Origin of the sequence: Janthinobacterium kochi, assembly GCF_051380715.1 — a bacterium.
GTDB lineage: Bacteria > Pseudomonadota > Gammaproteobacteria > Burkholderiales > Burkholderiaceae_D > Janthinobacterium.
This window is the reverse complement of record NZ_JBNYXO010000004.1, coordinates 399,999-491,782: the sequence shown is the minus strand read 5'-3', so window position 1 is coordinate 491,782 and position 91,784 is coordinate 399,999. Positions and strand designations below refer to the sequence as shown.

Annotated in this window: 90 protein-coding genes (1 of these 90 only partly in view); 47 read left to right on the top strand and 43 right to left on the bottom strand. The window is 62.8% G+C overall.

Annotation, left to right across the window (positions count from 1 at the left end):
• Positions 1 to 335: 335 nt before the first annotated feature.
• Positions 336 to 791, top strand: coding sequence for a tellurite resistance TerB family protein (locus ACQ4WL_RS12640; protein ID WP_102292826.1), 456 nt, complete (start codon positions 336 to 338; stop codon positions 789 to 791).
• A 31-nt stretch (positions 792 to 822) separates the two neighbouring features.
• On the opposite strand, the gene ACQ4WL_RS12635 is transcribed toward ACQ4WL_RS12640, so the two are convergent.
• The 4 genes from ACQ4WL_RS12635 to ACQ4WL_RS12620 form a co-directional block, all read right to left on the bottom strand.
• A complete protein-coding gene (locus ACQ4WL_RS12635) occupies positions 823 to 1,347 on the bottom strand; it encodes a hypothetical protein (RefSeq protein ID WP_436510068.1) in 525 nt (174 codons plus the stop codon).
• Between the two features lie 63 nt (positions 1,348 to 1,410).
• Positions 1,411 to 1,803 (bottom strand): hypothetical protein, encoded by a 393-nt coding sequence (locus ACQ4WL_RS12630; RefSeq protein ID WP_436510067.1) that lies wholly within the window; start codon positions 1,801 to 1,803, stop codon positions 1,411 to 1,413.
• A gap of 33 nt (positions 1,804 to 1,836) precedes the next feature.
• On the bottom strand, positions 1,837 to 2,286 hold the full coding sequence (locus tag ACQ4WL_RS12625; protein WP_436510066.1) for a hypothetical protein: 450 nt from the start codon (positions 2,284 to 2,286) through the stop codon (positions 1,837 to 1,839).
• 185 nt (positions 2,287 to 2,471) lie between these two features.
• Positions 2,472 to 3,197, bottom strand: coding sequence for a helix-turn-helix transcriptional regulator (locus tag ACQ4WL_RS12620; RefSeq protein ID WP_436510065.1), 726 nt, complete (start codon positions 3,195 to 3,197; stop codon positions 2,472 to 2,474).
• 277 nt (positions 3,198 to 3,474) lie between these two features.
• On the opposite strand from ACQ4WL_RS12620, the gene ACQ4WL_RS12615 reads away from it, so the two are divergent.
• From ACQ4WL_RS12615 to ACQ4WL_RS12595, 5 genes are read left to right on the top strand one after another with little or no spacing between them, the layout of a single operon-like run.
• The gene (locus ACQ4WL_RS12615; protein ID WP_426054020.1) at positions 3,475 to 4,158 is read left to right on the top strand and encodes a vWA domain-containing protein; all 684 of its coding nucleotides are present in this window, start codon (positions 3,475 to 3,477) and stop codon (positions 4,156 to 4,158) included.
• Positions 4,159 to 4,172: 14 nt separating this feature from the next.
• Complete coding sequence (locus ACQ4WL_RS12610; RefSeq protein WP_436510064.1) at positions 4,173 to 4,931, top strand: PP2C family serine/threonine-protein phosphatase; 759 nt, start codon at positions 4,173 to 4,175, stop codon at positions 4,929 to 4,931.
• A complete protein-coding gene (locus ACQ4WL_RS12605) occupies positions 4,928 to 7,270 on the top strand; it encodes a hypothetical protein (protein WP_436510063.1) in 2,343 nt (780 codons plus the stop codon). Before ACQ4WL_RS12610 ends, ACQ4WL_RS12605 begins: the two co-directional genes overlap by 4 nt.
• Positions 7,271 to 7,279: 9 nt before the next feature.
• A complete protein-coding gene (locus tag ACQ4WL_RS12600) occupies positions 7,280 to 8,626 on the top strand; it encodes a toxin-antitoxin system YwqK family antitoxin (RefSeq protein ID WP_436510062.1) in 1,347 nt (448 codons plus the stop codon).
• Complete coding sequence (locus tag ACQ4WL_RS12595; protein ID WP_436510061.1) at positions 8,611 to 9,984, top strand: toxin-antitoxin system YwqK family antitoxin; 1,374 nt, start codon at positions 8,611 to 8,613, stop codon at positions 9,982 to 9,984. Before ACQ4WL_RS12600 ends, ACQ4WL_RS12595 begins: the two co-directional genes overlap by 16 nt.
• A 237-nt stretch (positions 9,985 to 10,221) precedes the next feature.
• Here ACQ4WL_RS12595 and ACQ4WL_RS12590 read toward each other — a convergent pair whose 3' ends face one another.
• The 3 genes from ACQ4WL_RS12590 to nadB form a co-directional block, all read right to left on the bottom strand.
• Positions 10,222 to 10,545 carry a hypothetical protein gene (locus ACQ4WL_RS12590; protein ID WP_436510060.1) on the bottom strand — a complete coding sequence of 108 codons (324 nt, stop codon included), beginning with the start codon at positions 10,543 to 10,545 and terminating at the stop codon, positions 10,222 to 10,224.
• 468 nt (positions 10,546 to 11,013) lie between these two features.
• Positions 11,014 to 12,255: a hypothetical protein gene (locus tag ACQ4WL_RS12585; protein WP_436510059.1), complete on the bottom strand. Its 1,242-nt coding sequence runs from the start codon at positions 12,253 to 12,255 to the stop codon at positions 11,014 to 11,016.
• Between the two features lie 151 nt (positions 12,256 to 12,406).
• Positions 12,407 to 14,020, bottom strand: coding sequence for an L-aspartate oxidase (nadB, locus tag ACQ4WL_RS12580; protein WP_436510058.1), 1,614 nt, complete (start codon positions 14,018 to 14,020; stop codon positions 12,407 to 12,409).
• Positions 14,021 to 14,223: 203 nt separating this feature from the next.
• On the opposite strand from nadB, the gene ACQ4WL_RS12575 reads away from it, so the two are divergent.
• From ACQ4WL_RS12575 to ACQ4WL_RS12550, 6 genes are all read left to right on the top strand, one after another.
• Positions 14,224 to 15,612, top strand: a complete 1,389-nt coding sequence (locus ACQ4WL_RS12575; RefSeq protein WP_436510057.1) for a TIGR03013 family XrtA/PEP-CTERM system glycosyltransferase — start codon at positions 14,224 to 14,226, stop codon at positions 15,610 to 15,612.
• A complete protein-coding gene (gene prsK / locus ACQ4WL_RS12570) occupies positions 15,609 to 17,711 on the top strand; it encodes an XrtA/PEP-CTERM system histidine kinase PrsK (RefSeq protein ID WP_436510056.1) in 2,103 nt (700 codons plus the stop codon). The genes ACQ4WL_RS12575 and prsK overlap by 4 nt, the downstream gene beginning before the upstream one ends.
• A gap of 15 nt (positions 17,712 to 17,726) precedes the next feature.
• Entirely contained in the window at positions 17,727 to 19,082 is a 1,356-nt protein-coding gene (prsR, locus tag ACQ4WL_RS12565; RefSeq protein WP_436510054.1) for a PEP-CTERM-box response regulator transcription factor, read from the top strand.
• 92 nt (positions 19,083 to 19,174) lie between these two features.
• Positions 19,175 to 19,618: a hemerythrin domain-containing protein gene (locus tag ACQ4WL_RS12560; protein WP_436510053.1), complete on the top strand. Its 444-nt coding sequence runs from the start codon at positions 19,175 to 19,177 to the stop codon at positions 19,616 to 19,618.
• 33 nt (positions 19,619 to 19,651) lie between these two features.
• Positions 19,652 to 20,545 carry a hypothetical protein gene (locus ACQ4WL_RS12555; protein ID WP_436510052.1) on the top strand — a complete coding sequence of 298 codons (894 nt, stop codon included), beginning with the start codon at positions 19,652 to 19,654 and terminating at the stop codon, positions 20,543 to 20,545.
• Between the two features lie 204 nt (positions 20,546 to 20,749).
• Positions 20,750 to 21,319, top strand: coding sequence for a DUF1439 domain-containing protein (locus tag ACQ4WL_RS12550; RefSeq protein WP_436510051.1), 570 nt, complete (start codon positions 20,750 to 20,752; stop codon positions 21,317 to 21,319).
• Position 21,320: 1 nt separating this feature from the next.
• Here ACQ4WL_RS12550 and ACQ4WL_RS12545 read toward each other — a convergent pair whose 3' ends face one another.
• On the bottom strand, positions 21,321 to 21,557 hold the full coding sequence (locus ACQ4WL_RS12545) for a DUF7661 family protein (RefSeq protein ID WP_436510083.1): 237 nt from the start codon (positions 21,555 to 21,557) through the stop codon (positions 21,321 to 21,323).
• A gap of 157 nt (positions 21,558 to 21,714) precedes the next feature.
• Between ACQ4WL_RS12545 and ACQ4WL_RS12540 the strand changes: the two genes are divergently transcribed.
• Together ACQ4WL_RS12540 and ACQ4WL_RS12535 are read left to right on the top strand one after the other, a co-directional pair.
• Entirely contained in the window at positions 21,715 to 22,437 is a 723-nt protein-coding gene (locus ACQ4WL_RS12540) for a hypothetical protein (RefSeq protein WP_436510050.1), read from the top strand.
• A 119-nt stretch (positions 22,438 to 22,556) separates the two neighbouring features.
• A complete protein-coding gene (locus ACQ4WL_RS12535; RefSeq protein ID WP_436510049.1) occupies positions 22,557 to 24,605 on the top strand; it encodes a M13 family metallopeptidase in 2,049 nt (682 codons plus the stop codon).
• A 34-nt stretch (positions 24,606 to 24,639) separates the two neighbouring features.
• Here the strand turns inward: ACQ4WL_RS12535 and fdx are convergent, their stop codons facing one another.
• From fdx to lpxO, 3 genes are all read right to left on the bottom strand, one after another.
• The gene (gene fdx / locus ACQ4WL_RS12530; protein WP_436510048.1) at positions 24,640 to 24,972 is read right to left on the bottom strand and encodes an ISC system 2Fe-2S type ferredoxin; all 333 of its coding nucleotides are present in this window, start codon (positions 24,970 to 24,972) and stop codon (positions 24,640 to 24,642) included.
• Positions 24,973 to 25,031: 59 nt separating this feature from the next.
• Positions 25,032 to 25,430, bottom strand: coding sequence for a DUF6331 family protein (locus tag ACQ4WL_RS12525; protein ID WP_436510047.1), 399 nt, complete (start codon positions 25,428 to 25,430; stop codon positions 25,032 to 25,034).
• 84 nt (positions 25,431 to 25,514) lie between these two features.
• Entirely contained in the window at positions 25,515 to 26,414 is a 900-nt protein-coding gene (lpxO, locus tag ACQ4WL_RS12520; protein ID WP_436510046.1) for a lipid A hydroxylase LpxO, read from the bottom strand.
• Positions 26,415 to 26,558: 144 nt separating this feature from the next.
• Here lpxO and ACQ4WL_RS12515 point away from each other — a divergent pair, with 144 nt between their 5' ends.
• The 3 genes from ACQ4WL_RS12515 to ACQ4WL_RS12505 all read left to right on the top strand — a co-directional run bounded on the left by ACQ4WL_RS12515 (position 26,559) and on the right by ACQ4WL_RS12505 (position 29,449).
• On the top strand, positions 26,559 to 26,984 hold the full coding sequence (locus ACQ4WL_RS12515) for a hotdog fold thioesterase (RefSeq protein WP_436510045.1): 426 nt from the start codon (positions 26,559 to 26,561) through the stop codon (positions 26,982 to 26,984).
• A gap of 253 nt (positions 26,985 to 27,237) precedes the next feature.
• On the top strand, positions 27,238 to 28,818 hold the full coding sequence (locus ACQ4WL_RS12510) for a methyl-accepting chemotaxis protein (RefSeq protein WP_436510044.1): 1,581 nt from the start codon (positions 27,238 to 27,240) through the stop codon (positions 28,816 to 28,818).
• Between the two features lie 94 nt (positions 28,819 to 28,912).
• Complete coding sequence (locus tag ACQ4WL_RS12505) at positions 28,913 to 29,449, top strand: hypothetical protein (RefSeq protein WP_436510042.1); 537 nt, start codon at positions 28,913 to 28,915, stop codon at positions 29,447 to 29,449.
• A 114-nt stretch (positions 29,450 to 29,563) separates the two neighbouring features.
• Here ACQ4WL_RS12505 and ACQ4WL_RS12500 read toward each other — a convergent pair whose 3' ends face one another.
• Positions 29,564 to 31,063 (bottom strand): MFS transporter, encoded by a 1,500-nt coding sequence (locus ACQ4WL_RS12500; RefSeq protein ID WP_436510041.1) that lies wholly within the window; start codon positions 31,061 to 31,063, stop codon positions 29,564 to 29,566.
• 109 nt (positions 31,064 to 31,172) lie between these two features.
• On the opposite strand from ACQ4WL_RS12500, the gene ACQ4WL_RS12495 reads away from it, so the two are divergent.
• Both ACQ4WL_RS12495 and ACQ4WL_RS12490 read left to right on the top strand, forming a co-directional pair.
• The gene (locus ACQ4WL_RS12495) at positions 31,173 to 32,066 is read left to right on the top strand and encodes a LysR family transcriptional regulator (RefSeq protein WP_436510040.1); all 894 of its coding nucleotides are present in this window, start codon (positions 31,173 to 31,175) and stop codon (positions 32,064 to 32,066) included.
• Positions 32,067 to 32,165: 99 nt separating this feature from the next.
• Positions 32,166 to 32,663 (top strand): VOC family protein, encoded by a 498-nt coding sequence (locus tag ACQ4WL_RS12490; RefSeq protein ID WP_436510038.1) that lies wholly within the window; start codon positions 32,166 to 32,168, stop codon positions 32,661 to 32,663.
• Here ACQ4WL_RS12490 and ACQ4WL_RS12485 read toward each other — a convergent pair.
• The 3 genes from ACQ4WL_RS12485 to ACQ4WL_RS12475 all read right to left on the bottom strand — a co-directional run bounded on the left by ACQ4WL_RS12485 (position 32,660) and on the right by ACQ4WL_RS12475 (position 36,657).
• Positions 32,660 to 35,137 carry a TonB-dependent siderophore receptor gene (locus ACQ4WL_RS12485; RefSeq protein WP_436510037.1) on the bottom strand — a complete coding sequence of 826 codons (2,478 nt, stop codon included), beginning with the start codon at positions 35,135 to 35,137 and terminating at the stop codon, positions 32,660 to 32,662. The genes ACQ4WL_RS12490 and ACQ4WL_RS12485 overlap by 4 nt on opposite strands.
• A 66-nt stretch (positions 35,138 to 35,203) precedes the next feature.
• Positions 35,204 to 36,154, bottom strand: coding sequence for a FecR domain-containing protein (locus ACQ4WL_RS12480; protein ID WP_436510036.1), 951 nt, complete (start codon positions 36,152 to 36,154; stop codon positions 35,204 to 35,206).
• On the bottom strand, positions 36,151 to 36,657 hold the full coding sequence (locus ACQ4WL_RS12475) for a sigma-70 family RNA polymerase sigma factor (RefSeq protein ID WP_436510035.1): 507 nt from the start codon (positions 36,655 to 36,657) through the stop codon (positions 36,151 to 36,153). The genes ACQ4WL_RS12480 and ACQ4WL_RS12475 overlap by 4 nt, the downstream gene beginning before the upstream one ends.
• A gap of 189 nt (positions 36,658 to 36,846) precedes the next feature.
• On the opposite strand from ACQ4WL_RS12475, the gene purT reads away from it, so the two are divergent.
• Genes purT through ACQ4WL_RS12450 form a run of 5 tightly spaced genes read left to right on the top strand, consistent with a single transcriptional unit; the run spans position 36,847 to position 40,030 of the window.
• Positions 36,847 to 38,076 (top strand): formate-dependent phosphoribosylglycinamide formyltransferase, encoded by a 1,230-nt coding sequence (gene purT / locus ACQ4WL_RS12470; protein ID WP_436510034.1) that lies wholly within the window; start codon positions 36,847 to 36,849, stop codon positions 38,074 to 38,076.
• Between the two features lie 43 nt (positions 38,077 to 38,119).
• On the top strand, positions 38,120 to 38,833 hold the full coding sequence (locus tag ACQ4WL_RS12465) for a DUF6058 family natural product biosynthesis protein (protein ID WP_436510033.1): 714 nt from the start codon (positions 38,120 to 38,122) through the stop codon (positions 38,831 to 38,833).
• Positions 38,830 to 39,276, top strand: coding sequence for a DUF6678 family protein (locus tag ACQ4WL_RS12460; RefSeq protein ID WP_436510032.1), 447 nt, complete (start codon positions 38,830 to 38,832; stop codon positions 39,274 to 39,276). The genes ACQ4WL_RS12465 and ACQ4WL_RS12460 overlap by 4 nt, the downstream gene beginning before the upstream one ends.
• A gap of 16 nt (positions 39,277 to 39,292) precedes the next feature.
• Entirely contained in the window at positions 39,293 to 39,499 is a 207-nt protein-coding gene (locus tag ACQ4WL_RS12455; protein WP_436510031.1) for a hypothetical protein, read from the top strand.
• A 3-nt stretch (positions 39,500 to 39,502) separates the two neighbouring features.
• A complete protein-coding gene (locus ACQ4WL_RS12450; protein ID WP_436510030.1) occupies positions 39,503 to 40,030 on the top strand; it encodes a hypothetical protein in 528 nt (175 codons plus the stop codon).
• Here the strand turns inward: ACQ4WL_RS12450 and ACQ4WL_RS12445 are convergent.
• Genes ACQ4WL_RS12445 through ACQ4WL_RS12420 form a run of 6 tightly spaced genes read right to left on the bottom strand, consistent with a single transcriptional unit; the run spans position 40,017 to position 44,748 of the window.
• Positions 40,017 to 40,742 carry an ABC transporter permease gene (locus ACQ4WL_RS12445; protein WP_436510029.1) on the bottom strand — a complete coding sequence of 242 codons (726 nt, stop codon included), beginning with the start codon at positions 40,740 to 40,742 and terminating at the stop codon, positions 40,017 to 40,019. The two genes, ACQ4WL_RS12450 and ACQ4WL_RS12445, sit on opposite strands and share 14 nt — an antisense overlap.
• Entirely contained in the window at positions 40,739 to 42,010 is a 1,272-nt protein-coding gene (locus tag ACQ4WL_RS12440; RefSeq protein ID WP_436510028.1) for a glycosyltransferase, read from the bottom strand. The genes ACQ4WL_RS12445 and ACQ4WL_RS12440 overlap by 4 nt, the downstream gene beginning before the upstream one ends.
• A complete protein-coding gene (locus ACQ4WL_RS12435; RefSeq protein WP_436510027.1) occupies positions 42,004 to 42,909 on the bottom strand; it encodes a hydrolase 1, exosortase A system-associated in 906 nt (301 codons plus the stop codon). The genes ACQ4WL_RS12440 and ACQ4WL_RS12435 overlap by 7 nt, the downstream gene beginning before the upstream one ends.
• A complete protein-coding gene (locus ACQ4WL_RS12430; RefSeq protein ID WP_436510026.1) occupies positions 42,906 to 43,763 on the bottom strand; it encodes a hydrolase 2, exosortase A system-associated in 858 nt (285 codons plus the stop codon). The genes ACQ4WL_RS12435 and ACQ4WL_RS12430 overlap by 4 nt, the downstream gene beginning before the upstream one ends.
• Positions 43,760 to 44,005, bottom strand: a complete 246-nt coding sequence (locus ACQ4WL_RS12425; RefSeq protein WP_436510025.1) for an acyl carrier protein — start codon at positions 44,003 to 44,005, stop codon at positions 43,760 to 43,762. The genes ACQ4WL_RS12430 and ACQ4WL_RS12425 overlap by 4 nt, the downstream gene beginning before the upstream one ends.
• On the bottom strand, positions 43,984 to 44,748 hold the full coding sequence (locus ACQ4WL_RS12420; RefSeq protein ID WP_436510024.1) for a GNAT family N-acetyltransferase: 765 nt from the start codon (positions 44,746 to 44,748) through the stop codon (positions 43,984 to 43,986). Before ACQ4WL_RS12420 ends, ACQ4WL_RS12425 begins: the two co-directional genes overlap by 22 nt.
• A gap of 186 nt (positions 44,749 to 44,934) precedes the next feature.
• On the opposite strand from ACQ4WL_RS12420, the gene ACQ4WL_RS12415 reads away from it, so the two are divergent.
• The 3 genes from ACQ4WL_RS12415 to ACQ4WL_RS12405 are packed head-to-tail and all read left to right on the top strand — an operon-like array spanning position 44,935 to position 49,705.
• Complete coding sequence (locus ACQ4WL_RS12415; protein WP_436510023.1) at positions 44,935 to 46,527, top strand: acyl-CoA ligase (AMP-forming), exosortase A system-associated; 1,593 nt, start codon at positions 44,935 to 44,937, stop codon at positions 46,525 to 46,527.
• Positions 46,524 to 47,780, top strand: a complete 1,257-nt coding sequence (locus ACQ4WL_RS12410) for a pyridoxal-dependent decarboxylase, exosortase A system-associated (protein WP_436510022.1) — start codon at positions 46,524 to 46,526, stop codon at positions 47,778 to 47,780. Before ACQ4WL_RS12415 ends, ACQ4WL_RS12410 begins: the two co-directional genes overlap by 4 nt.
• The gene (locus ACQ4WL_RS12405; protein WP_436510021.1) at positions 47,777 to 49,705 is read left to right on the top strand and encodes an asparagine synthetase B family protein; all 1,929 of its coding nucleotides are present in this window, start codon (positions 47,777 to 47,779) and stop codon (positions 49,703 to 49,705) included. The genes ACQ4WL_RS12410 and ACQ4WL_RS12405 overlap by 4 nt, the downstream gene beginning before the upstream one ends.
• On the opposite strand, the gene ACQ4WL_RS12400 is transcribed toward ACQ4WL_RS12405, so the two are convergent.
• A complete protein-coding gene (locus ACQ4WL_RS12400) occupies positions 49,614 to 50,549 on the bottom strand; it encodes a polysaccharide deacetylase family protein (protein WP_436510020.1) in 936 nt (311 codons plus the stop codon). The two genes, ACQ4WL_RS12405 and ACQ4WL_RS12400, sit on opposite strands and share 92 nt — an antisense overlap.
• Entirely contained in the window at positions 50,546 to 51,838 is a 1,293-nt protein-coding gene (locus ACQ4WL_RS12395) for a putative O-glycosylation ligase, exosortase A system-associated (protein WP_436510019.1), read from the bottom strand. The genes ACQ4WL_RS12400 and ACQ4WL_RS12395 overlap by 4 nt, the downstream gene beginning before the upstream one ends.
• Positions 51,839 to 51,988: 150 nt before the next feature.
• On the opposite strand from ACQ4WL_RS12395, the gene ACQ4WL_RS12390 reads away from it, so the two are divergent.
• The 6 genes from ACQ4WL_RS12390 (at position 51,989) to ACQ4WL_RS12365 (ending at position 60,465) form a co-directional block, all read left to right on the top strand.
• Positions 51,989 to 54,073, top strand: a complete 2,085-nt coding sequence (locus tag ACQ4WL_RS12390; protein ID WP_436510018.1) for a glycosyltransferase — start codon at positions 51,989 to 51,991, stop codon at positions 54,071 to 54,073.
• A gap of 15 nt (positions 54,074 to 54,088) precedes the next feature.
• On the top strand, positions 54,089 to 55,570 hold the full coding sequence (locus tag ACQ4WL_RS12385; protein WP_436510017.1) for a lipopolysaccharide biosynthesis protein: 1,482 nt from the start codon (positions 54,089 to 54,091) through the stop codon (positions 55,568 to 55,570).
• A gap of 2 nt (positions 55,571 to 55,572) precedes the next feature.
• The gene (locus ACQ4WL_RS12380; protein WP_436510016.1) at positions 55,573 to 56,646 is read left to right on the top strand and encodes a glycosyltransferase family 4 protein; all 1,074 of its coding nucleotides are present in this window, start codon (positions 55,573 to 55,575) and stop codon (positions 56,644 to 56,646) included.
• Complete coding sequence (locus ACQ4WL_RS12375; protein ID WP_436510015.1) at positions 56,636 to 58,177, top strand: MBOAT family O-acyltransferase; 1,542 nt, start codon at positions 56,636 to 56,638, stop codon at positions 58,175 to 58,177. The genes ACQ4WL_RS12380 and ACQ4WL_RS12375 overlap by 11 nt, the downstream gene beginning before the upstream one ends.
• A gap of 2 nt (positions 58,178 to 58,179) precedes the next feature.
• The gene (locus ACQ4WL_RS12370) at positions 58,180 to 59,373 is read left to right on the top strand and encodes a hypothetical protein (protein ID WP_436510014.1); all 1,194 of its coding nucleotides are present in this window, start codon (positions 58,180 to 58,182) and stop codon (positions 59,371 to 59,373) included.
• Positions 59,374 to 59,460: 87 nt separating this feature from the next.
• Positions 59,461 to 60,465, top strand: coding sequence for a 2-hydroxyacid dehydrogenase (locus ACQ4WL_RS12365; protein WP_436510013.1), 1,005 nt, complete (start codon positions 59,461 to 59,463; stop codon positions 60,463 to 60,465).
• Here the strand turns inward: ACQ4WL_RS12365 and ACQ4WL_RS12360 are convergent.
• Positions 60,454 to 60,816: a TfoX/Sxy family protein gene (locus ACQ4WL_RS12360; protein ID WP_436510012.1), complete on the bottom strand. Its 363-nt coding sequence runs from the start codon at positions 60,814 to 60,816 to the stop codon at positions 60,454 to 60,456. The two genes, ACQ4WL_RS12365 and ACQ4WL_RS12360, sit on opposite strands and share 12 nt — an antisense overlap.
• A gap of 97 nt (positions 60,817 to 60,913) precedes the next feature.
• On the opposite strand from ACQ4WL_RS12360, the gene ACQ4WL_RS12355 reads away from it, so the two are divergent.
• From ACQ4WL_RS12355 to ACQ4WL_RS12340, 4 genes are read left to right on the top strand one after another with little or no spacing between them, the layout of a single operon-like run.
• Complete coding sequence (locus ACQ4WL_RS12355; protein ID WP_436510011.1) at positions 60,914 to 61,147, top strand: hypothetical protein; 234 nt, start codon at positions 60,914 to 60,916, stop codon at positions 61,145 to 61,147.
• Positions 61,144 to 61,614 carry a MepB family protein gene (locus ACQ4WL_RS12350; RefSeq protein ID WP_436510010.1) on the top strand — a complete coding sequence of 157 codons (471 nt, stop codon included), beginning with the start codon at positions 61,144 to 61,146 and terminating at the stop codon, positions 61,612 to 61,614. The genes ACQ4WL_RS12355 and ACQ4WL_RS12350 overlap by 4 nt, the downstream gene beginning before the upstream one ends.
• On the top strand, positions 61,611 to 62,477 hold the full coding sequence (locus ACQ4WL_RS12345) for a L,D-transpeptidase (protein ID WP_436510009.1): 867 nt from the start codon (positions 61,611 to 61,613) through the stop codon (positions 62,475 to 62,477). The genes ACQ4WL_RS12350 and ACQ4WL_RS12345 overlap by 4 nt, the downstream gene beginning before the upstream one ends.
• Positions 62,478 to 62,532: 55 nt before the next feature.
• The gene (locus ACQ4WL_RS12340; protein WP_436510082.1) at positions 62,533 to 65,082 is read left to right on the top strand and encodes a cation-translocating P-type ATPase; all 2,550 of its coding nucleotides are present in this window, start codon (positions 62,533 to 62,535) and stop codon (positions 65,080 to 65,082) included.
• A gap of 16 nt (positions 65,083 to 65,098) precedes the next feature.
• Here the strand turns inward: ACQ4WL_RS12340 and ACQ4WL_RS12335 are convergent, their stop codons facing one another.
• Genes ACQ4WL_RS12335 through ACQ4WL_RS12320 form a run of 4 tightly spaced genes read right to left on the bottom strand, consistent with a single transcriptional unit; the run spans position 65,099 to position 69,099 of the window.
• Positions 65,099 to 66,055 carry an FAD:protein FMN transferase gene (locus tag ACQ4WL_RS12335; protein WP_436510008.1) on the bottom strand — a complete coding sequence of 319 codons (957 nt, stop codon included), beginning with the start codon at positions 66,053 to 66,055 and terminating at the stop codon, positions 65,099 to 65,101.
• Positions 66,039 to 68,258 (bottom strand): PepSY domain-containing protein, encoded by a 2,220-nt coding sequence (locus ACQ4WL_RS12330; RefSeq protein WP_436510007.1) that lies wholly within the window; start codon positions 68,256 to 68,258, stop codon positions 66,039 to 66,041. Before ACQ4WL_RS12330 ends, ACQ4WL_RS12335 begins: the two co-directional genes overlap by 17 nt.
• Positions 68,259 to 68,269: 11 nt before the next feature.
• On the bottom strand, positions 68,270 to 68,740 hold the full coding sequence (locus ACQ4WL_RS12325) for a DUF2271 domain-containing protein (RefSeq protein ID WP_436510006.1): 471 nt from the start codon (positions 68,738 to 68,740) through the stop codon (positions 68,270 to 68,272).
• A complete protein-coding gene (locus ACQ4WL_RS12320) occupies positions 68,737 to 69,099 on the bottom strand; it encodes a PepSY domain-containing protein (protein ID WP_436510005.1) in 363 nt (120 codons plus the stop codon). Before ACQ4WL_RS12320 ends, ACQ4WL_RS12325 begins: the two co-directional genes overlap by 4 nt.
• Before the next feature lie 217 nt (positions 69,100 to 69,316).
• Here ACQ4WL_RS12320 and arsD point away from each other — a divergent pair, with 217 nt between their 5' ends.
• On the top strand, positions 69,317 to 69,676 hold the full coding sequence (gene arsD / locus ACQ4WL_RS12315; RefSeq protein WP_436510004.1) for an arsenite efflux transporter metallochaperone ArsD: 360 nt from the start codon (positions 69,317 to 69,319) through the stop codon (positions 69,674 to 69,676).
• Between the two features lie 11 nt (positions 69,677 to 69,687).
• The gene (gene arsA / locus ACQ4WL_RS12310; RefSeq protein WP_436510003.1) at positions 69,688 to 71,484 is read left to right on the top strand and encodes an arsenical pump-driving ATPase; all 1,797 of its coding nucleotides are present in this window, start codon (positions 69,688 to 69,690) and stop codon (positions 71,482 to 71,484) included.
• On the opposite strand, the gene ACQ4WL_RS12305 is transcribed toward arsA, so the two are convergent.
• The 3 genes from ACQ4WL_RS12305 to ACQ4WL_RS12295 are packed head-to-tail and all read right to left on the bottom strand — an operon-like array spanning position 71,477 to position 74,887.
• Entirely contained in the window at positions 71,477 to 72,274 is a 798-nt protein-coding gene (locus ACQ4WL_RS12305; protein WP_436510002.1) for a sulfite exporter TauE/SafE family protein, read from the bottom strand. The genes arsA and ACQ4WL_RS12305 overlap by 8 nt on opposite strands.
• A 28-nt stretch (positions 72,275 to 72,302) precedes the next feature.
• Positions 72,303 to 73,973 carry a bifunctional protein tyrosine phosphatase family protein/NAD(P)/FAD-dependent oxidoreductase gene (locus ACQ4WL_RS12300; RefSeq protein ID WP_436510001.1) on the bottom strand — a complete coding sequence of 557 codons (1,671 nt, stop codon included), beginning with the start codon at positions 73,971 to 73,973 and terminating at the stop codon, positions 72,303 to 72,305.
• 32 nt (positions 73,974 to 74,005) lie between these two features.
• Positions 74,006 to 74,887 (bottom strand): MBL fold metallo-hydrolase, encoded by an 882-nt coding sequence (locus ACQ4WL_RS12295; protein ID WP_436510000.1) that lies wholly within the window; start codon positions 74,885 to 74,887, stop codon positions 74,006 to 74,008.
• Positions 74,888 to 75,126: 239 nt separating this feature from the next.
• On the opposite strand from ACQ4WL_RS12295, the gene ACQ4WL_RS12290 reads away from it, so the two are divergent.
• The 3 genes from ACQ4WL_RS12290 to ACQ4WL_RS12280 all read left to right on the top strand — a co-directional run bounded on the left by ACQ4WL_RS12290 (position 75,127) and on the right by ACQ4WL_RS12280 (position 77,274).
• Positions 75,127 to 76,452, top strand: coding sequence for a sigma-54 interaction domain-containing protein (locus ACQ4WL_RS12290; protein ID WP_436509999.1), 1,326 nt, complete (start codon positions 75,127 to 75,129; stop codon positions 76,450 to 76,452).
• 250 nt (positions 76,453 to 76,702) lie between these two features.
• Complete coding sequence (locus tag ACQ4WL_RS12285) at positions 76,703 to 76,894, top strand: YgaP family membrane protein (RefSeq protein ID WP_436509998.1); 192 nt, start codon at positions 76,703 to 76,705, stop codon at positions 76,892 to 76,894.
• A 29-nt stretch (positions 76,895 to 76,923) separates the two neighbouring features.
• On the top strand, positions 76,924 to 77,274 hold the full coding sequence (locus ACQ4WL_RS12280; RefSeq protein WP_436510081.1) for a carboxymuconolactone decarboxylase family protein: 351 nt from the start codon (positions 76,924 to 76,926) through the stop codon (positions 77,272 to 77,274).
• Positions 77,275 to 77,697: 423 nt separating this feature from the next.
• Here ACQ4WL_RS12280 and ACQ4WL_RS12275 read toward each other — a convergent pair whose 3' ends face one another.
• The 4 genes from ACQ4WL_RS12275 to ACQ4WL_RS12260 all read right to left on the bottom strand — a co-directional run bounded on the left by ACQ4WL_RS12275 (position 77,698) and on the right by ACQ4WL_RS12260 (position 80,672).
• Entirely contained in the window at positions 77,698 to 78,129 is a 432-nt protein-coding gene (locus ACQ4WL_RS12275; protein WP_436509997.1) for a TerB family tellurite resistance protein, read from the bottom strand.
• A gap of 168 nt (positions 78,130 to 78,297) precedes the next feature.
• Positions 78,298 to 79,290, bottom strand: a complete 993-nt coding sequence (locus ACQ4WL_RS12270; RefSeq protein ID WP_436509996.1) for a sensor histidine kinase — start codon at positions 79,288 to 79,290, stop codon at positions 78,298 to 78,300.
• A complete protein-coding gene (locus ACQ4WL_RS12265; RefSeq protein WP_436509995.1) occupies positions 79,287 to 80,021 on the bottom strand; it encodes a response regulator in 735 nt (244 codons plus the stop codon). Before ACQ4WL_RS12265 ends, ACQ4WL_RS12270 begins: the two co-directional genes overlap by 4 nt.
• Before the next feature lie 66 nt (positions 80,022 to 80,087).
• Complete coding sequence (locus tag ACQ4WL_RS12260) at positions 80,088 to 80,672, bottom strand: hypothetical protein (protein WP_436509994.1); 585 nt, start codon at positions 80,670 to 80,672, stop codon at positions 80,088 to 80,090.
• 123 nt (positions 80,673 to 80,795) lie between these two features.
• Between ACQ4WL_RS12260 and ACQ4WL_RS12255 the strand changes: the two genes are divergently transcribed.
• Together ACQ4WL_RS12255 and ACQ4WL_RS12250 are read left to right on the top strand one after the other, a co-directional pair.
• A complete protein-coding gene (locus ACQ4WL_RS12255; protein ID WP_436509993.1) occupies positions 80,796 to 81,395 on the top strand; it encodes a rolling circle replication-associated protein in 600 nt (199 codons plus the stop codon).
• A gap of 54 nt (positions 81,396 to 81,449) precedes the next feature.
• Entirely contained in the window at positions 81,450 to 81,638 is a 189-nt protein-coding gene (locus ACQ4WL_RS12250; protein WP_436509992.1) for a hypothetical protein, read from the top strand.
• A gap of 332 nt (positions 81,639 to 81,970) precedes the next feature.
• Here the strand turns inward: ACQ4WL_RS12250 and ACQ4WL_RS12245 are convergent, their stop codons facing one another.
• Both ACQ4WL_RS12245 and ACQ4WL_RS12240 read right to left on the bottom strand, forming a co-directional pair.
• Positions 81,971 to 84,340 (bottom strand): phosphoribosyltransferase-like protein, encoded by a 2,370-nt coding sequence (locus ACQ4WL_RS12245; protein WP_436509991.1) that lies wholly within the window; start codon positions 84,338 to 84,340, stop codon positions 81,971 to 81,973.
• Positions 84,304 to 85,212: a hypothetical protein gene (locus ACQ4WL_RS12240; protein ID WP_436509990.1), complete on the bottom strand. Its 909-nt coding sequence runs from the start codon at positions 85,210 to 85,212 to the stop codon at positions 84,304 to 84,306. The genes ACQ4WL_RS12245 and ACQ4WL_RS12240 overlap by 37 nt, the downstream gene beginning before the upstream one ends.
• Positions 85,213 to 85,991: 779 nt before the next feature.
• Here ACQ4WL_RS12240 and ACQ4WL_RS12235 point away from each other — a divergent pair.
• Positions 85,992 to 86,240, top strand: a complete 249-nt coding sequence (locus tag ACQ4WL_RS12235) for a hypothetical protein (RefSeq protein WP_436509989.1) — start codon at positions 85,992 to 85,994, stop codon at positions 86,238 to 86,240.
• A gap of 437 nt (positions 86,241 to 86,677) precedes the next feature.
• On the opposite strand, the gene ACQ4WL_RS12230 is transcribed toward ACQ4WL_RS12235, so the two are convergent.
• From ACQ4WL_RS12230 to ACQ4WL_RS12215, 4 genes are all read right to left on the bottom strand, one after another.
• A complete protein-coding gene (locus ACQ4WL_RS12230) occupies positions 86,678 to 87,529 on the bottom strand; it encodes a c-type cytochrome (RefSeq protein WP_436509988.1) in 852 nt (283 codons plus the stop codon).
• Between the two features lie 117 nt (positions 87,530 to 87,646).
• Positions 87,647 to 88,081 (bottom strand): YeeE/YedE family protein, encoded by a 435-nt coding sequence (locus ACQ4WL_RS12225; protein WP_436509987.1) that lies wholly within the window; start codon positions 88,079 to 88,081, stop codon positions 87,647 to 87,649.
• Between the two features lie 10 nt (positions 88,082 to 88,091).
• Complete coding sequence (locus ACQ4WL_RS12220) at positions 88,092 to 88,523, bottom strand: YeeE/YedE family protein (RefSeq protein WP_436509986.1); 432 nt, start codon at positions 88,521 to 88,523, stop codon at positions 88,092 to 88,094.
• Positions 88,520 to 88,855 (bottom strand): ArsR/SmtB family transcription factor, encoded by a 336-nt coding sequence (locus ACQ4WL_RS12215; RefSeq protein WP_436509985.1) that lies wholly within the window; start codon positions 88,853 to 88,855, stop codon positions 88,520 to 88,522. The genes ACQ4WL_RS12220 and ACQ4WL_RS12215 overlap by 4 nt, the downstream gene beginning before the upstream one ends.
• A gap of 277 nt (positions 88,856 to 89,132) precedes the next feature.
• On the opposite strand from ACQ4WL_RS12215, the gene ACQ4WL_RS12210 reads away from it, so the two are divergent.
• The gene (locus ACQ4WL_RS12210; RefSeq protein ID WP_436509984.1) at positions 89,133 to 89,408 is read left to right on the top strand and encodes a hypothetical protein; all 276 of its coding nucleotides are present in this window, start codon (positions 89,133 to 89,135) and stop codon (positions 89,406 to 89,408) included.
• Positions 89,409 to 89,706: 298 nt separating this feature from the next.
• Here ACQ4WL_RS12210 and ACQ4WL_RS12205 read toward each other — a convergent pair whose 3' ends face one another.
• Positions 89,707 to 89,910, bottom strand: coding sequence for a VOC family protein (locus ACQ4WL_RS12205; protein ID WP_436509983.1), 204 nt, complete (start codon positions 89,908 to 89,910; stop codon positions 89,707 to 89,709).
• A 234-nt stretch (positions 89,911 to 90,144) separates the two neighbouring features.
• On the opposite strand from ACQ4WL_RS12205, the gene ACQ4WL_RS12200 reads away from it, so the two are divergent.
• A complete protein-coding gene (locus tag ACQ4WL_RS12200; protein WP_436509982.1) occupies positions 90,145 to 90,567 on the top strand; it encodes a DUF2061 domain-containing protein in 423 nt (140 codons plus the stop codon).
• A 21-nt stretch (positions 90,568 to 90,588) separates the two neighbouring features.
• On the opposite strand, the gene ACQ4WL_RS12195 is transcribed toward ACQ4WL_RS12200, so the two are convergent.
• Positions 90,589 to 91,784, bottom strand: partial view of an amidase gene (locus ACQ4WL_RS12195; RefSeq protein ID WP_436509981.1) — the 3' portion only. The gene runs 241 nt beyond the window's last position; 1,196 of the gene's 1,437 nt are visible here — the last part of the coding sequence; its start codon lies off the right edge, out of view; it ends in the stop codon at positions 90,589 to 90,591.

The window sequence follows — 91,784 nt, the reverse complement described above, 5'->3', positions numbered from 1 at the left end:
GCTGCTTGGGCTGGCGGCAGCCCACTTGCTTGCCGACGCGCTGGCTCTGATCGCCAAGCGAACGTTTCTACATCGCCCAGGACAATCAAGGTCACGGCAAACCAACGCCTACAAGCCTCATAAATACATGGCCTACAAGGCTGCTTGATGGCAAGCCTGTTGCTTAACTTGGGTGGATTGGGGGCAGACCCCGGCCTTTGCCTGTGGGTGAGATAAATGCCGCCAGTGAGCGTATGGTGTGGTTTCATTGCTTGTATTTCAAGCTTGCACCCTCAACTACCGAGCATGGCGGCGCAACTTGCCGTATTGACGAATAACCAACCCGGAGAACCACCATGAGTTTCGATTCCTTTCTGTCCAAACTGAAGACCAAAGCAAGTGAACTGAAAACGGAAGCCCTGAAGTACAAGAACAAGGATTTCCTGAATGCCGCGATGGCAGGGTCGGCCTTGATCGCCATGGCCGACGGCAGTGTCAGTGCGGAAGAGAAGCAGAAGATGGTGAAGTTTATTGAAAGCAATGACGCGCTGTCGGTGTTTACCACCAGCGACGTGATCAAGGCGTTCCAGGACTATGTGGGTCAGCTGGAGTTCGACAAGGATATCGGCGAAGCCAAGGCGTATCAGGCGCTGGGCAAGATGAAGTCGAATGTGGAGGCGTCGCGCTTGCTGGTGCGCATGATTATCGCCGTCGCTTCGTCAGACGGCAATTTCGACGCCAACGAGCAGCGCGTGGCCAGCAAGATCGCGCGCGAGCTGGGCTTGACTCCGGCGGAGTTCGAGTTGCAGTAACTGCCAGGCCAGCCGGCCCCGGCCAGTTGGCTTAATCCTTGTCCCACCACGGTGGCGCGCCCTCCGACGTCGGGCACGCCATTTTCACTTCGCTGATCCTGTAGCGGATCTCGATCACTTGGCCGGGGCTGAAGGGACCGCGTATCCAGTCGCCGGAATTGAAAACGTAGGACTTGCCATTGATGCAGCGACTGGTCGGGGTGTCGCCGATGGGACCGGTCGAGCGCACGGTGACGCGTACTTCGCCGTTGGCGTCCGGCGTGGCGTCGCCGCCCATGTAGAGTATTTCCACGCCGATGTCGCAGACACTGGTGCTCCCTATCTTGCTGCAGCGCTTGATATACGTTTGCTGGCGCGCTGCGGCCATGTACTCGTCATGGCGCATCGGCTTGCCGTCGTCATAGGTGAAGCGCAGGACGACTTGCGTGGGCTCGCTGGCAGGATGACGCGTGGTGCTGGTGCAGGCGGCGCTGGCCAGGGCCAGCAAGGGCCAGGCCAGCAGGTGCAGGCCGCCGCGCAGCATTGACAGGGATTTACTGCCGGATGGATGCTGCATGTAGCGTTGCCATTTGTCTCATGAACGGGGCGCCGATCATAGCATGCGAAGGCAGCGGTTCCGCTATGACACGCCGCGATTCAATTCCTGCAGCACCTTCTTGCAAAGTACCCCATAGCCCACCCCCGTGCCCCGTTTGTGTGCGGTCAGGTCGACGCCAGCGCTGATGTCGTCCCACGCCACGCTGCCGGGCAAGGGGCGCAAGGCGTCGTCCAGATCCATCTCGAAATGAATGAAGTGACCGTCGGCGCTCAGCAGTTTGCCATACACGGCGGGCTTGCCGGGCCAGGCAAGTTGCAGCTCGAGCATGAGGGCCGTGCCCAGCGCCACGCCATGGCTGGCAGCGCACAGGCGCAAGGCGTCGGGCAGGGGACGAGCGCGCCACCAGGCCGCCGTCTGGCGGATGGCCTCCAGGGTCAGCGCGTTTTGCTGTTGCACGCAATACTGTTTGCTCATGACTGCCACCCCTGCGGCATGTGGCTTGCCGCCTCAGCGCGATGCCAGGCCCATGCTTTGCACATGGGCGGGCACGATGTCGCCGCTAGCCAGTTTTTCGGCTGGTACCCGCATCAGCACTTCGCCGCCCACGCTGCCATCGTCGCGCAAGTCGATGCGCATGGCCAGTTGCTGGTCGAGCGCCACGAAGCTGTTGCTGCCGCTGGCGATGATGCGGTGTTCTTCCTGATCATCGATGCGCGCATACATGATGGCGCCGATGCTGCCCGCATTGCGCAGGGAGAGTACTTGTCCGTTCGACAGTTCATAGCCGCCGCGGAATGGGGCAAACCTTTCCGCACTCATGAAATGTCTGTGTGCCGGCAGTTCGATCGTCTGCAGGCGTCCGCCGGGAATGGTGACGGTCTGGTTGTCGGGGAGCGATTGCGCATTTGCCAGCAGGGCGCAGACGCCCAGGGTGCCGGCCAAGATCCATGTTTTCATTTTCCAGCCCATCCTTGAATGTGGTGCCGTCCGCTGCCGCGGCGGCGATGTTGATGTGGGTGCCAGGGAAATCGAACCGGCTGGTGCGCACACGCTGTGGTTACACTGGCAAGGTGCGGCCTACCGGTTTTGCCAGTGTAGGCAGGCAAGTTGCCTTGCGCATCATCCGATCAGATGATACGGCCTCATGCATCGAATACAGCCAGGTGCGCCGTTGCACCATGGATCAGGGCGATCAGTTCGCCCTGGCGCCGCGTATCCGTCTTCAAATAGGTGTGGTGCAGATGCGTCTTGACGGTGTTGACGCTGATGCCGCCGCGCGCGGCGATTTCCTCGATGGTGGCCCCTTGCGCCAGCGCCTTGCCCACTTGCGCTTCGGCTTGCGTCAAGTCAAACAGCTGGCGCAAGGCAGGGACGGACGTGCCTGTTTGTGTGGGGTCGCGCGCGATCACCAGCGCGCAGGCAGGTTGGCAAGCGGGCAGCGGGGTGACTGTCAGTGCCAGCGGTGCTTGCTGCTTGCGCGCCAGGCGCAGCGACTGGCATTGCTGTGCGCCGTCGGCGCTGGCGATGACCAGGTGCACGGCACGCTCCAGGGTGGGTGGCACGGGGTTCGCCAGTTGCGCCGCATGCAGGGCGTGGCCGGCGGGGGTGGCAAAGCGCAGTCCGAGGCCCGTGTCGAGCAGCAGCACGGCGGCGCCCATGGCGTCGAGCGCCGCCAGTGCGCAGTGGCTGGCCAGTTGCGCCTCGCGCAGGCGCTGCTGCAGGCACAGTGCGCGTTGCAGATGCGGCAAGAGTTCCTGCCATTGCTGGCCGTTCAGGCCCGCGCTGTCGAGCTGCGGCCAGTCGCCCATGCCGCAGGCCGAGTCGTACATGGCGCCGATCAGCTTGCTTACATCTGTTGCCGTACCCATGCTTGCCCCCACTTCCTGATTACATCAGTGCGCCGCAGGCGTGCAGGTGCGGAACTGGGTAAGGGCGGTGTTGCGCAGTGATCCGCCCCACCTTTGTGAGGAAGGGCTGGTCGCTGCCATCTGGCCTGGGCAACTATCAAGATAGTACAAAGATATCGGTGCTGCAATGGTGCACGCAAATCTGCGTGGATAGTGTTCTGTAGGAAACTCGCGCGGCTAAAACATGTCCATGATGTAAGATTCGCACTATGTCCGATTTCACATTTACCGATTGCCCATGAGTTCAATAATGATCCCCGACGTCGCCCTGGTCGACAACACCGAACAACGCACGCCGCTGGTGCTCGTGCTGGACTGTTCCGGCAGCATGGATGGCGAACCCGTCTCGCTGCTCAACGAAGGCCTGGCCTTGCTGGAACAGGAACTCAAGTCCGACGTGATCGCCGCCAAGCGCGTGCGCATCCTGGTGATTCAATATGGCGCCCACGATGAAGCCGTGGTGGCCAGCAACTGGTGCGACGCCATGGATTTCACGGCGCCCCGGTTGGAAGCGAACGGCACCACGCCGACCGGCGCGGCAGTCGAACTGGCGCTGGCCGAAATCGAGCAGGAAAAGCAGCGCTTCCGCGCCGCCGGCGTGGCGTACACGCGGCCGTGGCTGTTCTTGATGTCGGACGGCGAACCGACGGACCGCTGGCAGCATGGCGCAGAGCAGGCGCGCGCGGCCGAGCAGGCGAATAAAGTGGCGATCTTCCCGATCGCCGTGGGCGACCACGCGAATATCGATACCCTGGGGCAGTTTTCCAGCCGTGGCGAGCGCGGCGTGAAGCAGCTGAAGGGCTTGCAGTTCCGTGAACTGTTCCTGTGGCTGAGCGCCAGCATGCAGGTGGTGTCGCAATCGCGTCCCGGTGCGCAGGCGCAACTGGCCTCGACGGACGGCTGGTCTGTCGTGAATACGTGAAAGCCCGCTGATCCATGGCGATAGTAAGCAAGCATTGGCGCGTGTTTGGCGCGTCCGTCACGGGCAAGGCGCACCTTGACAAGGATATTCCTTGCCAGGATGCGCACGCACACACCGTGGTCAACGGGGTACTGGTGGCCATCGTCTGCGATGGCGCCGGTTCAGCCCGCCTCAGCGAGCAGGGCGCGCAGTTTGTTGCCGCGCAAACCGTGCAAGCGCTTGCCGGACGGATCGAGCAGGGCGCTACCGTGCAGGATTTACATGACGGTGCGCTGGCCGGCACCCTGGCGCAAATCCGCGCCGCGCTGGACGACATCGCCCGCGCCGCCAACGCCACCCTCGACGACTACGCTTCCACAGTCGTCGGCGTGGTCGTGGGCGCCGAGCATGGCTTCTTTTTCCACCTGGGCGACGGCTTGGGCGTGGCGCAGCTGGGCGATGGTGGCGAGCTGATCTCGCTGCCTGCCAACGGCGAATACGCCAACGAAACCTACTTTATCAGCGGCGAGCGTTGGCGCGAACAGCTGCGCCTGCTTGCGATTCCGCAAGCCGTGCGTGGCGTGGTGCTGATGTCCGACGGCTGCATGCCCTTTGCCATGAGCAAGAACAATGGGGCCCTGTATGCGCCATTCATGGATGCCGTGCAAGGCTATCTGCGCACGGTCGAGAGTATCGAACTGGGCAATGCGGCGCTGGCGTCCACCCTGGCCGACCCGCGCACGCACCAGATCACGGGCGATGACAAGACCCTGCTGCTGGCCTTGCGCGCATGAGCCAGAAGCAAGGCGTGACACCGGGCCTGAGTCCGGGCGGCAAGATCTGGCTGGATAAAGTCCGTACGCTGGTGCTGGGCAAACTGATTAAAAGCGGCGGCGCGGGCAGCGTGTATCTGTTGCCCGGCGCGCCTGCGCAGGTCGCCAAGCTGTACCACCCGCATCTGGACCGGGCCGCCAACCGGCGCAAGCTCGAAGCGATGCTGGAACTGTCGCCCGAGCTGCCCGATCAGTTGGAAAACGGCAAGCGCTACGTGCAGATCGCCTGGCCGCAATCGGCCGTGTTCGACGGCCAGGGCGGCTTCGCCGGTTTCGTCATGCCCCTGCTGGACATGGCGCAAACGGCCGAGCTGGAACAGATCATGCAGGAGCGCCAGGCGCGCGCGGCAGGATTGCCCACGGGACTTGGGCCCAAGCTGACGCTGGCCGCCAACCTGGCCGCCGTCATCGATGCCTTGCACCAGCAGCAGCATTACGTGGTCGATCTAAAACCCGTGAATTTGCGTTTCTATCGCGATTCGCTGTACATCGCCATGCTCGACTGCGACGGCTTCAGCATCCAGGGCCATGCGGAGCGTTTTCCTGCCGAGCAATTCACGGCCGACTACCTGGCGCCGGAATTCCAGCGCAAGGGCATGTCAGCGGGCACGGAAATGGCGCAAGACCGTTTTGCGCTGGCCGTCGTCATCTTTCAGCTGCTGAACTTCGGCATCCACCCGTACAGCGGGCGGCCCGGCAATGCGCAAGTGGCGACCGATATTCCCGGGCGCATCCGTGACGGCTGCTATGCGTATGGTGTCAAACGCCACAAGCAACTGGCGCCGAACATCACCAGTGGTCATACCTTGATGCCGCCCGAATTGCGCGCCATGTTCGACCGCGCGTTTTCGCCGTCGCCAAAAGCGCAGCGGCCGTCGGCGGCCGACTGGGCGCAGTTGTTGCGCGGCTATGCGCAGCGCAGCGGCGGCAAGTTGGTCGTGTGTACCGCGAATCCCGAGCACCAGCATTTTGCGGACCAGGGTTGCGCGGCCTGCGCGCGCGACCAGGTCATCGGCGCGGCCGCGCAGGCATCCGTGCAGGCGCAGCAGATGCAACAGCAATCACTGCCGCAGCAACGCAGCGCGCGCGGCGCGCACCATATGGCGCCGGGACAGGCGCCCGCCGCCATTCCAGTGGCGGGCAATACTGGCGGCGGCATCACGGGCAAGGGCTGGGCCGTGGTGGTGCTGCTGATCGTGCTGTTCCTGATCGGCTTTACGGCCTGGACCTCGTCGCCCGATGAAACCAAGGCCAAGGCCAGCTTGCAGGCGCAAGCCGAGCAGGCGGCTGGCCTGGAAGTGTTTCGCTGGCGCACGCGCAAGGCGCCCGGTTTCCAGCCGTCCGATGCGCGCAAGGCCGTGCGCAGCCTGTCGCAAGCGATCAGCAAGGGCGACGATGACGCCGTCACGCGCGGCTTGCAGCTGTTGTACCGTTCCGGCCAGGAAAAGCCGTCCGGCTACGGCGTCGACCGTACGCAGGCGCAGCTGCGCGCCTCGTTGCTGGAGGGCCTGGGCTGGGTGCCCGGCTATGAGCCGGGGCTGGTCGCTACCTATCTTGACCTGTTGCAAGCCAACCCGCGCGACCATCTGGTGGCGGCGGCCATGGGCCGCATGCATCTGAGCCTGAACGAACCGCAGGCGGCGCGCCAGTACTTCGAGCAAGCCGTGTGGGCGCACCCAACAGATGGCACGGCCTGGCTAGGTATCGCGGCCGCGGCGCAGCTGCGCGGTGGCGACGAGGGCGATGCCGTCAACCTGGTGGCGCTGGCGCAACTGACGGCTTACCGCTACGCCGTGGAGCATGCCTTGCCGGCCGAGCCGGGTCAGCCGGCCGACAATGGCGTGGCGCGCATGACGCAGCGCATGGATCTGAACGCCAAGGTATTGCGCCTGGCCCAGCCGGGCGCTTACCAGAAACGCTGGGACAAGGTGCTGGCCGAGGGCGCGCTGCTGGCAGCCAAACTCAAAGCCATGCCGCCCTTGCGGGACCAGGTCGGCGGCGTGCAGCGCGAGACGATGACGACGGTTGCGTATGGCGTGCTGGACGAAAAGCATGCAACGGGTGAAAACCGCCTGACCCTGAGCATCGCGGCAGATGGCAGCCTGAGCTATGCGGCGGCCGAGTTGCCGATGGAGCCGATGCTCAACAAGGTGCTGCTCGATAGCGTCAAGCGCTGGACCTACTTGCCGGCCGTGCAGCACGGTCAATTGCGCGATGCCAAGGTGGTGGTGCTGGTGCGCTACCGCGATGGCCGGGTCAGCTTCGTGCCGGGCGGTGTGGTCGCCACGACGGAAAATTAAAGGAATAGCATGAAAATCAAGACGATATGCGCCGTGTTGGGCGCCTCCTTGCTGGCCTCAGGCATGGCGCAGGCGGACATCGTGCAGCGCCTGGTAGTGACAGCCATGGCCGCCGAGCCAGATAGCGAAGGCGGCGATGTGTTCAGTATTGCGGGCACGACGGCCTGCGGCGGCAAGCAGATACGCATGGATGCGCGCTCGGTCAGGCTGGACGAGGCGCCGTACGAGGCGCTGAAAGCCCAGCTTGCTGAGCGCATGCGCGCCAGGACGCCCATGCTCGTCACCCTGAAAAAATGCCCGGACGATGCGAGCGTGCCCATCGTGCGCCAGATCGCCGCCTGCACACCAGCCGCCTGCACCGATGGCCGTGCGCGGCTGTACCTGCACGAACGTTTCTTCCCCATCGAGCAGGAAAACGCGCCCAACGTGCTGCTGTTGCCCTTGCCGAAAGGCAAGCTGCCAGGCACGTGGAAAGTGGAGATTGTTAGCGTCGCCGGCCACAAGCTGCGCCTGTCCGGCCATGTCAACAAGGCCGATTTTGCATCCGGGGAACTGGTGGGCGGCTATGTCTCGTATTACCCCAATGGCAAGATCGAGAAACAGGTGGCGCAGGATGGGCAGGGCCGGCAGGATGGCGTCACCAGTCTGTATCGTGCCGATGGCAGCCTGGAATCGCGTGGCAACTGGCGCCATGGCTTGCCGGAAGGCACACACCAGCAATATCACGCGACGGGCAAGATGCGCGAGGCTAGCGTGTACCGCGAGGGCAAGCGCGTGGACGGTCCCGTGCAGACGTTTGACGCGAATGGCAAGCTGAGCACCAGTTTTGTGCTGCGCGATGGACGCATGGAAGGCGAGCTGCTCGCGTATTTCCCGGATGGAAAAGTAGCGGGCCGCACGCAAGTGAGCAAGGGCAAGTTCAATGGCAGCAGCGCGGAGTACTTTCCCGATGGCGCCGTGCGCGCCAGCATGACGCTGGTCAACGACCTGCCGGTCGGGGAAGCGCTGGAGTTCTATTCTGACGGCAAGGTGCAGAGCCGCCAGCAGTATGGCGACAAAGGCGGGCTGCTGAGCATCCAGCGCTACAGCCCCCAGGGCGTGCTGGTGCTGGAAAGACGCTGGGATGCGCAAATGCGCGAGCAGGGCACGTCGCGCTCATGGTATGAAAATGGCAAGCCCGAGCAAGCCATCGACTACGTGAACGACCGCCGCGACGGCTGGAGCCGCAGCTGGCGCGAGGATGGCAGCCTGAAGAATGAATGCCGGTATGTTGCCGGCAAGGCACAGGGCGACTGCGGCGAAGCGCCGCCGGCGCCGGAACTGCTGCGCAAGGAGCAGGCATGGCGCGCCTTGTGAAGCACGTGCTTGGCGCCATGCTGCTGTTGCCGGCGCTGGCCCACGCCGAGATTGAGCAGCGGCAAATAGTCACCGCGATCAAGGCGACGCCCGACGGCGATGTGCTGACCCTGGCCAGCGACAGCGGCTGCGGCGGCAGGCAGGTGCTGATGAATGCCGTTTCCGTGCGCCTGGATGCGGAGCAATACGCTGCCATGAAGCAGCAATTGGCTCCCTTGATCCGCGACAAGACGCCCTTGTTGATGCGTATCAAATCCTGTCCCGCACCAGACAAGGTGGGAGGCGAAGCGGGAGCGCTCGCCATGCCCGAAGTTGGCAAGCTGGGCGGCTGCGAGCCGCAGGCCTGTCTTGACGCCAAGGCGCGTTTGTACCTGAATCACAATCTGTCGCGCGGCGAAGTCAAGGAACAGGCGCGCTATGCACTCGTGTTGCCACTGCCGCCCGGCAAGACGCCGGGCACCTGGCAAGTCGAGGTGGTGCACGTGCGCGAAGGCGAACCGAAGCGGCTGATGGGCTTGGTCAATGCTCCCGATTATCTGCGCGGCAAGCTGGTGGGCAACTACAGCATGTATTACCCGCGTGGACAGGTCGAGCTGCAGGTGGAGCAGGACGGGCGCGGTGTGCAGGAGGGAATGCAGACCCGCTATTACCCGGACGGCAAGATTTCCATGCGCAACACGTGGCGCAATGGCGTGCAGGACGGGGAGGAGCAGACCTATCACCGAAGTGGCAAGCTCATCGAGTCGCGCACCTACCGCAACGGCGCCCGTGCCGATGGCCTGGTGGAAACGTTCGACCAGGATGGCAAGCTGCGCACGCGCATGACGCAGGTCAAGGGCCAGACGGAGGGCGAATTGCTGCTGTTCTATCCGGACGGCACAGTAGAAAGCCGCAGCCAGTATGTCAACGGCATCATGACGGGCCCCAGCACCAGCTATTTTTCGGATGGCAAGGTGCGCCGCACGGGTAGCTACATTGACGGCAAGCCTGCGGGCGACAGCGTCGAGTATTATCCGGACGGTAAGGTCGCCAGCAAGCGCACCCATAGCGGCCATTATGTGATGCGCAGCGAACAGCGTTTTACCCGGCATGGCGTGTTGCTTGTGCACAAACTGTGGAACGCGGGCGGACGCGAGGAGGGGGCCTTGCGTTCCTGGTATGCGAATGGCAAGCCGAGGCAACTGATCGAGTACGTGGATGGCGAACGCCAGGGCTGGACGCGGCACTGGCATGAGGATGGCAGTGTGGAAAGCGAATGCCGCTATGTGGCGGACGAGCCGCAGGGGGAGTGTGCGGGGGCATCTGCCAAGATGTCGTACACGCAGGATGGGATCGAGTTTGACATGCCGGAATCGTGAACAGGGCAAGTTATTGCCGTTCGATCAGTGATGCGTGGCCTGCCTTTTTGCGAGGCATGTACAGGTATTGGAGTGACACTGGATGGCGTCCAGCGTTCGTCCGGCCGCGGCACCGTGGTCGTTGCGGCATTTCGCATATAAATACCGTTGGCTGCCTGGACTGATCCGTAGCGCATGGCTGTTTGTGCCGAGCAGGACCTTTTGTGGGCGGCAGCTTTCGCCCCGGAGCGGACACTGCTATTCACGCTTTATGTTGTGAATCTGACCGCGCTTTTGAAGCATATTGGAAGCAGCGACGGCGAGCGTATCATCCTCGATGATGCGTACCATTAGACCACCACTCTCATCAAGATAGCCGACGAGATGACTGCCAAGGGAGAGCCAGCGGTCTAAAGTTATGCCATTAACCGTCAGTGCTTGAATTACATCTTCATCTTTAATTTTCGTGATGCAACAATATCCTGTTTTGGTCGTTTCTCTGCAAGGGCGGTTTTGAAAGACCGCTTCTGGCCGCTTGCCGTCAGCCGACTTCCGGCCGAAATGACCAATGGGCAGCTTCAATCCTAAGCGTGTCGCCAGATTGCAGCGCTATTTCAAATTGCCCAGTCTTTAACTCCGCAGAACTATTGACAGATGAGGACGGTCCCCAACTCTCGCGTCTTGGAAGTTCAATGCTTGTAAATCCTTCAAATACAAGCATATGAGGCGGCAAGCCAACTGGCAGTAAACGTATATCGCATCGGGCGGCCTCCCAGCTGACGTAGATGGCTGAAAGCGTAGCGTCGTGTATTGATAAGGTACTAAAATGCATCGCTTTTTTCCAAAAATTTCAAGTGGCCGCTCTTGGCCGAATCCGGCCGCCGGCGTTCAGGATAGCGGTTTGCCCATCTGTAAAACGCACTAATTCTCACTCTAGGCTGGCGCCGCCCTGAGGCGAAAAAGCAGCATTTCCGTGCACGCGTGGCCGTTTCGCAGCGGGGAATTAGCTTAATTGAAAAATTGCAATTATTGAAATACCCGCCACCCCATCTACGGTGTCACGAGCTGCGCAGAAGCGCTGCCTTCGGGGATAATCAGGGCAAAGTCGTAGCCGTTGATCAGGTTGAACATTTCAATGTCACCCCCCGCCAGTTTGCGCGAGCCTGGGCGCAGTGAGCGCAGATCAAATAGAGACCAACTGCCGTCGGTGGCGCTTGCACTGGCCAGCAGTTTGGAGGCCGAGCTGTCAAGTTCGATTTGTGCCGGCTGATGTGGCTTGCCCGCTCCCGCGAATCTCAGTTGCGTACCCTTCGCCGCCAGCACGATCAGGTGCAGAGAGGTATGGCCCTGGCCTTCGGCGCGTTCAGCCAGAAAGTTGCCAATGTCACGATTGTTGAGTGGATTAATACCCTTGTATGCGTGATTTGCGCCGACCTTGACCACCAGCTTTTGCTCTTGCATGCCGAGCCGGGTTTCCAGGGTCCGCTTTAACAGCGTCAAACGTAAGCGGTTGGATAGGTCGCGATCGCCGGGCACTTTCGAGGCGCTTTTCTGATAGATGGCACGGGTGGCCAGCAATGCATCGAGCAGGCCTAGCGCGGTTTGCTCTTTGGGGCCGGCAAGTAGCGGGCGCAACGAGGTCAGTTCATCGGTTGAGGCCGACAGCATAAAGTACTCGAAGGGATTGCCGGTGGCTGCCGCCTTTTGAGACGCGACAGCTTCCATTTGACGCAAGGCTTCCAGCTTCGCGCGGGCGGCCGGATTAACCGGCTGGGCCAGCATCAGGGTGATCAGGTATTTGGCCGCACCCACGAATTCCTGATCGATGCCCCAGTACTCGAAGCGCGGTCCTGCGGCCAGGGCAAAGCCGGCGAGCATCTCTGCTTCCTGGCGCATGGTGTAGAAAGCAACGGAGTCTGGATAGGTGGCGTCGAATCTGGCGATAGCAGCAACCGCGTCGGCACCCTTGAGCATCCGTTCGAGCGCGCTCGTCACGGCTGGACCATTTTCAGTTACCAAGGTCGTGAAGCCGGCAGGGGGCAAGGCATTGAAGTAGGCGGATGAAAACTGGGCGATCTCGGCGACACCGTGATCCTCGCCGAGGAGGACGTACTGCGCCTGGCGCGAAGCCTGCAGCAGCAGTGCCGCACCAGGTCCCGATAACGTGCCTTTGTCAAGTGTGATAGCGAGCCGGCTAGCTGTGAGTTTTTCAAGGACGGCGGTATCGGCGACGGCCGAATCGGCGAAGCCGAGCGTCAGGGTGGCGGCAAGGAAGGCGAGACGGAAGAACATGGTAGTGTGGGCCCATCAGGGCGGTCAGTGAATGAGTCAACAGTTCAAACTGTCGCTAGCAACGTCGGTTTCTGGACGATAGCGGAACACCGCAATGACCGATCCCCCGATGTTCCTGCTTTCAGAGTCAGAAGGCGCTTGTGTTGGTCGTCTACCTATGCGGCGGCGTCAGCACGCTGGCGATTGCCTTCGGCAAGGTTTCAGGATAATCGCGGCTGAAGTGCAAGCCGCGGCTTTCGCGGCGGGACAGCGCGCTGTTGACGATCATCGATGCCACGTCGACCAGGTTGCGCAGTTCCAGCAAATCGTGGGTGATGCGGAAGTTGCGGTAGTACTCGTCGATCTCTTCCTTCAAGAGGGCGATGCGGTGCTGGGCCCGTTCCAGGCGTTTCGTCGTGCGAACGATGCCCACGTAATTCCACATGAAGCGGCGCAGCTCGTCCCAGTTGTGGGAAATGACCACTTCCTCATCCGCATCCGTGACGCGGCTTTCATCCCAGTCGGGCAAGTATGGCGTGCCCAGCTTTTCCTTGCTTTCGATATCTTGCGCGCAGGCGCGGCCGATGACGATGCATTCGAGCAAGGAGTTCGACGCCAGGCGGTTCGCGCCATGCAGGCCCGTGCAAGCCGTCTCGCCCACGGCATACAAGCCCGGCAAGTCGGCGCGGCCCGCCAAATCCGTGACGACGCCGCCGCACGTGTAGTGGGCGGCGGGCACGATGGGGATAGGCTGCTTGGTGATGTCGATGCCCAGTTCCAGGCAGCGCGCGTAGATGGTCGGGAAGTGTTCGATGAGGAATGCGGCCGGCTTGTGGCTGATGTCCAGGTGCACGTAGTCGAGGCCCCGTTTCTTGATCTCGAAGTCGATGGCGCGCGCCACCACGTCGCGCGGCGCCAGCTCGGCCCGCTCGTCGTGGGCCAGCATGAAGCGCGTGCCGGCTGCCGCGCCCGCTTCAGGCGGCAGTTTCAGCAAGCCCCCTTCGCCACGGATGGCTTCGGTGATCAGGAAGGACTTGGCATACGGGTGGTACAAACACGTGGGGTGGAACTGGATGAATTCCATGTTTGACACGCGGCAGCCGGCGCGCCAGGCCATGGCGATGCCGTCGCCGCTGGCCGTGTCCGGGTTGGTGGTATATAAATACACCTTGCCCGCGCCGCCTGTGGCCAGCACGGTGTGCTCGGCGGCAAAGGTGTGCACCTTGCCCGTTTTTTCATCCTGCACGTACAGGCCGTGGCAATGCGGTTGCGCATTGCGCTGGGCCGGCTTCATGCCCAGCTTGTCGGAGGTGATCAGGTCGATGGCGCAATGGTGTTCGAACAGGCTGATGTTCGGGTGGGCGCGCACCTTTTCTTCCAGCGTCACTTGCACGGCGTGCCCGGTGGCATCGGCCGCGTGGATGATGCGGCGCTGGCTGTGTCCGCCTTCCCGGGTCAAATGAAAACCCAGCTCGGCCGTGGCGTCGCGCGTAAACGGCACGCCTTGCTCGATCAGCCATTCGATGGCTTCGCGACCGTGCTCGACGATGTAGCGCGTGGCGCTCTCGTCGCACAGGCCGCCGCCGGCGATGAGGGTGTCTTCGATATGCTGCTGGTGGCTGTCGCCCGAGTCCAGCACGGCCGCGATCCCGCCCTGCGCCCAGTTACTGGCGCCATCGAGCAGCGCGCGTTTGGAAATGATCGCGACAGTGCGCGTCTCAGCTAAATGCAGTGCAACCGATAAACCCGCCAGGCCACTGCCGACAATCGCTACATCAAATTTCATGACATTTATCTCTTTTAGGGGAAGCATACTATATGCCATTTCACCTCATTCGGTAATGTGTTGAGATAAATTCTGCCAGCGAAAGATAGCTGGGACCGTAGCTTGTGGCGCATCAATGTCCTGCTGGAACAGTTGGCCATCATGGCAAGACAGCAGCAAGTCGCCCTGTGCGCGGCCTGATGCTTTTTGCCGCAGGAGGAACCATGATCCGCATCTTCAGCCATTATGTCTCGAAAACAGCGTTTATCCTGCTGTTGCTGGAAATCCTGATCCTGCTGCTGTCGGCCACCCTGACATCGATGCTGTGGCTGGCGGACGGCAGCCGCGTGCTGCGCGTGGGCGAGGTCTATCTGTCGTCGGCGATCTTTGCACTGGTCATCGTGCTGAGCATGAGTGCGCTGGGCATGTACCAGCACCGCTCGCGCGAAGACATCCGCAACACCTTGCTCCGCATCCTGCCGTCGTTCGCGCTGGGTTTTGCTGTGCTCAGCGTGCTGATACGCTTCATTCCGGCCTTGCATTTCGGGCGCGGCAGCGTGCTGATCTTCGGCCTGGGCGCCATCGGCGTGCTGCTGGCGCGCCTGGTGGTGTTCAAATCCTCGCAATCGGCGCTGATGGAAGGCCGGCTGATCCTGGTGGGCGGCGGGGCGCTGGCGCGCGAATGCATGGAATTGGCCGCCAGCAAGATCGGTTTCCACCAGTTTACGGTGGTCGGCTGCATCGATGTGGCTGGTGAGCAATGCTGCGTGCCGGCCTCGGCCTTGCTGCCGGCCGAACCTTCGCTGCTGGCCATGGCCCAGCGCCATGCTGCGCATGAGATCGTCGTCTCCGTCAGCGACCGGCGCAATGGCGCGTTTCCTGCCAAGCAACTACTGGAATGCGCGCTGGGCGGCGTCAAGGTGATCGACGCGGCCACGTTTTTCGAGCGCGAAGCGTGCCAGATTCGCATCGATTCCTTGCAACCGAGCTATCTGATCTATGGCGGTGGCTTCGACCAGAGTTTTGTCCGCGCCGCCTCGAAGCGCTTGTTCGACCTGGCGGCCAGCAGCGTCATCTGCCTGGCGGCGCTGCCCGTGATGCTGGTGACGGCGCTGTGCATCCGCCTGGAAGACGGCGGCCCCGTGTTTTACCAGCAAGAGCGGGTGGGGCGCGATGGCTTGCCTTTTAACGTGCTGAAATTTCGCAGCATGCGCTGCGATGCCGAGCGCGACGGCAAGCCCATCTGGGCGCTGACCAATGATGCGCGCATCACGCGGGTGGGTAAGCTGATCCGCAAGCTGCGCATCGACGAGTTGCCGCAGATGCTCAATGTGTTTCGCGGCGAGATGAGTTTTGTCGGGCCACGCCCCGAGCGCGCGTATTTTGTCGAGCAACTCAAGCAGCAGGTGCCGTACTACAACATCCGTCACAGCATCAAGCCGGGCATCACGGGCCTGGCGCAGGTGCGCTATCAATATGGCGCCTCCGTCGACGATGCCGTGAAGAAGCTGCAATACGATTTGTATTATGTGAAAAACAATAGCCTGTTCCTCGACTTGCTGATCCTGCTCGACACGGTGCAGGTGGTGCTGTTTGGCAAGGGCAGCCGATGATGGGGGCGCAGGCAGACTGGCTGGCGGCGGCCGACGCGGCTGCCCTCAGCCATGGCCTGGCGTCGTTGGCCTTCTTCGTGCTGGCACTGCTGCTCATCAGCAACTGGCGCGCGCGGCAAAACGTGCGCGCCTTGCTGGTGGCTTGCCTGGCGACGGGTGGCTGGGCCACGGGCACGGTGGTGCTGGTGCTACTGGGGCAGCGCATCGCGCTGGCCGGCGATGCGCTCGAGTTGCTGCGCACGCTGGCCTGGCTGGTCTTCTTGCTGCTGCTGATCGAACCGTCGCGTCCCCGCTTGCGCCTGGTGCTTGTGGGCATCGCCCTCACGGCGCTAGCGCCCTGGCTGTTCTCGCTGGCTTCCTCCTGGCTGGCGCTGCCTTTGCCGGCGCGTATCATCGCCAGTGTCTGCCGTTTGCTGCTGGCCGTGCTGGGCATGCTGCTGGTGGAACAGTGGTACCGCAATACGCCGCCCCTGAAACGCTGGGGCATCAAGTTTGCCTGCCTGGGCGTGGGCGGCTTGTTTGCCTACGACTTTTATCTGTACAGCGACGCCTTGCTGTTTCGCGCGGTCAACGACGACATCTGGGCCGCGCGCGGCATCGTCGACGCCCTGTGCGCGCCGCTGCTGGCCGTGTCGGCAGCGCGCAATCCGGGCTGGGCGCTGGGCCTGTCCGTCTCGCGCCAGATGTTGTACCGCTCGGCCGCCTTGCTGGGTTCGGCCATCTATTTGCTGGCCATGGCGGCCAGCGCCTATTATTTGCGCTATTTCGGCGGCACCTGGGGTTCATTCATGCAGATGGCCTACTTGGGCGGCGCAGCCCTGCTGCTGGCGGGCGTGCTGTTTTCCGGCAGCCTGCGCGCCAAGCTCAAGGTCACCATCAACAAGCATTTTTACAATGCCATCTTCGATTACCGCGAGGAATGGCTGAGATTTACACGCGCCTTGTCCGAAGATGGCCCGGCCTTGGGCGAACGCACGATACAGGCCATGGCGCAGCTGGTGGAAAGCCGCGCCGGTGCGCTGTGGATACTGCGCGAGCCTGGCCTGTTCGCGCCGGCCGCCAGCTGGAACTGGCCACCGAGCACGTGGAGCGAGCCGGCCTCCGGCAGCCTGTGCCAGTTCCTGGAGGAAAGACTATGGGTGATCGACGTGCCCGACTGCCAGCAAAACCCGCGCCAGTACGGCGGCTTGCAGTTGCCGCCGGCGCTGCTGGCGCTGCCGCAAGTGTGGCTGCTGGTGCCCTTGATGCTGCATGGCCAGCTGTTCGCCTTTGTCGCGCTGGCGCGGCCCCGCACGCGTATCGGCTTGAACTGGGAAATCCGCGACGTGCTGAAAATTGCCGGCAGCCAGGCCGCCAGCTACCTGGCGCACCGCGAATCGCTCGATACCCTGACGGTGGCGCGCCAGTTCGATTCGCTCAACCGCATGTCCACTTTCATCGTGCACGACCTCAAAAACCTGGTGTTCCAGCTGTCCTTGTTGTTGAGCAATGCCGAAAAGCACCGCGCCAATCCCGCCTTCCAGGAAGACATGCTGGGCACGCTCGACCATTCCGTGCAGAAAATGAAGACCTTGCTGCAGAAGCTGGCGCGCGGCGAGGCGCCGGAAGCGCCAGCGCCGCTGCTGCTCGATGGCTTGCTGCGCCAGGCCGTGGCAGCCAAGGCCAGCCTGGCGCCGGCGCCCCGACTGGAAATTGTCGATGGCGAGCTGACGGTGCTGGCCAACCGCGCGCGTCTGGAAAGGGTGCTGGGCCATTTGATCCAGAACGCCATCGAGGCCACGGCCAGCGATGGCAAGGTGGCCGTGCGGTTGCGGCGCGAGCAGCACACGGCCGTGGTCGAACTCGACGATACGGGGCAGGGCATGAGCGAACAATTCATCCGCGAACGCCTGTTCAAACCGTTTGACACGACCAAGACTGCAGGCATGGGCATCGGTGTGTTCGAAAGCCGCGAATACCTGCGCGAAGTGGGCGGGAGCCTGGAAGTGCGCAGCGAGCCGCAAGTGGGCACGACGTTTCGCGTGATCCTGCCGCTGCATGCGGCCATGGGGTCTGACCCGCCGGGTCATACCCCAGATTTCCGCTGTTCTACCCGCTGACTGGAGTGCATACGCATGGCGAAACAGAAACTGCTGGTCATCGAAGACGATCCCGGCCTGCAAAAGCAGCTGCATTGGAGTTTTGACGACTATGAGGTCTTGCTGGCGGGCGAGCGCGAGGCGGCGCTGGCGCTGTTGCGCCGCCATCAGCCGGCCGTGGTAACGATGGACCTGGGCTTGCCGCCCGATCCGGACGGCGCCACGGAAGGCCTGGCCACCTTGCAGCACATCCTCGCGCTGGCGCCGGACACCAAGGTCATCATCCTCTCGGGCAACCAGGAGCGGGCGCATGCGTTAAAGGCCATCGACCTGGGCGCCTACGATTTTCACCAAAAACCGTTCGATGCCGACATGCTGGGCCTGGTCATCGCCCGTGCGTTCTACCTGCACGCGATGCAACAGGAAAACCGCCGCATGCTGCAGACGCAGGCGGACTCGCCGCTTGCCGGCATCGTCAGCCGCGACGCCGGCATGCTGAAACTGTGCCGCAACGTGGAAAAAGTCGCGCCCTCGTCGGCCAGCGTGATGCTGCTGGGCGACTCGGGCAGCGGCAAGGAGTTGATTGCGCGGGGCTTGCATGCGCTGTCGAGCCGCCACGCGCAGCGCTTCGTTGCCATCAACTGCGCGGCGATTCCCGACAACCTGCTGGAAAGCGAGCTCTTCGGTTATGAGCGGGGGGCATTTACGGGCGCGGCGCGGCAAACCCTGGGCAAGATCGAACTGGCCCACGGCGGTACTTTCTTTCTCGACGAGGTCGGTGACATGCCGATGGCCTTGCAGGCGAAACTGCTGCGCTTCCTGCAGGAAAGAGTCATCGAAAGGGTGGGCGGGCGCGCCGAGATCGCCGTCGACGTGCGCATCGTCTGCGCCACGCATCAGGATTTAAAAGCGCTGGCGGAACTGGGGCGTTTCCGCGAAGACCTGTTCTACCGTCTCAGCGAAATCGTCTTGCGCATTCCGCCCCTGCGCGAGCGGGCCGGCGATTGCGCCTTGCTGGCCCACCATTTCAAGAACAAGTTTTGCGCCAGCGAAGGGCGCGGCAGCCTGCATTTCAGCGCAGGCGCGCTGCAGCTGATCGAAAGCTATGGCTGGCCCGGCAATGTGCGAGAGGTGGAAAACTGCATCAGGCGGGCCGTCATCATGTGCGACGGACCGCAGATCGCGGCCGACGACCTGGGCTTGCCCGCCAGCGCCCAGGCGGTGTCCCAGGATGAGCCGCTGAACCTGCGCCAGGCCCGCGAAGCGGCCGAATACAAGGTCATGGTGCGCGCGCTGGCGCGGGCCGACGGCAATATCGCCCGCGCGGCCGAGCTGCTGGGCGTGAGCCGGCCCACCCTGTACGACCTGATGGGCCACCACGGCATCAAGTAGGCAGTCACTCAATATCAAGATTGTGTAAGGCGTCGCACATACGCTGGCGCCGCTATGGCGCATCCTTGCCTCATCCACAACAAGGAGGCGCCATGAATGCGATCAGTTTATTAATGCAGGACCACAAGGCCGTCAAAGCCTTGTTTGCCCAATATGAAGGCTTGAGCGACCGCTCATTTGCAACCAAGAAAAAGCTGGCCGACCAGATCTGCCAGGAATTGACCGTGCACACGCAGCTGGAAGAAGAAATCTTCTATCCGGCCGTGCGCCGTCCCATCCACGATGGCGACCTGATGGATGAAGCCGTCGTCGAGCACGCGAGCGCCAAGGAGCTCATCGCGCAAATTACCGCGATGGATCCCGCCGACGACCTGTACGACGCCAAGGTCAAGGTGCTGTCCGAGCAGATTGAACACCACGTCAAGGAAGAAGAGGGCGACATGTTTCCCCAAGTGCGCGATACGGCCGTCGACCTCGATGCGCTGGGCCGGGAAATGGCCGCGCGCAAGGAACAGCTGACGGGCAGCGCCGCCTGAGCGCCATAAAATTACCAACCAAGGGAGTATTTCATGCAAGCTACACCATTGTCCATGTCGGACCTGAACAATCCGGGCGTATCTTGGGGCGCCGTGCTGGCGGGCGCTGCCGCTGCGGCCGCCTTGTCCTTCATCTTGCTGATCCTCGGCGTTGGCCTCGGCCTGTCGTCCGTGTCGCCGTGGTCGTTCAACGCCACGGCCATCGGCGTGTCGACCATCGCCTGGCTGGCCTTCATGCAACTGGCCGCATCCGGCATCGGCGGCTACATGGCGGGCCGGCTGCGCGTAAAATGGAGTGCCATCCACACGGATGAGGTGCATTTCCGCGATACGGCGCACGGTTTGCTGGCCTGGGCCGTGGCGACCCTGATCACCGTGGCCGTACTGGCCGGCGGCACGCGCGCCGTGCTCAGCGGCGCCATCGACGCGGGCAGCGGCGTGGCGGCGGCAGTTGGCCCGGCCGCAGCGGCTGGCGCCAAGGCGGGCGAGGGCAGCGCCAATCCGCTCGATTATTTCTCGGACATGCTGCTGCGCGCCGCACCAGCGGCTGGTACGGGCGAGGCGGGCAGTACTGTCGCCGACCAGCGCATGGAAATCGGCAAGATCTTCGCAACAAGCCTGTCCACCGGCAGCCTGGCCGCCGATGACCGCGCTTACCTGGGTCAGATCGTGGCCAGCCGCACGGGCATGACGCAAGCTGAAGCGGAAGCGCGCGTCGACGCCGTCTACGCCCGCGCCGCAAAGGCCGCCGCCGATGCCAAGGCGGCCGCCCAGCAAGCGGCTGACACGGCACGCAAAGCCGGTGCCCACACGGCCCTGTGGATGTTCGTCGCCTTGCTGCTGGGCGCTTTCGTCGCCAGCCTGGCGGCTACCTTTGGCGGGCGCCAGCGCGACCATGAGCGCGTGCTGCGCCATGTGACCATTTAAATCATCCATTTCAATCTAGGAGAGTGCCATGCGTTCCATCCTCTTGCTGCTGCTGGGCATTCCATTGCCCATCATCATACTGATCGCCCTGTTCGTGCATTAAGACGTTGACGTACTCAAACGGCGCCCGCCGCAAGCCGGGCGCCGTTTGTGTTGAAGCTGGCGCATGTGTAAGATGGCGCCATCTTTCCATCGAGACTATCCATGAATGTGACCGCTTTTTGTCCCTTGCTGAAAACCGCCGCCATCGCTGCCTTCGCCTGTACTGTGCTGGCTTCGTGTTCCACCCTGATTGGCCCGCGTGACGTAAACGTGTCGCTGAGCAAGATGCAGCAAGGCCTGGAGCGCCGCTTTCCCATCGATAAACGGGTGCTGTCCGTGCTGGACGTCAAGCTCACCCACCCGCAACTGTCCTTGCAGCCCGAGCGCGAAAGAGTCGCCCTCAGCGTGGACGCCAGCGTCTTGCCACCGTTCATCCGCCAGAGCTGGCGCGGTAGCCTGGCAATGTCGGGCCGCCTGGTGCTCGACGCCCAGCGCAATGCCGTCTACCTGAGCGAAGCGAGCGTGGACAAGGTAAGCATCGACGGCATGGACGAGTCGCAGCAGCGCCAGTTCGCCAAGGTGGCCAGCCTGGTGGCCGACCAGCTCATGCATGAAACGCCGATCTACACCTTCAAGCCCGATGAATTGCGCTATGCGGGCGTGCAATTCGTGCCGACGCAGATCAGGACTACGGGCAATGGGTTGACGGTGACGTTCGAGCCGGTGAAATAGGCTAGGCCTCGAACGCGCGCGAGCTGATTTGCGTGGCCGTGTTATTGCGCGGCGTCGCCTCTTCGTGCAAAAGGTCTGCCAGGTATTCGCACAGCGCATCAGCTTGAATATCGTCCGGAATAATGAAATCGGCGGGCCGGCGCTTGCCTTCCGTGCCGAGATAGAATGCGCGCCATGCTCCCGGATTCCCCCGGACGGCAATCAGCGTGCCAAAAATATTGAATCTGCATTCCTGCATCAAGTTGCTCCATTGCCTTGCTCAGGCTTGAACATTTGTTGTGCTATAGTAATATTTACTTATATAGTAACATTTACTTATCCAGGGGCGGGCAATGGTCAATATCAGCACGGCGGGAATCCAACCCGGGGCACTGTCTGCCGCGGAAGGCAGCAAGGTGTCATCAGGCAAGGCTGCATCGGACAAGGCCCAGGCAACCCAGGCGCCGGCCGGCGCTGGCGCCGTGGCGGACGATGTCGTGATCTCGACCTTGGCAGGGCGTTTGTCGGCGGCCGCGACGGCCGTCAGCGCCACCATCCGGGGCTACGACCACGCTACGCTGGGCGCGTGGGTGAATGACAATACCACCGACATCCTGTATCCGCTGGACGCCGAACACAAGGCGGCCGCCGCAAAGCAGGTGCCGCAACCAAATGATGCGGCAGCGGCAAAGTCGGCTGCCGCCGCCACAGCGTTTGTCGACAGGAAGGGCCCCAATCCGTTTGCCGGGCTATCACGTGAGCAATTGTCCGCCATTTCGAACGATGACAGCGGCACATTCACCATCAACGAGCGGCGCGCCGCCTTTACGCAGGCCTATGATGAAGAACAGGCCTGGCGCACCCAGGTCGTGGCGCAAGCCATGCAGGAATACAATACCACCGGCAAGATGACCAATTTCTTCAAGTCGGTGCTCGCGCATTTCAATACATTGCCGCAGCTGGAACAGTCGCCATATCCGGCCAATTATGCGAGCGACCTGGAAGACAAGATCAAGCTCGATTTTAACTATTTCAATCACGCCGCCGGCAATGGCGGGCCAACGCCGGGTTCGCTTGCGGACATGCTGAAAAATCAGGATAAAAAAGGCCTGGATCTATTTGATCTCCTGATTCGCTGATCTCCGGAATTGTTCAATTGTCATTGTTGTCCCGCAGGCAGGCCGACTATAATCCGGCCTCGCATGCCTGGACAAAGCATGTTCTCCAACATGAAGTGAAAACAATTAAAGGAATCTTCGTGAAACGCTCACTCATCAGCGCCGCCTGCTGCGCCTTGCTCGCCTTATCTTCGCCATCGCTGCACGCACAGCAAGGTGCTGCCGTCGCCGCGCCAGTCTCCGGCATCGACCTGAAAACCCTGGATCCGGCAGTGAGCCCCCGGGATGATTTCTACGGTTACGTCAACGGCGTCTGGACCCGCAATACGGATATCCCGGCCGACAAATCCGTCTGGGGCACGTATATCGAATTGCGCGAAATCGCGCAAGGCCAGCTGCGCGGCCTGATCGACGCCACCCTGAAAAATCCCGGCAAGCCCGGCAGCGAGGCGCACAAGATTGCCGACCTGTACACGAGCTTCATGAATGACAAGGCGCGCAATGCGGCCGGTTTCAAGCCGCTGCGCGCCGAACTGGCCCGCGTCGCTGCTGTAAAAGACAAGAAAGACTTGCCAGCGCTGTTCGCTTACCTGCAAGGCAATGGCGTCGCCACGCCGTTTTCCGCCTATGTGGCGCCCGATGCGCAAGACCCCGAGCGCTACACGGTCAACATCAGTCAGTCCGGCCTGGGCTTGCCTGACCGCGATTACTACCTGAAGGACGACGACGCCAAGCTGCAAGCCGTGCGCGCCAAGTACCTCAAGCATATCGAAACCATGCTGGCCATGAGCGGCGACAAGGCCGCAGCCGACCACGCGGCGCAAATTGTCGACATCGAAACGCGTCTGGCGGCGGTGCAGTGGACGCGCGTGCAGATGCGCGACCCCGTCAAATCGTACAACCGCGTCGATTTCGACCAATTCAACGCACTGGCGCCGGCCTTCGACTGGAAAGCCTACTTTGCCGCCGCAGGCCTGGCGAAAAAGGCATCCTCGGCCGTGGTGCGCCAGCCCAGCTTCATGACAGGGTTTTCCGAAACCGTGGCCGCCGTGCCGCTGGCATCGTGGAAGAGCTATCTGAACTGGCGCATCATCGAAAGCTATGCTTCCTACCTGGACAGCGCTAGCGTCAAGGAGCGTTTTGCCTTCGACGGCACGGTGCTGCGCGGCGTGCCGCAAAGCGAACCGCAGTGGCAACTGGCGCTGCGCTTCACGGACAACGCCATCAGCGATGCCGTCGGCAAACGCTACGTGGACATGTATCTGCCGCCGGAAACGAAGCCGCGCGTGATGGCGATGTTCGACAATTTCGTCGCCTCGTTCAAGGATGGCATCGAGCAGCTCGACTGGATGGGCCCGGAAACCAAGAAGGAAGCCCAGCTCAAGCTGGCCGCCCTGAAGCCGAAGATCGCTTACCCGGACACCTGGCGCGACTACAGCAGCATGCGGACGCGGCCGAACGACCTGATCGCCAACGTGCGCGCCGCGCGCGCATGGAGCCGCCAGCAAAACCTGGACAAGCTGGGCAAACCTGTGGACCGCGACGAATGGTCGATGACGCCGCAAACCGTCAACGCCAGCTACAGCCCGGCCCTGAATGCCATCACGATCCCGGCGGCGATTTTGCAACCGCCATTTTTCAACGTGAAAGCGGAAGATGCGGTCAATTACGGCTTGCTGGGCATCACCTTCGGCCATGAAATCAGCCATGCCTTCGACGATTCCGGCAGCCAATATGACGCCAAGGGCCGCTTGCGCAACTGGTGGACGGCGCAGGACCGCGCGGCCTTCAAGGCGCTGGCCGCCGGGCTGGTCAAGCAATACGGCGCCTACAGCCCCGTGCCCGGCTACCACATCAATGGCGAACTGACCCTGGGCGAAAACATCGGCGACAATTCCGGCCTGTCGATCACCTACAAGGCGTACCAGCGTTCGCTCGGTGGCAAGCCGTCGCCGGTCATCGACGGCTTGACGGGCGAACAGCGCCTGTACATCGGCTTTGCGCAGAAATGGCGCGCGAAATTGCGTCCCGAGGCGGCGATCGCGCAGATCAAGAGCGACCCGCATTCGCCGGGCGAATTTCGCGCCAAGGGCACGGTCAAAAACCAGCCGGGCTTCTATGAAGCGTTCGGCATCAAGCCGGGCGACCCGATGTATCTGCCACCCGAGCAGCGCGTGATCATGTGGTAAGCATGGTCAGGTAAGCAGGCAAGCGCGCCAGGGACTATTCCTTGGCGTGGTTCAGCGTGTACCTGGGCAGTTCCAGCGTCAGGTCTTCCTGGGCCAGGCGCGCCTGGCACGACAGGCGCGAGTGGGGCTGCAAGCCCCAGGCCTGGTCGAGCATGTCTTCTTCATTGTCGCCCAGTGCATTGAGCGAGTCGAAACCCTGCACCACGACCACGTGGCAGGTGGAGCAGGCGCCCACCTGGCCGCAGGCATGTTCCATGTCAATCTGATTGCGCAGCAAGGCGTCGCAAATGCTCATTTTCTCGGGCGCGTCAAACACGGCGCCGTTGGGGGCCAGCTCGGGATGGGGCAGGACGGTGATTATTGGCATGCGGGATTCTCCTTGAGTTCTTGAATACCGTCACCTTGGACCTTCCTGCCTTGGCAAGGTCAAGCCCCTGCGCGATCCTGTGCGACGATGCACTCGTCCAGATGCTCGAGCAATTGCAGGAACACGCGTTTATCGGCAAAGTGATTCATCGCGGCGCTCGTCAATATATCGCTGGCAGCGGCCGTTACGGCAGCCTTGGCCGCTACGCAGGCGGCATGCATGTGCGCGCGATCCAGTTCCAGCAGCGCCGTAGCGACACCTTCGCGCGTGAAATCGTAGGCATCCATGCCGCAACAGCCGGCCACGCAATGCGTTTCCAGGCGGCAGATCAGCGGCCATAGCCCATCCAGCAGGGCATCGATGTCGATCGCCTGGTCGTAGCGGCCGTCAATGCTGATGAACTCGATCCATGTCTCATCGCCGATCTGGATATCGTACTGGCGGTTGCGTTCGCTCATTTTTTAACATTCTCCTGGTTAGTGGCATTGCCCTATAAAAAAAACCGCCCGAAGGCGGTTTGATCAAACAGGCAAGAACTGTTGCTAGATGAAGTAGATCAGCGCGATGACGCCCACGACGAGCGCCACGCGGGTGAGCTGGTACGCGGTCTTGTTCCACGCCTTGAAGCGGCGGCGGTACTGGCCCATGGTCCAGGAAATCTGGAACAGCTTGCTCACGCCGCCCACCTGGTCGCCCAGTTCGTTGGGCGAGGCGGCGGCCGTCATCAGGGTGCGGCCCAGCCAGCGGTTCAATCCTTGCGCCCAGCGGTAGCGCATCGGGCGTTCGATGTCGCAGAACAGGATGATGCGGTCGCTGTCGGCATCGTTGCGGGCCCAGTGGATATACGTTTCATCGAACATCACGGCCTGGCCATCGCGCCAGCTGTGGCGTTCGCCATCGACGTCGATGAAGCAGCGGTCGTCGTTGGGCGTCTGCAAGCCCAGGTGGTAGCGCAGCGAGCCGGCGAACGGGTCGCGGTGCGGGTTGAGCTTGCCGCCTTGCGGCAGTTCCGCGAACATGGCCGCCTTGATCGAGGGAATCGATTGCAGCAGCGCATAGGTTTGCGGGCACATTTGCTGTGCCGACGGGTGGTTCGCGTCATACCATTTCAGGTAGAAACGCTTCCAGCCATACTTGAAGAAGGAATTGAAACCCACGTCATTGTTTTTTTCAGCCGCCTTGATCTTTTTCATTTCCTGCATGCGCAGCGCTTCATCGCGGATGATTTGCCAGTTCTGCTGCAGCGGCGCCAGTTCCGGAAATTGATCGACGGAAAGATATGGCGTGGCCGGTACCTTGGAAAAGGTGTGCATGAACAGGTTCAGCGGCGCCATGAACGAGGAGTGATCGAAGATCTGGCGGCGAAACGGCAGGCGTACCTTGCCACGAAAATGAATATGTAAAACAGAAAACGCAAAAATGCCCAGCAAGGCCCACTTCATACACAACCTCGTTTTTTAAGAATGGGGCAATTATAACCAGTTAATGCCACCGCCACCCCGTGCCACGGTGAAGGAAAGATGAAGCAGCGCGCGCGCGCCAGCTGCCCTACAATGGTTTTTTCTCCACACTTATCCGAGGTAACAATGGAAATCTGGCACGCACCGCTGGACCTGGCCACGCTCAACGCCGCCAGTGCAGGGACGGCCATGCGCCACTTGGGCATCGAATTTACGGCCTTCGGCCCCGACTGGATCGAAGCGACCATGCCGGTCGACCACCGCACCATGCAGCCGTTCAAGCTGCTGCATGGCGGCGCGTCGGTCTTGCTGGCGGAAACCCTGGGCAGCATGGCCGCGAATGCCTGCCTGGACAGCCACCGGCACGTGAGCGTGGGACAGGAAATCAACGCCAACCACGTACGCGGCGTGCGCGGCGGCCACGTGACGGGGCGCGCCACACCGATACACCGGGGCCGCAGCAGCCAGGTGTGGGAAATCCGCATCGTCGACGACGACGGCAAACTGTGCTGCATCTCGCGCATCACCATGGCCGTCATCGACGCCCCTTGACTTGCATCAAAGCATTAAAAGTGAGCGCGTGGAATCATCCATAACGCTGTTCGCTTATAATTCAGTGTGCTGTTGTATGGCGTGGGGGAGTCTGCCGCACGCCTGCATTGCCCGAAATTAGAAGCTGACTGCCCAAAAAACGCCAGTTGGATACTGATATTGCTCTCTACGCAATATCGGCAAGTGACGGTGAGCAGATCGCCGGTTCTAGCAGAACCGGCAAAAATCAACTTTATACAGGGCAAGAACAACAATGATGTCATTCAATCGTTTGACGATAGGCGCGCGCCTGAGCGCAGGCTTCGGGCTGCTGGTCTTGCTGATGCTGGTGCTGGCCGCCTTCGCGCTGGTGCGCATCGGCGCCATCTCTGGCGCCATGAACGCGCAAGAAAACGTCCAACTGGAAAAACTCGAACCCCTGTATGTGGCGCGCGAAGCGCTCGACCAGACGGGCCTGGCCGCCCGCAACGCGTATATCTTCCATGACCAGGCGGCCGCCGAAAAAGAGCTGGCCATCCTCGACAGCCAGAAGGCGCTGTACCTGGACGCGCTGGCCAGGCTGGCGCCGCAGTTCGCCGGCGATCCCCAATTCGAGAAAGTCAGCACTGGCCTGAAAACCATGGCGCAGGAACTGCAGCGTCCGCGCCAGTTCCGCGCGGCGGGACAGATGGAACAATACGGCACCTTCCTCGTCGAGGAGTGCAGCCCCCTGCGGCGCCAGATCGTCGCCGACATCGATGCCGTCCTGAAAAACGTGCAGCGCGAATCGGAGCAGGCCAGCGTGGCCGCGCGCGCCATCTATGGCCAGTCGCTGCGCTGGATCGGCGTGCTGGCCGCGCTCAGCGTGCTCATCTGCATTGCGGTGGCCACCGTCATCACGCGGGGATTGCTGCGCCAGCTCGGCGGCGAACCGGCATATGCGGCCTCGATCGCCGGGCGCATCGCGCTCGGTGAACTGGCCATCGACGTGCACACGCGCGACGGCGACGACAGCAGTTTATTGTTCGCCATCAAGACCATGCGCGACAACCTGGCCGCCATTGTCGGCAAGGTGCGCCACGGTACGGAAAGCATCGCCACGGCCTCGACCGAGATCGCTTCGGGCAACCGCGACCTGTCGCAGCGCACGGAACAGCAGGCCGGCTCGCTCGAAGAGGTCGCCTCATCGATGGAAGAACTCATTTCCACCGTGCGCCAGAATGCGGACAACGCCCAGCAGGCGAACCGTTTGGCGCGCGAAGCGTCGACCGTGTCGGAGCAGGGCGGCAAGGCCGTGGCCGAAGTGGTGCACACCATGGGCTTGATCAATGCCTCGTCAAACAAGATCGTCGACATTATCGGCGTGATCGACAGCATCGCCTTCCAGACCAATATCCTGGCCTTGAACGCGGCCGTGGAAGCGGCGCGCGCCGGTGAACAGGGGCGCGGTTTCGCCGTCGTCGCCACCGAGGTGCGCAGCCTGGCGCAGCGCTCCGCCGCCGCCGCGCGCGAAATCAAGGCCTTGATCGACGATTCCGTCAGCAAGGTAGGCACGGGCACGGTGCTCGTCGAGCAGGCGGGCGCCACCATGCATGAGGTGGTGGCCGGGATCGGCAGGGTGACGGGCATCATGGCCGAGATCAGCCATGCCACCCAGGAGCAGGGCGCCGGCATCGAGCAAGTCAACCGTGCCATCGTCGACATGGACCGCGTCACCCAGCAAAACGCGGCCCTGGTGGAGCAGGCGGCCGCCGCCGCGCACGAGTTGCAGCAGCAGGCGGCGCAGCTGGAACAGGAAGTGGGGATTTTCAAACTGGCCCAGCCGGCCAACGCTCCCCTGCGCCTGGCGGCCTGAGGCCGATAGTGCACCAGCGCGGCGCGTCACCAGCCATGCGCCAATAGTCCTATTACGCGCTACAATGAGAGCTGGATCACCGTCAGGACGACTCATGCAAGTGCGCAGCAGCCACGATCTCTCCAGCCCGGACGACGACAAACCGGCGCCGCCCGTGCTGCAGCTGGCCCTCGCCGGCCTGGGCTGGGGTTTGCTCACCTGCATGCTGTGCTTTGCCATTTTGTTTGTCACCAAATGGCTGCTGCCGCCCGAATACTGGGGCGCGCACACGGGCCTGGCCAAGTTCAAGCGCGAAATGTCGCTGTCCCTGCTGGTGTTCTGGGTCGTCATCTATTCGCCCATCCTGGAAACCTTCCTGGGCCAGTTGCTGCCGCTGGAAATCCTCAGGCGCCTGGGCGCCAGCCGCCAGTTGAGTATTTTCATCGGCGCCATCCTGTGGGCCATCGTGCATTTCATCAGCGGCGGCTTGCTGCACGCCATCGTCGCGCTGGGCTCGGGCGCCATGTTCAGCTTTGTCTACCTGCGCTACCGCGCCCCCAGTGTGGCCGTTGCCTATGCGACGACGATATTTTCCCGCGCCTGCAATAACATCGCCGTCCTCGTTGCCGTGTTCTACGGCCTCGACGCCTAAAGCACCTTCCAAAACCTACTGCGCGTCGGTATAGGCGGCCTGCGATGCTCACCAGCTCGGCGCCCCCGTACTCTAGTACGGTTGCGCTTCTCGACCACCTCTACCCTCCGCTCGCTACGGTTTTGTTAGGTGCTTTTCTTCCTTCCTGAGCAAGTACGGCACCAGCGCCGCCAGCGCCACGGCCAGCACCGCCAGGCCCAGCAGTAACTGTCGGAAGGCAGCGTCATAGCTGGCGCGCAGCAGCGCTTCCTGGCCGCCCAGCAGCTGTGTCGCCTGTTGGATATCACCGAGCGCGGCGCGGCTGGCGGCCGCCAGCACGGGCAGATCGGCGGGCAGCTGCCGCGCCAGGCCCGCGCCGATCAGGCCCGCCAGCATGGCGCCCGCCAAGGCCAGCGCCACGCCATCGGCGCTGACGCGCACGGTATTGAAGATGCCCGTCGCCATGCCGGCCCGCTCCGTTTCCACCACGTTCAAGGCCATGCCATCCATCAAGCCCCACGGCAAGCCGATGCCCACGCCGATCAGCAGCAGGGGGCCGGCCAGCGCGTCAGCGCCACCGCCGCCCAGCACCTGCGCCAGCCAGACCAGTCCAGCCGCCGTCAGCAGCAATCCCGCGGCGCACACGGTGCCGGCCTGGGCCCAGCGCAACAGCAGCGCCGCCAGCATGGGCACGAGCAGCAGCGGCGCGGCCAGGGCGATCATCAGGCGGCCCGCCGCCAGCGGCGACACGCCATCAATGCCGATGAAGCGCCCCGGCAGCATGACGATGAGCACGATGAACAGGAAGGCGGGCGACGCGGCCAGCACTTGCACGGCAATAAAGCGGCGCTGGCGGAACAGCGATAAATCCAGCAGGGGCAGCGCCGTCCTGCGTTCGACCGCGATAAAAAGCCAAAACAGCAGCGCGGATGCGGCGACGGACAGCAGCACGGCGCTGCTGCGCCAGCCGTGTTCGGGCGCCAGCAGCATGCCGACGGTCAGCAGACCCAGCGCGGCGCTGAAGCTGAGGGCGCCTGGCCAGTCCAGCCGCCCCTTGCCGCGCGGAGGATCGGACGGTACGCTGCCCCATACCAGCAGCATGCTGATGGCGCCCAGCGCAGCCGTGGCATAGAAGATGGCGGGCCAGCGGGCCAGCGCCAGCATGGCGCCGGCCGCCAGCGGGCCGAAGGCCAGGCCCAGGCCGAACGTCGTGCCCAGCATGCTCATCACCCGGTTGCGCGCCGCGCCGTGGAACAGGGGCGCCAGCGAGGACATGGCGGCGGCGAACGCGGCCGCGCCACCGAGGCCCTGCACGAAGCGCAGCGCGGCGATCCACGCCACCGAGGGCGTGATGGCGATGGCCAGGGTCGCGGCGCAAAACAGCGCCAGCCCCGCCAGCCAGACGCGGCGCCGGCCCAGCACGTCCGTCAGGCTGCCGGCCACCATCATGGCGCTGCCATAGCTGAGGATATACGCATTGATGACCCAGTTCAGGGCGGCGGCGCTGCCGTGCAATTCGGCGCCGAGGGCGGGCAGCGCCACGGCCGGACCCGTGAAGCACAGGGGGATCAGCAAGCCCGTCAGGCAAGCGGCCAGCACTTGCAGGGGGAGTGAAAGACGTGAGGGTGAGGACATGGGATCGGCTCGGAAAGAAGGAGCGGCGAGTATGGCGCGCCCGTCATTGAAGAAAAATGGGCTAAACTGCCGAACATATCGGACAAGAATGTCTTCAATTGGGAATCACATGGATAGCTTGGGCGGCATCGCCATGTTCGTGCAGGTGGCCGACAGCGGCAGTTTTTCGGCCACGGGCCGGCTGCTGGGGCTGTCATCGTCGGCCGTGGGCAAGAGCGTGGCGCGGATGGAGGCGCGGCTGGGCGCGCGCCTGTTCCAGCGCAGCACGCGGCATCTGGCGCTGACGGCCGAAGGGGAAAAGTTCTTGCAGCGCTGCAAGCGCATCCTGGCGGAGGTGGAAGCGGCCGAGCGGGAATTGTGCGAGGCCAGCGGCGCGCCCAGCGGCCGCCTGCGCCTCAGCCTGCCACGCTACAGCGGCCTGTTCGAGCCGGCCATCGGCGCCTTCATGCAAGCCTATCCCGCCATCGACCTCGACCTCGATTTCTCCGACGCCATGGTCAATATCGTCAGCGACGGTTTTGACGCGGCCGTGCGCACGGGCGAGCTGGCCGATTCAAGCTTGATGCGGCGCAAACTATGCACCTTCCGCCGCCTGCTGGTGGCGTCGCCCGCCTACCTGGCGCGCCATGGACGGCCCGCCGATGGCGCCGCGCTGCTGCGCCACGCTCGCCTGGACTACCGTTTTCCCGCCACGGGCCGCCTGGAAGCATGGCCGCTGCTGGACGAGGCAGCCCAGCCGGCGTCCGGCATGGTCAGCAATAGCGTGGAAATGCGCGTCTTCCTGGCCGTGCAGGGGCAGGGCATCGCCTACCTGCCTGCTTTTGCCGTGCAGCGCGAGCTGGCGGCCGGGCAACTGGTTTCGCTGCTGGACGAGCATACGCAGGCGTGCACGGCCTTCTGGCTGCTGTGGCCAGCCAGCCGCCACCTGCCGCCGCGCCTGCGCGTGTTGATCGATTTTCTGGTGGAGCAATTGCAGGACCAGGATTTTGGAGCGCAGCCCTGACGGCTGCTTCTTCACTGGCGGCGCCGTGCACTAGTGACTATATTGATAGCTATCCTACCCGCGCGGGAAGGCGTACCTGGTTCGGCCAAGGGAGACATCATGCACAGCGTACAAAAGATTAGCCCATGTTTATGGTTCAACGGCAACGCCGAGGCGGCGGCCCGCTTTTATACGGAAATTTTCCCCAATTCGAAGATCGGCCAGATCCTGCGCTATGGCGAGGAAGGCAGGGAAATCCACGGCCAGGCGCCGGGCAGCGTGCTGACGGTGGCCTTCGAACTCGATGGCCAGACGTTTACGGGCTTGAATGGCGGCCCCCTGTTCCAGTTTTCCGAAGCCATCTCGTTCCAGGTCAATTGCGAAACCCAGGACGAGGTCGACCACTATTGGAAGCAGCTGTCCGAAGGCGGGCCGCCGGAAGCGCAGCAGTGCGGCTGGCTCAAGGACCAGTTCGGGGTGTCCTGGCAAATCGTGCCCACCATCATGATCCGCCTGTTGACCGACCCCGATCCCGTCAAGGCCGGGCGGGTGATGAAAGCCATGATGGGCATGAAAAAGATCGACATCGAGGAGATCAAGCGGGCCTATGCCGGCTAGAAGCTGGCCCGCACGGTCAGCTGCGCGTTGCGCGGATCGCCATAGTAGGCGCTGCCGTACAGGCCATAGCCGCTGTAATAGCGCTTGTTGAAGACATTGTTAATGTTGAGCACGGCGCTGAGCCGCTTGCTGAACTCGTAGCGCGCCATCAGTCCCGCCACGCCAAAGCTGCCTTCGTCGGCGCGCGCCGGCACGTCGCCTGCCAGGACGGTGTGGTAATACGTCCGGCCTTGCCAGTTGATATTGCCTCCCACGCTCAAGCGGCGCCAGTCGCCACTGAGGCGGTAGCTGGTCGCCAGCTTGAAGCTGCGTTCGGGGCGCGTCGTATCGATGCGCTGGCCATCCTTGTCGCGCGGGCGGCTGAACGTCGCTCCCGCCTGCACTTGCCAGCCGGGCAACAGCTGGCCTGCCACTTCCAGTTCCACGCCGCGCGTGGTGGTGCCGTCGATGGGCCGGTAGACTTCGCGTTCATTGGCGTCCGTGCCCACGTAATCGGCCAGGTTGTCTTGCTCGATATGAAACAGGGCCACGCTGGCGTTCAGTCTGCGCGCGAAAAACTCGCCCTTGATGCCGCTTTCCCAGGATTTGCCCGTGGTGGGCGGCAGCGCCCTGGCATTGGCGTCGCTGACCGATTGCGGCTCGAAGATGCTGGCATAGCTGAGGTAGGCGGAATACGTGCCACTCAAGTCATAGACGGCGCCCGCATACGGCACCAGCCGGTGTTTTTCCTTCGCGTCGTCGCGGCCCGTGTCGCCCACGCCGTAGATCAGCTCGCCCGTGCGTTCATAGCTGTTCAGGCGGCTGCCGATGATCAGCGACAAGCCATCGGCCGGCTTGAAGCGGGCAGCGCCATACGCCGCGTATTCCTTGAAGCTGTATTGTTGCGTCTGGCTGACGGCCATGCTCGATGGCAGGGGCACGTTGTTGTTCCAGTGACGGTAATCGATTTCCACATTGCCGCCGCGATAAGCCACGTAGTCTGACTTGCGGTGACTGGCGTTGACGCCCAGCACCAGTTCATGCTGGCGGCCCAGCCACTGGAACGGTCCCGTCGCGTAGGCATCGAGCGAATTGCTGTCGATGGCATAGGTTTTTGCGCCGCGCTGCACGGTGGCCAGGCCCGTCGCTGAATCCGGATAGGGGCCCCAGCTGATGATGTTCGCTTGCAACTGGTCCGTATCGCCCTTCCAGTGGCTCGCTTCCGCCTTCACTTGCCAGCCATTGTCGAACAGGTGCTCGGCGGCGGCGAAGAGGCGCGTGCTGGTGCTGTCCGCGTGCGTCCAGCGCGCGGCGGGGTTGAAGGTGCGCGAGAACCGCGTCCGGCTGCCATCCGTGTAGAACAGGGGATTCTGGCCGAAGGACGAACCCTTGGAATCGATTTTCTGGTAGTCGATGCCGGCCAGCACGCGCGTGCGCGGCGTCAAATCCGCCTCGATGACGCCGTAGACGACGCTTTTGTCCTGCTGGTAATAGTCGATGTAAGAGCCGTGCTCCTGGTGGGCGGCCACCAGGCGCGCGCGCACGGAGCCGTCTTCGTTCAGGGGGCCGGAGACATCGGCTTCCGCGCGGTAGCGGTCCCAGCTGCCGAGGCCCGCCTGCGCATACGCCTGGAACTGGCGCGTGGGTTTCTTGCGCACCAGGTTGACGGCCCCGGCCGGGCTGCCGGCGCCGCTCATCAGGCCATTCGCGCCGCGCACCACTTCCACTCTGTCGTAGATGGCCATGTCGCGCATGCCCAGGCCGTTCGAATTGGTGCTGAAATCGAAGGTGGGCACGCCGTCATACTGGAAACTGTTCAGGCTGAAGCCGCGCGCATAGTAGTTATAGCGCTCCGTATCGTCGTGCGAGACGGTCACGCCTGGCGTCTGTTGCAGCACGTCGGCCAGGCTGAGGACGCCCTGGTCATCCATCTGCTGGCGCGTGATGACGGTCAGCGATTGCGGCGTTTCGCGTGGCGACAGGGTAAAACGCGTGGCCGTGCCGGCCAATGCCGCCGCATACGCGTCGCTGCCTTCCGTCTCCAGCGCGGGTACGCCGCCGGCCGTGACGGTGATTTCGGCCAGTTGCTGTGCACCATCGGCCGCCGCGTTTGCCGCCCTGGGCAGCGGGCGCAGGACGAAATCGTTGGGCGCCAGTTGCAGCGCCGCCAGGCCGCTGCCGGCCAGCAGCGCATCGAGGCCGGCCGCGGCACTGTAATGGCCGGCCAGGCCGGCCGTGCGCAGGCCGCGCACCTCGCCCGCCTGGTAGGTGAGCGTCAGGTTCGCCGTGCGCGCCAGCTGTTCCAGCGCCGCATCGAGCGGGCCGGCGGCGATCTGCAGGGCATGGACGGCGCTGGCGCTGCCGGCCAGCGGCTGGTTTTGCTGTGCCAGGACGGGTGCCGCGCCAAGCAGCAGGGCGCCGGCGACGGCAGCAGCCAGGCGGGAACGGACGGGAGCGGGGAAGGGCCGAGGGCAGGGCAGGAAAGATGGGGTCATATATCGCTATCATTTGAGTGGTATCAAGCTGTATGCCGTGCAGCCAGCCCGATCCCCTCATCTTTTTTACGCTTTTTTCAGCGTCACCCAGAAGCGCGTGCGGTACACGGCCACGATGGGTTGCGTATGCAGCAGCACGCGCAGGGCCCGCTCGGGATCGTCCAGCTGGAAGACGCCGGAAATGGGCAGCTGGGCGATATCGGCGTCGCACAGCAGCAAGCCATGCCGGTGGCGCGCCAGTTCGGCCACCAGCTGGCCCAGGGGCATGTCGCGCGCGGCAATCACGCCATCGAGCCAGGCGGCCGGATCGTCATGGGCCGGCTCGCGCCAGATGCGCGCGCCATCCGTCAGGACGCTGTCGCCGGCCTGGACCAGCACGGGCCGGGCCGCGCTTGCGGCTGCCTGCAGCCGCACCGCGTGTTCCTGCACGGCCAGGCGTGTCAGCGTGGCATCGGCGCCAGCAAGACGGCGCACCGTGAAGCGCGTGCCCAGCGCCAGCATGCGCGCTTCGCCTGTGTCGACGAGAAACGGCCGGCGCTGCGGGTCGGCGTGCGTGGTAATGGCAATTTCGCCATGCAGCAAGCTCAGCAGGCGTTGCGTGCCATCAAAGAGCAAGCTGACGGCCGTCCCCGCATTCAGGTGCAGCAAGCTGCCGTCCGGCAGGCGCACGGCCAGGCGCTGCCCCGTGCCCGTGCGGTAGTCGGCGCGCGTGTCGACGGCGAACCAGGTGGCCGTGCCGGCAAAGCCGATGCCGGCCAGTACTTTCAGGGTCTGGCGGCGCTGGCGGCGGCGCGCCAGGCTGGCGTCGAGGGTGGCGCGGCTCGCTTCCGGCGGCAAGCCCGAAAACTGGCCGCCGATGGCGGCGAGGCGCTGCCACGCCTGTTCGTGGCAGGGATCGGCATCGCGCCAGCGCTGCAGCGACAGCATGGCGTCCGGGGTGGCGCCATGCATTTGCAGGCGCACGGCCCAGGCAATGGCTTGCTCCACGGGGTCTTCCGGCAAGGCTGCGGCCGTCACCGGAAATACACGCGGTAGCAGGCGCGCCAGGCGCTGGCCAGGTCGCGCTCGACGGTGGCCAGCGAGACCCCGAGCCTGGCGGCGATGGCGGGACCCGTCAAGCCGTCCAGCTGGGCCAGCAAGAAGGCCAGTCTGGCGCGCGGCTTGAGGGCGTCGAGCGCCGTATCGAGGCGCACCAGGGTGTCGATGATCTGCAGCTGTGTTTCTGGCGACGGTGCCGTCTGCTCGGGCAGGGCGGCCAGTGCCTGCAGGTAGGCGAATTCCACGTCGCGGCGCCGGTAATGGTCGATCACCAGGCCTTGCGCGATGCGCGTCAGGTAGGCGCGCGGTTCGCGCAGGGCGGGCTGCGGCCGTTCGCGCCGCTGCAGCAGGCGCATGAAGGTGTCGTGCGCCACGTCGGCCGCATCGGCGCCGCAGCCCAGTTTATGCCGCAGCCAGCCCTGCAGCCAACCGTGGTGGGCGCGGTACAGAGTGGCAAGGTCGGGCGGTGCGACAGGATTCATGGCGGCAAAGTCGATGATGTATGATGGTTAATTGAGAATCATTCTCAATTATTGCATTGCCGGCTTGCGCTGGCAAGTGCCGCCGCAAAGGGTTGCACCGTTGGCTCGCCCTGTCCAAGAGGGCCGGCATTTGCTATAGTCCCAGCCATCTTGTCCCAGCCCTCTTTCCATCTGCCTACAGACCCTGCCATGACCTCAAGCACCAGCAGCACCATCGCGCCCCGCACCTTCGGCACGCCCCTGTCCCCCACCGCCATCAAAGTTATGCTGCTGGGTTCTGGTGAACTGGGCAAGGAAGTGATCATTTCGCTGCAGCGCCTGGGCGTGGAAGTGATCGCCGTCGACCGCTATCCGAACGCGCCAGGCCATCCGGTGGCGCACCGCTCGCACGTCATCGACATGAGCGACGGCGTGGCCCTGGCGGCCCTGATAGCCCTGGAAAAGCCGGACTTGATCGTGCCGGAAATCGAAGCCATCGCCACCGATACCCTGGCGGCGCTGGAAGCGGCCGGGCAAATCACCTGCATCCCGAACGCGCGCGCGGCCGTGCTGACGATGAACCGCGAAGGCATCCGCACGCTGGCGGCCGAAACGCTCGGCGTGGCGACCTCGCCATACCGCTTCGCCAGCAGCCTGCAAGAGCTGCAACTGGCGTGCCAGGAAATCGGTTTTCCCTGCGTCGTGAAACCCGTGATGTCCTCGTCGGGCAAGGGCCAGTCCAAGCTCGATAGCGGCGCCGATGTGGACGCGGCGTGGGCGTATGCGGCCAGCGGCGGCCGGGTCGACACGGGCCGGGTCATCGTCGAAGGCTTCATCGACTTCGATTACGAAATCACCCTGCTGACGGTGCGTGCCGTCGGTGCGTCGGGACAGATCGAAACGCAGTTTTGCGAGCCGATCGGCCACTTGCAGGTGCAGGGTGATTACGTCGAATCGTGGCAGCCGGCCCGCATGGCGCCGCTGGCTTTGACGCGTTCGCGCGAGATCGCCCGCAAGGTGACCGATAACCTGGGCGGCCTGGGCCTGTTCGGCGTGGAACTGTTCGTCAAGGACGACATGGTGTGGTTCTCGGAAGTGAGCCCCCGTCCGCACGACACGGGCATGGTCACCATGGCCAGCCAGGTGCAGAGCGAATTCGAGCTGCATGCGAAAGCCATCCTGGGCTTGCCGGTCAACGTGGCGCTGCGTTCGCCCGCCGCCTCGGCGGTCATCTATGGCCAGTTGGACGCGAAAGGCATCGGCTTCGAAGGCGTGGCCGACGCCTTGAGCGTGCCGGGCGCGGACTTGCGCCTGTTCGGCAAGCCGGAATCGTTCGCCCGCCGCCGCATGGGCGTGGCGCTGGCCACGGCCGACGATATCGACACGGCCCGCGCGCGCGCCGTGCTGGCCGCGTCCAAAGTGAAGCCGGTGGCGAAGTAAGGCTGTCTGCGGATGAAACAGTGATTAACATGAAAGCCGTCGCATGACAGAACTCGATCATTATCTTTCGCAGCACTATCTGGACGAGACGCAATTGGCGGCAGCCGCCGCCATGGCCATGCCAGAAATCGATGCATTGATCCAGGCTGGCCTGGTTCCCGCGCCCGCGTATGTGGTCGATGACAGCGGCAAGTTGTGCTCGTTCGTCTTTGGTGCCATGGCGGCGCCCGGGGCTCGGGCCGGCCGCTATTTCCCGCCGTCCCAACTGGCCTGGATCGCCGTTGCGCGGCATGCTCTCGCCGAGGGGCCGGAAACGGTGCCAGCGCGCCTGCAGGCACAATTTGCTTCCCGCTATGCGGCCGCGCTGGCGACCTTGAACCTGACGACCTGGCGCCTGCGCGACAGCTTCGACGACAGGGGCGCGCCGATAGCGGAGGGTTTGCGCGCCCGTACCGACAGTGCCTGGACGTATTTTTTGAACGGTACGTTTTCCCTGTGCGTCGCCCATCCGATGTCCGAGGCGCACATCGCCTGGAAAGAAGTGCTGCAGGAAAAGCTCGCGCAGCAAAGCGATAACGGCAGCAAGACGCTGTTGTCACAACAGCAGGCACAGGAAATGCATGCACTGATCGATGCCTATGCGGCGGCGGCCATGCCTTTTTCACCCATCGAATATGCTTTGAGCAGCCGCAAGCGGCTGGTCGAGGATTTGCGGGCCAACATCTGCGTAGACGACATGACGGGGACGCCTGCATGACGGCACCCGTCACGCACAGCCTGCCGCAGGCCGACGCCGGCGGCGACGATATCAAGCGCAAGCTGCGCGGCCACATCGCGCGGCGCAACCTGGCGGGAGCGGCCAACGATTGCAAGTGGAACGAGCTTCTGGCTTTCATGCGCGGGCGGACCGACTGGGCGCCGTCGTACCGCTATGGTTCAGTGTCCGGCTACGTCTCGCGCTGGGATACGGAATGGGATTACCACCCGCCGTTCCCCTTCCTGGGTGTGGAATGGTTCGATATCGGCCTGACCTCGGAAGAACACGTGGCCATGCTGCTGCCAAAGAAAATCATCGACCACGGCGTGTGGATCGTGCCGGAACTGGAACGCATCGGCTTCGATTTCGAGGTGCGGGACCAGGTCGCGCGCATCTGGGGCTATTTGCCTCGCAACTATCACGACTTTCCACCCGCTGACTAATTCAAAGAGTATTCTCATGCCTGAAAACGCTATCCCGCAAGTACCACAACTGGACGACGCCGTCGTCGGCAAGGAAGCGGGAGCGCAGATGCTGGCCACTGCCTGCGCCGCGCGCGACGCCTTTTATGCCACTCTGGGCGCCATGGACGCCGACGTGCTGGCGCCGCTGCTCAATCCCGCTTTCATGGGAGGCCCGCGCTGGCCGTCACTGCGCCAGGCCTGAAGGGTGATCCGCCGTGCCGATTCGATTATCATCGTCAGCGATGGCTTGAGCGACCCGTTCGAGGATGACGACGACGTGTTTGTCCCGCGTGGCCATTTGCTGGAAGTGTGCATCGAGGCGCCGCTGGCCGCCTTCGACGGCGCTCCCGTGCAGGCATCGTGGCTCTTCGACGTGATTTATCAAGTCAGCCAGAACGTGGCCGACCACGGCTCCATCGACTTGCTGCTGCAACGCCACGGCAGCGTCTCGATGGCGCTGGACTTGCAGGATGCACCTAAGGCACTGGAAGACGAAAACGAGCAGGTGGGCGTGCTGCTGGCCCAGGGCGCGGCCACGCTTCCCCCAGCGTTCGACACGCCGTACGGGGAAGTGATGCTGCTCACCGTCATCGTGCTGCAGCCGGCGGAACTGGCGTACATCAGCGAGGCCGAAGACAAGGCACAATCGCGGCGCGACCTCGCCGCCGCGCTGACTGCTGAGCCGATGGGGCATTGGAGCGTGGCCGAGCGGCCGGCCGTCATTCCCCGCTAGGCGGTTCCACGGGCTCCGGCGCTGCAGGTACTGGCGTTTCTTCCGTTTTCTGCACTTCCTGCGCTTCCTTCGTTTCCTTCTCTTCAATGACGGCGGGCTCCGGCTCGCGCCATTTGCCCGCCGCCTTCAGCTTGTTCTTCAGCCCTGGTAAGGGAAAGCCCAGCGCATAGGCTTTTTGCGCGTGCCCGCTGGCCTTCTCGTATTCCTTCTTTTTCACATACATCAAGCCCAGGTTGTACTGGATGGTGGCCTGCTCGGGCGCCAGGCGGCTGGCAGAGTCCAGCTGTTCCAGCGCCATCGCATCCTGGCCCGTGGCCAGCAGATAATTGCCATACACCATGCGCGCCGTCACGTCGTGCGGCGCGAAGGCGATCGCCCGTTCGAAAAAGCAGCTGATCGTATAGCGGGCGCCCACCGGCTGCGCGCTTTTCAGCCGCAAGCCCAGTTTTGCCATCGAGGCCAGCGCCCGGTGGTGGTTCGGAAAGTGTTCCAGCGTGTAGCTGATGTCGCCGCCCAGGCTACCCGTCATGCCTTGCGTGAGCGTTTCCACGGCGCGCGAAAAATGGAATTGTTCGACCACGGACAGGCCCTTGCGGTCTTCCGCGCTCGTGTAGTCGCCGCCCGTGGTGCCCTTGACGTAGGGCGGGCAGGCGGCGGCGCTGGCGCTGGCGCAGCAGGCGGCCAGGGCGCAGGCAAGTATCAGGTGTTTCATGCTGTTCTCCTGTGGCTAACCTGGTCCAGCAAGTCGGCCAGGGCGTTGCTGCGGGCTTGCCGCGATTGCAGGTCGATGGCGGCGGGGCTGGCCAGCGGGGCGCGGCCCTGGCGCGCCAGTTCTAGGAAGCGCAGCAGGGCGCGCGCGCAGTCGCCGCTCGAGGCCAGCTGGCCGATGGTGTCGATGCCGCAGTGGCGCAGCTTGGCCGCGCTGTCACCTGCCAGGTCGGTCAGCGCCAGGATGGGCCGGCGGCAGCGCAGGTACTCATACAGCTTGGCGGGAATCTGCGCATTGCAATTGGCCGCCTGCAGCAGCAGCAAGCCGTCGGCCGCCAGCATTTCCTGCAGTGCCGCGCCATGCGGTTGCAAAGGTTCCAGGCTAACCAGGTCGGCGATGCCGTATTTCACCAGCAGCCTGGCCAGCCATGCATCGTGGCCCGTGGCGCGCAGCACCAGCTGGAAATTGTGCGCATGCAGCACGCCGTCGTGGCGCAGCTTGGCCAGGGCTTCGAACAGGGGGTGCGGATCGCGCTCGGACGGGTAGATCACGCCGCTGTGCAGCAGCTGGAAGCGGCTGCGCTGGCCCGTGCGCTCAGGGCTGTCTGCATAGCCGTCTTCATCGTATCCGTTCTCTATCAAGTGAAATCGTTCCCGCGCTACCTGCCCCAGGCGCCGCTGGTGCGCGTCGATGGCGCCCGGCGTGGTGCAGACGATGGCCGTGCTGCGCGCCGCGATGCGCTGTTCGATCCACGCATGCATACGGTGCAAACGCGCTTCGGGCGGATACGGCGCCAGCGGGTCGCTGTCGTCGAGCATCGGGTCGCGCTGGTCGGCGATCCACGGCAGGCCGCTGAGTTTTTGCAAGGTCAGCGCGATCAGGTGCGCCGTGGCGATCGGGTAGGTGGACCAGATGGCGTCGGGGCGGTACTGTCGGATCATGCGCAGGCCGGCCGGCACGGCGCTCAGCCACCAGGAGCTCCAGCGGTCGGGCAGAGCCAGGCAGCGCGGATAACGCCCGGCGATGGCCAGGTGGCGCGCCGCGTCCAGCGCCAGGGTGCGTCGCACGGTGGCTTGCGCGCCGATCTGCGCCAGTTGCGCATCGCCGCGCTGCGCATACGCGAGCGGCGCGGGACTGAGCACCAGCGGCTGCCAGCCGCAGTCGGGCAAATGGCGCGCGAAGCCCAGGGTGCGCAGGATGCCGCTGCCGCCAGCCAGCGGCGGGAAATGGTAGGCCACCATCAGCACCCGTTTTGGCGAGGTCCTTACCATGATTGCAGCCAGCGTGCGCACAGCTGTTCAACTTCGCCGCGCCAGGCGGCGCTGGCAAAGGTGTGGTTGGCGCCGTCGACCTGCGCCTGCGTCCATTGCGCGCGCGCGGCCACGGCGCGCCAGGCTGCATCGCCGTCAAACAGCGCTTGCCACTCGCGCGCACCGAGGTCGTCGCCGCTGAGGATCAGCAAGACCTTGCCCTGGAATTGCGTCAGCGCCCGCAGCAAAGCCGGCGCGGGCGCATCGTTGTCTGGCGTGGCCACCTGCCGCGTGGCGGCCGCCACCTGCCGCAATGACGCCAGGCTGGCGCCCAGCTGCAGTCCGCCTTCGGCCAGCTTGCGCCAGAACGCGCCTTGCAGCAGGCGTGGCAGATAATAATGGCGCAGGGTGGCGCGCGCCAGGCCGGCGCTGCTGCGCACCCACGGGTTGAGCAGGATCAGGGCGACTATGCGCGCGTCGCGCGGCGCATGGCAGGCGGCCGCCGTGGCGCCGTCGCACAAGCCCCACAGCGCCACTTCGCGCAGCGAGGGCGCGGCGTCGAAGAATTGCGCCAGCGCGCCGGCGATGTCGGGACCGGCGGCGCGGTAATCGCGCGCGCTGCCCTCGCTGTCGCCCATGCCGCGCAGGTCGAAGCGCAGCACGGGCAAGCCTTGCGCGGCTAGGGCGCGCGCCAGCAAGACGAACTGGCGGTGGCTGCCCGCCCGGTACTGGGGACCACCCGTGACGATCAATACGCCGCGCGGCCCCGGCGCGGCGGGCAGGGTGAGGATGCCGACCATGCGCGCTTGCGCCTCGCCGTCCTCGCCCGCATCGGCACCTTCGGCCGCGCTGCGAAAGCGCAGCGCCAGCTCGCGCACGGGTTGGCCTGCGAGGTGCTGCTGACCGCTGTCGCGCTTCATGGCGGCGTCCTTTCCTCGGCTAGCCAGTCGCGGCATAGTTTCCGCGTGGCATCCAGCAATTGCGGACACGCCAGCAGCTCGCCGCTGTGCCAGAACGGGCCGTCGCCGAAGCTGGCCACATGCACGGCGGCGCCGCGTTCGCGCCATAGACGCGCCAGCGGCGGCAAGGGTGCGGATGCCTGCTCCTGTCCCTGGTACTCGAGCCAATACACAGGTACCGTGGGCAGCAGCGCGGCTGCGCTGACGCCATCGATGGCGTGCGCCAGTTCGGGCGCCAGCAGGTAGCCGGCCACTTCCACAGGTTCACCTTGCGCCAGTTTGGCGCGCGCATGGCCGGGCGCTTCCCGCGTGCCGCCGGCCAGCATGCCGGTAGCCAGGCGCAGGCGCAGGAAGCGGTCGATCACGCGCCGTCCATCGGCTTCCGGCTGCCACAGCAGCAAACGCGCCAGGGGCAGCGGCGCGCGGCAGGCAAAATCGAGCGCCAGCAGGGCGCCCAGGCGCACGCCCCACACGGTCAAGGGACCGTCGACGCGCTGCGCCAGCCAGGCGCAAGCCAGGTGCAGGTCGTTGTGCCAGATGTCCCAGCGCGCCTCGCCGAAGTCGCCGCTGCTGTCGCCGCAGCCAAACAGGTCGATCTGCAGCACGCTGTAACCCAAGGCGGCAAAGGCGCGCGCCTGCGCGGCGGCCACGTGGCGGCTCTTGTTCAATTCCTCGGCAAAGGGATGCACGTAGAGGATGCCGCCGCGCGCGCTCTGGCCCGGCGGCGGCAGATGCAGCAGGCAGTGGCGCTGGCCGCCGCTGGCTGGCAGGAAGAAGGGCAGCAGCGGCAGCGCGTCGATAGCGGCGCGGCTCATGGTCGTAGCTGTGCAAACACGAAATCGTGCAAGGTGCCCACGGTGGCGAAGTGGCGCGCGTGGATATCGTCGTCGGCGACAATGATGCCGAAATGGTCTTCCAGCGCGGCGATCACGCCGATGACGGCCATCGAGTCGAGTTCCGGCACGCTGCCCAGCAGCGGCGTGTGGGCTTCCAGCGCGCGCCCGTTCAAGCCCAGCGTGGTGTCGAGGATGTGCTTTACTGCTTCAAGATGCGGCATGTCAGCTCCAGGGAAGGGAAGTGCGGCAGGGACGACGTATCGAAGGCCAGGCAGGGGATATCGTCGGGGCGGCGCGACAGGTGCAGATACGGCGGCAGGCTGGCGGCCATCCATTGCCAGCGCCCGCAGCGCAGGAAGGTGGCCGTGCCCAGCCCATGCGTGCCCAGGCGCGCATGGGCGCCCAGCGAGGCGCGGTTGAAGCGCGAGATGCGGCTGCACGACCAGCGCACGCCCTGCGCGTACAACACGGCGTTGGCTTCTTCCCACAGGCGGGCGAAGACCAGGCCACCGCGCTGGTCGGGATGGACCCACACGTCCAGGTCCCACGAGGACTGCTTCGACGCCAGCGCATAGCGGGCGCGCACCTCGTCTTCCTGGCAGCCGTGGCGCAGCAGCCAGATCCAGCCAAGCATGCCTGATTTGTCCCGCGCCACCAGGCATTGCGCGCCTTGCCGGTAGCGTTCGCGCAGCGCGCCGGGAAGGCGTTCGGGGCCGGTCGGCAAGTCCGCCTCCGCCATGCAGGGCGTGATGGTGATCGACTGGCCGCGCCCGCGGCACAGCGAACCGGGCGCCACGGCTTGCGCGACGAATTGATAACGGTACAGCGCGCAGCGCCGGCCCGGCACCGCTGCCAGCAGCCGCGCCAGGGCCAGCCAGGCGCTGTCGCGCCAGCCCAACTGGTGAAGGCTGGCGGCAAGCCGTTGCAACCGGGGCAAATGGAGGAAGCGGGCGAAGCTGGCCATGGCGGTCAAGGATGGGGCGGCTATGCAGCCAATGTTGTCCATTAGAGCGCAGCGGCAGGCGCTGGTCTTGCGCCGGCTCAAGCTGTGTTGCTGAAACCGTTAATTGATCAAAATCAAGACCGCTGTGGCCGTTTGTCTGAATCATAGAGGAATGCATGGCAATCATGGCAACCCGGGGATGAAACGATGGCGACACTGATACATGAGCTGATATTCGACACGGCGCAGCGCGCGCCGCACGCGCCGGCGCTGTCGTGGCAGGGCGAGGAAATCAGCTATGCCGCGCTGGCGCAATCCGTGCGCGAGGCAGCCGCTACCCTGCTGACGCTGGGCTTGCAGCGTGGCGCGCGCGTGGCCGTGTATCTGGAAAAACGCCCGGAAAACGTCAGCGCCATGTTTGGTACGGCGGCCGCCGGCGGCGTGTTCGTGCCCGTCAATCCGCTGCTCAAGCCGGAACAGGTGGCTTACATCCTGGCCGATTGCAACGTGACCATCCTCGTCACCTCGCGCGAACGCCTGGCGCAGCTGGGCCCTGCGCTGGCCGCCTGCCCGGACTTGCAGACGGTGTTGCTGACGGGCGAACCCTCGTCGCCAACCCGCCTGGGCAAGCTGCAGCTGCTGGCCTGGAGTGGCATACCCGCCGCGCCCGCGCCCCTGTGGCACGCGGTGATCGACACGGACATGGCCGCCATCTTGTATACCTCAGGCAGCACGGGGCGACCGAAAGGCGTGGTGTTGTCGCACCGGAACATGCTGGCCGGTGCGCTCAGCGTGTCGTCTTACCTGCGCAACACGCCGCAAGACCGGATCTTGTGCGTCCTGCCGCTCAGTTTTGACTATGGCTTGAGCCAGCTGACGACGGCCTTTGCCAGCGGCGCTTGCGCCGTGCTGATGAATTATCTGCTGCTGCGCGACATTGTCGAGCTCGTGGAGCAGGAAGCCATCACGGGCCTGGCCGCCGTGCCGCCCCTGTGGATGCAACTGTCGCAGCTGAGCTGGCCCTTGTCTACGCCTTTGCGCTACATCACCAATTCGGGCGGCGTGATGCAGCGATCCACCCTGGACAAGCTGCGCGAATCGCTGCCGCGCACGCAGGTCTACCTGATGTATGGTTTGACGGAAGCGTTCCGCTCCACCTATCTGGCGCCGGAACAGCTGGAGCGGCGTCCCGATTCCATCGGGCAAGCGATCCCCAACGCGGAAGTGCTGGTGCTGCGCCCGGACGGCAGCGTGTGCGAGGCCGACGAGCCGGGCGAGCTCGTGCACCGTGGCGCGCTGGTGGCGCTTGGCTACTGGAATGATGCAGTGCGCACGGCCGAGCGCTTCAAGCCGCTGCCGCCGCAGGCGAGCGGCCTGGTGCTGCCGGAACTGGCCGTCTGGTCGGGCGACACCGTGCGCCGCGATGCGGATGGCTATCTGTATTTCGTGGGCCGCAGCGACGACATGATCAAGACGTCCGGCTACCGGGTCAGCCCGGCCGAGATCGAGGAAATCGCGTATGCGAGCGGGCTGGTGGGCGAGGCGGCCGCGCTGGGCCTGCCCCATGCCGTGCTGGGCCAGGCCATCGCCCTGCTCGTCACGCCCGCGCCGGGCGTCGAATTGCTGCGCGACAGCGTACTGGCCGCCTGCCGCGCGCGCCTGCCCAGCTATATGGTGCCGCTGTGGGTAGAGATCCGCGACGGCGTGCTGCCGCGCAATCCGAATGGCAAGATCGACCGTCCATTACTGGCCAGGGAACTGGCGCGTGCGTATGCGGTCCAATCAGGAGATGCGGCATGAAGGACTTGATCCGCTCGAACAGTACGGACTTACCTTTGCACCCACCGCTGCGCCAGTTCGCCGTGGACAACGACATGCTGCAGGTCGGCGGCGTATCGTTGCAGCGGCTGGCCCAGAGGGTGGGCAGCACGCCGTTCTACGCGTATGAACGCGCGCACATCACGCGCCGCGTGGCCGAACTGCGCGCCGCCTTGCCTACCGGCGTGCTCGTGCATTACGCCATGAAGGCCAATCCCATGCCGGCCGTGGTGCAGTGGCTGGCGGGCCTGGTCGATGGCATCGACGTGGCGTCGGGCGGCGAACTGGCGACGGCGCTCGATACGCCCATGGCACCGTCGCGTATCAGTTTTGCGGGGCCAGGCAAGAGCGATGGCGAACTGGCGCGGGCCGTGGCAGCAGGCGTGCTGATCAACGTGGAATCGGGCGCCCAGCTGGAAAGGGTGGCGCTGGCCAGTGAGCGGCTGGGCGTGGCGGCCAGGGTGGCCGTGCGCGTCAATCCCGATTTCGCCTTGCGCCGCACGGGCATGCGCATGGGCGGCGGCGCGCAGCCGTTTGGCGTCGATGCGGCCCTGGTGCCGGCGCTGCTGGGCCGCATCGGCCAGTTGGGACTGGATTTCCACGGCTTTCACCTGTATGCCGGCTCGCAAAACCTGTCGGCGTCCGCCCTGGCCGAAGCGCAGGCGCTGAGCGTGCAACTGGCCCTGCAGCTGGCCGACAGCGCGCCATCGCCCTTGCGCACCTTGAATATCGGCGGCGGCTTTGGCGTGCCGTATTTCCCCGGCGACCAGGCCCTCGATCTGGCACCCGTGGCCGCAGGCTTGCAGCGGCAGCTCGACATCCTGGCCCAGGGGGCGCCCGGCGCCCGCCTGAACCTGGAATTGGGCCGCTACCTGGTGGCCGAGGCAGGTATTTATGTGTGCAAGGTGCTCGAACGCAAGGTGTCGCATGGGCAGGTATTTCTGGTGACGGATGGCGGCTTGCACCACCATCTGGCGGCCTCCGGCAATTTCGGCCAGCTGATCCGCAAGAATTACCCGGTTGCCATCGGCAATCGGCTGCAGGGCGGGGTGCGCGAAGTGGCGTCCGTCGTGGGACCGCTATGCACGCCGCTGGACTTGCTGGCTGACCAGATGGAGATGGCGCGCGTCGAGGAGGGTGACCTGGTGGTGGTGTTCCAGTCGGGCGCGTATGGCTTGACGGCCAGCCCGACGGCCTTTCTCGGCCATCCGCTGCCGGCCGAGGTGCTCGTATGAGCGGCCTGTGCGGTTGGCTGGCGGCGGCGAACGGGGCCGATACTGGCGGCGCAGCGCAGGCCGCGCTGGCCAGCATGGCCGCGCCCTTGTCGCGTTTCGATGGCGCGCCCCTGGCCGCCAGCGTGAGCGACGTGGGCGGCATGGCCGTGGCCGCCATCGATGGCAGCCGCCATATGTATCAGCAAGATGGCTTGCAAGTGGCCATCTGGGGGCGGCCCATGCTCGACGGTTCGGCCGATGACGTGGCGTGCCGCCTCGCGTCCCTGTGGCTGAGCCGGGGCGTGGGTGCCTGCGCCAGCCTGTCCGGACCATTCTCTCTGGCCATCCTCGACGCCTTTTCCGGCTCGGCCCTGCTGGCCGTGGACCGCGCCGGCATGCATCCGCTCAGCTATGCGAGCAATGCGCAGGGGCTGTTCTTTGCCTCCTCGCACGACGCCTTGCTGGCCCATCCATCCGTGCGGGGCGCGCTCGATCCGCAAGCGCTCTATCACTACCTGTTCTTCCACATGGTGCCTGGCCCGGCCACGGCATACCTGGGCCAGCAGCGCTTGCTGCCTGGCGAATACCTGCATGTGCGCGGTGGCAAGCAATGCAAGGGCAGCTACTGGCAACTGGCCTTCCAGGAGCCTGCAGTGGCGCGCACGCGGGCCAGCTTTGCCGGCAACAAGCAGGAATTCCTGCGCCTGCTGCGCCAGGCCGTGGAAAGCAGCCTGGGTGCGGATGGGGAGGACACGGGCGCGTTTCTCAGCGGCGGCACGGACAGTTCCACCCTGGCCGCCATCATGGGGCAAGTGACGGGCCGGCCCGCGCGCACGTATTCCATCGGTTTTGACGCGCCCGGCTATGATGAAATGGCGTATGCGCGCCTGGCTGCCAGCCACGCGGGCAGCATCCACCACGAGCGCTACGTGACACCAAGCGACGTGCTGGCCGCCATTCCCGCCATGGCGGCCATTTTCGACCAGCCCTTCGGCAATGCCTCGGCCATCCCCGCCTTTTATTGCGCGCAGATGGCGCGCGAGGATGGCGTGACGCGTTTGCTGGGCGGCGACGGCGGCGACGAATTGTTTGGTGGCAATGAGCGCTATGCGCACCAGGCCTTGCTGTCGCATTACGAGCGCATCCCGGCCCTGTTGCGCCAGGCCATCATCGAGCCGCTGCTCTTCCGCCAGCAAAGGGGCAAGCCGTGGCGACTGGGCGACAAGGCGCGCCGCTACATCGAGCAAGCGAGCCTGCCGCTGCCGGCTAGGCTCGACAGCTATAACCTGCTGCTGCGCCATGGCCATGGCACGGTGCTGGAAGCGGGCTTCATCGACACCATTGACCCTGGCATGGCGCCCGGCTGCGTGAATGGCGCGTATTGGGAGCGCCAAGGCCAGGGTTGGAGCCAGATCAATGAACTGCTGGCGCTGGACATGCGTTTTACGCTGGCCGACAACGACCTGTTCAAGGTGCGCAAGGCCTGCGAGCTGGCCGGCGTGGAAGCGGCCTTTCCCTTCCTGCATGATGCGATGGTGGCGTTTGCCGCGCGCCTGGCGCCGCGCGACAAGCTCGATGGCAGGCAGCTGCGGCCCTTTTTCAAGCGGGCGCTGGCGGAGATCCTGCCGCCGGCCATCGTGCGCAAGAAAAAGCACGGTTTCGGCTTGCCTTTCGGCCAGTGGCTGCACAGCCACGCGCCGCTACGCGAATTTGCCTTTGACAATCTGACGCAGTTGCGCGGGCGCGGCATCGTGCGGCCCGCCTTCATCGACGATCTGCAAGGACGCTTGCTGGCGGAACATCCGGCCTATCACGGCACCATGGTGTGGCTGCTGCTGATGCTGGAACAGTGGCTCAGCCAGCATCCGGGCGCGCTGGGTGCGCTTGCCGGCGGTTTTGCCGCATGCGCCACAAAAACGCCAGGCGTCCTCGATCCCACGGCGTAAAGCGGGGCAGCTGCAGCAGGTCCAGCCCCGCGCCGGGGCGCGCCACGCCCCAGTCCGTGGCCACGGCCGCCTTGAAACCCAGGCTGTGGACCATTGCCACGTGCGGCGCGCCATAATCGCGCCCGGCCTTGCCGTTCGGATACGCAAACAGAGTGACGGGCGCCTGGATCAAACTTTCCAGCTGGCGCTTGCCGTTGGCGATGTCCAGTCGCGCCTCCCGCTCCGGCAAGGTGGATAAAATCGGGTGGCTGACCGTGTGCGCGCCCAGGCCCATGCCGGCCGATTGCAACTGGCGCAGCTGCGCCGTGCTCAGCATGGCGGCCTGGCCCGCCGGGGCGCCCGCCTGGCGGCGGATCTGCATAGCCAGTTGCTGGCGCCGGGCGAACGGCAGGTATTTGAGCTGGCCCAGCAAGGTGGCGATGGCCGCTTGCCGCTGTGCCAGGCTGGCGACGGGCAGGCAGCCCAGGCCGTGTTCCTGCAAGTCCAGCCGGGGACCGGAAGCATGGCGCACGGCCTCGATCACCGTGTCGTTCCACATCTGTCCGCCGTCCAGGTAGCCCGTGGCGATAAAAAACGTGGCGTGCAAGCCATGGCGCTGCAGCAGCGGCAGGGCCACTTGCGCATTGTCCGCATAGCCATCGTCAAAGGTGATGCAGGCGGCGCGCGGCGGCAAGCTGCCATCTTGTAGCCGGTGCACGGCCTCGTCCAAGGGCAAGGGCGCATAGAAACGCTTCAACAGGCGCAGCTGGCGCTCGAACAGGCGGGCGTCCACTTCGCCGGGAAACAGCGGGTCGGGACGCGCCAGTACGCGGTGGTAAATCAAGATGGACAAGGTGGCCGTCATGGCTGCTCCGCGATGGCGACCCGGGGCCTGGCCTGGCGGGAGGTAGGGGTGAGGGTGGGCGCCTCTTGCTCGACGATGATGCGCGTGGCGATCAGGGCGGCCATCAGGTAGTACGGCATGTCGAAATACAGCAGGCTGAGGAAGGCACCGCCCACGGCAAAGCCGATCAGGCTGGCCTGGCTCATGGTGGCCAGGCCGTGCGCCCAGCGCAGTTCTGGCTGGCCCCGCGTGCGGCGGATGATGGCGGCGGCCGTGCGCCAGGTGGCGATACCCAGCGCCAGGTAAAGCAACAAGCCGACAAAGCCGTGTTCGCCCAGCGCCTGGAAATAGATGCTGTGCGCCGCATGCACATCCATGGGGTTCGGCGCGTAGCGGGCGAAGATGCTGGCGTCGGAGACATCGAAGCCGCCTCCAAGAAAGCGGTCGCGCGCCAGGTTCCAGGCCATGCGCCAGGCATTCAGACGGCCCATGGCGGAGACATCGTCCTGATAGGTGTTGATGGTGTCCATGCGTTCGGCCCAGCGCTCGGGCATGAAGGCCAGCAGCAGCGGCGCGACCGCACCGAGCAACGCGCCCAGCACCAGCTTGCGGTCGCTTTTCAGCCACATGAACAAGCCCATGGCGGCGATGGCCAGCAGCCCGCCGCGCGAATACGAGCCCAGCGCGGCCAGCGCCGACAGCAGCATGGCCGCCGTCAGGCCGTGGCGCAGCCAGCGTTTGTCCGTGTTTTGCTGCAGGTAATACATGAGGGGGATGGTGATGATCAGGGCCAGGGCCAGCGAATTGTTATCCCCAATAAACGTTTCTTCTGGCCCCCATACGCGCTCCGTGCCGCCGCTGCGGATAGTGAAGATGCCGCCTTTCACGCCATAAAAGCCGATCGAGCCCACCAGCACCCACACGAGGCGCACGATGTCGCGCCGCGTGCGTATCACCATCATGATCACAAAGCTCATGAGCATGATCTTCATGACCTTGTTCCATTGCACCCACGACGCTTCCGGCAGCAGGGCGAACGGCGCCGTGACATTCATCCACGCAACGAACAGCATCAGCAGCACGCTGACGGGCGTGAGCGGCAGGTTTTTCGGTTCGCGCGTCGTCAAGAGGCTGAGCATGGTGGCGATGGCGATGATGAAGGCGAACGGCATGTGGGTGGCAAAGCCCCAGGCCTGCGTATGCGGGTTCATCACGCTGACCCAGACCCACATCAGGCCGCCGATGGCCGGCGCCTTCAGGATGAAGGGCAGCGAACCCAGGATAATGATGGTGATGACGATGTCGCGCATGAAAGGGACGCTCCTGGTTTTGGCCGGGTTGGCATGGTATTGATGCCTGTCAACGGGCTGGCGGGCAGGCTCAGTACACTGGATCAATACTGTTCAGCGGGTTGAAACTGTGAATCAGTTTTGTCATGGTAAGACCAAGGAGGCATGTCCTTGTTGACCGTTCTCATGGCGACCTACAATGGCGCCGGCACCTTGCCCCAGGTATTGCGCGCCTACCTGGCGCTGCGCCCGCCCGTGGGCGGCTGGCGCCTGGTCATTGCCGACAATGGCAGCACGGACGCCACGGCCCAGGTGATCGCCGCCTTTCGCGGCCGTCTGCCCTTGAACTCGGTGTACGTGGCGCGGCGCGGCCGCAGTTCCGCCCTGAACGGGGCCGTCGAGCACGCCTTGCGCCAGGGCGGCGATGGCAGCGAGCTGTTCGTGTTTGGCGACGACGACGCCATGCCCGCGCCCGACTGGCTGTGCCGCCTGCAACACAGCGCGCGTGATCACCCCGGCTATGCCCTGTTCGGCGGCGCCATCGTGCCCGCCTGGCGTGAGCAACCGGCGCACTGGCTGCTGCGCCTGACCCCCGTTGGCTTGACGTGGGGCATCACCAGCCCCGATTTGCGCGACGCGCCCGTGTATCCGGGCCTCGTGTGGGGCGCCAACATGGCGATTCGCCGCCGCATCTTCGAGGCGGGCGCCCGCTATGACGAAAGCATCGGCCCGCAGGGAGCCAATTACGCCATGGGCAGCGAAACCCGCCTCAACCTGGAGATGCATGCGGCCGGCAATCCTTCCTGGTTCTGTCCGAAAGCGAAGGTGGCGCACATCATCCGCCCACAGCAAGTGCAGCGCGCCTGGATACTGCGCCGCGCCATGCTGTTCGGCCGCGGCCAATGCCGGCTGGCGACACTCGCGCCCAGCGTGGAGCTGCTGGGCGTGCCGCGCTGGATGCTGGGCAGATACGTGCGCGAGTCGCTCGGCGCCGTGCGCGCCTGGCTGCGGCGCGATCACGCCGAGCTGTTCCTGCGCCAGTGGGAACGGGCCTGGCTGCGCGGCTTTTTCCATGAAGCGTGGCGGGGACGGCGCAAACGCTTGCCGCGCATCGTCATCAGCAGTTACTCGGGCGAGTTGGGCGGCATGGAGCTGCGCATGGCGCAAGAGGCGAAGATGCTGGGCGCGAGCGGCTATGACAGTGTGCTGGCGCTGCGGCGCTTTCCCGGTTTTACTGCCTGGGCGCAAGACTTGCGCGCAAGGCAGTTGCAAGTGCGCGTGTATGAACCGCCATTGTTTCTCGAACACTGGGCTTGGCGCCGCTGGAATTGGCTGCGCGCCAGGCTGACGGGCGCGTGGCGGCTGCGGCGGCTGCGGCCCGACCTGGTCCACGTAGCCTTTTGCTGGACCAGTTATGGCGCGTCCATCCTGTGGCTGGCCCGGCAATGCCGCTTGCCGGCCGTGATCAGCGTGCACAATGCCTTTCCTCTGGAGCCGTTCAGCGACTGGCAGCGGCCCCGGCTGCAGGAAGCGTTTCGCGCCGTCAAAGGCGTGTATGCCGTGTCGGCCTCGTCCATGCGGCATTTCCTCGACCTGTACCGCGACATGCTGCCGCCCGCCACGCGGCTGGCCGTCATTCCCAATGGCGTCGATACGGACACGTTTATCGTCTCGCCCGAACGGAAAGTGCAGGCGCGGCGGCAATTCGGGCTGCCGCCGGACGCGCTGGTGCTCGGTTGCGTGGCGCGGCTCTCCGCGCAAAAGCGCCCGCAAGCGCTGCTGGCCCTGTTCGCCCGACTGGCGCCGCAGTTCCCCAACTTATATTTAGTGCTCGTGGGCACGGGACCGCTGGAAACCACGCTGCGGCTGCAGGCGCAACAGATTGGCTTGCAGGATCGCGTGATGTTTGCCGGCTTCCAGCAGCGCGTCGAATTGCTGATGCCGGCCTTCGACCTGCATGTGTTGCTGAGTAAAAATGAAGGTTTCGGCATCGCCACCATCGAAGCCATGGCGTGCGGCGTGCCGGCCGTGGGCACGGATGTGCCAGGCACCCATGACATCCTGCACGACAGCGGGGGCGGCTTGCTGCTGCCGCTGGAGGACGAGCACGCTGCCTGCGCGGCCGTGGCGCAGTTGCTGGCGGATCTTCCCCGGCGCACGCGCATGGGACGGCTGGCGCGCGAAGAAACCGTGCAGCGCTATTCGATGCCGCGCCTGGAACGCCAGCTGCGCCAGTTCTATGCGGGCCTGGTATAGGCGCGGGCGGCCCGCATGAGCGCCACCCGCCATTCGTTTTTCTTTTCCTTCGCCGAAAAATACACGGTGCTGCTGCTGGGCATCATCGCCACCATGGTGCTGTCGCGTCTGCTGACACCGGCCGAGGTGGGCGTGTATTCGCTGGGCGCCGTGCTGGTGGCACTGGCGCAAGTGGTGCGCGATTTCGGCGTGGGGCAATACCTGATCCAGGAAAAGCAGCTCGATACGGTGAAACTGCGCGCTGCACTGGCCACCAGCCTGCTTGTCGCCTGGCTGTTGGCGGGCCTGGTGCTGCTGGCCAGCGCGCCGCTCGCCCATTTCTATGGCGAACCGCGGCTGACCCTCGTGCTGCGTTTGCTATCGGTCAATTTCCTGCTGATACCGTTCAGTGCATTGACACTTCCCATGCTGCGCCGGCAACTGCGCTTTCGCGCAATTTACGCCATCAACGCGGCCAATAGCGTGGTCAACCTGCTGGTGGCCGTGCTGCTGGCGCTGCAGGGCTACAGTTACATGAGCATGGTATGGGCGGCGCTGGCCGGTTCCTGCGCCTCGCTGGCAGTCAGCCTGCTGCTGCGGCCAAAGGAGCTGCCATGGCTGCCGGGCCGGCGCGGCATGGGCGATATCGCCCGCTTTGGCGCGTATGCGACCGGTGGCGGTCTGGTCGACGAGGCGGGCGTGGCGGCGCCGGACTTGATCGTTGGCAAGCTGATCGGCATTGAAAGCCTGGCCCTGTTCGGCAAGGCGCAAAGCGTGCTCAATATTTTCAACCAGGCCATCACCAGCGCCATCTCGCCCGTGGTGTTTCCCCTGTTCGCGACGCGCGCGCGCGAAGATGGAGGACAAGGGGAAAAGGGCGGGGCGCAGCTCGTGTATCTGCGCACGATCAGCTACATGACGGCGCTGGCCTGGCCTTTCTTTCTCTTCCTCGCCTGCATGGCTTTGCCCTTGGTCAAGGTGTTGTATGGCGCGCAATGGATCGGCTGTGTGCCCTTGATCCGCATCATGTGCCTGTCCTCGGCCGTGTATAGCATGTTCAGCATGGCCCGCTACCTGTTCGTGGCGACGGGCCAGCTGCATGCGCAGGTGCGGCTCGATGCCTGCGCTGGCGTCATCAAAGTGGCGCTGCTGCTGGCGGCGGCGCCGTTCGGCCTGGTGGTCGTGGCCTGGGCCGTGGTGCTCAGCAGCGTGCTGCGCAGCTGGCTGAACTACGGCTGCCTGCGGCGCTTGAGCGCGCTGGACTGGCGCATCCTGGCGCGGGCCTTGCGCAAGAGTCTGTTGCTGTGCGGCGTCAGCGGCATCGCGCCCATGGCTTCACTGCTGTGGCTGCCAACGGAAACCCCGGCGCTGCTGGCGCTGACGGCCACGGCGCTGGCCACCTTGCTGTGCTGGCTGGCCGGTCTGTTCCTGGTGAGGCATGAGCTCGCCGGCGAATTGCTGTTATTGCAACGCAAGCTGGCTGGCCGTTGGCTGGCAGTCAAATGCACGAAAGGATGACCATGCGTGTCGGTATCTTGTCCTACCCGATGCTGTTCCAGCGCGACGGCGGCTTGCAGATCCAGGTGCGCGAAACCATTGCCGCGCTGAACCGCTTGCCCCAGCAGGCGGCGCGCCCCCTGGAGGTGCAGCTGGTCGATGCCAACCATGAGCGGCTGGCCGATTTTGACGTGCTGCACGTGTTTTCGGCCAGCAATGGCACCTACCGCATCATGGAAATGGCCAGCGAGCAAGGCGTGCCCGTGGTGCTGTCGCCGCTGCTGTCCCCTGGCTGGGGCCGCGCCAGCGCCTGGCGCGCGCGGCTGGCCGACCGGCTGGCGGGACGCTTGACGGAATGGATGGTGCAAACCAGTTATGCGCAGACGCGGCGCGCCTTGCAGCTGGCCGACGTGGTGATCGCCCTGGGCGAGGCCGAGCGCGACGCCATCGTGCAAGGTTTCGGCATGGAAGCCGACGCCATCCGCGTCTTGCCCAACGGTATCAACCCGCATTTCTTCACGGCCAATGGCGATCTGTTCCTGCGTGAGACGGGTATCGCCGGGCCGTTCGTGCTGATGACGGGCAGCATTTCAGCGTATAAAAACCAGCTGGGACTGGCCCAGGCGCTGGTGGGCGCCGGTTTGCCTCTGGTGCTGATCGGCGCCGCGCCGCGCGAACAGCAAACGTATCTGCAACAGTTGCTGGACTTGCCGCACGTCAGCTGGCTGGGCGCGCTCGACCATGCCGACCCGCTGCTGGCCAGCGCCTGCCATGCGGCGGCCGTGGCGGCCTTGCCCAGCCAGGGCGAAGTGTTTCCCTTGAGCGTGCTGGAAGCGCTGGCGGCCGGCACGCCCGTCGTCATGACGGCGCAAAGCGCGCTGGACTTGCCCGACTCCGCATTTGCGCTGCGCAAGGTGCGCTGGGACGATGGCCCCGCGCAACGCCAGGCCATCCTCGACTTGCTGGCGCTGCCACCCGAGCGCTCCCGCGTGCAAGCCCTGGTGGAACGTTTTACGTGGGAACGGGTGGCCGCGCAGATTGCCGATTGTTACTACCAGGTACAGTCCTTGCCTGCCAGGAGGCAGCATGCTGTTTAATTCCTTCGCCTTCCTGTTCGGCTATCTGCCCATCGTGCTGGCCGGCTATTTTCTACTGGACCGCTGGGCGTCCTGCGCCAGTTGGCGCCTGGCGCCGGCCGTGTGGCTGGCGCTCGCCTCGCTGTTCTTCTATGCCTGGTGGGATGTGCGCTATTTGCCGCTGCTGCTGGCCTCGATCTGCGTCAATTACGGCGCCGGGCGCCTGATCGGTGCCAGCGCGGGCGCGGCCCGCAAGCGCGTGCTGCTGGCGGCGCTGGCCTTGAACCTGGGGCTGCTCGCGTACTACAAATATGCGAATTTCTTCATCGACAGCGTGAATGCCATCGCCGAGGTTGCTGGCACTGACAGCCTGCCGTTGTCCGGCCTCGACATCATCCTGCCGATCGGCATTTCTTTCTTTACCTTCACGCAGATCGCCTTCCTCGTCGATTGCTACCGGGGCGAGGTGCGCGAATACCGCTTCATTCATTACGTGCTGTTCGTCAGCTATTTTCCGCACCTGATCGCCGGCCCCGTGCTGCACCATCGCGACATGATGCCGCAGTTCGCCGACCCGGCCAACGCCCATCCGCGCGCCGCCAATTTCGCCATCGGCCTGTCGATTTTTACCATTGGCCTGGCAAAAAAGGTGCTGATCGCCGACAACCTGTCGCCGCTGGCCATGCCCGTCTTCGCGGCCGGGGCGACACCCACCCTGATCGAAGCGTGGATCGGTGTGCTGGCCTACACCTTCCAGCTGTATTTCGACTTTTCCGGCTATTCGGACATGGCCATCGGCCTGTCGCGCCTGTTCGGCGTGAAATTGCCGCTGAACTTCAACTCGCCGTACAAGGCGGCCAATATCGCCGAGTTCTGGCGCCGCTGGCACATGACCTTGTCGCGCTTCCTGCGCGACTATTTATATATTCCCCTGGGCGGCAGCCGCCACGGCGAGGCCATGCGCTACCGCAACCTGATGCTGACCATGCTGCTGGGCGGCCTGTGGCATGGCGCCGGCTGGACGTTTGTCATCTGGGGCGGCTTGCACGGTCTCTACCTGGTGCTGCAGCAGGCGTGGCAGCGGGTCTTTGGCGCGGCGCGGGCGCGCTGGTGGCCTGGCCTAATGACTTTTCTTGCCGTCATGCTGGCCTGGATCTTCTTTCGCGCGCCCGACGTGGCCACGGCCTGGGATATCGCCGGCGCGCTGGTGGGGGCGAACGGCGTAAGCCTGCCGCGCGGCCTGGCCAGCCACGCGCCCAGCCTGGCGCAGTGGGGCTGGCAACCCGCGTTTGACGGCATCCGCTGGATCGAACTGGCCGGTCCCGGCTTGCCCGTGCTGCTGGGCGCCATGCTGCTGGCTTTCAAGGCACCGAATACGCAAGAAATTTTCTTTCTCTACGAGCCTGCCATTGAAAGAATATTTCAGCCCGCAGGGCGCTGGTCCTTCAGCTGGCGGCCCACGCGCCGCTGGAGCGTGGGCTTTGCCGCGCTGTTCATCGCCTGCATCTTTGGCATGAACCGGGTCACCGAATTTCTTTATTTTCAATTTTGACCATGGATACCAACGCCCGCCGCTACCTCGCCATCTTCCTTGCCTGCGCGCTGGGCGCGCTGGTCGTCGTTTCCGCCGTGAATTACCGCGTCGATCCATATTTGCTGCACCAGTGGGACAGCCCGCTGCTGCAGCGATTGCGGCCGACAAGCGAAAAGCTCAGCGTGTGGGGCAAGACGTATGCCGTGGCGCGCTACCGGCCCGCCGTCGTCTACATCGGCAATTCGCGCACGGAAATGGGCTTGCCGGCGAGCAGCATGCGTGCTTTGTTCGAGGGCATGAGCGTCTTCAACAGCGCCGTTTCGGGCGCCTCGATCGGCGACGCCATCCGCCTGGCCGAGCACGCGGCCAGGGTCAGCCGTGTCGACACCCTCGTGTGGGGCATCGACGCGCCCTCGTTTTCCCTGGAACTGGGTTCGGCCGGCGTGGAGCCGGGCTTGACGGACGGCGGCCCGGCCTTTTTTGCGCGGCGCGCCTTGCTCAACATCAAGCGCGGCCTGACGGTGGACATGACGCGCGACACCTGGCGCATCCTCAGCGGCAGCTATGATGGCGTGTGCCTGTCCAGCCTGGCGCTGCACGGCCAGCGCGACGCGTCCTGCATCACCAGCCGCAACCATGGCTGGGCCGGCACGGCGCGCGCTTTCACGCCGCGCTTGCAGGAATTCGGCGATGGCGCCGGCCCCACCGAACCGGCGCTGCAGGCCTTCGATGCGAGCGTCGGGAAGCTCTGCCGTGGCGGCACGCGCTTGCGCCTGTACATCAACCCCACGCACGCGCTCACGCTCGACGCCCTGTACTGGCGCGGCAAGTGGGACGCCATGGAAGCATGGCAGCGCGACCTGGCGCAGATGGCCGGGCGCTACCGGCGCCTGGGCTGCGACGTGCGCGTCTACGATTTTTCCGGCTTCAACAGCATCACCAGCGAGGCTATCCCGCAAGTGACGGGCGCGCGCGAGATGCGCTATTACTGGGAAGCGTCGCACTATCGCGACAATGTGGGCCGCTTCATCCTGGCGCGCCTGTTTGGCGGCGAGTTGCAGCCGCCGGCGGACTTCGGCGCCGAGCTGACCGAAAGCGGCATCGCGGCCCATCACGCGGCCACGCGCGCCGCGCGCGAGCGCTACCACGCGCAGCACGCCGAGGAAACGGCCTACCTGCGCCACGTGCTGACCTTGCCCCGCGAGCCAAAATAGGGCACCGCTGCTGCCAGGCGTACGCCGTGGGGCAGGGCGCGTACGCTATGATGCTGTTTTGCCATTCAGCAAGTTCCAGGACTCTCCATGAAAATCGCCTTCTTTGCCAGCCAGCCCTACGACCGCCGCTTCTTCGATGAAGCCTTGCCGTCCCAGCCCGACCCGGACGGCATCGAACTGGTCTACCACAGCGCCTTGCTGAGCCAGGAAACCGTGGTGCTGGCGCAAGGCGCCGATGCCGTCTGCGTCTTCGTCAACGACGTGCTTGACGCGCCAGTGCTGGAATCGCTGCATGGCTATGGCGTGCGCGCCATCCTGCTGCGCTGCGCCGGCTACAACAACCTCGACCTGGAAGCGGCCAAGCGCCTGGGCCTGTTTGTTGCCCGCGTGCCCGCGTATTCGCCGGAAGCCGTGGCCGAGTACACCCTGGCCCTGGTGCAGACGCTGAACCGCCACACGCACCGCGCGTATGCCCGCGTGCGCGAAGGCAATTTCTCGCTCGATGGCTTGCTGGGCGCCACCTTGCACGGCAAGACAGTGGGTATCGTCGGCACGGGCAAGATCGGCCTGGCCACGGCGCGCATTTTCAAGGGTTTCGGCTGCACGGTGCTGGGCCACGACCCGTATCCGGCGCCCGCGTTCGCGCAGCTGGGCACGATGGTGGAACTGCCGCAACTGCTGGCCGAATCCGACATCGTTTCCCTGCATTGCCCCTTGATGGAGAGCACGCGCCACATGATCAGCGAAGCAACCTTGCCGTTGATGAAGAAGGGCGCCATGCTGGTGAACACCTCGCGTGGCGGCCTGATCGACACGGGCGCCGTCATCGAGGCGCTGAAATCGCGCCAACTGGGTTCGCTTGCCATCGATGTGTACGAACAGGAAAGCGATCTGTTCTTCCAGGACCGCTCCTCCGACATCATCGACGACGACATCTTCCAGCGATTGATGACGTTCCCGAACGTGCTGGTGACGGGGCACCAGGGCTTCTTCACCATCGAAGCGCTGCGCGAGATCGCCGCCATCACCTATCACAACCTGCAATGCTTCCTGCAGGGCAAGACGTGCGAAAACAGCGTACTAAGTAGCTGACGCCGGTTTTTTAGGCTTGGGCGGCGGCTTGGGTTTCGGCAGCGGCAAGGCGTCCGCCGTGCGCCGCGCCAGCTGGCTCAGCCAGTCGCGCTCGTCCCACAGCCCGCCATCGATCAAAAAGTATGGCTTGGCTTGCGGGTAGGGCGGCGCTTCCTGCGGCGTGCCCATCGTACTGATCCAGGCGCGACCCGCGTCCGTCGGCTTGAGGAACAGCTGGTCGTCGGCGACGATGGCGAACATCTTGCCGTCGCAATACAAGCCGTACTCGCCAAACATTTTTTTCGCGCTGACGCTGCCTGCGCCCGCCAGTTGGTCGAGCAAAAAATCCACCGTGCCTTGCTGTGATGCCATGTTGTCCTCCGTTTCAAAGAACAGTGTAGCGTACTGGCCAGGAGTCGCCGGCAAGGTTACACTGCAGCCATTGATTTTTTCGCATGACCTATTTCCCATGACTCCCGAGCATATTATTCACCGCGGCATCAGCATCGTCACCCTGGCCGCCAGCGACGCCATCGACACCCATTGCGCACCGGGCCAGACAGCCATCCGCGAGCAGGGCGACGGCTGGTGGCTGTACTTTGTCGACGAGGATGGCAAGGTCGACGGCTATGACAGCCCGTTCGCCAACCACGCTGAGGCGCTGTGGGCGGCCAAGGCCGCAGCCGAGTTCAGCGCGCAATGAAGGCCAGTCCATGGGCTTTCCTGGGCTTGCCGCAAGCACCCGTGCCGGAAGCGGAAAGCGTGGAGTACGGCGCCTGCCGTGCCGAGCTGGACGGCAAGCGGCTGGTCTTGCGCGTGGCGAAAACCACGCCGACCAAAACCGGCCAGTTCGTCACCGTCTGGAAGCGCCCCCATCCCGATGCCGAGATCGCCCCGCTGGATGAAGCGGACCCCGTCGATGTCGTCATCATTGCCGTGGGTGACGGCGCGCAGCACGGCTTTTTCATTTTTCCGCGCAGCGTGATGCTGGAACGCGGCGTGATGTCGCGCGCGGGCAGCGGCGGCAAGCGCGCGCTGCGCGTGTATCCGCCGTGGTGCGTGCCGGAATCTACCCAGGCTCTGCGCACGCAGCGCTGGCAGCTGGGGTGGTTTGTGGCGGCGGGGGATCAGCAAGGGCTGGATAGATTGTTTCATTGGGAAAACAAATGATTTTTATGAAAATTGATAAGCCTGTTTTCTTTCCATCTGCCCGAGCGTCTTGCGCATGGGCGCGAGCAGTGCGGGAAGTGCTGATGATGTTGTTTCTGAACGTAGCGCTCTGGCCGCTGGCGGTGGTCGCGGCGCCGCCCGATCCGAGCGCAGACGCGTGGCGCGCGCGATTCGCGCGCGAAGTCGATCATCGGCTGGAGGTGCCAACGGCCGACCAGGCGCGCTATGTGGCGCTGTTGAAACAGGCGCTGAGCGAGGCCAATGTCACCGATATGCCAGCACAGACTTTGCTGCTGGTGGATCGCAGCCCCCAGGTACAGGCCGCCTTTGTGATCTTGCATACAGAGCAAGATGCATGGTCGTTCATCGGCGCCACGGCCGTATCGACCGGCAAGGTGGGAAGCTATAATCATTTTTTGACGCCGTTGGGGGTGTTTGCGCATACGTTGGAAAATCCCGACTTTCGCTCCGAAGGCACGCTCAACGACAATCACATTCGTGGATATGGGCGGCGCGGCATGCGCGTGTTCGATTTCGGTTGGCAACAGGCACAGCGCGGCTGGGGCACCGGCGCCATCAGTCAGATGCGCTTGCAAATGCACGCTACCGATCCGGATGTGCTGGAGGCTCGCTTGGGAAATGTTGCTTCCGAGGGCTGCATCCGCATTCCAGCGACATTGAATGTTTTTCTCGATTCACACGGTTTGCTCGATGTAGTCTATGAACAAGCCGTGAAGGACGGCCGCCATTTGTGGGTGCTCAAACCGGATCGCCATACTATTGAATGGCCGGGGCAGTATATGGTCATCGTCGATTCGCTGACTGAAGTGCGACCTGTATGGTCGCCCGCGCCCAAACCCTAATGCCGCAATCACGCCTAGCCACTACACGCTGCCTCTCAGGAAAAGGATGAATGCCATGTCGGAGCCGCAGGGTAGTGAAGGGCTGACAGCCGCGCAGGCCGCGCAGCGCTTGCTCGAAAACGGGCCAAATGCCTTGCCCGCCTCGCGTCCCTTGAGTGCCGGGCGCCTGCTGCTCGATGTCGTTTCCGAACCGATGTTCCTGCTGCTGGTCGCCTGCGGCGTCATTTATCTGCTGCTGGGCGACCGCAATGAAGCGCTGATGCTGCTGGGCTTTGTTTGCATCGTCATGGGCATCACCTTTTTTCAGCGCCGGCGCACGGAACGCTCGCTGAATGCGCTAAGCGACCTCTCCTGTCCGCGCGCCCTGGTGATACGCGACGGGAAACAGGAACGCATTGCTGGCAGGGAGCTGGTGCTCGGCGACCTGGTGCTGCTTGCCGAGGGCGACCGCGTGCCCGCCGATATGGAACTGCTCAGCGCATCGAATTTGACGGCCGATGAGTCCATGCTCACGGGCGAATCCGTGCCGGTGGTCAAGCATGGCTGCGGCGGGACTGGCGCCAGTCCGGAGAGCCTGGTGTATTCCGGCACCCTGATCACGCAAGGCACGGCAAGCGGCCTGGTGGTCGCCACCGGCCCTCACAGCGCGCTTGGCCGCATCGGCGCCTCGCTTGCCACCATGGGGAGCGAGCTGACGCCGATTCAACGGGAAACGCGGCGCGTCGTCAGGCATGTCGCCATCGGCGGCTTGTGTCTCGCCGCCGGCCTGGCATTGGCGTATTGGTGGCTGCGCGGCGACGCCCTGCAAGGCCTGCTGGCCGGACTGACGCTGGCCATGGCGATCCTGCCTGAAGAACTGCCGGTGATACTGACGCTTTTCCTGGGCTTGGGCGCCTGGCGCCTGGGGCGCGAAAGCATTCTGGCGCGCAGCATACCGGCGATCGAATTGCTGGGTGCGACGACGGTGCTGTGCGTTGACAAAACGGGTACGCTGACGGCCAACCGCATGGACGTGGCCCGTCTGTGGTCGGAGGGCTCTGCCCATGATTGTCAGGGCAATCCTGCCGGGGCCTTGCCGGAGGAGCTGCACGGCTTGCTCGAATATGCCGTCCTGGCCAGCCACAGGCGCGCGTTCGACCCGATGGAGTCGGCCATCGGCCAGACCGGCGCCCGCTTGCTAGCCAATACGGAGCACCTGCATGCCGACTGGCAGCTGATCGACGATTATCCGCTGTCGCGGCAGATGCTGGCCATGTCGCGGGTGTGGCAATCGCCGGACCGTTCCGAGTTCCTGGTGGCGGCGAAGGGTGCGCCCGAGGCCATCATCGATCTGTGCCATCTGGCGCCGGCGCGTGCCGCCGCCATCGCGGCCCAGGTGCAGGCCATGGCGAACGACGGTTTGCGCGTGATCGGCGTCGCCAGCGCCACGTTTGCCGCGCCGCCCCTGCCTGACAACCAGCATGTCTTTGAGTTTGAATTCCTTGGCTTGCTTGGATTGCATGACCCGGTGCGCCCGGAAGTGCCTGATGCGGTGACGCAATGTCACGCGGCGGGCATCCGCGTGGTGATGATCACGGGCGACCATCCCGCCACGGCACTGGCGATCGCGCGGCAGGCCGGTATCGCCGGCATGGCCAGCGGTGTGATGTCCGGCATGGATCTGGCCGCGCTGGACGACACGGCACTGCAGGCGCGCCTGGCCGATACCGACGTCTTTTGCCGCATTGCGCCGGAACAAAAGTTGCGCCTGGTGCAAGCTTTCCGCAGCCGTGGCGATATCGTCGCCATGACCGGCGACGGCGTCAACGACGCGCCCGCATTGAAGGCGGCCAACATTGGCGTGGCCATGGGCGCCCGTGGCACCGACGTCGCGCGCGAGGCGGCAGCGCTGGTATTGCTCAAGGATGATTTTTCTTCCCTGCTGCTGGCGGTGCAGCATGGCCGCCGCCTGTTTGCCAATCTGCGCAAGGCCATCGTCTTCATCGTCGCGGTGCATGTGCCCATCGTTGGCCTGTCCATCCTGCCCGTGCTGCTGGGCTGGCCCATGCTCTTGATGCCCGTGCACATACTGTTTTTGCAAATGGTGATCGACCCGGCCTGCTCGATCGTGTTCGAGGCCGAACCGATCGAAGCCGATGCCATGGCGAGCAAACCCAGGAGGCCGGACATGCATTTGTTCGACCGTGAAATACTGCTGCGCGGCCTGCTGCAGGGGGCAGGGCTGTTGGCCATGCTGGTCGGCTTCCACGTGCTGGTGCGGTGGGCCGGCCATTCCGACGAGGTGGCGCGCACGACGACCTTCCTCAGCCTTGTGCTGTCGAACCTGGGACTGATCTATGTCAACCGCCAATGGACCCAGCCTTCATGGAGGAGGGGACTGAAGTCGAACCGGGCATTCGCCTGGATCAGCCTGGCGGCCTCGCTGCTGTTGTTGCTGGTGCTGGGCGTGGCGGCCATCCGCGAGTTGTTTGCCTTCGCGCTCCCGGACATGGCGCTGCTGATGCAGTGCGCACTGGTCGCCGTGCTCGGCGTCGCCTGGTTCGAGTGCGTCAAGTGGGCGCTGGCGACATGGCGATGGCTGCGCGGCGTGGCCCTGGCGCATTGAGGCACGGCCATGCAGCTCAGGCCATCTTCCCGTCGATGATCAGAATTTCTTCGAGCAAGGCGCCGCGGCGCAAGACGAACAGCACGTCCATGCCGCGTTTCCTGGCCAGCGCGACACCGTCCACCTCGCCCAGGACCATGAGCGCCGTGGCCCAGGCGTCGGCCAGCGTGCAGCTGGGGGCGAGGACGGTAACGGCCGCGAGACGGTTCGCTACCGGTTGACGCAAGGCCGGATGCATGGTGTGCGCATGGCGCGTGCCGTCAATCTCGACCCAGCGGCGATAATCACCCGAGGTGGCGATGGCCATGTCATGCAATTCCATCACGCCACCGATTTCGCGGACGCCATGTGTCGGCTTTTCTATCGCCACGCTCCAGGCCTGGCCATCGGGCCTGGCTGAGCGCGCGCGCATTTCTCCGTCGATGCCGACCAGATAGCTGGTGATGGACCAGCCATCGAGGCAGTGCGCCAGCTGGTCGACGCCAAAACCCTTGGCGATACCCGACAGGTCGAGCATGAGCGGTGCGCGCTTGCGCACCTGCCGGCGCGCCAGATCCACGTCCAATGCCCCGGCGGCCGGGCAGTATGTCATGCCATGCTGTGCCGCGATCTGCGGCGATGGCGCGCATTGCGACGGCCCGAAACCCCAGTCTTCCACCAACTGGCCAACCGCCATGTCGAAGGCGCCGCCCGATTCGCGGCTGACCAGCAGTCCCGCAGCGAGCACCTGCGCCAGCTCCGGCGGCACAGGAAGCCAGGTATGCTCCGGCGCCGCGTTCAGGCGGCACAGGTCCGAGGCAGCATTCCAGGTCGACATCTGCCGGTCGACCCTGTCGACGGCGGCGAACAGGCTGGCGCCGATGGCGGCCAGGTCCGGTTGCCCGGCTGCATAGAATACGGCCGTATAGCGGCCGCCCATGGTCTCGCCATTCAGGCTGTAGCGCCGCAGCGCTGGCTCAGAAGACGTCTTCACGATACCTTCCCTTGTCGCGCAGGGCTGCCACATCGAGCTTGAGCGGCGCGAGTATCTGGTCCAGGGCCTGCCTCACGCTGGCAGCCATGGCGCGGCTGCCGCAGACGAGCACCTGGCCATTGTCGGCGATCAGGCGGCGCATATTGTCGGCGTCGTCCATCAGCCGGGTCTGCACGTGGACGCCATGCTCGACCCTGGAGAAGGCCGTGTGCAGTTGCGTCAGCCGGCGGTCGGCCAGATAGTTGCGCAGTTCGGGCTCATACAGAAAATCGGAGGCGGGATGGCGCCCGCCCCAGTACAGGTACATCGGATGCTGGCCCGTATTGTTGCGGATGAAACCGGCAAGCGGCCCGATCCCGGTACCGGCACCGATCAGGATGACGGGCGCTTTGCCCAGGGCCGGACGAAATTGCGGGTTGGGCTGGACAAACGCCTCGATGCGGTCCCCCGGCAGCAAGTTGTACAGGTAGCTCGAACACACGCCGCCGGGCTGCTTGCGCACGCAAATTTCCAGCACGCCGTCGCTCGATCCGCTCGCCAGCGAATAAAAGCGCGGCATGGGACTGCCGGGCGCGATGACGCCGGCCAGGTCGCCGGCCTCAAAGTGGGGCAGCCGATGGCGCGCAAGCCGGCTTTTCAGCCAACCGGCGGTGGCGGGCGGCGGGGCGGCGACAAAGCGCAGCACGACGGTGGGATCGTGTTCTTCCTCGCCGTAGGCGATGCGCTCGCGCAACTGCAGTGCATGCGTATGCGGATGTGCCGGGGCATGTTCGAGCACGAGCTCGTGGCCCAGCAGCGCGCCGACCTGGCTCCCCCAGCGCGCGAATTCCTGGGGCGACTGGCGGTCGATCAGGGCCAGTTCCAGCAAGCGGCGCCATCCGCGCGCCGCCATCGCCGCGTCGACCTCCTGCGCGAACTGGCAGAAGGTAGGGAACTGGCGGTCGCCGAAACCGAGCACGGCGTAACTTGCCGCTTGATGGGGGTCAATACCGGCCAACTTGGCCAGAAAGTGCGTGGCGCTGGCGGGTGCATCGCCGTCGCCATACGTCGCCGTCAGGATGAACAACTGGCGCGCGGCGCCGTGGCGCGACGAGAACTGGTTCATCGGCGCCGTGTGCACGCGTTGTCCGGCCTCGCGCAATGCATCGTGCAGCACGCGCGCAAAGCCCCAGGTACTGTTGTTTTCGCTGCCCACCAGGATCACGCTGTCGGCCGAAGCCGGAGCCGAGTTGTTGGCGATGCGCGGTTTGGCCCGCTGCCGCTGCCACCAAACGGCGATGCCCGTCACCGCCAGCCAGGGCGCGCCGAGCGCACTCAGGCCCAGCGCCAGGCCCAGCCACCACAGGCCTTCGCCCGTATGCAACTGGTAGATAAGTTCAAAGGCTTCCCGGACATTGCTGTGCGCGCGGAAGGCCAGCAGCGCGCCGCTGGACTGGTCGACATAGGCGTCGCCTTGCCGGGTGCGCAAGGTGTAGACGGCGCTGCTGTCACCGGCAAGCGGAAAGGAAAGTTCGCGCAGATCGGCCAGACTGGTGGCCAGCAAGGCTGGCAAGCGGGCAGCGGGCAGCGGCGAGCCGCCGGAGGTGGTGGCAGGGATATCGGGTTCGTCCTGGCTGCCATCGGAAATGAAGCTGAAGGTCGCCGCCGACATGTAGCTGCCGGTCACCGCGGACAACAGCAGGCCGGCGACAGCAAAACGGGCCACCGCGGCGTGCCAGCGCTGGCTGCGATTGCCATGCAGGGGACGTGCCAGCTGGCGCCAACCGCCCACCCGCTTGATCAGCAGGAATAGCCCTGAGACCGACAGCAGCAGCATCGCCAGGGCCGTGATGCCGACAGCGGCGCTGCCTGGCGTGTCGAGGAACAGCGATCTGTGCAACTCCCTGAACCAGCGCGCGTATGCGGGCGGCGCATACGGCGCGATCGCCTTGCCGCTGGACGGGTCGACCCGGTCCACGCCCGAGATGTCGCCCGCGCTGTAATAGACGATGATGGTTCCGGAGGCCGTGCGCTGGATCTGCTCCGCGCCCGGATAGTGGCGCGCCACCCGGCCCGCCAGTTCGGCAACGCTGATGCCCGCCGGCACGCTGGTCGCCAGCCGTTCGAGCGCGGGGTTGATCGACAGTACAGCGCCCGTCAAACCGATGAGCATGACCAGCAGTGCGCTGATCAGGCCAGCGAGCGAATGGATCTGTCGAAACATGCGGGTGGCGGTTACATGTCGTAAGTGAAGGATTTGACGTAGCCGCGCCCGGCAACGGGCTTGCCTGCGCCTTGTTTGGTCAGTGGAGCGCGCACGTCGGCCGGATTATCGCGCCCGTCCTCTGCCGCGCTGTCAACCCGGATCTCGTAGCCCGCATCGATCAGGGTGTCGGCCAGTTCGACCGTCACCTTGAGGGTTTTGCCGCTGCCGACGCTCGCTCCGCTGATCCCGTCAAATTCGCGCGCGTTCATGCCGCTGCCACGTGCCCAGTCGCTCAGGTGCTTGTAGTATTTCGATTTCTTTCCGGCGATCCATAACGTCTTCTTGTACTTGCCGGCGGCATCCGTGACATACACCGCCAGGTAGGCGCCGTTGCCGGCGTAGTTCTTCAGTTGCGCGGTGAGTGCGACCGGGCGGGCCTGGACGAGACCGGGCAGTGCCAATGCACCTGCAAGGCAGGCACAGGCTGTGATGTTTTTCATTGCTTTTCCCCATGGGATGTTGGGCCGGTACGCCGCCTGATGGGTCCCTGCGGCACGGGGCCAAGATAGTCGGAGGCGTCGCCGTCATTGCCGAAGTCTACCGCCAGGCTGCGCATGCGCAGCGATGCGGGGGAGTACTTGGCCTTGATTTTGTTGCCGTTGCGATCAATGGCTCTGAGCTCGTAGCAGCCATCATCGATCTTGATGCGCTGGACCGTCCAGCCGCGCTGTTCGGCTTCCCGCTGCAATTGCTCGCGAGGTTTCCAGTCGGCAATCGGATCCGTGCAGTGGACATCCGCACAGACCGCGCCGCTGAAAGTCAGGGCCGACAGCACCATGCATGTGCGCGCTAAGAACATCGCTTGCTCTCCTTGATAACCGCCTGAGCATGGCAGTTCATGCTGACATGATACTTACCCGATCGGCATCGCGCGATGAAAAATTCGTGTATTTGCGGGTCAGCCATCGCGAGATCAATTTTTTTGCAAATACAGGCGGCACAATATGCCGCCGCGCTTGTTTCCTGGCCATATCGGGCCTATTGTCTGGTAACAGTAACGACAGGAGCGCTTGCAAATGACAATCATTCAGGTATTCGAACCCGCCATGTGCTGCAGCAGTGGCGTATGCGGGGTGGACATTGCACCGCGGTTGCTGCAGTTTTCGGCCGATGCGGAGTGGGCGCGCATGAACGGTGTGCAGCTGGAGCGCTACAACCTGGCCCAACAACCGATGGCCTTCGCAGATAATATGCAAGTGAAGCGCTTCCTGGAGCGCTCCGGTGCCGATTCGCTTCCGCTGATACTGGTCGATGGCGAGCTGGCCCTGGCCGGGCGCTACCCCCAGCGGGCGGAACTGGCCCGCTGGGCCGGCGTCGCCATGCCCGACGCTAGTGCCCCAGCCGCCGGCTCCTGCTGCGGCGGAAAAACCTGCTAAGGAGTTCGTCGATGTCAGCCGCCTTCCATTTTCTCGACCATCCCCCCTCGTTCATGTTCTTCACGGGCAAAGGAGGGGTGGGGAAAACCTCGCTGGCCTGCGCCCACGCCGTGCTGTTGGCCGACCAGGGTCGGCGCGTCCTGTTGGTCAGCACCGATCCGGCTTCCAACGTCGGCCAGGTGTTTGACATGACGATCGGCAACCGGATCACTCCCATCCCGGCCGTTCCCGGCCTGAGCGCGCTGGAAATCGATCCGCAGGCCGCCGCCCAGCTGTATCGCGACAAGATCGTCGGGCCGGTGCGCGGCGTGCTGCCCGAAGCGGTGGTCAAATCCATCGAGGAGCAGCTTTCAGGAGCGTGCACCACCGAAATCGCGGCCTTCGACGAATTTACCGCGCTGCTCACCGATGCGCATATCCTCGAGGATTATGACCATATCGTGTTCGATACGGCGCCAACCGGCCATACCATACGCATGCTGCAATTGCCGGGCGCCTGGGATGCGTTCCTGGAAGCAGGCAAGGGCGATGCTTCCTGCCTGGGACCGCTGGCCGGACTGGAAAAGCAGCGCGACCGCTACCATGCGGCCGTCGCGGCGCTGGCCGATCCTGCGCGCAGCCGTTTGATCCTGGTGGCGCGGGCCCAAGGCGCCACCCTGCGTGAAGCGGCCCGCACGCATGATGAGCTCGCCGCCATTGGCCTGACGCAACAATATCTCGTCATCAATGGCGTCTTGCCGCCGTCAGAGGGGGCAAGCGATGCGCTCGCCGCGGCCGTCGTGCAGCGCGAGCAGCAGGCTCTGGCCGCCTTGCCCGAGGCACTGCTGTCATTGCCACAAGACCGGATCGCGCTGATGCCGTTCAATCTGGTCGGCCTTGACGCCTTGCGCCGCCTGCTGCTGGCCGAGGGCGGCAGCGCGCCTCCCGCCGTGGCGGCGCTGCCAACGATCGCCACGCCGGCCCTTGCCAGCCTGGTCGACGAGATTGCCCAGAACGGTCACGGTCTGATCATGCTGATGGGCAAGGGGGGCGTCGGCAAGACCACCATTGCCGCCGCCGTGGCGGTGGCGCTGGCCAGGCGCGGCCATGCGGTGCATCTGACGACGTCGGATCCTGCGGCGCACCTGTCCGAAACGCTCAGCGGCTCACTGGAGCATCTGAGCGTGAGCCGCATCGATCCGCACGCGGAAACTGAGCGCTACCGCCAGGAAGTGATGGAGACAAAAGGCAAGAAACTCGATGCGGCCGGGCGCGCATTGCTGGCCGAGGACTTGCGCTCGCCCTGTACCGAAGAAATTGCCGTCTTTCAGGCGTTTTCGCGCGCGATACGCGAAGCTGGCAGACAATTTGTCGTGATGGATACCGCCCCCACGGGCCACACGCTATTGTTGCTGGACGCAACGGGCGCCTATCACCGGGAAGTCATGCGCCAGATGGCCGACACGCAGCTGCACTTCACGACGCCCATGATGCAGTTGCAGGACCAGGCCCAGACCAAGGTATTGATCGTCACGCTGGCCGAGACGACCCCGGTGCTGGAAGCCGCCGGCCTGCAGGCCGACCTGCGCAGGGCGGGGATCGAACCGTGGGCCTGGGTCATCAACAACAGCCTGTGCGCGGCCAGCCCGCGCTCGCCGCTGCTGCGCCAGCGCGCCCTGAACGAGCATGCGCACATCGCGACCGTGGCCCGGCAGCTCGCGCATCGCTACGCGGTAGTGCCATTGCTGGCGGACGATCCTGTGGGTATCGCCCATCTGGAGCAATTGACCATGCCGGCTGTAGCGGCTGAACGCAAGGCCATCAGATAGCCTTGACAAACAGCGCCAGCGCGGCCACTGCGGCAACAATCGCAAACGCTTTCTGCAGATGCTGCGCCGGCAGCCTGGAGGCGACCAGGCGCCCGCCCGCCATGCCGGCCAGGGAGCCGATGGCGAAAGGCAACGCAATGGCCCACTGCAAGTGACCGGCCGCCGTACTGGCGACGACGCCTGACATCGATACCAGCGCAATGACCGCAAGCGAGGTCGCGACGATCGATTGCGTTGTCAAATCCGTGTAGCGTTGCAATGCGGGAACCATCACGAAGCCGCCGCCGACACCCAGCAAACCGGACAGGATTCCCGCGGCCACGCCCGCCAGGGCCAGCGCCCTGGCGCAAGGGGCCGTCCAACGCAGTTTTCCACGCGTGGCGTCGAGTCGGCAGGGCGGCGCGCGTTTGCCGGACGCCGCAGTATCGGCGGCGCCGGAAGTGGCGCGCTGGTAGACGCGCAGCGCAACGTAAAGCAGCACGAGGGAAAACAGGATCGCCAGCGGCCGATTCGGACTGCGCTGCGCCAGCCACAAGCCAAGAGGGGAGCAGATGATGCCCGCGCCGGCGATGAGCATCGCCGCCTTGTAGCGTACCGTCCCGGTTTTCAGGCCCATCACCGCGCCCAGGGCCGCCGCCAGACCGACCGCCAGCAAGCCGATCGGACCCGCCTGCGCCATGCTCAAGCCAGCGCCAAATACCAGCAAAGGCACGGCAAGGATGCCTCCGCCTGCACCGGTGAGTGCCAGGATAATGCCGACTGTAAAGCCAAGCAGCAGGATGATGGTCATGCTCGCCCCTCAAGATAACGGCTAGGCGTCATTGATCGGCCAATTCGGGTTTCGCCATCCACTCGCGCCCCTTGAGCATGCCTCGCCAATACAGCGGCGGCAGGATGCGCTCCTTGAGCAGCCAGGCCAGTCGCGAAGGACGCGTGCCGTCAATGAGCCAGGTTGGAAAGCTCGGTGCCAGCTTGCCGCCATAGGTAAATTCCGCCAGGACGATCTTGCCGCGCTCGACAGTCAGCGGGCAGGAGCCGTAGCCGTCGTAGTGCGCGCTGCCCGTTGCCCGGCCCAGCGCTGCCAGCACGTTGTGCGCCACGACGGGGCCCTGTTTGCGCGCCGCCGCTGCCGTCTTGGCGTTGGCCGTATTGGCAACGTCACCCAGTGCATGGATATTGCTCCACACCCGATGCTGCAGTGTCGCGGGATCAACGTCGAGCCAGCCGGCGGCGTCGGCCAGGGCGCTGACACGAATGAAGTCGGGCGCCACCTGGGGCGGCACGACGTGCAGCAGATCGAACGGACGCTCGACGAGTTGCCGGCCGCCGTCGGCGCCTGTGCGGCTGAAAGTGGCGATTTTGGCAGGCCCGTTAACGCTCACCAGCGTATGGCCGAAATTGAGATCGACGGCGTAAGCGTCTATGTATTCCATCAGCGCCGGCACGTAATCAGCAACGCCGAACAGCACCGCGCCGGCACTGCAGAATTCGACCTTGATCTGCCCCAGCACGCCATGGCGCTTCCAGTGGTCGGCGGACAGGTACATCGCTTTTTGTGGCGCGCCGGCGCATTTGATCGGCATCGGCGGCTGGGTGAAAATTGCCCGTCCGGCGCGCAGGGACTGCACCAGGTCCCAGGTGTATGGCGCGAGATGGTACAGATAGTTGGAGGTGACGCCATTGCGTCCCAGGGTTTCGGGCAATCCGTCGATCGCATGCCAGTCAAGCTTCAGGCCAGGACAAATGACCAGTTGTTCATACCGGACGATCCGGCAGCCATCCAGAATGACGGCGTTGCGTTCCGGTTCAAATGCCGCCACCGCAGACTTGATCCAGTGCGCGCCACGGGGAATGGTCGATGCCATGGTATGGGCGGTTTGCGGAGCATCGAATATGCCGGCGCCAACCAGGGTCCAGCCAGGCTGGTAGTAATGGACGTCGGCAGGGTCGATAATGGCGACGTCGAGATCGGGTTGGCGCGCCAAAAGGCTCGATGCGGTAGCGATGCCCGCAGCACCGCCGCCGATGATGACCACGGCGTGCGCCACTTCGGCGGCATCGAGGGGCGTGCGGCCATGATTGATGATGCGCCGCGCCACGCCTTGCAGATCGAAGCCGGCCTTTTTTGCGGCCTCCATGATGTGTGGAAGGGACTGGTGATTCGCCTGCGACAGTGCCCACATCGTTGTCGAGCGCATGCCCGTTCGGCAATAGGCCAGTACCGGCTTCGGTAGCTGAGCCAGCAGCTGGCCAAAGGCGATGCCCTGCTCATCGCTCACTTTGCCCGGTTCGGCCGGCAGGTAATGGGCGCGCATGCCCAGCGCTACTGCCGCCCGTGAGATCTCGGCAAAGAGTGGCTGGTCGCCGCCCTCGCCATCGGGACGATTGCAGATAAGCGATTGAAAGCCCGCCTCGCTGAGCGCAGCGAGCTCGTGCGGAAGAATCTGCGCCGATACGGACAGGCCGGGCGCCAGTGGATGAATTTGCATGTTTGTCTCCGTCCAGTCTGTGCTGTGTGTTGTCAGACCGCGTTGAGCGGTATTTTCAGATAGCGTATGCCGTTCGTCTCAGGCTCGGGAAGATGCCCGGCGCGCATATTGACTTGCACCGATGGCAGGATCAGGGTCGGCATTTCCAGCGACGCATCGCGTTTGGTACGCATGGCAACAAATTCTTCTTCGCTGATGCCGTTGCGCACATGGATATTGCCGGTGCGCTCCTCGCCGACGGTGCTGACATAGCGCACTTCGCGGCCGCCCGGCTGATAGTCGTGGCACATGTAGAGCAAGGTATCCTCCGGCAAGCTCAGTACCTTGTTGATGGAGTGGAACAGGGTGCGCGCATCGCCGCCGGGAAAGTCGCAGCGGGCCGTGCCATAGTCCGGCATGAACAGCGTGTCGCCGACAAAGGCGGCGCTGTGCGTAGCGTTGCTGACGACATAGCTCATGCAGGCCGGTGTGTGGCCGGGCGTGTGCAGGGCGCGGCATTGCAGCGCGCCGATGGAAAACAGCTCGCCATCGGCAAACAGATGGTCGAACTGGCTGCCGTCGCGCGCCATGTCGGCGCCGGCGTTAAACAGCTTGCCGAATACCTGCTGCACGGTGGCGATATGCTGGCCGATGCCGATCTTGCCACCCAGTTTTTCCTTCAGGTAGGGCGCGGCGGTCAAATGATCCGCATGCACATGGGTTTCCAGTATCCATTCGACCTTGGCGTCCAGTGCCGCGACGCGCGCCAGCAGGAGGTCGGCCGAGGCGGTGCTGGTGCGGCCTGACTTCGGATCATAGTCGAGCACGCTGTCGATCAAGGCGCAGTGGCGCGTGGCCGGATCCAGGACCAAGTAGCTGACGGTGCTGGTGGCAGGGTCGAAATAGCCTTCTACATGCAGTGGTGTGGTGGTCATGATCTGTCAATCTCCTGGAGGTGCAAACGTGGCGTGCATAAGTTTTAGTAGTGTTAGCAAAACTTGTGCCAGCACGATGTTGCGCCGCGAATGCCTTGTAAATCCCTGATTTCATTTGTTTTCTTGCTGCCGGTATGGGTACGCCGACATGCCAGACGTCACTTTGGCACTGCCACTGGCAGTGCCACTTGACGCATTGGCAGTCCTGAGACACCATGGCATCACAATAAGGAGCCAGCATGCCCAAGCCGCCAGTCACACACATCGGAGCGCCCGCCAGCCAGCCTATGGTGCAGTCCTTGATCTCGTTCCTGGAACACGAGGTCCAGCCGATGATCGTCCTTGATCCCGACTACACTATCCTGGCCGCGAATGTTGCATATCAGCGACAATTCGGCAGCATTGAGCAGCCCGTGATCGGCCATAAGTGCTACCGCATTTCACATCATTACGATACGCCTTGCGACCAGGCTGGTGAACATTGCCCCATGAAGAAAGCGCAGGAACTGCGTGGACCGGACCGCGTGCTGCATATACACCACACGCCGCGCGGTCCCGAGCACGTTTCCGTTGAATTGCGTCCTATCTTCGATGCCGCCGGCACCATTACCGCGTACGTCGAACGGCTGGAAGTGGTGCGCAGTGCTTCGGCCAAGCCCAGCGACGAAGGGCTGGTTGGCCGCTCCGCCGCATTTAACCGGGTCCTGGCGGCATTGCAGCGGGTAGCGCCTTCGCTGCTGCCGGTGCTGTTGCTGGGCGAGTCAGGCACCGGCAAGGAACTGTTTGCGCGCGCCGTGCATGAAAACAGCGCGCGGGCCGCGGGACCATTCGTCGTGGTCGATTGCTCCGGACTGACCGAGACGCTGTTCGAAAGCGAATTGTTCGGACACGAAAAGGGCGCCTTCACGGGCGCCACCTCGCGCAAGCCGGGACTGGTCGACACGGCGCAAGGCGGCACCTTGTTTCTCGACGAAATAGGCGACGTGCCGCTAGCCATGCAAGTCAAGCTGCTGCGCCTGATTGAATCGGGCACCTACCGGCGCGTAGGCAGTGTCGAGACCCAGCACGCCAATTTCCGCCTGGTCGCCGCGACGCACAAATCCTTGGAAAAAATGATGGCGCGGGGCGAGTTCCGGCAGGACTTGTACTATCGCATCAGTGCGTTTCCCATTGTTTTGCCGCCGTTGCGCGAACGGCCGGACGACATCGCGCTGCTCGTACATTCATTCCTGCGCCGCGTGGGCGCCGGCAAACGCAAGCTGACGGTAGACGACGCTGCCATGGCGCAGTTGCAGCAACGTCCATGGCCAGGCAATATCCGCGAACTGCGCAACGTGCTGGAAAGGGCCAGCCTGTTCGCCGACGACGGCGTGATCCGCGTCGAGCAGTTACTGGCGGCACCGGTGGAGCAGGGCGCCACGCCAGGCATGCCGCTACGCGGCACCAGCGCCCCGCTGGCCGAGGTGCACGCCGGCTTCGGCGGCACGCGCAAGGAACTGGCGGCGCACCTGGGCCTCAGCGAGCGCACCTTGTACCGCCGCCTGAAAGCTCTGGGCCTCGCTTAGCCGCAATGCAGGCTGCCGTCTCGCACGCTGCCATTCGATCACTGCCACTGTGGCAGCGTGGCAGTGCCGCCGGCCGGCTGGCAGCGCGGCGGTGGCAGTCACCTGGCCGTAAGTGCCTGTTTTATATCCCTTACCCGTTTGCTGTGCTGCTGGCATGGAATATGCTCTGATAAAGCAAGGACGCGTCCACGCGATTTGGGCGCGTGTCTGATATTTTCATCGCGACGATTAACCATAGAGGAGCAAGACCATGAACGCGAACGTAGGCAATATCGATCGTGCGATTCGCATACTGTTAGGGGTGGGCCTGATCGCCGCCACACTGTATGGCGCCATCGGCGCCTGGGGTTGGCTGGGCGTCATCCCCTTGGCGACGGGTATTTTCCGCTTCTGTCCCGCGTATCTGCCATTTGGCATTCGCACCTGCCCGGTGAAAAAATAAGACAAAGAATGGAGGCAAGTAACATGGCAATGAATACAAGCGGCTATCGCGCACTGACACAATCCGTATCGCAGCAATTGGCGACCCTGCGCACCGATATTCCCGACGTCATGAAAGGTTTTGGCGACTTGGCGCGCGCCGCAACGCGCGACGGGGCGCTGGACAAGAAAACCAAGGAACTCATCGCACTTGCCTTGGGCATCGCGGCTCATTGCGACGCCTGCATAGGCTTTCATGTCCAGGCACTGGTAAAGCTGGGGACCACCAAGGCCGAGCTCGAAGAAACCCTGGGCATGGCCATCTACATGGGCGGGGGGCCATCGGCAATGTACTCCGCAAATGCGCTGGCGGCCTTCGAGGAGTTTTCGAGCGCCGCTTGAAGGCATTGCGATGGCGCGGTATCGACATGAAACAGGACTCAGGGGGGGAGTAAGGTGATGATACGAAAGTATTTCGCTCCTGAGTCAAGTCATGGGCGTCGTCCGTTGAAGTAAATCGTCCACTGCGATCCGTCGAATTCTAAGACCAGTGCGATATTTACATTATCACAATGTACACGCGAGCTCAGGGTAGTTTCGGCTTGAACTATGGACTGAACGTTTCATGGATGTTGGTGAAGCGGACCCGGCGCGACGGCGATGCCGTTGTCGCCAGGCTCCAAGCTGTCACACTGCTCTGATTCGCTTCACATATTGTCGCCGTCCTTCAGGGCAAGCTGCAAGGAACAGCATGCTTCCTTCTATTTCACATCAGCGCCAACTATGCGCGCGTGGACCCACCCGCGCCGCAGAGCCATCGCATGATCACCGCCGATGGGGCGCAGGAACCGGCTCGGCTATCTGGCCATCACCGTTAGCGCCCGCCTCGATTCCCCATGTGCTCGTCACCCGGAGAAGCAGCGCGATTTCGGCGTCGGCCAGATTTTCGTCCGCGTAAACCAGTTGCCACATCGCCTTCCATAGGCCTAGACGTAAATCGGGTCGCACAATTTCCGCCAGCAACTGATCAATCATTTCGGTCTCAACTTTTACCAGGCCGTCAGGTGTTGTCGGGAGATCAGTCCACATCTCGCGAAGCACTTGGTCGAAAACATCTTCTTGAATCCCCGCATAGTCAAGAATGCCAAGTCGGTAAGTGGCCGCAATCTCAAGCGGCGAGCCTCCACCATCAATAATGACGCTCAAAGCGAGCAGTCGGGAAACAGCCTGCGGGCTATTAGGCGGGTAGGAACGCATAGTTTTATCCTTGTTATACATGGTTAATAAAATACCTGCATCGGTGTCCGAGCAGCCGAGCCTCGTTGCGCCGCTTGATTGTCAGCTATAGCGCGTACCAATAGATCGTGATGGAATATTACGGAAAGCAAATGCGCATCGGCGACCGCCGGGATGGGCTGGCGGCGCTCAACATTTGTTCGGTCGCAACAGCACTGTGGCGACCAGGCCGCCTTCGGGGGCGTTGTATAAGGTGAGCGTGCCGCCTTGTCTCTCAATGGCTTCGTGCGCGATGGATAATCCGAGGCCCACGCCACCACTGGCTTTGTTACGCGACGACTCCAGGCGGTAGAACGGCTGCATGACGGCGGTCAGTTCGGCGGCCGGAATGCCTGGACCCTGGTCGTGGATCGTGATGGACAGTCCGGATGGGTGCATGGCGCACTCAACCTTCGTCATTCCGCCGTAACGCAGCGCATTTTCCATCAAATTGGCCAGGGCGCGCCGCAACGCGATCGGCTGCGCCAGAATGGGCGCGACTACGCCTGCGCATTCAATGGAGTGTCCCTGCTCCTGATAATCTTCAGTCATTGAACTCACCAGGGCTTGCACATCGAGCATGGCCGGGACCTCGACGGCCGCTTCGCCGCGCAGATACTCCAGTGTGGCGTCGAGCATGGCGGCCATCTCGGCGGCATCGGCGTGCAGTTGGGCGCGCACATTGGGCTCGGCCAACTGCTCGACGCGCAGCCGTATTCGCGTCAGCGGGGTGCGCAGGTCGTGCGAAACGGCGGCGAGAAAGTGGCCGCGGGCAGCCAGTTGCTGGCGCAGATCGGATTGCATGCGGTTGAAAGCGCGCGCCGCCAACTGCGCCTCGACAGGGCCGCTTTCCGTCAGGGCCGAGCGGTTCACGTCGTTGCCGAGCTCAACTGCGGCGGCCGCCAATTGCTGGATCGGACGCGCGATGCTGCGCGCACCCAGCCAGGCGGCCGTGGCCAGTGCCAACAACTCCGTGACGACTCCAATGACCATGCCGCCCACCGGCGGCTGCGGGTGGCAGCGAGCCGCATCGTGATAGAGCATGAAAAACAGGCCAAAGGCGATGGCGTGGCTAGCCACGATGGCGCTGACTGCCAAGGCGAACAGGCGAGAGAACAGCGTGTCTACGAACTTGAACCTCATGCTTCGAATGCCACGTCGAGCAGATAACCTTCGCCGCGGATGGTGCGCAACAGCGGCCTGGCCGTGCTGTCGGTGTCGAGTTTCTGGCGCAGCCGAGACACCAGCAAGTCGATGGTTCGGTCGTACGCCTCCATGCTGCGCCCGCGCGCCGCACTCAACAGATAACTACGGCTGAGGACACTTTGCGGCTTCTCGATGAACGCAGACAACAGCCGGAATTCACCGTAGGACAGGGGGATCAGCAACTGCGCGGGCGAGGTCAGTTCGCGAGTGGCGCGGTTCAGCCGCCAACCACCGAAGCAGATGTCGTTGGCCGGCGGCAGCCTGCGCTCTGGCGTCGGCGGCGCTCCCACGCCGCGGCCACGAATGCGCCGCAAGATGGTGTGCAGTCGCGCCACCAGCTCTCGCGGGTCGAACGGTTTAATCACGTAATCGTCGGCGCCAGCCTCCAGTCCGGCCACCTTGTCGCCGCGTTCGCCCCGCGCCGTGAGCATGAGTATGGGAATATCAGACAGGAAGCGAATGCTGTGACACAGAGACAGTCCGTCTTCACCCGGCAACATCAAATCCAGGATGATGATGTCGAAGCGCTGCCGGGCAAGAGACGAGCGCATCGCGGTGCCGTCACGGACCGCCTGGGCGCGGATGCCGAAATCACCCAGATAGGCGACTAGCAGGGTACAGATATCGGGATCATCGTCGACGATGAGCACTTCGGCAGTTGTTGGCATGGTCTACTTGAAACAGGAACGAAACGGAAAGCGGGAACAGTTTAACTGATACCCACCATTGTAGTATCAGGCCTGTGTCGCAATGGCGGACCGTGGTGGTTCGGCAAAGGATGCCGCGCCATTCACGTAGGCATCGACCGCGACCTTGACTTTTGCGTTGGCAGCGGCTTCGGGATGCTTGTTGAGATAGGCGTTGGTTTCCTTGTAGTCCGCGCGCTCCTGCTCGGTGACCTCGCCGTTTTCGTTCTTGTCTTCGGCTTCGGTTTCGTAAGTCTTGCTGGAACTCGCCGTGGCGGTGAGGCTGGCGTCATTGCTGACGGCGGACGCGCCGGTCGCGCCGGCCTGTTCGGTACCGCCAGCTTTGGCCGTGTCGGCGCTGCCGGTCTCAGTCTTGGCGGCGCGTCCATCGACAGCCGACGTGTCTACGCGCGAGGCGTCGTACTGGCTCTGCAGCGTGTTCGACAACGCTGCCGCGCCGTCCGGCGCCTTACTTGCCGTCGCGCCAGCGACTTCCGCATTGGCACCCTGCGGCGGCTCGCTGACCGGCGCGGCGATCTTTTGCTCTGCCGCATTGGCCGCGCTGGTGGCGTCTTTTTTGCTTTGCGTAGGGATAAATCCCGTACCGCCGCTGACTGCTGATATTCCTGCCATACGATCTCTCCTGTTGGTGCGGCAGAACTTTGTTGTTCATGCCTTGCATACGTAAACGGCAGGAATCCTCGAAACTATTGAACAGCTTTGTAGCATGTTTGTATCATTTGAAATAAATGGGAGTTGTTCACTCGCTCTGTCGCGTGGTCGGTCGGCAGAGGTATTAAGAATAGCTGGAACGATACTTGCGCGGCCAGACGCCGTGTATTTCCAGATGGACAGCGTGAAGTCAGTGTCGTTAAGGAACGTTTCTCTATCGGTCCAGCACTACAGCGCAAACCACGGGCGAAACGCAGCGAATCGAGCCAGCGCGAAGCGAATGATGACGATGCGGGCAGGCGCGCAAAGAAGAATGTGCGTCTTTGCTGCAAGCAAATCGGCGCTGACCGCATGGTGACGTTGACCTATAGAGAAAACATGCTGGACCGCGAACTTGCATTAAAACACTGGAAAGCCTTTTGTCGAAAACTTGGTAAACATAAACAATTTCATTATGTGGCGGTCATTGAAGAGCAAGCCAGAGGCGCCTTGCATTTTCATGTGACCATCGCGGGGCGGCAAATGTATGCGCTGCTGCGCTCCATCAGGCAAGGCATCCTGGGGCGTGGCCCGAACGGCGAACAGATGGGCCAAGTCCACGTCCGTGACCCGCACCGTTTCGGCTTTGGCGTGGCCGGGGCGCACAAGATCGCCAGCTACATAGCGAAATACTGCGGCAAATAAATGCAGTGCAGGGCGCTTGACCAGAAGCGCTACTTCCGCTCCAGGGGCATCGTGGTGCCGGAAGTCGATGTATGGCGGGTGCCGTTTTGTACAAACATGCTGCGCGCTGTGCAGGTCGCATTCCAGGCGCTATTAGGCCATTGCATGGACGGCTTGCAGACCTGGTGCAACAACAATCTCGGCGTCGTGTACCTGGCAACGGCACCGGGGTTGCCACAGGTGGTGGACGATTGTCCGTTCTGACAGTTACTCCACCGTATTTGACGGGAGGAGGGAAGTGATATGGCAAATTTTGATGATAATTCACTGCGGATACTTGAGCAAATCGAGGATGAGTTTCGCAATCAGTACTGGATCATTCGCAACTCCAGGCGAACCAACTGGCGGGCGGTCAACCGGACTAGGATGCTTGGAGATTTTATGTACATGCTTGGAGTGCCTAAGTGGGCAGTGCAACAAGCACGCTACTGCCTACGCCTACGTGTGTGTGAACGATGTTTTAAGGATGAACTTCGTTGTCACGGAATTTGCGGACGTGCCAAGCGTGGTGACTTTGACGAATAATTTATACTTCCTTAAGTAGTTGGCCTAGGAAATATCGCGCGCCAATTAGGCGGTGTTTGCTTACTCCTATGCAAGATAGGTAGTGAATTATTCGGACATGTATCGGGCATAACAAGGAGAAGTCCTTGCCCGGCGTAGCCCAACGGATTTTTATACAATTCCGTACCTAATTTTAAACACAAAGATTTCGCACGATCTTTTTCTTCTTGATTGCTCCAGATTCCAATGCCAGTATTCGGAAAGGCGTAATTGCTCGGTGCTAGATGCTCGCAAACATAAAGCTCCACATGGCAAAATGGTGTAGCTTTTACGGTGCTGATTATTTTCTGCTCTCCCTCTTCAGTAGAAATCAACACAACAGCCAATACAGGAATCGATAAATTAACTAAAAGTGCACCGCATTGTCCGGAGAGACTTGTGATGCCCTCTGACATGGTTTTCCCTGATCCAACTACGTCATCAATTAGCAAGATTGCTTTTGGTTTAATAAAATTTGCATCTGCTTCTCTTAGTTTCTTTTCTATACTTGCGGGCTCCATTATGCACTCAGTCGAAATGGAATTTGCCTTTGCATACATACGAGCGTACTGAGTTCCGCTCTTTCCAGGCCCTCCGACATAGGTAAGCCAAACATCGCGGCGCTTATCAGTACGTTTTTCAATTTGAAGTGCACCCACACGTTGCAATACAAATCGACTGTGTGCGAATTTCAGTTTATCCTCAACTTCTTCAGAACGTAAAAATCTGATGTTTTGAAGAATTTTGAACAGAAGTCGCTGCTCTTGGAAACTTTTTACCTGTTCTAGCCAAGAGCGAATAGCTTCCGCGCCAACAGCTTGGGAACGGTATAGTGGCCAAGAATCAGAAAGCGCTTGAACCTCTCCTGCCGCTACGTAAGCCGCATCATTTGCCTGCTGTAATTGAACCTCGAGATCATCAGCTAAAGTGCTAGCAATTAGTCGATTGACGCCGATTTCAATAAGCCATTTTTCGAAAAGCTGTACAGTGCATCGAAGTTCACCATTATGTTCCCGCAGTATTTCTCTCCTAAGAAAATCCTCCAATATTGGCATCCCTTCATGCTCTGGCAATCTAACTGCGTTCAAATGAGCAAGAATTCCGGCACTAGTACGTTGGTTTTCACGAAAGGCACGTCCTATTGCAACCAGCATCCGCAGACGCTTTAACTCCGTTACTTCCGCTTCTTCTCGCTCAGCGTTGATGCCGTCCTTCCACATGTGAGCAAAAGAATTCGTATCTAGTTCGGAGACAGCTATATTCAATGCATGGCGAACGTCAGAAACAATTATTTCGGTATCACGTTCGTCAATGGCAATAGCGACAACCTTCGAACATAATAAGTTCGTGTAGTATGGGTGGCCGTTGGTAACGTTAAATAGTTCATTTATAGCAGCCTCGTCCCAATTCAAGAGATCAACAACAGGATTCGTTACCAATCTACAATACTCTGCCCATTCATTGCTTCGAGAAAAGTAGTCGAGTGGCTCGCGCACAAATTTATTTAGCTGATCTCCTTGAGCTCCAATGATGAACGGCATTTTTTCTCCACCAACCAGAATGAACGCTAAATTACTTCTCGAAGCCAGTGTGCGGAGATTGGCAAAGAAGGTTTCAGCAAGCGCTCCTAGGCGGTACATCTCTGGGTGAATTTCGTCAAACTCGTCGAGTACGATTACAAACCGTTTTTCGGGTGACTGGGTAGCAAGAGATTTTGCAATAGTATTTAACTGTGCAAGGGAGCCTAGGAAATCCGGTCGTTGCACTTGAAAGCCCGGAGCAAGGTAGCTTTCAAGAAATGAGAAAATTTCATCGCCAAGTGCCTTAACAGTCATCTGAGGAGACGAAGAGCAGTATTCTCCATACTCAAGATATAGTTGATGTACTTCGTTTCGATCATTGCTTGCTTGAGCATGGTCAATCGCAGCACGGGCTAGTGACGTCTTTCCTATGCGCTTTTGGCCTGTTATATAAGTTGAAGACATGGGTTTTTTTAGAAGACGATTACCTATAGATTTTAACTTTGCGACGCGACCCACAAACGTATCACCCTCCGCAACCTCCAAACTATATGGTTCTAAATTTTCTAGCGAATTCCAGTCAACGGAAGAATTCTGCGCCTCAATTTCGACGTTAAATACATGTCCATCGCCTTTTCCAAACAATTGATGCCATTCTAACTGTACAGTGAACTGAACCATCGGCGTACTGTCCATGATATATGCGCTAACGAGGATTGCAAAATCTCCAGGAGGTATGTCACCGAGACGCTGCTGTGGATTCTCGACGATTATTGAACTATCATTTCCGCAGTCAATTTCTGCCACTACATCGACAGCCAAGCCGGGGCCGGAATTTTCCATAGGAATTGAAAAGACAACGGACCTCCCGGTTTCATGAAGTGGGTATTTTTTTCTGCAGCCTTTATTGATTTTCGTTTCGGAGCCACATTGCAATAAAAAAGCTCTGATGCAGAACTTTCAAGCGTAGTGATAGCTGTCTGCATGACTTCCACGAAACGATTAATCGGTCCAGCTGTGAAAAATGAACGGTTCTCTATGCAGAACTGCTTAAGCTCGACTACGTCGTCTGATAGCTGGTCAAAATAAGATTTATAGCGAGAATCTGTGCAAGCTACAAGCCGTGAGACTTGATCTAAAATTGATTCAACTTTTCCTTTTACCGCACTAAAACCAAACGGCTGGAAGTAGGTTAAGAAGAGTCTATTTGCAAATGGTCGACGTAAATCAGCATCTAAGTTTTTTATTTCAACTAGATCATCAGTTAAATTGTTAAGAATCTCAAAATTACTTACGGCAAAACCATGGAAGCTTTGAAACGCTTTCAGCTTTTCAAAATTTTGGCGTTTCTCGCTAGTTTTAAGATGTTTCGCAATATCGGGAACAGATCTTTCAATAAATTGAGGAACTATTCGGCTGGCCTTACTTCCTGGATCATCAGTTCCAACTAATCCATCTACAACAATGGCACGCATGAGCAAAACTGCACTAGCTCGCTGTCCTGTGCTGACTGTTTCCAACTGTGCCAGTACACTTTCAAGAGAAATTTTTGGTGTGATCGGAATAGCGCACGATGTTGCGAGAGCTGTCGCGAGAGCGACTCTTGCAACATCTAACGCCTTTCCCCCATACCCCCCGTTTTCGTAGTCATCAATCGCAGCTTCCAAAATTGAAACGGTTTGGAAATGTGAATTTTCACTTTGGATAGCTTGCATGAGAGCGCCTTAAATTGCGGAAATTCCTTAGATCCTAGGGGAAATTTCCTTGACGGTCAAGCAACATTAAAGATCGGAAGTCGTTTTGTTGGCGCAGGTTGTGTAAATAAGTTGGCTACGAAATTCTTCCTTCTGTCATTGAATGGATATTGCCCACATCAATACAGAGCTATGAAATTGATCATATGCTATAAGGACGGAACACTGACTCAATATAAATTTGAACGACTTTCTGCTGCGAAAGAGGAGGTCCTCAAGTGTCCGGAAAGTCCGATTGCTAGCAGTCCACTTACGGCGTAGTATCGGTCACAAATAGCCTCATTGCTTAATGTATTTGGCGTCGGATAGCGTCAACGAACGGGCATTTTAGTGTTATGGTCGCGCTGGTTGAGGTCGTCGAGGACGGACTGTCACTGTCGAGGTTTCGGTACGAGGATTGAACAATAGTAGGTCCGGGTGGGAATGGCGAATTAACTACCGTTGAAACTCAACTCGTTACGAGGTTGGCGCCGAAAAGGGTGGTTAAGATGTAGTTAGGCCATATATTTATTTGGCGGCAAGGGGTGATGCGTACCAAAAGTACCTTCCACTCCCACTTCTCATTTGACATAATATAAATTATGCGAAGTGTACGGTGGGTCTGAAAAAATCTCCGTTTCTCGGATCTTCCAATCGCAAATGCGATTCCCGCATGATGGCCGTCCATCATTCTTCAATCCAAACATATGAGATGTCCAAACCTGCGATACGGCAAACCTGCCGAGCTGGCCCACTATGCTATGGGCATTCCACTTGGCCAGCTGGCGCGCACCCTGCGCCGCGACGAGCGTACCGTGCGCGACTGGCTCAGTGGAAAAACCCGCGTGCCCTGGTGGGTTCCCGAGTACATGCGCCAGCGCCAGATGAACATGACAGCCCTTGGCCCGCGCTTGGGCGTGGTGCGCGGCGCCGTCATCGAACTGGCCACACGCAGGCCAAAAAAGAGCCGCAAGTTACAGACTTGCGGCTTGATGACTTCGACCAGGTGAAGATCGCACTTTGAACATCCTTCCAAGCTCGACGGGCAATCGCTTGAATTATTGCTTCGACTACCTCGCTGCCGAACGGCTTTACCTTGCTTTTCAAAGCACGGTGCTCAGCGGAAGCGCTTGCAAGCGTGAGCGTATAGTGCGTTCGTTGAATCCACATGCAGATTAGTCCAGGAAGCAAGATAATTCCTTGTCGATCCGGATGCGATTCCGAACGGTGCCAAAGTGAATACCGTAGCGGTGTTGAGCATGCATTGCGTCAGGATATCGCGTGTTCGCCATGAGCCTGTGACCTGCGAGGACGCCAGTTGGCGTCCTCCTCCCTTCCCCGCCCTCTTTCCGTCGCCGGCTTTTCCGTGCCGGGAAATCGTGCGCCTGTACTTTGTCTTTTGATAGTGCTTCAACGCGCAGCTGCGTGGTAAGGCATTTCTACCGATTTAGCTGCGCGCATCCTTCGGTTTGTCGCCTTTCGGCCAGTCCTTTGCCTTGCCCGGATAGACCGGGCGCTTTTGTTTGGTGAAAAACTCGCTGACATCGAGCGCTTCCTGGTCGCTCAGGGTGCCGCCTTGTCCCAACGGCATGTTGTGCTTGACGAAGGCCGCAGCGGTATAGGTGCGGGCCATGCCGGCGCCATCGTTGAACGAGTCCGGGCCCCACACTGGGGGAAAGGTATAGCCGCCCGTGCCATTCGGCATGCCTTTTCCCTCGGCACCATGGCAGCTGGCACACTTGGCGGCATACACTTGCTTGCCATGCGCGCCATCGGGCTTGAGCTTCTGGTCGAGCGGACCGAAGCCGCGCCCCTTGACATTGGCGCCGGTTGGCACCCCCGTCGAGATCCACTGCATGTAGGCGAGGATATCGTTCATCTCGTTCGAGGCCATCGGCAGCGGCTTGCCATTCATCGAACGCTCGAAGCAATCATTGACGCGCTCTTGCAGCGAAATGAGCTTGCCGCTGCGCGAGCGGTATTCAGGAAAAACACCCCAGATGCCGACCCACGGCGAGGCGTTCGGTGTGGCGCCGCCAGCCAGATGGCAACTGGTGCAATTGAGGCCGTTGCCGACATTGTTCGGCAGGCGCTGACGTGTCTCTGTCAGCAGCAGTTTGCCGTGCTTGATCGCCTCTCCCTTGGGGCCGGACGGGATGCTGGCATCAAGCGGCGGCTTGAAATTGGCGCCTTGCGCATGGGCGTTGCCGACGACAAAAATTGGGGCACAGATCGTCGCCAGCACTTGTGCAAGCAACAGCGACCGGCCAGCCTTGCCCAGCATGTATTTTTTTGACATCTCCATCTCCTGTATTTTTTATGATTCAGCGCAGCAGAAAGCCGCAAATAGTTAAATCTGATAACTGCACTGTTGCAAAGCGCGCAAGCGATGCCATGAACTCTATTACTCAGTTACTCAGGCAGTTTGCTTTCGACCGGTTGGCAGGCGTTCCAGTAATTCAAACACCACCATGCCAGCGACCATTGCCGCAGAAAAAATGAGGGGCTTGCTGCCGCCGCTGGCCAGCGACGCCAGCGCCGGTCCCGGGCAATAGCCGGCCAGTCCCCAGCCAGCGCCGAAGGCAAGGCCGCCCAGTATCAGCCGTCGGTCGATGTGCGAGGCCGTCGGTACGCGCATGACGGCGCCAGTCAGTGACCGCGTGCGCCCCTCTGCCCAGCGAAACGCCACCAGCCCGACAACGATGGCGCCGCCCATGACCAGAGCGAGCGAAGGATCCCAGCGTCCTGCCAGGTCGAGAAAGCCGACGACCTTGGAGGGATCGGTCATGCCTGAGAGAATCAGGCCAAGGCCAAAAATGATGCCTGCAATAAGTGCCGTGATGATCTGCATGGTGCGCTCCTTATCCAATGACGTGACGAACGATGAAAACGGTGATGAAGCCTGCCGCCATGAAGGCCACAGTGGCGACCAGGGAGCGCGGCGACCTTCGCGACAGGCCACAGACCCCGTGGCCGCTGGTGCAACCTGAACCATAACGCGTACCGATGCCAACCAATAAACCGGCCGCGACCAGTGTTGCTGTTCCGGCGTCGACTTGAACCGTGGGCAGCGGTGCGAAGAGGCCATAGACAAGTGGCGCGCCAACCAGGCCGAGCAGGAATACGATGCGCCAAGCCACGTCGCCAGCCGGCCATTGCAGCAAACCGCCAAGAATGCCGCTGATCCCGGCGATACGGCCATTGAAAAGTAAAAATACTGCTGCTGCCAGGCCGATCAACATACCGCCGGCCAAGGAGGTCCACGGGGTGAAATTTAGCCAATCGATCATCATGATGTTGCTCCTTTCGGTTTTTCACAATAGAGTTGGTACAGCACCTGCATGACTGCCTTTGCCTCGCTACTCGCAATGCTGTAGAAAATCTGCTTGCCTTCGCGTTGTGTGGTCACCAGCGCTTCGTCGCGCAACACGCCAAGCTGCTGAGACAGGGTTGGCTGTTGGATGCCCAGGGCATTTTCAAGCTCACGTACACAGTGAGGCCCCTGCGTCAGCTGACACAGCAATAGCAGCCGGTCCGGATTCGCGAGGACCTTCAGTATCCCGCATGCCTGGGCTGCCGCGGCGCGCATAGCGCCCAAATCAAGCTCATTTTCAAGGTCACTCATAGATCATAGAATAAATATAGAAAAAAGACAGAACTTATATTATATTAAAAAATATAATATTGATAGTCATATTTTGTTCATGTTGCTAGGATGGTAGCCGTGGCGTTGACTGTCCGTTCGCTCACAGAGCCAAGCCGCAAACAGGTGGCTTGGCTCAACTTGCAGCGCATTTCAGACGAGCGCCAGGAAAAGGCCGTGGTCCGGGTCTGCAATGACTGCACGGATTCCCGCTACCGAAGTTGGTGGCGATGGGCGCCCCTATGGGAATGATATTGTTATGCGGCGTAAACTGGCCTGGGGCGATGGCGACGCCTGTTTCGCCCGGTTTCCTTTTTTGTACGCCGACCAAAGGTCGCTGAACTTGATAATCGGCGCATCCAGTTTGCAAACGGAATTCGGCGTAGTGTTCGTTTTTACCTTTGCCTGCTGCTATATCTGTGACACCGTCAGCCCCCATGCGCGCAAGCGCTTCATCACCCCAGAAAACCTCGTACTCGGCTTCGCCGTCCGTGACTACGCGCGGCAGTTTGCCACTGATATCAGCACGGCCTGAAAGTTGCTGGCCCTCTGATGTGATGATCAAGTACGGCACGCCATCTGAGAGTAAGCGCGGCAACTGCGGCTGCTCATCGTACGGGGCCAAGGACGAGTCATCGGGGCGAACTGACCGAACACCAGACGCGGCCCACCGTGGCTTGTCTGGTCGCCCTTCCGTATGATTTCACCTGGCATAGAATCCAGAATTTTATCGTTTAGATAATATAGCTTAATTGCTTTTGCCCTGCGGACGCAACTCTTAGCGTACTATTTTTTCCGTTTTCTCTGTTCTCCCCAATTTCTCCTTCGCCCCTTTAATGAAGGTGCCATTTCGCGTGCCATGCGGGGGCGCCCGCCAGATGAAGGCAGGTCGTCCGCGACGGCTTCACGATGATGGCGCCTGTCGCGAGGGCGGCATGATAGGCCGAGATCACCTGGGCCTTGCCCGCCACGCCGGGTCCCAGGTGGTAGAGGCTATAGGTGTCCAGCGGCTCTCCCCGGTCGTTCACCAACAGCACCAGGTTCAGATGCGGAACGATGAACGTGCGCCGGGCAGGCAGAGTATGAGCTTGCTGGCAAGCTGCCTGGTAACAAACGACGAGTGCAAGATAGATTTTTCCATGATTTCAGCAATGTCCTTATAGTTTTAAGCTATGTGTCTAGTTGAAATATTTTACTTCCATTTGCAAATGAGAATCGTTACCATCTAAATCAAGGATAAGTCTGTGAGTTAACGACGAAAGGAGCCGACTTTGTTTACCGCCATCAAGACATTCAGCCAGGTTTGCACGCACATGTCGATCGCCTTCGGCCTCGCCTATTTGCTGACGGGTTCGCTGGCACTAGGTGGCTTGGCTGCAGTCATCGAGCCTATCATCAATGTCGGCTTGCTGCCATGGCATGAAAAAGCCTGGCATGTGTTGCGCCGCCGCCATGCCGCCAGCCGGCTGTGCCTTGCCGCCCGGGCGGGCGAAAAGGTCAGCCAGACAGCCCTGCACATGGGCGTCGCCTTCAGCGTGATGTACTTGGCCACGGGTTCGATGGCTTTTGGCGGCTTGCTGGCCGTGGTCGAACCGATCTGCAATGTGATTGTCCTGCCCTTCCACGACCGGTTGTGGGAGAAAGCCCGCTTTCGCCTGGAAAGCCGGGGCGCAGCGCGCCTCGCCGCCCTATAGTCCTCCTCCTTTTCCTCCTTCTTAATGACCTGCCCAGACGGGCGGGCGACGCTGCACCCAAGGCGCCGCCCGCTCCAGTTGCCCTGCCAGGCGCAGCAATGTGCCATCCTTTCCATAGCCGGCCATGAACTGCATGCCGATTGGCAACCCCTCCTGCGACATGGACAGCGGCACGGACATGGCCGGCAAGCCCGCCACGTTCGCCAGCGGCGTGTAGGGCGAATGCTCGAACAGGCGCGCCGTCCAGCCAAAACCGTCGAGTTTCTCCTCGTCCCTGCCATAGCGCCCCAGATGCCACGGCACGTCCGGCATGGTGGGCGTCAGCAAGATGTCGTATTGCGCAAAGAAGGCGCCGGCCTGGCGCGTGACCGTGTTGCGCACGTCGAGGGCAGCGACAAAATCGACCGCCGAGACCGTCTTGCCATGGCGGTAGCAGGCCAGCGTGGCCGGCTCCAGCGTGTCGAGCGATACGCCACGCCCGCTCTCCTGCGCCAGGCCATCGATCCACGGCACCAGGTTGGCGCACCAGATACTGGCATTCGCCTGCACGAACGCTGCCCACGACACGCCCAGTACCGGTGCCACTTCTTCCACATGGTGGCCCAGGCTTTCCAGCAGGTGCACGGTAGCGTCCAGCGCGGCATCGATGGCAGGCACGGGATGGGCGCCATTGCAGGCGGCGCGCTGCACGCCGATGCGCAGCTGGCCTGGCGCCACGCTCACCTGCGACAGCCAGCTGTGGCTAGGCGAACTCGTCACATACGCTTCGCCCGTCATCACGCCCTGCACGCAGTCGAGCAGGGCGGCGCTGTCGCGCACCGTGCGGCTCACGCCCAGCTGCACGCCCAGGCCGCTAAAGATCTCGTCCATGGCGGGGCCGTTCGAGACCCTTCCGCGACTCGGTTTGAAGCCGAACAGGCCCGTCGAGGCGGCAGGCACGCGGATGGACCCGGCCGCGTCCGTCGCATGGGCCAGGGGCACGATGCCGGCCGCCACGGCCGCCGCCGCGCCGCCGCTGGAGCCGCCAGCGCTCAGGTTGACGTTCCAGGGATTGCGCGTGGCGCCATACAGCACGGGTTCCGTGGTGGTGGCAAATGCCATTTCGGGCGTGCCCGTGCGGCCAAACGTTGCCAGTCCCGCCTGGCGGAACTGCGTCATCAGGTGGGAATCGCGCGCGGCGACATGGCCGGCGCCCAGGCGGCTGCCCGCTTCGCTGC

What these genes read in the sequence shown, in the direction of transcription:
- ACQ4WL_RS12640 (WP_102292826.1), top strand. Translation starts at nt 336, where the DNA reads ATGAGTTTCGATTCCTTTCTGTCCAAACTGAAGACCAAAGCAAGTGAA.
- ACQ4WL_RS12635 (WP_436510068.1), bottom strand. Translation starts at nt 1,347, where the DNA reads ATGCAGCATCCATCCGGCAGTAAATCCCTGTCAATGCTGCGCGGCGGC.
- ACQ4WL_RS12630 (WP_436510067.1), bottom strand. Translation starts at nt 1,803, where the DNA reads ATGAGCAAACAGTATTGCGTGCAACAGCAAAACGCGCTGACCCTGGAG.
- ACQ4WL_RS12625 (WP_436510066.1), bottom strand. Translation starts at nt 2,286, where the DNA reads ATGAAAACATGGATCTTGGCCGGCACCCTGGGCGTCTGCGCCCTGCTG.
- ACQ4WL_RS12620 (WP_436510065.1), bottom strand. Translation starts at nt 3,197, where the DNA reads ATGGGTACGGCAACAGATGTAAGCAAGCTGATCGGCGCCATGTACGAC.
- ACQ4WL_RS12615 (WP_426054020.1), top strand. Translation starts at nt 3,475, where the DNA reads ATGAGTTCAATAATGATCCCCGACGTCGCCCTGGTCGACAACACCGAA.
- ACQ4WL_RS12610 (WP_436510064.1), top strand. Translation starts at nt 4,173, where the DNA reads ATGGCGATAGTAAGCAAGCATTGGCGCGTGTTTGGCGCGTCCGTCACG.
- ACQ4WL_RS12605 (WP_436510063.1), top strand. Translation starts at nt 4,928, where the DNA reads ATGAGCCAGAAGCAAGGCGTGACACCGGGCCTGAGTCCGGGCGGCAAG.
- ACQ4WL_RS12600 (WP_436510062.1), top strand. Translation starts at nt 7,280, where the DNA reads ATGAAAATCAAGACGATATGCGCCGTGTTGGGCGCCTCCTTGCTGGCC.
- ACQ4WL_RS12595 (WP_436510061.1), top strand. Translation starts at nt 8,611, where the DNA reads ATGGCGCGCCTTGTGAAGCACGTGCTTGGCGCCATGCTGCTGTTGCCG.
- ACQ4WL_RS12585 (WP_436510059.1), bottom strand. Translation starts at nt 12,255, where the DNA reads ATGTTCTTCCGTCTCGCCTTCCTTGCCGCCACCCTGACGCTCGGCTTC.
- nadB (WP_436510058.1), bottom strand. Translation starts at nt 14,020, where the DNA reads ATGAAATTTGATGTAGCGATTGTCGGCAGTGGCCTGGCGGGTTTATCG.
- ACQ4WL_RS12575 (WP_436510057.1), top strand. Translation starts at nt 14,224, where the DNA reads ATGATCCGCATCTTCAGCCATTATGTCTCGAAAACAGCGTTTATCCTG.
- prsK (WP_436510056.1), top strand. Translation starts at nt 15,609, where the DNA reads ATGATGGGGGCGCAGGCAGACTGGCTGGCGGCGGCCGACGCGGCTGCC.
- prsR (WP_436510054.1), top strand. Translation starts at nt 17,727, where the DNA reads ATGGCGAAACAGAAACTGCTGGTCATCGAAGACGATCCCGGCCTGCAA.
- ACQ4WL_RS12560 (WP_436510053.1), top strand. Translation starts at nt 19,175, where the DNA reads ATGAATGCGATCAGTTTATTAATGCAGGACCACAAGGCCGTCAAAGCC.
- ACQ4WL_RS12555 (WP_436510052.1), top strand. Translation starts at nt 19,652, where the DNA reads ATGCAAGCTACACCATTGTCCATGTCGGACCTGAACAATCCGGGCGTA.
- ACQ4WL_RS12550 (WP_436510051.1), top strand. Translation starts at nt 20,750, where the DNA reads ATGAATGTGACCGCTTTTTGTCCCTTGCTGAAAACCGCCGCCATCGCT.
- ACQ4WL_RS12545 (WP_436510083.1), bottom strand. Translation starts at nt 21,557, where the DNA reads ATGCAGGAATGCAGATTCAATATTTTTGGCACGCTGATTGCCGTCCGG.
- fdx (WP_436510048.1), bottom strand. Translation starts at nt 24,972, where the DNA reads ATGCCAATAATCACCGTCCTGCCCCATCCCGAGCTGGCCCCCAACGGC.
- ACQ4WL_RS12525 (WP_436510047.1), bottom strand. Translation starts at nt 25,430, where the DNA reads ATGAGCGAACGCAACCGCCAGTACGATATCCAGATCGGCGATGAGACA.
- lpxO (WP_436510046.1), bottom strand. Translation starts at nt 26,414, where the DNA reads ATGAAGTGGGCCTTGCTGGGCATTTTTGCGTTTTCTGTTTTACATATT.
- ACQ4WL_RS12515 (WP_436510045.1), top strand. Translation starts at nt 26,559, where the DNA reads ATGGAAATCTGGCACGCACCGCTGGACCTGGCCACGCTCAACGCCGCC.
- ACQ4WL_RS12510 (WP_436510044.1), top strand. Translation starts at nt 27,238, where the DNA reads ATGATGTCATTCAATCGTTTGACGATAGGCGCGCGCCTGAGCGCAGGC.
- ACQ4WL_RS12505 (WP_436510042.1), top strand. Translation starts at nt 28,913, where the DNA reads ATGCAAGTGCGCAGCAGCCACGATCTCTCCAGCCCGGACGACGACAAA.
- ACQ4WL_RS12500 (WP_436510041.1), bottom strand. Translation starts at nt 31,063, where the DNA reads ATGTCCTCACCCTCACGTCTTTCACTCCCCCTGCAAGTGCTGGCCGCT.
- ACQ4WL_RS12495 (WP_436510040.1), top strand. Translation starts at nt 31,173, where the DNA reads ATGGATAGCTTGGGCGGCATCGCCATGTTCGTGCAGGTGGCCGACAGC.
- ACQ4WL_RS12490 (WP_436510038.1), top strand. Translation starts at nt 32,166, where the DNA reads ATGCACAGCGTACAAAAGATTAGCCCATGTTTATGGTTCAACGGCAAC.
- ACQ4WL_RS12485 (WP_436510037.1), bottom strand. Translation starts at nt 35,137, where the DNA reads ATGACCCCATCTTTCCTGCCCTGCCCTCGGCCCTTCCCCGCTCCCGTC.
- ACQ4WL_RS12475 (WP_436510035.1), bottom strand. Translation starts at nt 36,657, where the DNA reads ATGAATCCTGTCGCACCGCCCGACCTTGCCACTCTGTACCGCGCCCAC.
- purT (WP_436510034.1), top strand. Translation starts at nt 36,847, where the DNA reads ATGACCTCAAGCACCAGCAGCACCATCGCGCCCCGCACCTTCGGCACG.
- ACQ4WL_RS12465 (WP_436510033.1), top strand. Translation starts at nt 38,120, where the DNA reads ATGACAGAACTCGATCATTATCTTTCGCAGCACTATCTGGACGAGACG.
- ACQ4WL_RS12460 (WP_436510032.1), top strand. Translation starts at nt 38,830, where the DNA reads ATGACGGCACCCGTCACGCACAGCCTGCCGCAGGCCGACGCCGGCGGC.
- ACQ4WL_RS12455 (WP_436510031.1), top strand. Translation starts at nt 39,293, where the DNA reads ATGCCTGAAAACGCTATCCCGCAAGTACCACAACTGGACGACGCCGTC.
- ACQ4WL_RS12445 (WP_436510029.1), bottom strand. Translation starts at nt 40,742, where the DNA reads ATGAAACACCTGATACTTGCCTGCGCCCTGGCCGCCTGCTGCGCCAGC.
- ACQ4WL_RS12440 (WP_436510028.1), bottom strand. Translation starts at nt 42,010, where the DNA reads ATGGTAAGGACCTCGCCAAAACGGGTGCTGATGGTGGCCTACCATTTC.
- ACQ4WL_RS12435 (WP_436510027.1), bottom strand. Translation starts at nt 42,909, where the DNA reads ATGAAGCGCGACAGCGGTCAGCAGCACCTCGCAGGCCAACCCGTGCGC.
- ACQ4WL_RS12430 (WP_436510026.1), bottom strand. Translation starts at nt 43,763, where the DNA reads ATGAGCCGCGCCGCTATCGACGCGCTGCCGCTGCTGCCCTTCTTCCTG.
- ACQ4WL_RS12425 (WP_436510025.1), bottom strand. Translation starts at nt 44,005, where the DNA reads ATGCCGCATCTTGAAGCAGTAAAGCACATCCTCGACACCACGCTGGGC.
- ACQ4WL_RS12420 (WP_436510024.1), bottom strand. Translation starts at nt 44,748, where the DNA reads ATGGCCAGCTTCGCCCGCTTCCTCCATTTGCCCCGGTTGCAACGGCTT.
- ACQ4WL_RS12415 (WP_436510023.1), top strand. Translation starts at nt 44,935, where the DNA reads ATGGCGACACTGATACATGAGCTGATATTCGACACGGCGCAGCGCGCG.
- ACQ4WL_RS12410 (WP_436510022.1), top strand. Translation starts at nt 46,524, where the DNA reads ATGAAGGACTTGATCCGCTCGAACAGTACGGACTTACCTTTGCACCCA.
- ACQ4WL_RS12405 (WP_436510021.1), top strand. Translation starts at nt 47,777, where the DNA reads ATGAGCGGCCTGTGCGGTTGGCTGGCGGCGGCGAACGGGGCCGATACT.
- ACQ4WL_RS12400 (WP_436510020.1), bottom strand. Translation starts at nt 50,549, where the DNA reads ATGACGGCCACCTTGTCCATCTTGATTTACCACCGCGTACTGGCGCGT.
- ACQ4WL_RS12395 (WP_436510019.1), bottom strand. Translation starts at nt 51,838, where the DNA reads ATGCGCGACATCGTCATCACCATCATTATCCTGGGTTCGCTGCCCTTC.
- ACQ4WL_RS12385 (WP_436510017.1), top strand. Translation starts at nt 54,089, where the DNA reads ATGAGCGCCACCCGCCATTCGTTTTTCTTTTCCTTCGCCGAAAAATAC.
- ACQ4WL_RS12380 (WP_436510016.1), top strand. Translation starts at nt 55,573, where the DNA reads ATGCGTGTCGGTATCTTGTCCTACCCGATGCTGTTCCAGCGCGACGGC.
- ACQ4WL_RS12375 (WP_436510015.1), top strand. Translation starts at nt 56,636, where the DNA reads ATGCTGTTTAATTCCTTCGCCTTCCTGTTCGGCTATCTGCCCATCGTG.
- ACQ4WL_RS12370 (WP_436510014.1), top strand. Translation starts at nt 58,180, where the DNA reads ATGGATACCAACGCCCGCCGCTACCTCGCCATCTTCCTTGCCTGCGCG.
- ACQ4WL_RS12365 (WP_436510013.1), top strand. Translation starts at nt 59,461, where the DNA reads ATGAAAATCGCCTTCTTTGCCAGCCAGCCCTACGACCGCCGCTTCTTC.
- ACQ4WL_RS12360 (WP_436510012.1), bottom strand. Translation starts at nt 60,816, where the DNA reads ATGGCATCACAGCAAGGCACGGTGGATTTTTTGCTCGACCAACTGGCG.
- ACQ4WL_RS12355 (WP_436510011.1), top strand. Translation starts at nt 60,914, where the DNA reads ATGACTCCCGAGCATATTATTCACCGCGGCATCAGCATCGTCACCCTG.
- ACQ4WL_RS12350 (WP_436510010.1), top strand. Translation starts at nt 61,144, where the DNA reads ATGAAGGCCAGTCCATGGGCTTTCCTGGGCTTGCCGCAAGCACCCGTG.
- ACQ4WL_RS12345 (WP_436510009.1), top strand. Translation starts at nt 61,611, where the DNA reads ATGATTTTTATGAAAATTGATAAGCCTGTTTTCTTTCCATCTGCCCGA.
- ACQ4WL_RS12340 (WP_436510082.1), top strand. Translation starts at nt 62,533, where the DNA reads ATGTCGGAGCCGCAGGGTAGTGAAGGGCTGACAGCCGCGCAGGCCGCG.
- ACQ4WL_RS12330 (WP_436510007.1), bottom strand. Translation starts at nt 68,258, where the DNA reads ATGTTTCGACAGATCCATTCGCTCGCTGGCCTGATCAGCGCACTGCTG.
- ACQ4WL_RS12325 (WP_436510006.1), bottom strand. Translation starts at nt 68,740, where the DNA reads ATGAAAAACATCACAGCCTGTGCCTGCCTTGCAGGTGCATTGGCACTG.
- ACQ4WL_RS12320 (WP_436510005.1), bottom strand. Translation starts at nt 69,099, where the DNA reads ATGTTCTTAGCGCGCACATGCATGGTGCTGTCGGCCCTGACTTTCAGC.
- arsD (WP_436510004.1), top strand. Translation starts at nt 69,317, where the DNA reads ATGACAATCATTCAGGTATTCGAACCCGCCATGTGCTGCAGCAGTGGC.
- arsA (WP_436510003.1), top strand. Translation starts at nt 69,688, where the DNA reads ATGTCAGCCGCCTTCCATTTTCTCGACCATCCCCCCTCGTTCATGTTC.
- ACQ4WL_RS12305 (WP_436510002.1), bottom strand. Translation starts at nt 72,274, where the DNA reads ATGACCATCATCCTGCTGCTTGGCTTTACAGTCGGCATTATCCTGGCA.
- ACQ4WL_RS12300 (WP_436510001.1), bottom strand. Translation starts at nt 73,973, where the DNA reads ATGCAAATTCATCCACTGGCGCCCGGCCTGTCCGTATCGGCGCAGATT.
- ACQ4WL_RS12295 (WP_436510000.1), bottom strand. Translation starts at nt 74,887, where the DNA reads ATGACCACCACACCACTGCATGTAGAAGGCTATTTCGACCCTGCCACC.
- ACQ4WL_RS12290 (WP_436509999.1), top strand. Translation starts at nt 75,127, where the DNA reads ATGCCCAAGCCGCCAGTCACACACATCGGAGCGCCCGCCAGCCAGCCT.
- ACQ4WL_RS12285 (WP_436509998.1), top strand. Translation starts at nt 76,703, where the DNA reads ATGAACGCGAACGTAGGCAATATCGATCGTGCGATTCGCATACTGTTA.
- ACQ4WL_RS12280 (WP_436510081.1), top strand. Translation starts at nt 76,924, where the DNA reads ATGAATACAAGCGGCTATCGCGCACTGACACAATCCGTATCGCAGCAA.
- ACQ4WL_RS12275 (WP_436509997.1), bottom strand. Translation starts at nt 78,129, where the DNA reads ATGCGTTCCTACCCGCCTAATAGCCCGCAGGCTGTTTCCCGACTGCTC.
- ACQ4WL_RS12270 (WP_436509996.1), bottom strand. Translation starts at nt 79,290, where the DNA reads ATGAGGTTCAAGTTCGTAGACACGCTGTTCTCTCGCCTGTTCGCCTTG.
- ACQ4WL_RS12265 (WP_436509995.1), bottom strand. Translation starts at nt 80,021, where the DNA reads ATGCCAACAACTGCCGAAGTGCTCATCGTCGACGATGATCCCGATATC.
- ACQ4WL_RS12260 (WP_436509994.1), bottom strand. Translation starts at nt 80,672, where the DNA reads ATGGCAGGAATATCAGCAGTCAGCGGCGGTACGGGATTTATCCCTACG.
- ACQ4WL_RS12245 (WP_436509991.1), bottom strand. Translation starts at nt 84,340, where the DNA reads ATGGAAAATTCCGGCCCCGGCTTGGCTGTCGATGTAGTGGCAGAAATT.
- ACQ4WL_RS12240 (WP_436509990.1), bottom strand. Translation starts at nt 85,212, where the DNA reads ATGCAAGCTATCCAAAGTGAAAATTCACATTTCCAAACCGTTTCAATT.
- ACQ4WL_RS12235 (WP_436509989.1), top strand. Translation starts at nt 85,992, where the DNA reads ATGGGCATTCCACTTGGCCAGCTGGCGCGCACCCTGCGCCGCGACGAG.
- ACQ4WL_RS12230 (WP_436509988.1), bottom strand. Translation starts at nt 87,529, where the DNA reads ATGTCAAAAAAATACATGCTGGGCAAGGCTGGCCGGTCGCTGTTGCTT.
- ACQ4WL_RS12225 (WP_436509987.1), bottom strand. Translation starts at nt 88,081, where the DNA reads ATGCAGATCATCACGGCACTTATTGCAGGCATCATTTTTGGCCTTGGC.
- ACQ4WL_RS12220 (WP_436509986.1), bottom strand. Translation starts at nt 88,523, where the DNA reads ATGATGATCGATTGGCTAAATTTCACCCCGTGGACCTCCTTGGCCGGC.
- ACQ4WL_RS12215 (WP_436509985.1), bottom strand. Translation starts at nt 88,855, where the DNA reads ATGAGTGACCTTGAAAATGAGCTTGATTTGGGCGCTATGCGCGCCGCG.
- ACQ4WL_RS12210 (WP_436509984.1), top strand. Translation starts at nt 89,133, where the DNA reads ATGCGGCGTAAACTGGCCTGGGGCGATGGCGACGCCTGTTTCGCCCGG.